Source organism: Geomicrobium sp. JCM 19039 (genome assembly GCF_000698145.1).
Taxonomy (GTDB): Bacteria; Bacillota; Bacilli; order Bacillales; family Marinococcaceae; genus Geomicrobium_A.
Map to the genome: position 1 here is coordinate 57672 of NZ_BAXB01000008.1, position 103447 is coordinate 161118.

Annotated in this window: 112 protein-coding genes, 1 other RNA gene and 12 pseudogenes (1 of these 125 running past the window's edge); 73 read left to right on the plus strand and 52 right to left on the minus strand. The window is 42.7% G+C overall.

Features of this window, described 5'->3' with window-relative positions; genetic code table 11:
- The 12 genes and pseudogenes from JCM19039_RS09715 to JCM19039_RS26480 form a co-directional block, all read left to right on the plus strand.
- Positions 1-347, plus strand: a pseudogene (locus JCM19039_RS09715) (CitMHS family transporter); it begins 1006 nt to the left of the window's first position.
- Between the two features lie 105 nt (positions 348-452).
- Entirely contained in the window at positions 453-1376 is a 924-nt protein-coding gene (locus tag JCM19039_RS09720; protein ID WP_042426553.1) for an AEC family transporter, read from the plus strand.
- A 133-nt stretch (positions 1377-1509) separates the two neighbouring features.
- Positions 1510-2573 (plus strand): annotated as a pseudogene (locus JCM19039_RS25395) (Ldh family oxidoreductase).
- Between the two features lie 16 nt (positions 2574-2589).
- Positions 2590-2814 carry a hypothetical protein gene (locus JCM19039_RS09730; protein WP_042426556.1) on the plus strand — a complete coding sequence of 75 codons (225 nt, stop codon included), beginning with the start codon at positions 2590-2592 and terminating at the stop codon, positions 2812-2814.
- Positions 2801-3394: a sugar phosphate isomerase/epimerase family protein gene (locus JCM19039_RS09735; RefSeq protein WP_042426558.1), complete on the plus strand. Its 594-nt coding sequence runs from the start codon at positions 2801-2803 to the stop codon at positions 3392-3394. Before JCM19039_RS09730 ends, JCM19039_RS09735 begins: the two co-directional genes overlap by 14 nt.
- 23 nt (positions 3395-3417) lie before the next feature.
- The gene (locus tag JCM19039_RS09740; protein WP_052398679.1) at positions 3418-4530 is read left to right on the plus strand and encodes a PrpF domain-containing protein; all 1113 of its coding nucleotides are present in this window, start codon (positions 3418-3420) and stop codon (positions 4528-4530) included.
- A gap of 99 nt (positions 4531-4629) precedes the next feature.
- Positions 4630-5298: an aspartate/glutamate racemase family protein gene (locus JCM19039_RS09745; protein WP_042426560.1), complete on the plus strand. Its 669-nt coding sequence runs from the start codon at positions 4630-4632 to the stop codon at positions 5296-5298.
- Positions 5295-6059 carry an SDR family NAD(P)-dependent oxidoreductase gene (locus tag JCM19039_RS09750; protein WP_042426563.1) on the plus strand — a complete coding sequence of 255 codons (765 nt, stop codon included), beginning with the start codon at positions 5295-5297 and terminating at the stop codon, positions 6057-6059. Before JCM19039_RS09745 ends, JCM19039_RS09750 begins: the two co-directional genes overlap by 4 nt.
- A 15-nt stretch (positions 6060-6074) precedes the next feature.
- Positions 6075-7253 (plus strand): iron-containing alcohol dehydrogenase, encoded by a 1179-nt coding sequence (locus JCM19039_RS09755; RefSeq protein WP_238544993.1) that lies wholly within the window; start codon positions 6075-6077, stop codon positions 7251-7253.
- The gene (locus tag JCM19039_RS09760) at positions 7250-8674 is read left to right on the plus strand and encodes an aldehyde dehydrogenase family protein (RefSeq protein ID WP_042426569.1); all 1425 of its coding nucleotides are present in this window, start codon (positions 7250-7252) and stop codon (positions 8672-8674) included. The genes JCM19039_RS09755 and JCM19039_RS09760 overlap by 4 nt, the downstream gene beginning before the upstream one ends.
- Before the next feature lie 127 nt (positions 8675-8801).
- The gene (locus JCM19039_RS26475; RefSeq protein ID WP_052398680.1) at positions 8802-9341 is read left to right on the plus strand and encodes a LysR family transcriptional regulator; all 540 of its coding nucleotides are present in this window, start codon (positions 8802-8804) and stop codon (positions 9339-9341) included.
- Positions 9338-9670, plus strand: coding sequence for a LysR substrate-binding domain-containing protein (locus JCM19039_RS26480; RefSeq protein ID WP_052398681.1), 333 nt, complete (start codon positions 9338-9340; stop codon positions 9668-9670). Before JCM19039_RS26475 ends, JCM19039_RS26480 begins: the two co-directional genes overlap by 4 nt.
- A 48-nt stretch (positions 9671-9718) precedes the next feature.
- Here JCM19039_RS26480 and JCM19039_RS09770 read toward each other — a convergent pair whose 3' ends face one another.
- Together JCM19039_RS09770 and JCM19039_RS09775 are read right to left on the minus strand one after the other, a co-directional pair.
- Positions 9719-10615 carry a hypothetical protein gene (locus tag JCM19039_RS09770; RefSeq protein ID WP_042426572.1) on the minus strand — a complete coding sequence of 299 codons (897 nt, stop codon included), beginning with the start codon at positions 10613-10615 and terminating at the stop codon, positions 9719-9721.
- 553 nt (positions 10616-11168) lie between these two features.
- Positions 11169-11405 carry a hypothetical protein gene (locus JCM19039_RS09775; RefSeq protein ID WP_042426575.1) on the minus strand — a complete coding sequence of 79 codons (237 nt, stop codon included), beginning with the start codon at positions 11403-11405 and terminating at the stop codon, positions 11169-11171.
- Between the two features lie 267 nt (positions 11406-11672).
- On the opposite strand from JCM19039_RS09775, the gene JCM19039_RS27910 reads away from it, so the two are divergent.
- The 5 genes and pseudogenes from JCM19039_RS27910 to JCM19039_RS09795 all read left to right on the plus strand — a co-directional run bounded on the left by JCM19039_RS27910 (position 11673) and on the right by JCM19039_RS09795 (position 16803).
- Entirely contained in the window at positions 11673-11837 is a 165-nt protein-coding gene (locus tag JCM19039_RS27910) for an FAD-dependent oxidoreductase (protein ID WP_152550163.1), read from the plus strand.
- Between the two features lie 564 nt (positions 11838-12401).
- Positions 12402-14309, plus strand: a complete 1908-nt coding sequence (locus JCM19039_RS09780) for an MMPL family transporter (RefSeq protein WP_042426578.1) — start codon at positions 12402-12404, stop codon at positions 14307-14309.
- Complete coding sequence (locus JCM19039_RS26485; RefSeq protein WP_081834449.1) at positions 14234-14566, plus strand: MMPL family transporter; 333 nt, start codon at positions 14234-14236, stop codon at positions 14564-14566. Before JCM19039_RS09780 ends, JCM19039_RS26485 begins: the two co-directional genes overlap by 76 nt.
- A 93-nt stretch (positions 14567-14659) precedes the next feature.
- Entirely contained in the window at positions 14660-16099 is a 1440-nt protein-coding gene (locus tag JCM19039_RS09790; protein WP_042426584.1) for a HAMP domain-containing sensor histidine kinase, read from the plus strand.
- Between the two features lie 9 nt (positions 16100-16108).
- A pseudogene (locus JCM19039_RS09795) lies at positions 16109-16803 on the plus strand (response regulator transcription factor).
- Between the two features lie 137 nt (positions 16804-16940).
- On the opposite strand, the gene JCM19039_RS09800 reads toward JCM19039_RS09795, so the two are convergent.
- The gene (locus JCM19039_RS09800) at positions 16941-17753 is read right to left on the minus strand and encodes a creatininase family protein (RefSeq protein ID WP_042400448.1); all 813 of its coding nucleotides are present in this window, start codon (positions 17751-17753) and stop codon (positions 16941-16943) included.
- Positions 17740-19122, minus strand: a complete 1383-nt coding sequence (locus JCM19039_RS09805; RefSeq protein WP_042426586.1) for an APC family permease — start codon at positions 19120-19122, stop codon at positions 17740-17742. The genes JCM19039_RS09800 and JCM19039_RS09805 overlap by 14 nt, the downstream gene beginning before the upstream one ends.
- Before the next feature lie 262 nt (positions 19123-19384).
- Between JCM19039_RS09805 and JCM19039_RS09810 the strand changes: the two genes are divergently transcribed.
- Both JCM19039_RS09810 and JCM19039_RS09815 read left to right on the plus strand, forming a co-directional pair.
- Complete coding sequence (locus JCM19039_RS09810; protein WP_042426589.1) at positions 19385-19795, plus strand: hypothetical protein; 411 nt, start codon at positions 19385-19387, stop codon at positions 19793-19795.
- 152 nt (positions 19796-19947) lie between these two features.
- The gene (locus JCM19039_RS09815) at positions 19948-21351 is read left to right on the plus strand and encodes a serine hydrolase (RefSeq protein ID WP_052398682.1); all 1404 of its coding nucleotides are present in this window, start codon (positions 19948-19950) and stop codon (positions 21349-21351) included.
- A 619-nt stretch (positions 21352-21970) separates the two neighbouring features.
- On the opposite strand, the gene JCM19039_RS09820 is transcribed toward JCM19039_RS09815, so the two are convergent.
- From JCM19039_RS09820 to hpaE, 4 genes and pseudogenes are all read right to left on the minus strand, one after another.
- Positions 21971-22432, minus strand: a complete 462-nt coding sequence (locus tag JCM19039_RS09820; RefSeq protein WP_042426592.1) for a flavin reductase family protein — start codon at positions 22430-22432, stop codon at positions 21971-21973.
- A gap of 12 nt (positions 22433-22444) precedes the next feature.
- Entirely contained in the window at positions 22445-23419 is a 975-nt protein-coding gene (hpaD, locus tag JCM19039_RS09825) for a 3,4-dihydroxyphenylacetate 2,3-dioxygenase (RefSeq protein WP_042426594.1), read from the minus strand.
- Positions 23420-23431: 12 nt separating this feature from the next.
- Entirely contained in the window at positions 23432-24901 is a 1470-nt protein-coding gene (gene hpaB, locus JCM19039_RS09830) for a 4-hydroxyphenylacetate 3-monooxygenase, oxygenase component (RefSeq protein WP_042426598.1), read from the minus strand.
- Position 24902: 1 nt separating this feature from the next.
- A pseudogene (gene hpaE, locus JCM19039_RS09835) lies at positions 24903-26416 on the minus strand (5-carboxymethyl-2-hydroxymuconate semialdehyde dehydrogenase).
- Between the two features lie 148 nt (positions 26417-26564).
- Here hpaE and JCM19039_RS09840 point away from each other — a divergent pair.
- From JCM19039_RS09840 to JCM19039_RS25410, 8 genes are all read left to right on the plus strand, one after another.
- Entirely contained in the window at positions 26565-27467 is a 903-nt protein-coding gene (locus tag JCM19039_RS09840; RefSeq protein ID WP_042426600.1) for a LysR family transcriptional regulator, read from the plus strand.
- Positions 27468-27600: 133 nt separating this feature from the next.
- Positions 27601-29028: a sensor histidine kinase gene (locus JCM19039_RS21970; RefSeq protein ID WP_052398683.1), complete on the plus strand. Its 1428-nt coding sequence runs from the start codon at positions 27601-27603 to the stop codon at positions 29026-29028.
- Positions 29022-29261, plus strand: coding sequence for a sensor histidine kinase (locus tag JCM19039_RS21975; RefSeq protein ID WP_373975421.1), 240 nt, complete (start codon positions 29022-29024; stop codon positions 29259-29261). The genes JCM19039_RS21970 and JCM19039_RS21975 overlap by 7 nt, the downstream gene beginning before the upstream one ends.
- A gap of 152 nt (positions 29262-29413) precedes the next feature.
- Positions 29414-30520 (plus strand): response regulator, encoded by a 1107-nt coding sequence (locus tag JCM19039_RS09850; RefSeq protein ID WP_042400417.1) that lies wholly within the window; start codon positions 29414-29416, stop codon positions 30518-30520.
- Between the two features lie 144 nt (positions 30521-30664).
- Positions 30665-31711 carry an ABC transporter substrate-binding protein gene (locus JCM19039_RS09855; RefSeq protein WP_042426603.1) on the plus strand — a complete coding sequence of 349 codons (1047 nt, stop codon included), beginning with the start codon at positions 30665-30667 and terminating at the stop codon, positions 31709-31711.
- Positions 31712-31776: 65 nt separating this feature from the next.
- Positions 31777-32877, plus strand: coding sequence for an ABC transporter ATP-binding protein (locus JCM19039_RS09860; protein ID WP_042400413.1), 1101 nt, complete (start codon positions 31777-31779; stop codon positions 32875-32877).
- Positions 32852-33541: an iron ABC transporter permease gene (locus tag JCM19039_RS25405; RefSeq protein WP_238544994.1), complete on the plus strand. Its 690-nt coding sequence runs from the start codon at positions 32852-32854 to the stop codon at positions 33539-33541. Before JCM19039_RS09860 ends, JCM19039_RS25405 begins: the two co-directional genes overlap by 26 nt.
- 71 nt (positions 33542-33612) lie before the next feature.
- The gene (locus JCM19039_RS25410; RefSeq protein WP_238544995.1) at positions 33613-34314 is read left to right on the plus strand and encodes an iron ABC transporter permease; all 702 of its coding nucleotides are present in this window, start codon (positions 33613-33615) and stop codon (positions 34312-34314) included.
- Here JCM19039_RS25410 and JCM19039_RS25415 read toward each other — a convergent pair.
- Positions 34262-34570, minus strand: coding sequence for a hypothetical protein (locus JCM19039_RS25415; RefSeq protein WP_238544996.1), 309 nt, complete (start codon positions 34568-34570; stop codon positions 34262-34264). The two genes, JCM19039_RS25410 and JCM19039_RS25415, sit on opposite strands and share 53 nt — an antisense overlap.
- Here JCM19039_RS25415 and JCM19039_RS09870 point away from each other — a divergent pair.
- The 3 genes from JCM19039_RS09870 to JCM19039_RS09880 are packed head-to-tail and all read left to right on the plus strand — an operon-like array spanning position 34557 to position 37209.
- The gene (locus tag JCM19039_RS09870) at positions 34557-35723 is read left to right on the plus strand and encodes an ABC transporter substrate-binding protein (RefSeq protein WP_042426606.1); all 1167 of its coding nucleotides are present in this window, start codon (positions 34557-34559) and stop codon (positions 35721-35723) included. The two genes, JCM19039_RS25415 and JCM19039_RS09870, sit on opposite strands and share 14 nt — an antisense overlap.
- Before the next feature lies 1 nt (position 35724).
- A complete protein-coding gene (locus JCM19039_RS09875; protein WP_042426609.1) occupies positions 35725-36351 on the plus strand; it encodes an NUDIX hydrolase in 627 nt (208 codons plus the stop codon).
- Positions 36352-36372: 21 nt separating this feature from the next.
- Complete coding sequence (locus tag JCM19039_RS09880; protein WP_042426611.1) at positions 36373-37209, plus strand: hypothetical protein; 837 nt, start codon at positions 36373-36375, stop codon at positions 37207-37209.
- A 209-nt stretch (positions 37210-37418) separates the two neighbouring features.
- Here JCM19039_RS09880 and JCM19039_RS09885 read toward each other — a convergent pair whose 3' ends face one another.
- From JCM19039_RS09885 to JCM19039_RS09900, 6 genes and pseudogenes are all read right to left on the minus strand, one after another.
- On the minus strand, positions 37419-37808 hold the full coding sequence (locus JCM19039_RS09885; protein ID WP_042426614.1) for a 5-carboxymethyl-2-hydroxymuconate Delta-isomerase: 390 nt from the start codon (positions 37806-37808) through the stop codon (positions 37419-37421).
- Positions 37808-38551 carry a fumarylacetoacetate hydrolase family protein gene (locus tag JCM19039_RS09890; RefSeq protein WP_042426616.1) on the minus strand — a complete coding sequence of 248 codons (744 nt, stop codon included), beginning with the start codon at positions 38549-38551 and terminating at the stop codon, positions 37808-37810. The genes JCM19039_RS09885 and JCM19039_RS09890 overlap by 1 nt, the downstream gene beginning before the upstream one ends.
- Complete coding sequence (locus tag JCM19039_RS27915; RefSeq protein ID WP_373975395.1) at positions 38548-38694, minus strand: fumarylacetoacetate hydrolase family protein; 147 nt, start codon at positions 38692-38694, stop codon at positions 38548-38550. The genes JCM19039_RS09890 and JCM19039_RS27915 overlap by 4 nt, the downstream gene beginning before the upstream one ends.
- A gap of 34 nt (positions 38695-38728) precedes the next feature.
- A pseudogene (locus tag JCM19039_RS09895) lies at positions 38729-39298 on the minus strand (fumarylacetoacetate hydrolase family protein); the annotation flags it as partial.
- Entirely contained in the window at positions 39295-39423 is a 129-nt protein-coding gene (locus JCM19039_RS26490) for a hypothetical protein (protein ID WP_255343651.1), read from the minus strand. The gene JCM19039_RS26490 and the pseudogene JCM19039_RS09895, both read right to left, overlap by 4 nt.
- On the minus strand, positions 39420-39911 hold the full coding sequence (locus tag JCM19039_RS09900) for a GntR family transcriptional regulator (protein WP_238544997.1): 492 nt from the start codon (positions 39909-39911) through the stop codon (positions 39420-39422). Before JCM19039_RS09900 ends, JCM19039_RS26490 begins: the two co-directional genes overlap by 4 nt.
- Positions 39912-40052: 141 nt before the next feature.
- Here JCM19039_RS09900 and hpaI point away from each other — a divergent pair, with 141 nt between their 5' ends.
- The 6 genes and pseudogenes from hpaI to JCM19039_RS23150 all read left to right on the plus strand — a co-directional run.
- Positions 40053-40979 (plus strand): 2,4-dihydroxyhept-2-ene-1,7-dioic acid aldolase, encoded by a 927-nt coding sequence (hpaI, locus tag JCM19039_RS09905; RefSeq protein ID WP_042426618.1) that lies wholly within the window; start codon positions 40053-40055, stop codon positions 40977-40979.
- An 891-nt stretch (positions 40980-41870) separates the two neighbouring features.
- Positions 41871-42008: a hypothetical protein gene (locus tag JCM19039_RS24365; RefSeq protein WP_193744200.1), complete on the plus strand. Its 138-nt coding sequence runs from the start codon at positions 41871-41873 to the stop codon at positions 42006-42008.
- A gap of 236 nt (positions 42009-42244) precedes the next feature.
- Positions 42245-43356: pseudogene (locus JCM19039_RS09910) on the plus strand (dicarboxylate/amino acid:cation symporter).
- A 96-nt stretch (positions 43357-43452) separates the two neighbouring features.
- Positions 43453-44901, plus strand: coding sequence for a deoxyribodipyrimidine photo-lyase (locus JCM19039_RS09915; protein ID WP_042426620.1), 1449 nt, complete (start codon positions 43453-43455; stop codon positions 44899-44901).
- Positions 44902-45063: 162 nt separating this feature from the next.
- The gene (locus tag JCM19039_RS09920) at positions 45064-45267 is read left to right on the plus strand and encodes a hypothetical protein (protein WP_042426622.1); all 204 of its coding nucleotides are present in this window, start codon (positions 45064-45066) and stop codon (positions 45265-45267) included.
- A gap of 11 nt (positions 45268-45278) precedes the next feature.
- Positions 45279-45440, plus strand: a pseudogene (locus tag JCM19039_RS23150) (cytochrome c); the annotation flags it as partial.
- A 48-nt stretch (positions 45441-45488) separates the two neighbouring features.
- Here the strand turns inward: JCM19039_RS23150 and JCM19039_RS09930 are convergent.
- A complete protein-coding gene (locus JCM19039_RS09930; RefSeq protein ID WP_042402671.1) occupies positions 45489-45692 on the minus strand; it encodes a hypothetical protein in 204 nt (67 codons plus the stop codon).
- A gap of 723 nt (positions 45693-46415) precedes the next feature.
- On the opposite strand from JCM19039_RS09930, the gene JCM19039_RS09935 reads away from it, so the two are divergent.
- Complete coding sequence (locus tag JCM19039_RS09935) at positions 46416-48014, plus strand: glutathione ABC transporter substrate-binding protein (protein WP_238544999.1); 1599 nt, start codon at positions 46416-46418, stop codon at positions 48012-48014.
- A 46-nt stretch (positions 48015-48060) separates the two neighbouring features.
- Here the strand turns inward: JCM19039_RS09935 and JCM19039_RS09940 are convergent, their stop codons facing one another.
- Complete coding sequence (locus JCM19039_RS09940; RefSeq protein WP_042426625.1) at positions 48061-48978, minus strand: aldo/keto reductase family oxidoreductase; 918 nt, start codon at positions 48976-48978, stop codon at positions 48061-48063.
- 152 nt (positions 48979-49130) lie between these two features.
- Here JCM19039_RS09940 and JCM19039_RS09945 point away from each other — a divergent pair, with 152 nt between their 5' ends.
- Complete coding sequence (locus JCM19039_RS09945) at positions 49131-49943, plus strand: protein kinase (protein ID WP_042426629.1); 813 nt, start codon at positions 49131-49133, stop codon at positions 49941-49943.
- A gap of 45 nt (positions 49944-49988) precedes the next feature.
- Here JCM19039_RS09945 and JCM19039_RS09950 read toward each other — a convergent pair whose 3' ends face one another.
- Entirely contained in the window at positions 49989-50549 is a 561-nt protein-coding gene (locus tag JCM19039_RS09950) for a hypothetical protein (RefSeq protein WP_042426631.1), read from the minus strand.
- A gap of 324 nt (positions 50550-50873) precedes the next feature.
- Between JCM19039_RS09950 and JCM19039_RS09955 the strand changes: the two are divergent.
- Both JCM19039_RS09955 and JCM19039_RS09960 read left to right on the plus strand, forming a co-directional pair.
- A pseudogene (locus JCM19039_RS09955) lies at positions 50874-51787 on the plus strand (sugar phosphate isomerase/epimerase family protein).
- 1 nt (position 51788) lies between these two features.
- On the plus strand, positions 51789-52811 hold the full coding sequence (locus JCM19039_RS09960) for a Gfo/Idh/MocA family protein (RefSeq protein ID WP_042426633.1): 1023 nt from the start codon (positions 51789-51791) through the stop codon (positions 52809-52811).
- Positions 52812-53426: 615 nt separating this feature from the next.
- Here the strand turns inward: JCM19039_RS09960 and JCM19039_RS09965 are convergent.
- The 3 genes from JCM19039_RS09965 to JCM19039_RS09975 form a co-directional block, all read right to left on the minus strand.
- Positions 53427-55082 carry an alkaline phosphatase gene (locus JCM19039_RS09965; protein ID WP_052398686.1) on the minus strand — a complete coding sequence of 552 codons (1656 nt, stop codon included), beginning with the start codon at positions 55080-55082 and terminating at the stop codon, positions 53427-53429.
- Between the two features lie 103 nt (positions 55083-55185).
- Complete coding sequence (locus tag JCM19039_RS09970; protein ID WP_042402659.1) at positions 55186-55368, minus strand: hypothetical protein; 183 nt, start codon at positions 55366-55368, stop codon at positions 55186-55188.
- Between the two features lie 26 nt (positions 55369-55394).
- A complete protein-coding gene (locus JCM19039_RS09975; RefSeq protein WP_042426634.1) occupies positions 55395-56030 on the minus strand; it encodes a FusB/FusC family EF-G-binding protein in 636 nt (211 codons plus the stop codon).
- 121 nt (positions 56031-56151) lie between these two features.
- Here JCM19039_RS09975 and JCM19039_RS09980 point away from each other — a divergent pair, with 121 nt between their 5' ends.
- Positions 56152-57555: an APC family permease gene (locus JCM19039_RS09980; RefSeq protein WP_042426638.1), complete on the plus strand. Its 1404-nt coding sequence runs from the start codon at positions 56152-56154 to the stop codon at positions 57553-57555.
- A gap of 438 nt (positions 57556-57993) precedes the next feature.
- Positions 57994-58179, plus strand: coding sequence for a hypothetical protein (locus tag JCM19039_RS09985; protein WP_042426640.1), 186 nt, complete (start codon positions 57994-57996; stop codon positions 58177-58179).
- A 440-nt stretch (positions 58180-58619) separates the two neighbouring features.
- Here the strand turns inward: JCM19039_RS09985 and JCM19039_RS24370 are convergent, their stop codons facing one another.
- A complete protein-coding gene (locus JCM19039_RS24370; RefSeq protein ID WP_042426643.1) occupies positions 58620-59204 on the minus strand; it encodes a hypothetical protein in 585 nt (194 codons plus the stop codon).
- 335 nt (positions 59205-59539) lie between these two features.
- On the opposite strand from JCM19039_RS24370, the gene JCM19039_RS09995 reads away from it, so the two are divergent.
- Both JCM19039_RS09995 and JCM19039_RS10000 read left to right on the plus strand, forming a co-directional pair.
- Positions 59540-60451 (plus strand): cation diffusion facilitator family transporter, encoded by a 912-nt coding sequence (locus JCM19039_RS09995; protein ID WP_042426646.1) that lies wholly within the window; start codon positions 59540-59542, stop codon positions 60449-60451.
- 56 nt (positions 60452-60507) lie between these two features.
- Positions 60508-60834 (plus strand): DUF3817 domain-containing protein, encoded by a 327-nt coding sequence (locus JCM19039_RS10000; RefSeq protein WP_042426774.1) that lies wholly within the window; start codon positions 60508-60510, stop codon positions 60832-60834.
- 40 nt (positions 60835-60874) lie between these two features.
- Here the strand turns inward: JCM19039_RS10000 and JCM19039_RS10005 are convergent.
- A pseudogene (locus tag JCM19039_RS10005) lies at positions 60875-62679 on the minus strand (UbiD family decarboxylase).
- 134 nt (positions 62680-62813) lie between these two features.
- On the opposite strand from JCM19039_RS10005, the gene ssrA reads away from it, so the two are divergent.
- The 5 genes and pseudogenes from ssrA (at position 62814) to JCM19039_RS10025 (ending at position 65980) form a co-directional block, all read left to right on the plus strand.
- Positions 62814-63185: a transfer-messenger RNA gene (gene ssrA, locus JCM19039_RS23155) on the plus strand.
- A gap of 1109 nt (positions 63186-64294) precedes the next feature.
- A pseudogene (locus tag JCM19039_RS27920) lies at positions 64295-64753 on the plus strand (hypothetical protein); the annotation flags it as partial.
- Between the two features lie 23 nt (positions 64754-64776).
- Positions 64777-65220, plus strand: coding sequence for a hypothetical protein (locus JCM19039_RS25420; protein WP_081834456.1), 444 nt, complete (start codon positions 64777-64779; stop codon positions 65218-65220).
- 161 nt (positions 65221-65381) lie between these two features.
- Complete coding sequence (locus JCM19039_RS10020) at positions 65382-65651, plus strand: hypothetical protein (protein WP_042426653.1); 270 nt, start codon at positions 65382-65384, stop codon at positions 65649-65651.
- A 119-nt stretch (positions 65652-65770) separates the two neighbouring features.
- Positions 65771-65980 (plus strand): hypothetical protein, encoded by a 210-nt coding sequence (locus JCM19039_RS10025; protein ID WP_042426655.1) that lies wholly within the window; start codon positions 65771-65773, stop codon positions 65978-65980.
- Positions 65981-66767: 787 nt separating this feature from the next.
- Here JCM19039_RS10025 and JCM19039_RS10030 read toward each other — a convergent pair.
- From JCM19039_RS10030 to JCM19039_RS10040, 3 genes are all read right to left on the minus strand, one after another.
- Positions 66768-67139 carry a nuclear transport factor 2 family protein gene (locus tag JCM19039_RS10030; RefSeq protein ID WP_042426656.1) on the minus strand — a complete coding sequence of 124 codons (372 nt, stop codon included), beginning with the start codon at positions 67137-67139 and terminating at the stop codon, positions 66768-66770.
- 527 nt (positions 67140-67666) lie between these two features.
- Positions 67667-68116 carry a GNAT family N-acetyltransferase gene (locus JCM19039_RS10035; protein WP_042426658.1) on the minus strand — a complete coding sequence of 150 codons (450 nt, stop codon included), beginning with the start codon at positions 68114-68116 and terminating at the stop codon, positions 67667-67669.
- Between the two features lie 181 nt (positions 68117-68297).
- A complete protein-coding gene (locus JCM19039_RS10040; protein WP_042426660.1) occupies positions 68298-68981 on the minus strand; it encodes an aspartate/glutamate racemase family protein in 684 nt (227 codons plus the stop codon).
- Positions 68982-69343: 362 nt separating this feature from the next.
- Here JCM19039_RS10040 and JCM19039_RS10045 point away from each other — a divergent pair, with 362 nt between their 5' ends.
- The 4 genes from JCM19039_RS10045 (at position 69344) to JCM19039_RS10055 (ending at position 71892) form a co-directional block, all read left to right on the plus strand.
- Positions 69344-69733, plus strand: a complete 390-nt coding sequence (locus JCM19039_RS10045; protein WP_042426661.1) for a MerR family transcriptional regulator — start codon at positions 69344-69346, stop codon at positions 69731-69733.
- On the plus strand, positions 69730-69903 hold the full coding sequence (locus JCM19039_RS24375; protein WP_193744201.1) for an MFS transporter: 174 nt from the start codon (positions 69730-69732) through the stop codon (positions 69901-69903). Before JCM19039_RS10045 ends, JCM19039_RS24375 begins: the two co-directional genes overlap by 4 nt.
- A gap of 17 nt (positions 69904-69920) precedes the next feature.
- Positions 69921-70883 carry an MFS transporter gene (locus JCM19039_RS10050; protein ID WP_042426664.1) on the plus strand — a complete coding sequence of 321 codons (963 nt, stop codon included), beginning with the start codon at positions 69921-69923 and terminating at the stop codon, positions 70881-70883.
- 493 nt (positions 70884-71376) lie between these two features.
- Complete coding sequence (locus JCM19039_RS10055; protein WP_042426667.1) at positions 71377-71892, plus strand: MepB family protein; 516 nt, start codon at positions 71377-71379, stop codon at positions 71890-71892.
- A gap of 694 nt (positions 71893-72586) precedes the next feature.
- On the opposite strand, the gene JCM19039_RS10060 is transcribed toward JCM19039_RS10055, so the two are convergent.
- Entirely contained in the window at positions 72587-73021 is a 435-nt protein-coding gene (locus JCM19039_RS10060) for a GNAT family N-acetyltransferase (protein WP_042426670.1), read from the minus strand.
- Positions 73022-73607: 586 nt separating this feature from the next.
- Between JCM19039_RS10060 and JCM19039_RS10065 the strand changes: the two genes are divergently transcribed.
- Both JCM19039_RS10065 and JCM19039_RS10070 read left to right on the plus strand, forming a co-directional pair.
- A complete protein-coding gene (locus tag JCM19039_RS10065) occupies positions 73608-73838 on the plus strand; it encodes a helix-turn-helix transcriptional regulator (RefSeq protein ID WP_042426673.1) in 231 nt (76 codons plus the stop codon).
- A complete protein-coding gene (locus JCM19039_RS10070; RefSeq protein ID WP_042426676.1) occupies positions 73835-74122 on the plus strand; it encodes a hypothetical protein in 288 nt (95 codons plus the stop codon). Before JCM19039_RS10065 ends, JCM19039_RS10070 begins: the two co-directional genes overlap by 4 nt.
- 493 nt (positions 74123-74615) lie before the next feature.
- Here JCM19039_RS10070 and JCM19039_RS23775 read toward each other — a convergent pair whose 3' ends face one another.
- On the minus strand, positions 74616-74873 hold the full coding sequence (locus tag JCM19039_RS23775) for a hypothetical protein (protein ID WP_152550166.1): 258 nt from the start codon (positions 74871-74873) through the stop codon (positions 74616-74618).
- A gap of 134 nt (positions 74874-75007) precedes the next feature.
- On the opposite strand from JCM19039_RS23775, the gene JCM19039_RS10075 reads away from it, so the two are divergent.
- Entirely contained in the window at positions 75008-75286 is a 279-nt protein-coding gene (locus tag JCM19039_RS10075) for a hypothetical protein (RefSeq protein ID WP_042426679.1), read from the plus strand.
- A 42-nt stretch (positions 75287-75328) separates the two neighbouring features.
- On the opposite strand, the gene JCM19039_RS10080 is transcribed toward JCM19039_RS10075, so the two are convergent.
- From JCM19039_RS10080 to JCM19039_RS10090, 3 genes are read right to left on the minus strand one after another with little or no spacing between them, the layout of a single operon-like run.
- Positions 75329-75751 carry a hypothetical protein gene (locus JCM19039_RS10080; protein ID WP_042426684.1) on the minus strand — a complete coding sequence of 141 codons (423 nt, stop codon included), beginning with the start codon at positions 75749-75751 and terminating at the stop codon, positions 75329-75331.
- Positions 75744-75953, minus strand: a complete 210-nt coding sequence (locus JCM19039_RS10085; protein ID WP_042402610.1) for a helix-turn-helix transcriptional regulator — start codon at positions 75951-75953, stop codon at positions 75744-75746. Before JCM19039_RS10085 ends, JCM19039_RS10080 begins: the two co-directional genes overlap by 8 nt.
- 10 nt (positions 75954-75963) lie before the next feature.
- Positions 75964-76434, minus strand: a complete 471-nt coding sequence (locus JCM19039_RS10090; RefSeq protein WP_052398687.1) for a DUF2975 domain-containing protein — start codon at positions 76432-76434, stop codon at positions 75964-75966.
- Between the two features lie 338 nt (positions 76435-76772).
- Between JCM19039_RS10090 and JCM19039_RS10095 the strand changes: the two genes are divergently transcribed.
- The 4 genes from JCM19039_RS10095 (at position 76773) to JCM19039_RS10110 (ending at position 80610) form a co-directional block, all read left to right on the plus strand.
- The gene (locus tag JCM19039_RS10095) at positions 76773-78221 is read left to right on the plus strand and encodes a DEAD/DEAH box helicase (RefSeq protein ID WP_042426687.1); all 1449 of its coding nucleotides are present in this window, start codon (positions 76773-76775) and stop codon (positions 78219-78221) included.
- A gap of 97 nt (positions 78222-78318) precedes the next feature.
- Positions 78319-78792, plus strand: coding sequence for a TetR/AcrR family transcriptional regulator (locus tag JCM19039_RS10100; protein ID WP_052398688.1), 474 nt, complete (start codon positions 78319-78321; stop codon positions 78790-78792).
- A gap of 234 nt (positions 78793-79026) precedes the next feature.
- Positions 79027-79788, plus strand: a complete 762-nt coding sequence (locus tag JCM19039_RS10105) for an SDR family oxidoreductase (RefSeq protein ID WP_042426689.1) — start codon at positions 79027-79029, stop codon at positions 79786-79788.
- Positions 79789-80076: 288 nt separating this feature from the next.
- A complete protein-coding gene (locus tag JCM19039_RS10110) occupies positions 80077-80610 on the plus strand; it encodes a GNAT family N-acetyltransferase (protein ID WP_042426692.1) in 534 nt (177 codons plus the stop codon).
- Between the two features lie 171 nt (positions 80611-80781).
- Here the strand turns inward: JCM19039_RS10110 and JCM19039_RS10115 are convergent.
- From JCM19039_RS10115 to JCM19039_RS10145, 7 genes and pseudogenes are all read right to left on the minus strand, one after another.
- Positions 80782-81273: pseudogene (locus JCM19039_RS10115) on the minus strand (GNAT family N-acetyltransferase).
- A 147-nt stretch (positions 81274-81420) separates the two neighbouring features.
- A complete protein-coding gene (locus tag JCM19039_RS10120) occupies positions 81421-82011 on the minus strand; it encodes an SCO family protein (protein WP_042426695.1) in 591 nt (196 codons plus the stop codon).
- 407 nt (positions 82012-82418) lie between these two features.
- Positions 82419-83462: an NAD(P)/FAD-dependent oxidoreductase gene (locus JCM19039_RS10125; RefSeq protein ID WP_042426698.1), complete on the minus strand. Its 1044-nt coding sequence runs from the start codon at positions 83460-83462 to the stop codon at positions 82419-82421.
- Positions 83463-83491: 29 nt separating this feature from the next.
- On the minus strand, positions 83492-85645 hold the full coding sequence (locus JCM19039_RS10130) for a heavy metal translocating P-type ATPase (RefSeq protein WP_304413207.1): 2154 nt from the start codon (positions 85643-85645) through the stop codon (positions 83492-83494).
- Positions 85632-85990 (minus strand): annotated as a pseudogene (locus JCM19039_RS10135) (ArsR/SmtB family transcription factor). The gene JCM19039_RS10130 and the pseudogene JCM19039_RS10135 overlap by 14 nt, the downstream one beginning before the upstream one ends.
- A 635-nt stretch (positions 85991-86625) precedes the next feature.
- A complete protein-coding gene (locus JCM19039_RS10140; protein WP_042426703.1) occupies positions 86626-87069 on the minus strand; it encodes a hypothetical protein in 444 nt (147 codons plus the stop codon).
- Positions 87066-87371, minus strand: a complete 306-nt coding sequence (locus JCM19039_RS10145; protein ID WP_042426706.1) for a PadR family transcriptional regulator — start codon at positions 87369-87371, stop codon at positions 87066-87068. The genes JCM19039_RS10140 and JCM19039_RS10145 overlap by 4 nt, the downstream gene beginning before the upstream one ends.
- Before the next feature lie 196 nt (positions 87372-87567).
- On the opposite strand from JCM19039_RS10145, the gene JCM19039_RS10150 reads away from it, so the two are divergent.
- The 5 genes from JCM19039_RS10150 (at position 87568) to arsC (ending at position 90532) form a co-directional block, all read left to right on the plus strand.
- Positions 87568-87882 (plus strand): metalloregulator ArsR/SmtB family transcription factor, encoded by a 315-nt coding sequence (locus JCM19039_RS10150; protein WP_042426708.1) that lies wholly within the window; start codon positions 87568-87570, stop codon positions 87880-87882.
- Between the two features lie 54 nt (positions 87883-87936).
- Positions 87937-88338 carry an ArsI/CadI family heavy metal resistance metalloenzyme gene (locus tag JCM19039_RS10155; RefSeq protein ID WP_042426711.1) on the plus strand — a complete coding sequence of 134 codons (402 nt, stop codon included), beginning with the start codon at positions 87937-87939 and terminating at the stop codon, positions 88336-88338.
- A 110-nt stretch (positions 88339-88448) separates the two neighbouring features.
- On the plus strand, positions 88449-88790 hold the full coding sequence (locus JCM19039_RS10160) for a helix-turn-helix transcriptional regulator (protein ID WP_042426714.1): 342 nt from the start codon (positions 88449-88451) through the stop codon (positions 88788-88790).
- A gap of 13 nt (positions 88791-88803) precedes the next feature.
- A complete protein-coding gene (locus JCM19039_RS10165) occupies positions 88804-90102 on the plus strand; it encodes an arsenic transporter (protein WP_042426716.1) in 1299 nt (432 codons plus the stop codon).
- A 13-nt stretch (positions 90103-90115) separates the two neighbouring features.
- Positions 90116-90532: an arsenate reductase (thioredoxin) gene (arsC, locus tag JCM19039_RS10170; protein ID WP_042426719.1), complete on the plus strand. Its 417-nt coding sequence runs from the start codon at positions 90116-90118 to the stop codon at positions 90530-90532.
- 590 nt (positions 90533-91122) lie between these two features.
- On the opposite strand, the gene JCM19039_RS10175 is transcribed toward arsC, so the two are convergent.
- The 8 genes from JCM19039_RS10175 to JCM19039_RS10205 all read right to left on the minus strand — a co-directional run bounded on the left by JCM19039_RS10175 (position 91123) and on the right by JCM19039_RS10205 (position 94171).
- Positions 91123-91581, minus strand: a complete 459-nt coding sequence (locus tag JCM19039_RS10175) for a DUF1697 domain-containing protein (protein ID WP_238545000.1) — start codon at positions 91579-91581, stop codon at positions 91123-91125.
- Positions 91582-91667: 86 nt separating this feature from the next.
- The gene (locus tag JCM19039_RS10180) at positions 91668-91952 is read right to left on the minus strand and encodes a hypothetical protein (protein ID WP_042426723.1); all 285 of its coding nucleotides are present in this window, start codon (positions 91950-91952) and stop codon (positions 91668-91670) included.
- Positions 91953-92082: 130 nt separating this feature from the next.
- Positions 92083-92355 carry a hypothetical protein gene (locus JCM19039_RS10185; protein WP_042426727.1) on the minus strand — a complete coding sequence of 91 codons (273 nt, stop codon included), beginning with the start codon at positions 92353-92355 and terminating at the stop codon, positions 92083-92085.
- An 11-nt stretch (positions 92356-92366) separates the two neighbouring features.
- Positions 92367-92741, minus strand: a complete 375-nt coding sequence (locus tag JCM19039_RS10190; RefSeq protein ID WP_042426730.1) for a hypothetical protein — start codon at positions 92739-92741, stop codon at positions 92367-92369.
- 105 nt (positions 92742-92846) lie between these two features.
- Positions 92847-93305 carry a linear amide C-N hydrolase gene (locus tag JCM19039_RS10195; RefSeq protein ID WP_152550167.1) on the minus strand — a complete coding sequence of 153 codons (459 nt, stop codon included), beginning with the start codon at positions 93303-93305 and terminating at the stop codon, positions 92847-92849.
- Positions 93284-93430 (minus strand): linear amide C-N hydrolase, encoded by a 147-nt coding sequence (locus JCM19039_RS27925; RefSeq protein WP_152550168.1) that lies wholly within the window; start codon positions 93428-93430, stop codon positions 93284-93286. The genes JCM19039_RS10195 and JCM19039_RS27925 overlap by 22 nt, the downstream gene beginning before the upstream one ends.
- 85 nt (positions 93431-93515) lie before the next feature.
- The gene (locus JCM19039_RS10200) at positions 93516-93830 is read right to left on the minus strand and encodes a multidrug efflux SMR transporter (RefSeq protein ID WP_052398690.1); all 315 of its coding nucleotides are present in this window, start codon (positions 93828-93830) and stop codon (positions 93516-93518) included.
- Positions 93830-94171: a multidrug efflux SMR transporter gene (locus tag JCM19039_RS10205; RefSeq protein ID WP_052398691.1), complete on the minus strand. Its 342-nt coding sequence runs from the start codon at positions 94169-94171 to the stop codon at positions 93830-93832. The genes JCM19039_RS10200 and JCM19039_RS10205 overlap by 1 nt, the downstream gene beginning before the upstream one ends.
- 60 nt (positions 94172-94231) lie before the next feature.
- Here JCM19039_RS10205 and JCM19039_RS10210 point away from each other — a divergent pair, with 60 nt between their 5' ends.
- From JCM19039_RS10210 to JCM19039_RS25435, 6 genes are all read left to right on the plus strand, one after another.
- Positions 94232-95065: a LysR family transcriptional regulator gene (locus tag JCM19039_RS10210; protein WP_042426734.1), complete on the plus strand. Its 834-nt coding sequence runs from the start codon at positions 94232-94234 to the stop codon at positions 95063-95065.
- A 149-nt stretch (positions 95066-95214) separates the two neighbouring features.
- Positions 95215-95523 (plus strand): hypothetical protein, encoded by a 309-nt coding sequence (locus JCM19039_RS10215; RefSeq protein ID WP_042426736.1) that lies wholly within the window; start codon positions 95215-95217, stop codon positions 95521-95523.
- Between the two features lie 113 nt (positions 95524-95636).
- Positions 95637-95912, plus strand: a complete 276-nt coding sequence (locus JCM19039_RS10220) for a hypothetical protein (protein ID WP_042426739.1) — start codon at positions 95637-95639, stop codon at positions 95910-95912.
- Between the two features lie 723 nt (positions 95913-96635).
- Positions 96636-96896: a hypothetical protein gene (locus JCM19039_RS25425; RefSeq protein ID WP_238544743.1), complete on the plus strand. Its 261-nt coding sequence runs from the start codon at positions 96636-96638 to the stop codon at positions 96894-96896.
- A gap of 11 nt (positions 96897-96907) precedes the next feature.
- Positions 96908-97567: an MFS transporter gene (locus tag JCM19039_RS25430; RefSeq protein ID WP_238545001.1), complete on the plus strand. Its 660-nt coding sequence runs from the start codon at positions 96908-96910 to the stop codon at positions 97565-97567.
- Between the two features lie 2 nt (positions 97568-97569).
- Complete coding sequence (locus tag JCM19039_RS25435) at positions 97570-97842, plus strand: hypothetical protein (RefSeq protein ID WP_238545002.1); 273 nt, start codon at positions 97570-97572, stop codon at positions 97840-97842.
- 50 nt (positions 97843-97892) lie between these two features.
- Here JCM19039_RS25435 and JCM19039_RS10230 read toward each other — a convergent pair whose 3' ends face one another.
- On the minus strand, positions 97893-98627 hold the full coding sequence (locus JCM19039_RS10230; RefSeq protein WP_042426742.1) for an SDR family NAD(P)-dependent oxidoreductase: 735 nt from the start codon (positions 98625-98627) through the stop codon (positions 97893-97895).
- 142 nt (positions 98628-98769) lie between these two features.
- Between JCM19039_RS10230 and JCM19039_RS10235 the strand changes: the two genes are divergently transcribed.
- A complete protein-coding gene (locus tag JCM19039_RS10235) occupies positions 98770-99243 on the plus strand; it encodes an SRPBCC domain-containing protein (protein ID WP_042426744.1) in 474 nt (157 codons plus the stop codon).
- Between the two features lie 65 nt (positions 99244-99308).
- On the opposite strand, the gene JCM19039_RS27930 is transcribed toward JCM19039_RS10235, so the two are convergent.
- Together JCM19039_RS27930 and JCM19039_RS27935 are read right to left on the minus strand one after the other, a co-directional pair.
- A complete protein-coding gene (locus JCM19039_RS27930) occupies positions 99309-99884 on the minus strand; it encodes an MFS transporter (RefSeq protein WP_373975415.1) in 576 nt (191 codons plus the stop codon).
- A gap of 13 nt (positions 99885-99897) precedes the next feature.
- The gene (locus JCM19039_RS27935; protein WP_373975417.1) at positions 99898-100533 is read right to left on the minus strand and encodes an MFS transporter; all 636 of its coding nucleotides are present in this window, start codon (positions 100531-100533) and stop codon (positions 99898-99900) included.
- 130 nt (positions 100534-100663) lie between these two features.
- Between JCM19039_RS27935 and JCM19039_RS10245 the strand changes: the two genes are divergently transcribed.
- The gene (locus JCM19039_RS10245) at positions 100664-101431 is read left to right on the plus strand and encodes a MerR family transcriptional regulator (protein ID WP_042426747.1); all 768 of its coding nucleotides are present in this window, start codon (positions 100664-100666) and stop codon (positions 101429-101431) included.
- Positions 101432-101591: 160 nt separating this feature from the next.
- Here JCM19039_RS10245 and JCM19039_RS10250 read toward each other — a convergent pair whose 3' ends face one another.
- The 3 genes from JCM19039_RS10250 to JCM19039_RS10260 form a co-directional block, all read right to left on the minus strand.
- Positions 101592-102161, minus strand: a complete 570-nt coding sequence (locus tag JCM19039_RS10250) for an SDR family NAD(P)-dependent oxidoreductase (protein WP_238545003.1) — start codon at positions 102159-102161, stop codon at positions 101592-101594.
- Positions 102162-102254: 93 nt separating this feature from the next.
- Complete coding sequence (locus JCM19039_RS10255) at positions 102255-102869, minus strand: hypothetical protein (RefSeq protein WP_042426749.1); 615 nt, start codon at positions 102867-102869, stop codon at positions 102255-102257.
- A gap of 20 nt (positions 102870-102889) precedes the next feature.
- Positions 102890-103087, minus strand: a complete 198-nt coding sequence (locus JCM19039_RS10260; RefSeq protein ID WP_042426752.1) for a hypothetical protein — start codon at positions 103085-103087, stop codon at positions 102890-102892.
- Positions 103088-103447 lie beyond the last annotated feature (360 nt).

A 103447-nucleotide genomic window follows, 5' to 3' on the forward strand; every position in this document is an offset into this window, starting at 1 on the left:
TGTCCATAGTTGGGGTCATGCCAGATGCATTTGGTCCATATCTCCATATTGTCGTCGCGTTTTTCGGTATTCCTTTGGACATTATTATGAGTACGGATGCATATTACTACGGCATCTTCCCAGTCGTTGAAAGTGTAGCTTCAAGCTTTGGCGTTCCATCAGAATCAACCGCGTTTATGATGTTGATTGGAAGCACATTCTCGCAAGGGTTCTTATCTCCTGCCCTTTGGCTAGGTGTTGGTCTGGCCGGTGTACAAATTGGTCAATTCATGAAGTACGCATTCTTCTGGTTCTGGGGTTTCGCCATTGTTGGTTTGATTTTCGGTTTCATTATCGGCGTTTACTAAACCAACCAAGATTTTCTTTATACAATGTAAACCCGGAAACGATCAAACAGTCACTCAGTTAGTGGCTGTTTTTTCTTACTCATCGGGTTGAAATGGAGTTTTGTTATGGATGTTATTCATCTAGTTTTCTTGGATGTTGTGTTGCCGATATTACTATTGATGACGTTAGGAATGTTCCTCCAAAAGAAGTTCGATTTTCATCTACGAACGATTACAAAATTAATTACGTATTGTTTTATGCCTGCGGCAGTCTTCTTAAACATTTCCCAGTCTGCTTTTGACTATCAGTTAATGGGTCAATTGTTTTTGTATTTGCTATTATTCATGTCTAGTCTCATGTTGCTCGGAACGGGTTTGGCGAAACTGTTAAAGCTTGAGACACCGGAGCGGGCCGCATTGAAAAACAGCATTTCACTTATGAATGCAGGGAACTATGGTTTACCGATTAGCCAGCTCATTTTTAGTGCTAACCCTCTAGGTGTTTCGATTCAAATTTTTATTATCGTCATTCAAAATATCCTTACCTATTCGTATGGCTTATACAACTTAATGTCAGCATCAAAATCGATTTTGAATATTTTAAAGGCGCTCGTTCGCTTGCCGATCATACATGCCCTTATTTTAGGTTTAGTCTTCCAAATTTCAGATGTACCTCTTCCAAATTTTGCCCTCATTCCGCTTGAACAGCTGGCTGACGCATTTATGGCTTTGGCGTTATTCTTACTCGGTGCGCAACTCGCCAACATCAAATTGAAGGCGTTCCATCAAGTGATTGTGTGGAGTTTGCTCGGCCGGTTATTCGTGAGTCCAGCCCTCGCTTTGCTCTTCATCTATTTACTCGGCATTGATGGGGTGATGGCGCAATCGTTGTTAATTGCGAGTGCATTGCCGACGTCAAGGAACACGGCAACGCTTGCATTAGAACATCAAGTCGCACCTGAGCTACATGCACAAGTCGTGCTCTATTCGACGCTCGTCAGTAGTATAACGGTAACGGTTGTCATCTACGTATCGATGGTTTTATTTTAATGTTATGCCATTTGAAATATTGATTTCTGATTGCTGTTTTTACTATTTTTACTTATGGCAGAGTGGATGTAATCTAAACATATAACAGTGCATATTAACCAGCTGTACTTGATTGATGTTGGAGGGAAATACAATGAATGAAGAATCGGTCACATACTACTCTGCCGAACAACTGACAAAGGTGAGTCGGTTGTTATTCGAAGCAGAAGGAGTTCCGGAACAAGATGCCTCAACAATTGCTGAAGATCTCGTTGCCGCGAACGTCAGAGGTTTGGATTCACATGGAATTTCGAGGATGCCGATGTATCTCGAAAGAATCCGGAAACAAGTTGTCAATCCAACACCGAACATTCAAGTGGATTCAATTACGTCTGCGGTTTCCAAAGTGGATGCCGATAACGGGATGGGTTTTTTAGCCGGCCATATTGCGATGGCAGAGGCGGTGAAACTTGCCGAAGTTTCAGGTATTGGGTTGGTCGGGGTACAACGAAGTACGCATTACGGAATGGCCGCGATCTACGTGATGGAGGCGATGAAAAAAGGGTACATCTCGATGGCGTACACGAATTCATCACCAGCATTCCGCCTTGGGGTGGAAAAACCGCCTATTTAGGGGCAAGTCCATTCGCTGCTGCGGTTCCTGCTGGAAACGAATCACCATACGTTTTAGATATGGCAATGACCGTTATTGCTCGGGGCAAAATTCGTTTAGCGGCTACAAATGGGGAAGCCATACCGGAAGGGCTAGCACTCGATAACGACGGGGCACCTACGACGGACGCAAAACAAGCATTTGAAGGGGTTTGCTTACCGTTTGGTGGTGCAAAAGGTTCGGCATTTGCGATGTTAATGGAACTATTATCAGGCGTACTCACCGGAGCGAACTACGGCGGGAATGTGAAAAGTTTATATTTCGATCATTCAGAGCCCCAAAATGTCGGACACTTATTTATTGCCATACGCCCAGATCTATTCGTTTCCGATGCCGAGTTTCATCATAGAATGGATGATTTCGTGCAAAAGACGAAATCGTTGCCAAAGGCGAAAGGGTTTGACGACATCTTAATTCCCGGAGAGCCCGAGGAGAAAACGGCGCAAACTCGTCTGAAAACAGGAATTCCACTTAGTGAAAATGTACGAAAAGAACTGCAATTAGAATTGGAGCGCTACGCGTTAGATGTGTCACTACTAAGCTAAAAGGGGGAAGCGTTTTGTGAAGGTCGCTTATCCATATCAGACCGAAGAAACAGCACAGCAATTGCTCAGTGCGAAAGGAAAATCGAAGCACATCATTCCGGCGCTTTCTGCAATCGGCTATGATGGCATTGAACTACTCGTGCGTGAGCCGAACATTGCCGACCTTGATGCAGTGTACAAGATGATGCAGGGGAACGATTTGCAAGTGGCGGCGTTGAGCACAGCCGATGGTTGCGGATGATGAGCTATCATTTACGGCAAGAGATCGCTCGAAACGAGAGGAAGCGATACGTAGAGTGATTGAGTTAATCGTTTGGGCAGAACGATTTAATGCGGTCGTGACCATCGGTAAAGTGCGAGGACAGCTCTTGGAAGACGAATCATATTCATGGGAGTTGATGAGAACGGCTTTTGATCAAGTGCTCATAGAAGCAGACAAAAGAAATGTACAGCTGGTGATCGAACCGCAAAATGAGACGCATATGAACAATTTAAATGGTACGTATGAAACGATCGATTACATCCACACATTTGCTCGTTCTTCTCTAGGAGTCATGTTGGATCTTGTACATGTCGAAGCCGAGCAGACGTGGGGAACGGTCGCTGAATGTTTCCGATTTGCAAATGAACACCTTCGGTTTGTTCACCTTTCAGATTCAAACCGGCTCGTTCCAGGCAAGGGTTCTTTTGATGTGCTGTCTGTTTTGAATACGTTGCAACAGATGGACTATTCCGGTTTTATTAGTCTAGAAATCAAGCAGCAAGGGGACTCTCTCGACACGGCAAAGCGGGCGATCGAATACTTGCGATCCATTCAATAAATCAATGCATTGAGGTGATGATCATGCAAAAGTCAATTCCTTGTTCCGTGTATCGTGGGGGTACGAGCCGCGGGGTGTTTTTTAAGGAAGAAGATTTACCTCGTAATGACGAACAGTGGCAGAATATTTTTTATCAAGCATTGGACACGAAGAACACAAATCAAATTAACGGGCTCGGCAGTGGTACGTCTCACACGAGTAAGGTAATGGTCGTCGGAACGAGTTTACGGGAGAATGCACATATTGAATTTACATTTTATCAAATTGGCATTGGTCAATCTGTAGCTGACTCACTAGGCACGTGCGGGAATTTGATGGCAGCTGTCGGAGCATTTGCCGTTGATGAAAACATGTTGGACATCGACGCTGCGCAAAATGAAGTGATCGTGCGGGCATACAATACGAACACTGATCGTCACGTACACATCACAGTACCGGTCATTGAAGGGAACGCGCAGGTGAGCGGTTCGTATCACATGCCTGGTGTCGTCGGAAAAGGTGCTGAATATCAAGTCAAGTTGATTCGTCCTGGAGGAGGCAAGCTTGGGCAAACGTTGTCTTTAGGCAACATATGCGAAGAAGAGCAGTTTCAAGTGACGCTTTCTGACATTGTAAACCCGTTTGTATTTCTATCTGCTACCGAGTTTGGTTTGCGAGGGAATGAGTGTGTCGCTGAATTAGCGAACAATCATCAGCTTCTACGCACAATCGAGAGAATCCGCCAATTATATTCGGTCAGATCAGGCCTAACAAAAACATTGGAGGAGGCGAAACAGTACCAATCGATTCCGAAGGTTGCACTGCTCGCGCCACCGATGGATTACTCAACCAACAACGGAGAGCGAGTAAGTTCGGATCAAGTTGATGTGACAGCTAGGATGGTATCGATGGGAACGGTTCATAAAACATTTGCTGGGAGCGGGTTGTATAATCTAGCAGGCACAGCGTTGCTAGAAGGAACATTGCCAAATCAAATCATAGGTAGCAAAAAAGGAAATACGTTGCGGATTGGACACCCAGGAGGTGTTATTTCAGTCACTGCCGAAACAGACGGAAAAGAGGTAGAAGCTGTAATGATGAGTCGCACCGCAAGACTGATTATGCGCGGAGAACTCTTTTATACGGATCTTTATTAAGAGTATTAATGGTTAAGTATTATCTTTTTCAATTTTATCTATCGTATTGAAAAACGTACAATATGTGTAGGACTTCTTGCAATGTGGAGGAAATAACAGATGAAGAAACTGAGAATTGGTTTAATTCACGCGACGATGAACTCTGTCTCACCCATTCTTGATGCGTTCTCCTCGTATGGAGAAGACGTTGAGCTCGTAAATTTTATGGATGAGGGTTTGATTTATGCACTAAATGAAACGAACGAAGTGACGACTCGGATGATCATGCGCTTGACGGACTTGGCAGGTAAAGCAGCAGAGAGTGATGTGGATGCGATTTTATTTACCTGTTCTTCGTTTACACCGTATGTTTCTGATATAGCCGACTTAATGCCGGTTCCGGTACTAAGTTCCGATCAGAGTATGTTGGAGCGGGCGGTATCAGAAAGCGACAACATTTATGTAATTGCAACGATTCGCGCTGCTGGTCCGACGACCGAGCGAATCATACAACAGATCGCTAGAGAGCAAGAAAAAGATGTAACGGTTCGGGTTCAAGTCGTGACAGAAGCGTTTGCTGCATTGCAAGCAGGTGATGTAGCTAGCCATGACCAGCACATTCGTGAAGCCATTCAATCCGTTCGTGCTAGCGACACGGTCGTGTTGGCTCAATATTCAATGGCGCGCGCTGTGACCAACGAAACAACCCCTTATCCGAATGTGTTGACCGGGCCTAGCGTTAGCGTAGAAGCCATCATTAACCTCGCAAAAAGGGGGAGGAGCAAATGAATGCAAGTGAATTATTTTCAGTAAAAAATTGTGTCATTGTTTTAACAGGCGCAAGCCAAGGGATCGGGAAAAGCTTAGCGGAGTTGTATGTTACAAATGGCGCCAAAGTAGCGCTCGTCGCGAGAAACCGATCGTCTTTAGAAGCCGTGCAAGAAGAACTAGGGAACGGTGAAAACGTCGCGATTTTTCCATTTGATGTGACCGAGACAGCTCAATTACCGAAGCTAGCGGAAGACGTGTTCGAGCGGTTTGGCGCCATTGATGTATTAGTGAACAATGCAGGAACGAACATCACCAAACCTGCGATTGAGTTTACAGAAGCTGAATGGGACGCTGTATTGGACCTGAACCTAAAAAGCGCATTTTTCTTTAGCCAAGCCGTTTACCCCTATATGAAAAAACAAGGGGGAGGCAAAATCATTCATATGTCGTCACAAATGGCTGAAGTTGGCTATTATAAACGGTCCGCATACAGTTCGAGCAAAGGTGGAGTGAAGCAATTGACGAAAGCTCTTGCGATTGAATGGGCGGGCGACCACATCTTAGTGAATGCTGTCGGTCCAACCTTTATCGAGACACCGCTCACCGCTACGATGATGGAGGATGACGCATTCAAAGCCGATGTGCTAAGTAGAATTCCATTGGGGCGGCTTGCGAAGACAGAAGATCTATTTGGTGCAATGCTTTACTTAAGTTCTGGAGCTTCGAATATGGTAACCGGACAAACGCTTTACGTCGACGGTGGATGGACAAGCTGGTAAAAGGGAGAGATGAACATGAATGGGTATGCAGATTTTCAGTCGCCAAATCGGGTTCGTTTTGGTGTCGATAGTTTCTTAACGTTATCCGAAGAAGTTCAGTCGTTTGATGCCAAACGCGTAGTGATCGTCAGTGACAAAGGGATGGTCGGTACAGGACTTGTGGACCGGACGAGTCGTTTGCTTGTGGACGAAGGCATTCACGTAGACCGTTTCACCGATATTGAAGGAGAACCTTCATTTCAGCTACTCGAATCGGCAGTGACGGAAGTTGAATCGTATCAACCTGACGTCGTCATTGGTCTGGGCGGGGGAAGCGCGATGGACACCGCAAAGACAATCGCGGCGCTGTTAGGTAAGGAAGAAAGATCCTCATACTTATCCGGTGAAGTGACGATCCCAAGTCGTTCGGTGCCGTGTATTCTATTGCCAACTACTGCGGGAACAGGAGCAGAAGTGACGATGAACGCCATTTTTGGTGATACGAAACAAGGGGTCAAGCGGGGGCTCGTAAGCTCGGCGCTTTTACCAGATGTTGCGATCGTTGATCCTGTACTCACACGCTCGTGTCCACCTAGAGTTACCGCGTCTTCTGGGGTAGACGCCTTTACACACGCCATCGAATCGTACGTCGCTGTCAGAGCGACGCCGTTTACAAACATGTACGCAGAAAAAGCAATGGAGCTGTTTCCTCTCCATATTCATCAAGCCGTACACAACGGGTCAAACCTAGAATCTCGAGTAGGGATGAGTATGGTCAGCCACATGGCAGGCATTTCTTTAGCCAATGCCGGTGTCGGTGCCGTTCATGCGCTCGCGTATCCGCTCGGTGGAACGTATCATGTTGAACACGGGGTTGCCAATGCCTTGTTGCTCCCGTTCGTTCTGGAGGTGACGGGCAAGACGTGCACACCGCAAATGGTCTCTGTTGCATCAAAGCTGCAATTAGGAGACTATACCGAGACGCCCGATCTCGCGTTGGACGCCATCGTTTATTATCTACTTCAACTGTTAGAAGACTTAGATTTGCCCTCATCCCTACAAGAGTTAGGTGTTGATGAACCATCTTTACCACAGTTAGCAAAGGAAGCATCAAAAGTGACGAGACTACTATCAAACACCCCGTATACCTTAAATGAAAAGAAAATTCTAGCGATATATGAACGGGCGTACAACGGGAGAGGGTTGCGACGATGAACGAAGGGGAAATGCTCTATATAGACGGAGACTGGGAGGCTGGAGAGCGCTATGAAACGTTATACTCTCCCTACGATCAAGAGGAGCTCGCGCGCATTCCACTCGCCACAAAAGCACAAGTGAAACGGGCCATTGATAGTGCCCACCATGCGACACGTACGATGAAATCTTTGAGCGCGTTTGAACGTGCTGAACTGTTATCAAACGTAGCAGCTGGGTTTGAAAAATACGATGAACAATGTGCACAAATCTTAGTGAAAGAAAACGCAAAGCCAATCAAAGCGGCTCGGGGAGAAATCAAGCGAACGATTGAGACGTATCGCTTTGCTGCAGAAGAGGCAAAGCGGATACATGGAGAAATGGTCCCGCTGGACGCCGCCGAAGGGGGCAAAAGTAGACTCGGATACACAAAGCACGAACCGTTAGGTGTGATTGCCGCTATCACGCCGTTCAATTTTCCTTTTAATCTGACAGCCCACAAATTAGGACCGGCGTTTGCGGCAGGAAATACAGTCGTGTTAAAGCCCGCATCGCAAACCCCTCTTAGTGGCTTAATGACTGCGAGAATCTTTGAGGAAGCTGGGCTACCTAAAGGTGCTTTACAAGTCATCACAGGCAAGGGCAGTGAGTTGGGGGACCTACTCGTTAAGGATGACCGAGTGCGTATGGTGACGTTTACAGGCAGTGTTTCTGTTGGGAAAGCGATTCGAGAAAAAGCAGGTCTTAAAAAAGTTACCTTAGAATTAGGATCAAACTCGGGAGTCATTGTTGACACAGTCGAAGATCTTGATGCTGTTGTAGAACGCTGTGTTGAAGGAGCCTTTACGTATGCAGGACAAGTATGCATCTCTGTTCAGCGTATATTTGTTCAAGATCGTTTGTATCATACGTTTCTGGATCGCCTTGTGGAGAAAACCGAATCGCTTCAAATCGGAGATCCCGCTCACGAAAATACAGACGTATCTGCGCTCATTAGTCCTGGGGAATCCGAACGCTTGCAAGCGTGGGTGAACGAAGCCCATGAACAAGGAGCGACAATTGCATTTGGAGGAAACAAAAGAGGTGCAGTGATTGAGCCTACGATTATTACGAATGCAGATCGTACACTTTCTGTAAATGCAGACGAAGCATTTGGTCCCGTTGTCACCGTGACGCCTTATGAAACCTTTGATCAAGCAATTGCCGGTGTTAACGATTCAGCGTATGGCTTACAAGCGGGGGTGTTCACGACCGAGATTGCAAAAGCGTTTAAGGCCGCCGATGAGTTAGAAGTAGGGGGTGTCATCATCAACGACATTCCAACGTTCCGAGTCGATAACATGCCGTATGGAGGAGTTAAAAACAGTGGCATCGGAAAAGAAGGCGTCAAATACTCCACAGAAGAAATGTCAGAGATAAAGTTCGTCTCTTTTAAACTTTAGCGATGAAACGTGCCCTTGGTCTTTTTTGAGATCAAGGGCTTTTGTGTATAATAGATTTAGTAAAGCCCTCTTGAGGGCTGTGAAGTTCGGAATAGATGAGTGCACATAGATGGGAGGGAGGTTCAGTATGAATTTACGAGATTGGGAGATTATTCATGCGTTGTATGAACGAAAAAATATTACAAGAGCGGCAAGAACACTGTTCATCTCTCAACCAGCTCTTACCGCAAGAGTGAAACAAATTGAAGAATACTTCGGATGTCAAATCATATTAAGAGAACGTAGAGGCATTCAATTCACACCGGAAGGTGAGTATTTGGCTAAGCAGGCGGTTAACGTTCTAAAACAGCAAGAACAAATCCGGTCAGATGTGCTTAGTATGAAGGATAACTTAGGCGGCACACTTAAATTAGGGGCATCCAACTTTTTTTCGAAATACAAGCTACCGAAGATCTTGGGAGATTTCAGAAAAATCTATCCGAACGTTGAATTTCAAGTCTTATCTGGGTGGAGCGAAGACATTTATAGAAAGATGGCGGACCGGGACGTTCATGTAGGCTTTATTCGAGGCGACTACCCATGGCGAGGGAGACGTGACGTACTTTTTGAGGAAACGTTATGCGTCGCATCAACCGAACCCTTTGAATGGATGATCTGCATAAAATGACGCAGATCAATTACAAAACCGATCGTAAACTCATCGCACTCGTTGAAGATTGGTGGAATGAGAACTTCGATTATCCCCCGAATGTTGGCTTGCGCGTTGATCAAGTCGATACGTGCAAAGAAATGATTATTAACGGATTAGGATACGGCATCGTGCCGGACTTGATCGTAGACGACGATCCAAGCATCTACAAAAAAACATTAAAGAACCCAGACGGTGAACCGATCATTCGCAAAACATGGATGTACTATGACCAAGATTCCGTTTCCGTGAACACGATCGGTGCATTCTTACGTTACATCCATAGCATTGATGTGAAACGATTGTAAACCGACCCATGCCTTGTTCGATAAGGGCATGGGTCTACTAATTCTGGTTTAACGCTTTTGATACGTCACCCAGGCCGGCTCGGAAGAAAACGGATAAGCTTCTAACACAGAGGTAAAATAAGGATCCGTCGTATCAACTTCAGCTTCAAGGTAACGAAATCCATGTTTCTTTGCGTATCCGATTTGCTGTTCTGTGAGCAAGAGAACAGATGAAATACCCTCCAACGTTTGACTTCCACGCCATCCGAGTTCGAGCGTCTTGCTTTTTTCTGTTTTGTGGAGCATTGCAAAGGCGAATACCTCATCACCTTGTGTTAATAGGAAACTTCCTTCTAATAACGTATTTGTATTGCAGACGATGTGGTCCCACTTATTTACATCGAAAGTTGCTGGAGGATTGGCTTGGTGTGTTTGTTCGTATGTTGACTGAACGAGCTGCACAACGTTTCGCCTTAATAACTGGTCAGTTGAAATTTGTTTGAAAGTCATGATCTGATCCGTTTGAGTAACAAAATATTGAAAAGACTGTACCTCAAGTGTAGGTTCGTAAGTTTTACGTATCTCTTTAAATCCTACGCTGCGGTGGAAAGACTTAAGATAATCGTTTGCTTCCCAAAACGACGTCTGCAACGGATGTTCAACGGTTGCATAAGATTCCACTCGCTTTAGAAGTTTACCCTCCACATCGTAATGACGAAACCGAGGGTCTATAGCTGTAGAAACATAAGTAGTATGCGGATGGAATGGATTCTTCCAAGCAGTTGTTAAACCAATCCGTTTCTCATCATAAGTGGCGTCGAATGCACACAAGCGATGGCGGCTTTCGAAGCCGCGCAAGAAAAATATCTTCGAAGTGGGGTCATTTTTAAAACATAACGACAAAAAATGTGTGAGGTCTTCCGTTTCAATAAAATCGACAGTGTTGATCGTCAACTGTTTCTTCAATAGATCACCCCTCTCTCTTTTCGTTTTGCTTAGATGATTTTGGTATGTAACTTGTCTTCGTGAGAACATTGCACAATCGTGTATGGATTCCAATATATTGATTATAGTGCATAAAAATGATACGCTGTGTTTAGAATAAGGAATACCCAGTCAGTGCGGATACACTGAACTGGGCATGTGTAGAACATTTTTTCAAGGATGATGTTCACTCGAAGTGAAGTAACCACCCTCTTGGACTCGGAGTGGTTACTTCTTTTTGTTGTTTGCATTAGCATCTTTTGTTAAAAGATACACTAATGTTGCAACACCGAGACAAACCATGATTGCCTCATAAGAAGATATAAATAGTATCACCCCCAACCTGCCAATTGACACGTCATTCGCATGTCACGACTGTTGGTAGGTGAACACCACCCCTGAGTTTTCTGTTCTACTATGGAAAAGTATAACATTATTAATTTGTGTTTTTTGGGAAATCTAAATCCTGTTAACATTATCAATGATACCTCAGAATAATCATACATTAGTCACGTTCATTGATAGACTTGCACGTTTATCCATTTTTCCCTTCCTGTATCGCAGCCTTCAAGGCATACAAATGATTAGAAATTAATATCGTACTCGCAACGAGTGCGCACAAGAGAGCGAGCACAAAGTAAGCAATGGTGTGCGTGCCGTTAATGATGTAATTATACGCATCCCCACCAACATACGCATTCATAGGAACGTCTGATTCGTCAGGACTTACATACACGAAACGCTTATAGATCCCGACAAGAATAAACGCCATTGCCGCAAAATAAAAACCCTTTACCTTCCCATCCCATTCAGGTATTTCTTTTCTTCTTGCGACCCTGGATCCTCTTGTTGTTCAGTATTCACATGTTCTTGCATCCCTGTTTTCTCCTCTTTAGTAACAATGTCGTAAGCATATTATACCATGACTAAAGTTGAGTTTATTAGATATTCAGGAAGAAAGCAGTCGAACAGACACACTCAGATGCTAATGTTGTTGGTGACCCTGCAGATCACGAAAGTAACGAGCTTTCCGCGTTGAGTGTTTCACCTACTACATGGTAGCCTCACACCAAGTGCCATGGCTACCGGCCAGGCAGCAGGAGTTGCGGCATCGATGGCCCTTGAAGAAAATCAATCCCCGAGTGACATATCAATACAGATGCTGCAGGAAAAGCTCAGGGAGGGCGGGGCGGTTATCAATTAATGAGAAGAAAACGGATTGCCCCATCGATCCGTTTTCTTCTTTTTTCGTAGTAACGGTTGATCCCTTTAGTCTATATAAGTTGAACTTTAGTTTTTCCTGATTTGCGCTGTTGGGTTGGAGGGGTAGCGTGAGCTGGGTGCCATTTTGCGCGCAAGTTTGTCTAGTTTTACGATTTTGGCGCTCATTCCGCTAAACATGCGCGCAGTTTGTTCCAACTGGAGCGCAGATTCAATGCCCATAAGCTGTCGGCCCCGGTTCGGCGCGGCTCGCACCGACAGCTTATGGGTACTTCGGGGCGGGGGTGTACACGTGACCTTGTCATCTGTTCCCGAGTTCGCTCATTCTGTTCCCTAGTTTATGTGAATATACCGCTTTTCCTGCGATTTTCCACAATTTGAGAACCGTTCGGTCCCAACTCGAGCACAGGTTCCACTTTACGAAGCTTATCACTGGTTCTTGAAGAAGTTCTTTAGTTCAACTTATCTAATTTAAGAATTAGTTAAGAAATTGTTTAGAGAAATACAATTTTTCATCGCTATCCTTTCATGTAGAGGGGGTACGGCAATGAAGAATCTATTGGAATATGTATCAAACGTTATGATGAAGTGGAATTGGGTGATCATAGGTTTCTGGATCGCTACATTAATTTTCGGAATTTTTTATTCAAGTGAATTGCAAGATCGACTTACGGGTGGTGGGTGGTCCGTGCCAGGATCTGATTCAGAAGAAGCCTATCATTATGTGACCCAATCGTTTGAGACGAGAGATGCATCATCGTTAACGATTTCCATTCACCATGACGATTGGGTGGTAGAAGATGATACGTATCGCCAAGTGTTGGAGCAGACGACTACGGCTTTATTAGAGGAATCGATTGTCGAGCAGGTGTATACTTGGAATCATCTTGAAGAAGGCGTTCGGGAGTCGTTTGTTTCGGAGAATGGTCATACAAGTATCGGTTTTGTAGAGTTAAATATTGACGAAGGTTTTGCTCAAAAGTACGTGCCACATATTCAAGAACGTCTTACTGCAATCATTGATGAAGAAGGATTTGACGTGGCATTAGTTGGTACTCCAGCATTCTGGGGTGAGATGAACGAACTTAGTCAAGAAGGGTTAGAGAATGCACATTTGTATGCATTACCAATCATCTTGATGATCTTAATTGTGGTGTTCCGGTCTGCCGTTTCAGCCATGATACCATTGTTTTTATCTTCGATCTCAATTGTTGGAACGTTAACAGTGCTTACGTTCATATCGTTGAACATGGAGATGTCTGTTTTTGTTCTTGATGCAGCTCTTATGCTAGGTATTGGGGTAGGAATTGATTTTACACTCATCTTTTTGAAGAGATTTCAAGAAGAGCTTGAAACATCAGGGGAAAACCTCCATAAAGCCATTAATCAAACGATGAGAGATTCGGGAAGCTCAATTGTATATTCAGGATTAACAATCATCGGGACAATGGCGGCTTTATTGTTTGTAGAAATTGCGGCAGTCCGGTCCATTGCCATTGGAATTATTGTTGTTGTTACATTGCTTCTTCTCGTTGGATTAACGTTATTACCCGCGTTACTGTCGTTGTTAGGTAAAAGGGTATTTGCCTTAGCTATTTTTCCTTCAAAGCGAACGAAGAGAAAATCATTTTCTATCGTAAGACAAGTAATGAAACGCCCAGCTGTTTATCTCATCTCCGCGACGATTATTTTGCTTGTGCTGTCGATCCCCGCTTTAGATCTTAAAGTGGCGACGCCTGATGCACAGTTACTTCCTGAAGACTCGCATGTTCGAAAAGGGATTGTCAACATAGATCATAGCTTTGGTGAAGGGTACACTTCCCCCATTCATGTCGTTATGGAAGTCCCTAAAGAAACGGTGAGAAGCTCAGAAAACCTGGAATATATTAAACAGACAGAACAGTGGCTGTCGAACGTTGAGCATGTGGAAAGTGTTCAATCCATATTTTCGTTGTTTAGCGTGGATGACAATGAAGTGCTCATTCAGACACTGGAAGAGACATCTGAATTGCTCACATCGGATCAGCAGTTGATGCTGGATCGTTATCTTTCAGCAGATCAAACCGTTGTCGTCTTCGATGTGATATCGAAATATTCAGCTTCTAGTAAAGAAACGAGAGAAATTGTCGATGGTATTCGAGAGGAATTTGTCAGTCAGTCGAGCGAGTGGAATGTATATGTAGGGGGAGAAACGGCAGAGGGCATGGATACTAGTGCATCGCTTAATGATCGTTTAGTTCCGGTTTTGTGCTTAACATTAGCCTTCTTGTTTATTATCCTAACGATAACGTTTCAAAGTCTTGTCATTCCGATCAAGGCCATTGCTATGAATCTGTTATCACTAGGAGCCACCTACGGAATTTTAGTGATGGTTTTTCAATGGGGTTGGGTTCAAATTTGTTCGGAATTGAAGATTTTAGTTATATTCAAAATTTTGTTCCGATCTTATTGTTAGGTTTATTGTTTAGTCTGAGTACTGATTACGAGGTGTTTTTGTTAAGTCGTGTCCAAGAAGCTTACCACTCAGGAAAGTCAAATCGAGACAGTGTTGAGATAGGCATTATGAAATCGGCGCCAATAATAAGTGGCGCAGCCGTAATCATGATTGCTGTCTTTGGATCTTTTGCTTTTGCCGGGGTACTGCCTATGCAACAGCTCGGGTTAGGGATGGCGGTAGCATTCTCATTGATGCAACACTCATTCGATTATTAATCGTTCCAGCGACAATGACTTGGCTAGGCAAATGGAATTGGTGGTTCCCTTTTAAACGACGGTGATTATCTCATTGAGAAGAGGAATAAAACAGTGTCAATTCGAATGAAATTAATACTCTCTTATCTAATCATTACCATTCTGCCGATAATGCTTTTTGTAGGCTTCCTGCATTTGGTCTTTCATATTTTCTTTGACCAGCTGGAAGAAGTAAAATCATTTTACAACTTTAACAATAATGAGGCAGTCGAAGAATTCATTTTTCAAGATATTGTCGTTATTGCTGAAGGATTGCAAGTCATGAAGGAGCTTGATGAACAACAAGTACTTCGTTATATGGATCATGCTCAAGAGCGGCTTGCCCAACGTCAAATGGGAATTTTTATTAAGAGTAATGACGGTTTTCATGCCTCTACGATCATGAATCACGATCTTCAAAGTCATTTGTTGCATGAGCCGTTACAATCAGAGAATCTCTCTAATGGCTACTACGAAGGGGAAGGGCAAGCCTGGGTTTTTCTGGCTTCAGAGGAAGAGCATCTCTCAATTACGTTAGCACTAAACATCACCCCAGTACAAAACTTATTCAAATCGATTTTGCCGACAATTATTATGGGTAGCATTGGATTGTTTCTTCTAATTAGCATTAGCTTGACAATCTTTATGTCACGACACTTTAGCGTACCTTTAAAAACGCTAGCTCATTCTGCAAAGAACATTGAAAGTGGAAATTATAATCACCCTATAACATTACATCGTCAAGATGAAATTGGTCAGCTCGGTACGTCCTTTGAAAAAATGAGACATTCTCTAAAACGATCGATGCATGAGCAAATGAAGTATGAACAAAATCGCAAAGAATTATTAAGCAACCTGTCACACGATTTGAAAACGCCTATAACGTCTATAATGGGTCACGCTCAAGGAATGTTAGACGGCGTCATGGTAACGAAAGATCGGCAAGAAGATTATGCGCGAGTAATCTATAACAAATCTAAACACCTCAATCACCTTATAGATGAGTTGTCTCTCTATTCCCAGCTAGAGTTAGAACAAGTTCCGTTTCAGTTTGAGAAGGTGTATGTGAATCACTACATCCAAGATATTTTTGAAGGCTTTAAGTTGGAGTATGAAGAGATAACATGGACGTTGTTAAATGAATGTTCGCATGGAGATGTGCAGATATGGGCGGATCGCATGCAACTTTTTAGAGTGTTTGAAAACCTCCTGAATAACAGTATAAAATATATGGACAAAACGGATCAGACAATCCACATTCACATTAAGAAAATTGAGAATGAGGTACAGATTGATATTGAAGATAATGGACGGGGGATGACAGAGAACGAAGTATCAAAAGCATTTGATCGGTTGTACCGAGCAGACTCTTCGAGAGATCAGCAGACAGGTGGAAGTGGTATTGGTTTAGCAATTGTTCGGCAAATTGTTAATGCCCATAATGGAAAGATAACCATGAATAGTAGGAAAGGTGAAGGTACTAGAGTGAAGTTTTGCATTCCATCTGTGAAGTGAGGGGAAGCTGTGAAAGAAATACTCGTAATTGAAGATGACAAAAGCATTGCAAATCTTGAGAGAGACTATTTGGAATTTCATCAATACAAAGTAACTGTGGTACATTCAGGCTCTGAAGGTCTCTCGCTTGCTCTTTCAAGTACATTCAACCTAATTATTCTAGATGTAATGCTACCAGATATGGATGGTTTTACCATTTGTGAACGGATACGAGAAACAAAAGATACACCCATTCTCATGGTGACCGCTAAAAAGGAAGATATCGATGTAATTAAAGGACTTGGGCTAGGTGCAGATGATTATCTTCTGAAACCCTTTAACCCCAATCACCTTATTGCACGTGTGAACGCACATATTAACCGCTATGAACGACTGACAAATCATCAAGCTGTTCCGTCAGAAATTTATCAATTCGGACGTTTAGTCGTTAATTGTCAAGCAAGACGTGTGTATGTAGATGACGTTAGTGTTGAGCTGCGAGCCAAAGAATACGCACTTTTATTACTTTTCATGCATCACCCCGGGCAAGTATCTCAAAAGATCATTTGTACGAACGCATATGGGGGTCTGAAGCTTTTGGTGACGTTTCGACAGTAACCGTCCACATTAAGAAGTTAAGAGATAAATTAATGGTAAATGATCAACCTTTCACAAAAATTGAAACCATATGGGGGGTTGGGTATCGGTTTAATAATGATAAATAAAGGCCATTCCCGTCTTCAATTCGTGGATCACTGGGAGGAAGTTGCAATTAACGTAACATCTTCCCTTTTTTAACACAGCTTTATGTAAGTTCTTGATCAAATAAAAAAGCGTGCCATCGTAAGCACGCTTTTTTCACTTATAGAGGCAACTCTCGATTTCGAATCGAGACGTCAACCTCGCCATGACAATAGTCGATGAACTCCGATACGCTTGCAACAAGCCGGTCATGATAGACCTTGCCGTTTTCTTTCGTAGAAACAGTAGGGTCGCCAACGACACCAATCCCTTTCGCCGTTTCCCGGTACGTATGAATGTCACTCGGCACAAACACTTTATCCGTCTCCACGAATGGATCGTGATTCAGGTAACGGTGAGATTGATGAATGTTTTTTGATGCCGCTTCTGGGTCGCACAGCTCAGGATGTAAATAGTACATGTGCGACGTTTCCATTTCAGCAGCATGGCCCACACCGCCTGGCTCCGATTGACGGATTTCTACGGCAATTTCTTTCGCAATATAAAAGGGGTCAATGACTGAAATGTATGCCCCTGTATGATTTCTCACTTTCGTGGCTGCCGTTTTAATCGGTGGTAAATTTGCCTCACGGTGACCGTTAATAATATGGATCCGTTTAAAGCCATGATAGATTAGGCTATTGGCGATATCGGTTAACAGCGCAGTAAGTGTTTCCGGGCGCAGTGTAATCGTTCCCGGAAATGCCATATGATGCGGTGCCCACCCGACCCAGACAGGTGGGGCAATGAGTGTGCCTGTTTTTTCAGCGACACTCTCTGCAACCGCAATTGAAACGTATGAATCAGTGCCCATCGGAAGGTGATGTGCATGTTGCTCCACACTCCCGACAGGAATAATGATGTCTTGTCGCTCCGTTAAATAGTTCTCGACGTCTTTCCATTTTTGATCTTGAAGCCATTTAGATGTGCTCATGTTTTTCTTCCTCCTCGGAATCATGGAATTGCCATCTCTTTTTTGAATACAAGTAGTACCACAATACAATGAGTACAACCCAAGAAATGCCGATTAATAGTGGGATGGTGTCAACATAAAACAAAATGCCGATTGCGCCCACCGTAGCGACAATGGCTAGCACGGGTATGTTCTTAATGTTGAGTGGAAAACGGAATTGTCGCTGGAGCTCGGGCTGTCGAATGCGAACAACGATAACGAGCACGTTAATGAGTGCCATCATGAGCCAATTCGCAAATACCGCCGCACCTACGGCAATCCCAATCGCTGCTGAAAAGCCGAATACACTTAATAGTGTCGTGAGTAACGCAAGAATTCCTGTAAACAAGATCGCGTTTGCCGGAAGTTGCGTTTTTTGATTCACGCGCCCAAAAACTTTTGGCACAGCATTCTCTCTTGCAGCAGCGAACAACATCCGCGAAGAGCCAAGAATACAGCCGATCGTCGATGTGCCGGTAGCCGTTAATGCTGCAATTGTAATGAGAATCGTTCCGCCAATCGGGAGAACATTCTCAATGGCAAACGATAGCGGTGCACTAGACGCTGCTAAATCAGCGGGGTCTGCCACCGCCACCGCTCCGTAGCCGGTAATCGTATAAAGAATTACAACCGTTACTAGCGCTGAGATTTGGGCAAGCGGCAAGTTCCTTCGCGGATTTTTAGCTTCCTCCCCGAGCGTTAACACGGCTTCCACTTGCATCTGGCCAAACGCAATGAGTGCCGCTGCCGCAAAGATACCTGACCAGCCATTCGGCATGAATTCAGGATATGTGAAAGGTCCGAACGGCATATGTGCAATGGCAATAATGGCAATGGCAAACAAGGCAACCACTTGTACGAGTGAGAAAAACGTATTAATCTTCCCCGCCACTTTCATTCCAATTAGAAGCAAAATCGTAATTAGAATGGAAACAATCGGTGCCACGACGATCGGTGATATATTAGGGAAGAGATAAGTAAAATACCCAGCAAAACTTAAGTTAACCGCACCAGCAGCGAAAGCGAAAGATAAAAAGTATAATCCAGCGCACATGAGCGCGGTGAGTTGCGACAAATCCTTAGAAATCGGACGTAATGCATATTTTGCGTACGCATACGAAGCCCCCTCATACGGCCAAATGGAAGCCAACTCCGCATAGCTCATACTCGAAAGAAGCGCAATTCCTCCGGCTACTAGGAACGCGACAAACAGTGCCGGTCCCGCCTCTGCCACTGCCGGACCAATGACTGTGAAGATCCCCCCGCCGATCAGCGCCCCAATCCCGATGCTCCATAAATCCACAAATCCTAAACTGCGTGCTAATTTTGGTTGTGACGCACTTGCAGCCAATAACTCCACCCCACTATTTTTGTTTACTAGTATACTGAATTATCAATCAGTAAAGCAATCGAAAATAGCAAATTTTCATACTTTATGTAGAGTGAATAGTGAGTTAATTGAGATTATACCAGAACATATACGCTGAGTTTTTGCTATTTCATGAAATCACTCTTAAATATATAGAAATACTAAAGGATGATAATCTAGCTCGCAAGCACAAAAACAAACCCCCGCCCATACAATAATTGAATAAAATGAGTGAGGTGGTAATATGTACAATCAACAACGAATCATACCGATTCCATTTCCGCTCCCAGGACTGCCCGGAGGGGGAGGTCCACCAGGTGGAGGATGGCAACCAGGCCCGCCTCCCGGTGGAGGAGGCCCACCAGGAGGATGGCAACCAGGTCCACCACCCGGTGGTGGTGGGCAGCCTCCGAGTGAACCACCGCCTTCTTTTGTTCCCACACAAGCACAAGCCACGCCATTTGCGATTGATTCTGGTGCCATCTCGTTTTGCCAGTTTCGCTTCACCTATTTATGGCTGCGGAACGGTCAAAACTTCTGGTACTATCCAATTTTTATCGGCAGACGGTCGGTTGCTGGGTTCAGATGGACGGGGCGTTCGTGGGTGTTCTTCGGAGTAGATACGAATCAAATCACATCGTTCACGTGTCAATAATTAAGGCTCAAGGTGTAAAAGACCTTGAGCCCATTTTCATAGCTTGGAACAGAACTTTTGCTTCCATAAAAGACGATTAAGTATTATATTATAATCGGTACTGTTCATTAAACAGTACCCATTTGAAATAAACTGAGGGAGTCATTCATGAGATGAAAATACGATATGCATTTTTCGTTATTTTACTTTTTACTTTTATTCAACCTCTAGAGGGCAAGGCATTTAAATTGCAAGATCATCCTGAAGTGATGACTCACTATATGGAGAGGTCAATGGAAGAGTACAAAATTCCCGGCGCTTCTTTGGCCATCATTCAAGACGGGGAGTTCGTTTATCATCATCAATATGGGGAAGGTACTAACGGGGAAGCAATACATGCGGAAACGCCTTTTGTCATCGGTTCACTAAGCAAATCCTTAACTGCATTGGCTGTGATGATGCTAGTGGAAAATGAAGAGATTGATTTGGATGAATCTATTAATACGTACATCCCGACATTTCAGTATGAGACCAAAAGTGGGCAATTAATAAAAGTTAAACATCTTCTGGACCATACCAGTGGTATCTCTTCCTATGATAGTTATACGGTGACCGATCAACAACGGTCTGAACAAGGAGCAATTCGTGAGGCAGTTGTAGATTTAAGCGGCGTAACATTAGACCAAGAACCTGGAGAACACTATGACTATCATTCTGCGAACTATTTGCTCCTTGGTTTCATCATTGAGGAAGTTTCTGGTGAATCATTCTCCGATTTTATGACGCAACATTTATTTCAACCGTTACGGATGGAAAATACTTCAGCTGCTTATGAGTCGGCCGTGGAAGACGGGTACATGCCCGGGTTTCAATCATGGGGAGGTTTCCCCGTAGCAAGCGATGGTTTTTATGATCATGCGGGGGCGCCATATGGATATATCACATCAACTGCAGAAGATTTGGCTTCATTTTTGTACTTTCTTTTAGAAGGCGGCGACCTGCTCACAGATGAAAACCTTCAGCGGATGATAACTCCTCCGGAGGCAGGCAAAACATATCACTTTGGCTGGCACTTCTCTGAACAAGACCAGGTACCATATCATGGCGGTGCTGTGCCGGATTTTAGATCTCAAATGTACTTCGTGCCGGACAAAGGAGATGCAGCTGTGCTTCTTACAAACAAATATCACTCTCTAGAAGACAGTCAAATCACACAGTTCATGGACGGAGTATCGTTAATTATGGAAGGAAACGAGCCGGGAGAAATTGTACCACAAGGCAACCTCCTTTTTTGGAGCATCGTCGGTGGAGTATTGTTATTTGCGGGCATGAGTATCACTCATTTTATTCTAATTAAGAAGAGGTTTGTTGGAAGAAAAACAACGATAATCATTTCTATCATTTGTCTCTTAGTTAGCATAACAAGTATTCCGGTCATCATACAATTCGTCGGTTTGCCATGGAGGACGTTTGCTCTTTTTGCGCCGGATGTAGCTGTGTTTGTCTATGTTCTAATTACGATCTTTGTTCTCCATGCGTTCAAATCGTTGGTGTATTTAAGGAAGCATATCTGTTAGGAAGAGCATTTCGTGGGCATAAAACACATAGAGCTATGGAAAAGCGAAAGTTAGGAAAAATTTATGAAATGAGTGAACTGCATAACTTGAATTGAGTACACCATAAGCGAACATTTAGAACCATTGTGGTTTATTGAGTTACACTACAGGAGGATGTTTGAACTCCAGAGCAAAAGTGCAACATTGGGGGCAAAAGTACACCTACCATGTTTTCTTTATACTGCAGTGGATAAGGACGACATCAGTTTTCCCTGCTCGCTCTATCGTTCGAGGCAGTTTATCTAGGCGCCCACCAGATGTCTCTACTTGATCGGGTATCAAGCGGCATCAAATTGAAAGGCTAGTTACCTCTCGGCACCTTCGGTGCCGAAACGAAACTGAACCGCTCTCGGCATGACTCATGCCGACATGTCGTAGGTACTTGAACTAGGGAAGGGTTAAGAAGAAACGAAGGGAACGTAGTAAATACGATGTATGTGGACGCGGCATTAACACTGTGTGATTTGATAGAAGAGTGCGCGTGTTTGAAAGCGAAGTGCACCCATTCGACATGATAGCGAACAGAATCTACACCCACGTGCACATCCTCAACATTCTCACACCAGCTTAGTAAGCACTCCTATGCTTGAACTGTTCGGTATCCCCCTTCGTAAAAGGCGAGCGGGTTACCATCTTCGATACGCAGGTTCGTGACGTTCCCAATGAACAGCGTGTGGTCGCCTTCAACATAGGTGTTGTGCACGGTACATACTAAGGAGACGAGGCTTTGCTGGATGACGGGTTCGCCTTCAAAGCGATCAAACGTAAATGGCTCCTCTGATGGGATCTGCCTGGCAAAGCGCATGCTCATCTGCTTTTGTTCTTGTCGCAACACGTTGACGGTGAACTTCTGTGACGCTTCAATGATTGGTAGCATTCGGGCCCGCTCGTCAACAGAGATTAGAATGAGTTTAGGGTCGAGCGACACACTCATGAAGGCATTGGCGGTCATGCCGTGGGGCTTGCCGTCTTGCTCGGCGACAATGACGGTGACTCCGGTTGCGAATTTGCTCATGGCCGTTCTGAACAGCTGATCATCCACGGCAATCTCCTCCTAAATGATAAAGGTTGGTTTCTTCTTTTCGAGTTTCGGTTCTCGTGTCGGCACAATGGATGTACCATGAACATCTAAAAAAGATGAGGCTTCTTCGAACCAGCTGTCCGGGGCTTCATGGCCCCAAAATGTGGCTCGTTTCGGGTCGTTCAAGTCCCACCGCACTGGCTTAAAGTCTGGGTCACTCGTTAAATAATCGCCGTTATACAGCTCAATACGATGACCGTCCGGGTCACGCAAATAGAGGAAGAAGGCGTTTGATAACCCGTGTCTGCCAGGCCCTCGTTCGATGTTCGGACCGTAATTCATGGCGGCAAGAACGTCACATGCATCAATGAGGCTCATCGGATCTTTGAGCCAAAAACCGACGTGGTGCAGGCGCGGGCCCGCACTGTTCATAAAGGCGACGTCATGCACACTCGGCTTCCGGTGCAACCAACTTGCCCAAATCTTTTCTTCTTCGGTCGCCGTATATTCTGAGCAACGAAACCCGAGCTGCTCGGTGTAAAACTGATGGGCAGCTTCTACGTCGTCGACCATGCAATTAAAGTGATCAATTCGTTGTACTTTTGCCCCGCGATGGAGCTCGAACCGTTGCAACAACCGCTCAGCTTGGGGCATATCCCGGTAAAACTCAACCGTTAACCCACTCGGATCGGATACACGCAGGCAGCGGCCAATGGCATGCTGCTCGCCATCATCCAACCAGCGAACCGGCAAATTCATCTCTTGGAAAAGCGTTGCAAGCCGTTCCAAATCTTCGTTATGCATTACTTTATAACTGATGGTTTCAACAACCGCTTCAGACGCCTTTTTCAAACAAAGGCTATGGTGATTGTGCTCCTCCAACCCTCGCAAAAACAACTGCTCATCGACGCGTTCTGTGACGACAAATCCCAGTGCTTCATAAAATGCGAGAGATTGATCAAGATCGCTCACATGAAGAACGGCTCGACCGGCGCGAATAATGTCCATACTAGCCCTCCTCTACGATAAGTTCGGCTTCACAGCTGTCGTCTGTTTCAGAAAATCATTCACATACGCTTTGTACGGCTCTTTATCGAAGGCATCAAAATAGCTCATTCCCATCTTCACAGGGTCCCCAAAGAAGTAGTATTCATAGTGCATTTGCCGGCTGCCAAAGGCGCTGAGCGTCATATCCCAAGCTAAACGGAACAGCTGTACCCGCTCGTATCCTTCCAAGTTCTTCGACTGCATCGCCCGGTTCACGATCGGACCGAGGTCACTGTGCTCAAAATCCGCTTCTGTAGGAATACCCATCAGCCCAGAGGCTCCGAGAATCCGCAGAATTTCCACCATGCGCGGGTACACACGAGGGTACCAGTTGCGCGCAGCATTTAACGAATCAAAATCAGGAGTCATCGTTCCCCATCGATCTTTCTTCGCCCCGTGCTCGGCGCGGTACAAGTGGGACTTCATCGACTCCAACGTCAACATCACCTCTGTTCCCTTGTCCTTCACATGTTGGAATCCGTCAATTCCGATCGCATCCATAATTTGCAACACCGTTCCGAGTAAAAATTCAGTTTTGATCACGTTTTTAGCGACCACCTGGTGCGACATGTGGACGACCGCATTCGTATCCCGAAACGTTCGATTGCAAATGGAAGAGTTGCCGCACACAAATACGCGCTCCCACGGGATAAAGACGTTGTCAAAGTGAACGATTGCATCTCCTTCTTCATAGCGGCTGCCGAGGGGGTGATCGTACGTCGATTTGCCATAGTCGAACGACTCGCGCATCACAAAGGAAAGTCCCTCCGTGTTGTTCGGGGTCACAAATGCAAGTGAATACGGGTCATCCTGTTCGCCGGCAGGTTTGACGGTTGAAGGGAACACGAGAATTTCATCAGTCACACCGCCTTGGGTGGCAAGCAGGCGCACACCGTCAACGATAATGCCATCGGACTTCTTTTCGACGAGGTGTAGCGCCATGTTGGCGTCTTTTTGCTCGTGTTGCGCTTTTGCACGGTTCACTTGAGGGTGGATGAGCGTATGCGTTAAGCTCATGTCGCTTTCTCGTGCATATTCATAGTAGTTGCGGGCGTTTTCCGCATACATCGGATCGTCTTCAGCGAACAGGTCATTGGCAACGCCCATTGCCATCACTTCAGCGTTCAAGTAGTCTGGTGAGCGACCCATCATGCCGCCGGATAACTTTGCCCATTCTTGAATCGCTGTTCTGCGCTTGATGATGTCATTCACAGATTCTGGTCGCAGAAAGCTCATACCGACCGGTTTGCCAGACGTCGGGGACGTGTACAGCATTCGATCTGGCTTTTCGTATTGCAAATCATAAAGTTTCGCCATCGAGTTGACGACGTTTTTCGTCGCTCGGTGGCTCGTCGGATCATCGACGCGTTCGCCGTGGATAAATACATTGTTTTTGGCGTTTTTTAACCGTTGTTTATATTGCATCCCTGTTTTTGCGGGCATGTTAGTGCACCTCCCGGTTCGTTTTCCCGAATTGTGGAATTGGATGATCGTTTAATGCGACATGAATAATTTGCACTTCGGTATAAAACTCAAATGCGTAATGCCCGCCTTCACGACCAATGCCGCTTTGCTTCGACCCACCAAACGGGGTGCGAAGGTCGCGTACATTTTGGGCATTCACCCAAAGCATACCCGCGTTTACGGCGGCAGCGACGCGATGGCCCCGTTTCATATCGTTCGTCCACACGTAGCCTGCGAGTCCGTACCGCACGTCATTTGCCCGCTCAATCACGTCAGCTTCATCGGTAAACGTCATCACTGTTAGCACCGGTCCAAAAATCTCTTCTTGGACGGCTCGCATCGTTTGATCGGTATTCAAAAGCAAGGTAGGGGGGATAAAGCAGCCCAAATCGTATTCAGCAGGTACGTTGCCTTGATACACCGTGACCCCGTCTTCTTTCGCTTGATGAATATGGCTTTTCACGTGATCGTAATGGTTACGGTGAATGAGCGGGCCGATTTCCGTCGCTTCATCAAGAGGATCGCCGACACGAATGTTGTCGACCCGCGCTTTTAGACGTTCAATAAATTCTGATGCAATTGACTCATGCACATAAAGGCGCGAGTTTGCTGTACAACGCTCGCCGTTGAACGAGAAGATCCCCACGTGCACGCATCGAGCGCCCGCTCCAAGTCAGCATCATCAAAAATGATGATCGGTGATTTTCCGCCGAGTTCCATGGAAAACTGTTTCATATGTTCGGCGCCATTGCGCTGAATTTCGACACCTGTTTTCGTTTCACCTGTAAAAGAAATGAGCGGTACATCTCGGTGGGCAACGAGTGCGGCACCTGTCACTTCACCGATCCCATGTACAACATTAAAAACACCGTTCGGAAGTCCTGCCTTATCAATGATTTCTGCGAGCCGGTTTGCGGTAAGTGGCGACCATTCCGCCGGCTTTAAGACGACGGTATTCCCGGTGGCAAGTGCCGGTGCAATCTTCCACGTTTCTAACATAAACGGTGCGTTCCACGGTGTAATGAGCCCAGCAACGCCAACCGGCTTGTGGATCGTATAGTTTAAAAATTCATCATCAACATTGTAGACGTCGCCAACGAGCCGTGTTGACACCATTTCTGCATAAAACCGGAAGTTCTGCGCTGCCCGTGCGACCATCTTTTTCGTTTGTTTGAGTGGTAGCCCTGTGTCGAAAGATTCGAGTGGGGCAATCTCATCAATATGTTCATCAATTAAGTCCGCAATGCGGTTCAGAAATTGCAGGCGTTTGCTTAGCTTCATTTGTCCCCACTCACCGTGGAAAGCGGTTTGAGCCGCTTTAACAGCGAGGTTTACATCCTGCTCATTCCCTTGAGCCACATGGTTGATCGTTTCATTCGTATAAGGGTTTGTGTTTACAAACGTGTCTTTACTCGTAGAAGGAGTAAAAGCACCGTTAATGTAATGGTTAACAGATCCAATATTTTGAATAACGTTTCGGCCAGCTTCACTCACATGTTCCAAATCAATACGCACGTTCACCCTCCTCCATAAAAATAGCGGTTGTTTTGAAAGCGCTTTCAATATATCATAGACGATAACATACATAAAATATTGATTTCATAGTCTTTGGATATGAAAAACATATGAAAGGCGTGACCGGGTGGATACGAAGAGGCTTCGGTATTTTAAGACGATTGCTGATGAAGGACAAATTACAAGAGCCGCTCGGAAACTGCAAATGGCTCAACCACCGCTTAGCCAACAGCTGAAATTGCTTGAAGAAGAGTTGAATGTGCAATTGTTCGATCGTGGAAAACGAAGCCTTCAACTGACCGCTGCTGGAGCGGCCCTTTATGAAAAAGCAAAGATTATACTTGGCACGATTGAAGATACGGTGCACGAAATCAAAGCGATGGACTCGGGTGAAATGGGGACGCTATCCATCGGTGTTAACAAATCTTGTTTCTACTATTTGCTCGAACCGATGCGCCACATCCGCGCCAATACGCCAAACGTCAAAATCCAGCTACGTGAAGGGGATACGTATACACTCATGCAAGCAATGGCGGAACGAGATATAGAAGTTGCATTCGTACGCTTTCCGTTGAATATAGAAGACTTCACAGTACAATACGATGCAATCACACTCCCAGCAGAGCGTTATGTGCTCGCGGTGCCTACGACTCATGCGCGGTCCATAGAAGGGGTTGAAGTACAGATGCAACATCTCTCGGGCATCCCTTTATTGTTGCTCCATCGAACGAGCGGGCGAGGGCAATACGAACGGGTCATCGGAGCATTCCACCGCGCTGGCGTTCAACCGAACATCGCTTGTGAATGTCCTGATGCTGCCATGCTCTTATCCCTTGCTTCTGCAGGCATAGGCGCTGCAATTGTACCAGAATCAACGTTACAAGCCTTTCCAACTGAAGGGTTACAGGTGTTCCCGATCGCTAATATGAACGTAAAAGCAGAAGCGGCAATCGTTTGGCAACGGGAGCGGTATTTGAGTGGACCGACGCGGCGGATGCTTGAGCGGATGAGGGGGATCTATGGGGGGTGAAATGGAGATTGCACATTCCGTTGTTTTGAATGATTTAAGTTGAAGATAAAATTTTAAATAACTAGTTTTATAATTATGTTTCATATGGTTAAGTAAGAAGTATAGAAGATAATGCTCTAGTTAGGGGGAGGGTATGTTTCGCTTTTTACTTAATATGAGTTTACAGAATAAACTTCTCATTCTCGTTATTTTAACATCCATTATACCTATCACTCTATTAGCAACATTTACTTATCAGAATTCAATTCAAGTTATGGAGGAGCAATTGAGTAGAGCTGAAGAAGATAAGCTCACTCAAGTAAATAAACAGCTTTCCTTCTTCTTTAGTGATATGGACCAAATGTCGCTCTATCTATACCGGAATGACATGGTTCAACGTGTACTTGCAGAGCCAGAAACGAGATCTCATACAAAAAAATATGAAGATTATCTTGCAGTCAATGACCTTTTTGATACGATGACGTCTTCCATGAATTGGACCTTAAATCTGTACATTATCGGATTAAATGGGGATCGGTATTTTACAGGTGACTATTTGCCTCGTCAGTATGATCAATATATGGAAGGGTGGGGAATCTTTCGAAAAGCGAATGAAGCGGAAGGTCATCTTGTGTGGAATACGCATCAAAGTATTAATCACCCCCAAGGTGATGATATTGCTCTTACAGGAGGACGATTACTTAAAGACATAACTTCTGGAGAAGTACTCGGTTATCTCGTTATTGATGTTATGAATCAAACGATGTTGGACCTTTATGCAGACACGACACATGAAGATGGGCACATGTACCTCTTAGATGGTCAAGATTATATCGTTTCTTCGCAGCCAACTAACAAAGTAAAAGGTGAAAAATTTTCACTCGATTCGTTTAACCACAAGGACATGGAAGGTGGCTTTGTACAGTATGTAACTGAAGAAGAGTCGTATGTTATCGTTCACAATGAAAATGAGAAACATGATTTTTCTTTTGTTAGCATGGTGCCTGATGTTGAAGTACGCAAACTAGCAGATGAGTTCTTAACATTAACCGTTGTTATAGCTGTAGTTGCGTTGATTATCTTCAGCTGGGCTGCATATTTTCTATCAAAAACATTGACTCGTCCGCTTTATGAACTCATGGAGCTTTTAAGACGTTTCGCAAACGGAGATCATACCGTAAGATTTACTAGAAATTACAATGATGATATTGGGAGACTTGGAAATGATTTCAATCAGATGGCTCATAAAGTAAATCATCTTATTAGAGAAGATTATGAAAAGGAGATGCTTTTGAAGGAGTCAGAACTTAAGGCGCTGCAAGCACAGATTAATCCACATTTCTTATATAACACATTGGAGACAGTAAATTGGATGGCTCGTATGAATGGTGTGAAACAAATTAGTGATGTTGTTGTATCTCTAGGAGGGATGATGCGTTACACCATTTCTAGAGGAGATAACCTCGTTCCACTGGAAGATGAGTTAACACAACTTAATCACTATTTAACGATTCAGAAAGTCCGTTATAAAGATAAATTTGAAGTGGAGATTGATGTGGATCAATCAGCTTGGCAGTGCTAGTGCCTACACTTGTTATCCAACCAATTGTTGAAAATGCGATTAGTCACGGGCTAGAAAGAAAGCTCGGTCATGGAAGGCTCCAGCTCCATGTAATGAAAGAGACCAACTCAATTCAAATTGTAATTGCTGACAATGGAGTCGGTATGAATGAGCAGGTTTTAGCGACGTGCTTTCTGGAAAAGAGAGGAAAAAGTATCGAGGAGGAGGAACAGGAATTGGACTTCAGAATGTAAGAAGACGAATTGGGATTTATTATGGTGAGAAAGGAAGCTTTCATATTACTTCTTCTCCATCAATAGGCACTGAGGTAAAAATAACCATACCAATTCACAATCGTATGGATGATGGAAATCATGATCACTCATGAAGGGTTAGGCGGTGAAGTATGATTAAACTGATGATTGTAGACGACGAGGATATGATGAGAATGGGTTTGGCTACGACGATTGATTGGACAGAGATAGGGATTGAAGTTGCTGCGACTGCAGCCCATGGACAAGAAGCGTTGGAGATCATGAAGCGAGTGCCTGTTGATATCCTGCTCACTGACATACGTATGCCCGGCATGGATGGAATCGAGCTAATTAAAGAGGTGAAGGAACGTTATCATGACGTTGAATGTGTGTTGCTTACGGGATTTGGGGAGTTTACTTATGCTCAAAATGCCCTTAAGTTAGGTGCACGGGACCTCTTGTTAAAACCGACAGATCCAACTGAGTTGACTCGTGTCCTTTCAAAAGTGGCAAAACAACGATCCGACCAAAAAAAAGAAAAGTCCCGATATGCTCAATTAGTTCTCTCCCGGTACATCCGGAATCCACAGGAAGTGACTCGTGAAGAATTAACGGCAGTATTTACTTATGAGGCACCCTATGCAATCGCTATTGCAAATAGTCAGGAAGACATTAACAAAGAAGGTGTTAAAGGGTGTATTTGGACAAGTAATCATCAAGCGGTTTTTATTGTTGAAGGATGTAACGAACCGCTTTTTGAAGAACAATGTGAGATGCTCTGGGAGCTATTGAAAAAGGAATCTAAAATCCAAACACTGAGTGTCAGTAAACCGATACATGACGTTCGCGAGCTGCCGACGGCTTACCAACAGGCAAAGATCATTCACGAACAACAACACTTGAATGGCAGGGGCATCTTTTATTTTTCAATGTTCCAGCATGTCGACATGGACCGTATTCTTAATGATATCGACAATCACTATACACATTCGATAACATTAAATGAGCTCGCAGATAAATATGTGTTAAGCAGCAGTTATTTAAGTCGTGTCTTCAAGCAATATACAGGGCGTAACTACGTTGATTACATTACAGAAAAGCGAATGAATAAAGCGACTAAATTGTTAAAGGAAACGACCCTTCGCCCTTCGGAGATTGCCTATCAGAGCGGGTACTCAGACCCTCGATATTTTAGCCAGCTGTTTAAGAAGCAAATGGGAACAACCCCTTCAAATTACAGGATAACTCACCAAAAATAAAACGACCTGAAAGTCAGCAACCATGATCATTTGATCATGGTAATTTTTTTGAAAAAAATCTTACATATGTGAAAATAAACAGCATTGTTTGCGCTTACAACCCAATCTATGATAGGAAGAACAAATGTTATAGGGGGCAGGGTTATGAAAAAGGCGGGACAATTTTTTATGATTGCTAGTTTTTCAGCAATACTTGTAGCGTGTGGTGGGGAAGATTCAAGTGATAGTGAAGAGGGTAACAGTGATGGCGGTGCACAAGAAGAGACAAGTTCGTTAACCGTTTACTCTCCACATCAAACAGAAATTATCAATCCAATTGTTAATGAATTTCAAGATCAAACTGGAATCTCAGTAGATTTAATTACAGCAGGAACGGGTGAATTATTAAACCGTGTTGAAGCAGAGTCAGGTAATCCGTTAGGCGACGTATTCTGGGGAGGCGGAGCTGAATCTCTCGAGGCGTATAGTGAATACTTCACGCCGTATGTAACTAGTGAAGATGAACATATTCCTGAAGAATTTAAAAGCCCAACGGACAGTTGGACAGGTTTTTCAGCACTTCCTATGGTCATTATGTACAACGAAAGCATGGTAGATGAAGCCGATGTCCCAACGAGTTGGGAAGATTTACTCGATCCAAAGTGGGAAGGGCAAATTGCATATGCCGATCCGTCTAGTTCAGGGTCTTCCTACACGCAAGTTGTAACGATGTTGTTTGCTTTTGAGGATGACGGTAACGACGGGTGGAATTATGTTGAGGACTTTATTGAACAGCTTGATGGGAATACACTTTCGGGTTCATCAATGGTTTATCAAGGCGTTTCTGATGGAGAGTTTCCGATTGGAGTAACGCTGGAAGAAGCAGCGTATCGCTATATCGTAGGAGATGCTCCGGTAGGAATTTCTTACCCATCTGAAGGGACGTCTGCTGTTCCAGATGGCATGGCCATCATTGAAGGTGCGAATAATCAAGCAAATGCCGAAGCATTTCTAGATTTTCTAGCAGGTGAAGAAGTGCAGGAAATGGCAACGAGAGAGTTTAACCGCCGAACAGTTCGCGACGATGTTGATCCGCCAGAAGGGTTGGCACCATCAGAAGAGATTCCAATGGTCGATTATGATTTAAGTTGGTCAGCAGAAAATCAAGATGAGATTATGGAGCGTATTAGACGAATCATCATTGAAAGATAAACAAGAGGGTCACGTTTTTTCGTGATCCTCTCCGTACATAGTACGGATATAGAGGAGAGAGTTGAATGAATTCCATTAAAATACAAGGAATTAGTAAGATTTTTGACGATTATCGAGCTGTGAATAATGCAAACATTGACATTAAAGAAGGCGAGTTCTTTACGCTTCTCGGTCCAAGTGGATGTGGGAAAACGACCCTTCTTCGTGTACTTGCAGGTTTTCACCAACACGAAGAAGGACATCTTTATTTTGGGGATCAGCTCATGGATGATGTGCCCGCATATAAACGTAACATCGGCATGGTATTTCAAAATTATGCGATATTTCCACATATGACAGTGTTTGAAAATGTAGCCTACGGGTTAAAAGCACGAAAAATTAAAAAACAGGAGATTCAAAAGCGGGTTACCGACGCACTTGAGATGGTTGAACTAAGCCATCTGAAAGATCGACAACCTTCACAATTAAGTGGGGGGCAACAGCAACGCGTCGCATTGGCTCGAGCGGTAGTGATTCATCCAGGGCTTCTCTTAATGGATGAGCCGTTGTCAAACTTAGATGCCAAACTTAGGCTTAAGATGCGATATGACATTAAAGAGTTACAAAATTCTTTAAACATAACCAATGTGTACGTTACCCATGATCAAGAAGAAGCACTTGCTGTCTCGGATCGTATTGCTGTTTTAAATGCAGGTGAAATTCAACAGATTGGGAAGCCGCATGAAATTTATTTATCACCAGTAAATCGATTCGTAGCAAACTTTATCGGTTCTACGAATTTTTTGGATGGCAAGGTAGGTGATAATGATCGCTTGCTCGTTGCTGGCGTCGATTTGGGGACAGCGAAGCTGACAGAGTCGTATCGAGGTGAAGTGGTGTATTCAGTCCGACCAGAGCAACTTAGCCTCGCAACAGAAAGCACACAAACAAATACTGTTAACGGTAAAATCGTCGGGGCATTGTTTTTGGGGGAGACGGTTGAATATAAGATTCGTTTAGAAAATGACCAAGAAATACAAGTTCATGAACATGCAGTATCTTATCAACAGTTGCGCAGTGTTGATGAAAATGTACGAGTTCATCTTAATCCAGCGGATGCTGTCATCTTTAATGAAAGTGGAGAGGAGGCATTGAATATTTATGGAAACCGCTATGAAACCGCGTAAACGTTTTCGGTTGCGGTTTGACTTTTGGTCGATCGTAACCATTTCAGCGTTTGCGTTCTTCCTTTTATTCCTTGTCTATCCCCTCTTTTCAATATTCATAAATAGTTTTATTGTAGATGGTAGATTGGATTTTTCAAACTATCAGGAATTTTTCTCTTATCGATATTACTACGAAGCGTTGTTGAACAGTTTGCTCGTTGCCTTCTTTGCGACGATATTTGCTTGTTGTTTAGGTATACCTCTTGCTTATATCATGACAAGATATGACTTGCCATTTAAAAATTTAATCAATATATTACTCGTGTTGACATTGATGTCTCCGCCATTCATTGGCGCATACTCTTGGATTCTCATGCTCGGAAATAACGGCTTTATTACAAACATTTTCTCTGACTGGTTCAATATTGATCTACCAACAATTTACGGCCTTGGTGGAATGATTTGGGTGTTTTCTTTACAGCTTTATCCCCACATCTATCTATATGTTTCTGGAGCATTAAAAACGGTGGACCGTTCACTAGAAGAAGCATCTGAAGGTCTAGGTCTCTTTGGCTTAAATCGTATTCGAAAGATTACGTTACCCCTCATTTTTCCGACTGTTTCCATGGGAGCCATGATGGTATTTATGTCGGCATTCGCGACTTTGGTACACCTCGACTACTAGGGCAAAGTGACACGCTCTTACCTGTTCTTGCTTTTGAAATGTTTATAAATGAGCTTGGCTCTAGCCCAGCGATGGCAAGTACAATCAGTATTGTTTTACTTACAATTACGACAAGTATTCTCTTCTTGCAGCGCTACTTAATCGCTAGAAAAACATACACGATGAATAGCATGAACGCGCCAAAACTTGTACGCTTACGGTGGCCATTAAAAACCGCGATGATGATGGGAATTGCTGGTTTATTAACAGTTTCTCTAATTCCACAAGCAACAGTGATTACGACATCATTCAGACAAACAAATGGTCCTGTGTTTACGAGCGGCTTTACGTTAGACAGCTACAGAGAAGTATTCTATCGTGTTCCTAATGCCATTATTAATACGTTTACGTACTCAAGCATTGCAATGGTTTTCATGCTAGTGATGGGATTGCTCGTTTCATATGTCATTGTACGGCGGAGTTCAAAACTGACAGCACTTCTAGATTCGTTGATTATGATTCCATATGTTATGCCGGGTACAGTTTTAGGAATTAGCCTGATCCTTGCATTTAATGAACCACCTATTGAAATTACGGGAACTTGGGTGATTCTTGTTATCGCATATTGTATCCGCAGACTCCCATATACGATGCGGTCAAGTACTGCAGTATTGCATCAAATCGATAAAAGCGTTGAAGAGGCATCCATCAGTTTAGGTGTTTCACCGGTAAAATCATTCTTTAAGACAACAGCAGTTCTAATGGTGCCGGGCGTATTGTCAGGAGCATCTTAAGCTGGGTAACGACAATTAATGAGCTTAGCTCAACAATCGTTTTGTATTCTGCAGCAACGGCGACAATTTCTGTGTCTGTGTATAGTGAAGTATTTACTTCTAACTTAGGCGCTGCCGCAGCGCTGGCATCAATTCTTACATTGAGCACAATTGTATCACTCATTGTCGTCACAATTATTTCTGGTAAGCGTGGCCTTCCTATATAGTTTGAATACCTAGATTTTTGTTCAGGAAGGATCAATATGGCTAAATACATCCTCTTTTATATAAGTGTAAGCATCGTACTATTATTAAGCTTGTATCTGCTTTCATACTCCAACCATGACAATGACCTTGAAGATTCATCAACGACTAATGATGAAACCCTCAAATTGTGGACCGTTGAACCTGCTCTGGTGGAAGCTAGTGAGACTTTTTCAGAGACAAACAATAAAGGGGTGACCATTCAAACACGACTCTTTACGAGCCATGACCAACTATTGGATGAATTATATGGTGCGGTCTCTTTGAATGAAACCCCTGACTTAGCAGAAATTCATGCTCATTATGGAGTGGCAGACTTTGCCGAACAAGGTTTAATTGAGCCAGTTGAAACGTATGTAAATGCAAATAAGATTGACGAAATGTTTAAAGCGTTAAGTGAACGCTTTACGTTTAATGATACGAGATATGCTTTGCCTATCGGATTGGATGTTCCAGTCATCTACTACAATGCCTCTTTGGCAGAACAGTATGGAATGGAGAACTTTAATCGCCTAACGTGGGATTCATTTTGGGAGGATGTTGACCAATTTCATAGCAAAGTGAACAATGATCAACTGTGGCATTTCCACACAGACATGGAAACACCCTGGTATATGGAGGCAATGCATAATGATTTGTCTTTTAGCCCCGAACAATCCGAATTGAATCAGTGGTCTCGACTCGTGAATGAGTTGGGCTATATGCCCAAACTAACGCATCAACTTGCAATCCCACAATTTGTCGATGGTGACGGCCTTTTTCTAATGTCATCACTTAATCAACACCAATTGCTCCGACGGCTCATCGCGGGTTCTTTTGACCTCGGAATGATTTCACTGCCAGAAGTAGGGACCTCTTATCCGGCAGGAGGAGCTGGAATTATTGTGTTTACCAACGCGCCAAAAGAGAAAGTCACATCTTTCTTTCAATATTTAGATGAACCTGAGATGTCAATCAAATTGAGCTTAGATAGCTATTATTTACCTGTTCGTGCTGACCTCTTTACTAATTATCAATTCGAACAGTGGTTGAGAAGAAACGATACGATCAATATTCAAACTGCTATTAATCATCTTGAATATAAAAATGCTCAGCTTGAGGATGAAGAGCGGTGGAACCTCCTACAGTCCTTACAGGAAAGCGTTGAGAGTGAAGGGGTCGATTGAGATGACAACAGAGTCTCCGGTATTAAGGTGGGCTAAACAAATTCAAGCCCTTTCTCAGAGTGGGCTAGCATATTGTAAGGATCCGTATGACCAAGGGCGATATGAAGCTCTGCGAGATTTATCCGTGGAGATGATGAGTGAGCTTAGTGGTGAGGAAGAGTTAAAAATTGTGAAAGAAGCTTTTTCTTTCGAACAAGGGTACGCCACACCTAAGGTTGGTGTGCGCGCTGTCGTCGTAAAAGAGGATCGCTGGTTAATGGTTCAAGAAACCGATGACAAGTGCTGGTGTTTACCTGGGGGCTGGTCTGATGTTGGAGATACGCCAAGATCAACCGTAGAAAAAGAAGTTTTTGAGGAAACTGGATTCAAAATAAACGTAGACCGATTACTTGCTGTATTTGATCGGAAGTGCCATCCACAACCATCTTCTTTATATGATATCTATACGCTGGTGTTTCTGTGCTCAATTGTAAGTGGTGAAGCACAAACGAGTATCGAAACAGACGCTGTGGATTTCTTCAGTCCTGAGCATCTTCCACCGCTTTCCTTGCAACGGATGACTAAAAGCCAAGTGAACATTATCCAAAATCAAATTAAGGATGAGACGTTGCCTCCTTATTTTGACTAATTGAGTGGAGGAAGATAGACATTGAAACTGGTAGAAAAACATCGAGCTGCTAAAACTGGCGATAATACGATGTGTGAAGATCATTATTTTTATAATGAGCACTTTGCAGCTGTCATTGACGGAGCGACGAACGTTTCCGGGGAGATGATAGGTGGACTCACCCCTGGACAACTTTCGGCGTATACAATTCGCGAAACCCTTGCTGAGGTGGATGGACAGGCGGACATCGAAGAAATTATTGAATATATTAATGATCGACTTCAAGATCGCTATAAAGAAGAGGGCATTCAGCAACTCATTCATGATAAGCCGTTTGCCACGCCATCTGCCGTAATGAGCCTGTACAGTCATGCAAGAAAAGTCGTGTGGATGATTGGTGATTGTCAATGCCTCATTGATAACGTTTCATATGCTCATGAGAAACTAATTGATGACATTACTGCAAATGCTAGATCAATGTATTTAGAAGCGGAAATTCAATGTGGAAAGTCAGTAGACATGCTGATGACTGATGACAGCGGATTTGCTGCGATTCGTCCACTTATTCAAATGCAATATCAATTTCAAAACTTGCCGAAGGAACACCCTTACGGTTACGAAGTAATCAATGGATTTACGATGGCCATAGACCGAATCCGCACGGTTCGTGTTCCTGAAAATGCAAATGAACTTGTCCTAGGCTCTGATGGTTATCCGTACTTGAAACCCACACTTTCTGATACGGAAAATGCGTTATTTAATCTATTGGAGGAAGATCCTCTTTGTTTCCGTATTTTCAAGAGCTCCAAAGGGCTGATGCACGGAAATGAATCGTACGATGATCGTACCTATTTAAGAATTCGGTTGAATGAAGAGTAGCCATTGGCTACTCTTTTATAGTCGGTAGGATTTTATCGTAAAAGTGGAAGGTGACTCTACAAGTGTAACTAAAGACGTTGTATACTATCGATCTCTTCGCCAACGGCCCATCGTTTGAGTTGTTGGGGGACAGAGACATAGCGCCATGCAACTCTCCTAAACCCACGACCACAGGGCCACATGTTCAAACACTAACGCCCCTCGTCACTTCACACACGGTTATACCGCTCATGAATGTTGTTTTTCTTATACGTTCCAGAGACTGGGAATTCATACAACTCCAATGACAACGCCAAGTAACGCTCCGAAAAGAGTTCCTTGAAGTGGTCTTCCATCACGTGAAACAGAGCGTCACACACGTCTTTCTTCTCTTCCTCAGAGCGGCCGGCACCGATTCGAATTTGCGTATGAACGAACGCATCATCGACGGTGTCATCGGCAACTACATAATCTGTCAGTGCGATTGCGCGGGAACGAATGCCGCCAACAGGAAACGTCTCTGGGCGGGCGATGAACACGCGATTCATCCGAGCGAGCAGTTTCCGCACATCCGTCTCACCTTGCAAGTTGGCAGTATACTCAACAATAATGTGCGGCATCACGCATCACCTCGAATAAAGTTTCTAAGCCGTCCGACACCTTGCACCTCGGTGACCACCTCGTCTCCAGCGTTCACTCGCTCGAGCCCCTCTGGCGTACCCGTTAAAATTATGTCGTTTGGCTGTAACGTCATGAAGCTACTCAAATATTCCACCAATACAGGAATGGAGAATACCATATCTCGCGTTGAGCCCGTCTGCGTGACTCGCCCATTGACGGTCGTTTGAAGAGTCAGGTTCATTGGGTCATCGATGTGTTCACGTCCGACAAGCCACGGTCCGATTGGTGTGCTATTGTCACGGTTCTTCACACATAAATTGGGGCGGTAATAATTCTCTAAATAGTCGCGAATGGCGTAGTCATTGGCGACCGTATAACCAGCAATATAGTCGTAAGCTTGTTCTCGTTTGACGTGTCGTGCTTGTTTACCAATGACAACTGCAAGCTCGCACTCATAATGCATGTTCGTCACATCATTAGGTCGCACAGTGACCCCGTTATGTCCGACAAGCGTGCCCGGACCCTTTAAGAATACGAGCGGTTCTTTCGGGGCTTCAAATGCCAATTCTTTTGCATGGTCTGCATAGTTAAGCCCTAAAACGAAGATTGTACCAGGTATGACAGGCGGCAACCATTGGACCTGATGTTCTTCAACCGTTCGCCCATCACAGAGTTCGATGCTGCCTTCTTTCTCGAAAGCGGGTTGGATTTTTCCTTCGTAAACGATCCGTGCTTGTTTCATCGGTTCACCTCCGGTTCATCTTGTGCGGTGTTAACGAGCGTTCCGATTCCTTCAATTTCAATGGTGACGGTGTCTCCACGCTGAAATGTTGGGCGGTTCGGTGGGGTGCCGACGAGCAACACGTCTCCAGCAGAAAAGGTCATAAATGCACTCACGTCCGCAATGGAGATGGGGGATGTCTCGAACGAGTGAGCGTGTGGAAGCCGTCTGTTCTATCGTTTGATTAATCGATACGCGCACGGTGAGGTCGTCTGGGTTTGGGACGCTTTCTCGAAGGGTAATCCACGGTCCAATCGGGCAGAAACCGTCTCTTGATTTTTCCTTAATTGCCGGACGGTGTAGGCTTTTATGCGGGATGCTCACATCGTTTGCAATCGTGTATCCAGCTACGTAATCAAGGGCGTTCTCGACAGACACGCGACAGGTTTCGCGGTCAAACACGATACCAAGCGCTGCACCGACTTCCAAATATTCAGTTTTATCTGGGACTGGGATGGGCGATTGGTCGGCGACGAGCGTGTTTTTAGGCTTGATGTACAGGACGGGTGCTTCGGGTGGGCGGTTGTACGGCGCGTTATGTAAATCGTCCCCGAATTGGGTGAGCTCCTCTGTGTAGTTTAGCGCGGCCCCGTATACCGTGCCGCCAGTAGGGATATCGTAGCGCACGGTCGTCTGTTTCTGTGCCGGGTCAATGCGGTGTGTCATATGGTGAGACTGTCCTTGAATCTTAGCAGAAATCGAAATCATTCGGGTTCCTCCTTTGATTGAAAGGCGAGCAGTGTATTTTGTTTATGCTGACGACTGAAGGCTTCAATTTCGGCTTTTGGCGCTCCTTCCTGGAACATGTGAAGCAGTTCGCGGTGTTCTTTCAATGAATTGGGTGCCTCATCGGCAACGTCGTAAACGCTGACGTGCGAACGGTGTCCAACTTCTCCCACGCACTTGTGATGTGAGCAACGAGCAGTTCGTTAGGGCAATGGTCATAAATCGCAAAATGAAATGATTTGTTTAGCTTGCCAAACGTCGTCAGGTCATAGCACTCCAAGGCGGTTTGCATCTTGTCGTTTAACGTATGTAACGTTCTTAGTTCATTTTCGCCTAAATACGTCGACGCTTCAGCGGTTGCAAAGCCTTCTAAAATGGAGAGAAGCTGAAGGGTTTCCTCGTAAACTTCGGCATCAATTCCTGTAACAACAGCCCCAGCATGGGCACGGTATTCAATGTATTGATCGGCCTCAAGTTTGCGAATGGCTTCTCGAACAGGAATATGACTGGAGCCAACTTCTTTTGCAATCTGATCAATAACAAGTCGCTGTCCAGGTAAATAAGTTCCGTCGAGAATGCGTTCTTTTACCAACATGTAGGCGTAACCACTTTTCGTACTCGTATCCGTTTTCATAGCTCAAAGTATAGCGGAATTTATTCACAATCACAATAACTTCCCTTGAAATCATATATGATTGGATATATGATATTGAAAACGCTTACGAAAAGGGGAATGATGATGCAACGATACGATGAAATCAAGCAAAGGTTACGAGGATCTATTGCCCCAGTCATTACGCCGTTCAAAGAGAATCATGACATTGATTTTGATAAACAGTCAGAATTAATTGAATTCCAGATTGAGAATGGGTCACACGGCATCTCGGTTACAGGGACATCCGGTGAACCGAGTTCGCTGTCGCTAGAAGAGAGAGTGCTCGTCATGGAGCAGGCGATGAAAACGATCGATGGTCGTGTTCCGTTTGCTCCGGGTACAGGGTCAACGAACCATAACGAGACGATGTATCTCACAAAAAAAGCGGAAGAAATGGGTGCTGACGCAGCGATGGTCATCGTACCATACTATAACAAACCGAATCAGCAAGCGTTGTATAAACACTTCAAAACCGTTGCCGATGCGGTGAATATTCCGATTATTATTTATAACATTCCAGGCAGGACAGCACAAAACCTTGAAGTGGAAACGATGGCGCAGCTCGTCAAAGACTGCCCGAACATCGTCGGTGCAAAAGAATCCAACAAAGATTTTGAACACGTAAACCGTGTTTTACTGCACTGTGGTCGAGATTTTCTGCTGTTTTCTGGAATTGAATTGCTCTGTTACCCGATGCTTGCGATCGGTGGTTCGGGTTCAATTAGTGCGACCGCCAATGTAGCACCTAAAGCCGTGGCTGATTTGCACAATGCGTGGTTTGATGGCGATATTGACACGGCGAGGCGCCTGCACTTTGAACTGATGCCATTGAACGACGTATTGTTCAAAGACACGAACCCAGCCCCGGTAAAAACAGCACTTGGAATGATGGGCAAGATTCACCCAGCGTTACGCTTGCCGATGGACCTCCCTTCCGAAGCGTTACAAAAAGAGATTCGTGAAACATTAGTAGACTATCAGATTGAGGTTTCTAAGCAACTGTCATAGGGTGGAGGTATATAAGTTGAACTAATGAATTTCTTCAGAGAACCAATGGTAAACCGACTGTTAAAGCCTAAATTTCTACGTCATCGAAGATCTATGTTCATCGTTCACAGCAGTTGTAGCAATGAATGGTTTCTATGAATGTCATTGATATCCAAAGTGTGTAAATATCGTCAGTGTCACAAATAAGGAACTCTAGTTTAACAACGCCGCTTATTCAGTATCGCTGATTGGAACCAAAGGCAGTGACGCCTGCGAAAGAAGGGCCGAGACGAGACCCTGCAGGTCGTAATAAGTTCACTGAAAAATGTATACCAAAGTTTCGCTTGCTATAAATATAAACTCCCACGTAGACCCTGTCTATGATGGGAGTTTCTTCAATAAGGAGCGGTTATTAGCAGAAATCCCCACATAGAAAGGCTATATTCTCACATAGACGGTTCTATGATGGGATAATTTACGATCCCAACGCTCCATATAGTTGAAACCCCCACATGGATCGGACCCGTTAGTTCGCTTTAACGAGTAACGTAGAGAATGAGACGCTATTTTCTCAGTGACTTCGCCATCAGACTACGGAGCTCGGCCGGTCCTCCGCGGTCAAGAAAACACGGTGGGCGTACTTTGGCCACCGATGTTGCCCTTGTGCTCTGGAGTACAAGCATCCGCCTGTAGTGGAAAGCAACGATCAATAGCGCTAATTAGGAAAATGTAAAGTTCAACTTATTTAGATAGTATAAATCATCACCTTCCTCCTTTTTTCAACAAAAAGAACAAAGATTTCAAGACAAGACTAGAGGTTATTTGTACTAGATTTTGCGGAATACATAGAGTAGGAACTTCATACCTTTAAGAAAGTAGACACTAAAGGAGATTATGAAGGTGGTAGAGATGATGAAAGAATTAAAAACAATTGTAGACCAATACTTTGACATTGAAAGTGACGGTGAGGGTCAGAAGTGGTTTTATGGCGTTGCTGTAACTGCGCTCTTCTTTATCCTCTTTACAACCGCACTTCTCATAGCGTTATAATTGTGGGTGGATAGGCCGATCTCCAAGTGAGATTGGCCTATTTTACTAAAAATATAGACAAAAACAAGGGATAGAGTATACATATGAAGAAATGAAGGGTGACATATATAATAGGAGGGGAATATGAAACGAATTTCATTGATGAATCAAATCTTCATCGCTTTCGGTTTGGCTGTTTTGTTCGGTGTAATCTTTGGTCCTAGCATGACGATTGTTGAACGCTAGGTGACTTGTTTTTGCGTCTCATTCAATTTGTTATAGCACCCCTCGTACTTGCTTCATTAATCGTCGGGGTGACAAGCTTGGGGTCTGGAAAACAGATGCTAAGGCTTGGAGGAAAGACGGTCGCATTCTTTTTACTTACTTCATTCGTAGCCGTCGGTATTGGATTGTCGATGGGTTACTTGTATCAACCAGGAACCAATGTTGAAATCGCAGCTCCTACAACAGAAGAGGCCGAAGAAGAAGTCGACGAACTTGATGAAAGCATCGTAGATATTCTCATTAACATAGTGCCCGAAAATCCATTTGCCGGTTTGGCACAAACGGAAATGCTGCAAATCATTTTCTTTGCACTTGCCTCGGTATCGGGATCTTGCTCGTCGGTGAAAAAGCAGAGCCAGTGAAAAAGTTTTTCGATGGGCTGGCTGAAGTGATGTTTAAGGTAACGTCAGGGATTATGATGGTGGCACCACTTGGGGTTTTCGGTATTCTTGCCCCGGTTGTTGGAGAATATGGGCTAGAGATACTCCTTCCGCTCATCATGGTGATTGTTGCAGTTGCTACTGGGTGTTTACTCCACATCATTGTTGTCTATGGTGCCGTTGTAAAATCGCTTGGTAAAATCTCACCGATCAAATTTTTGAAGGGGATGAGCCCGGCATTTCTCTTTGCATTTTCGAGTGCGAGTAGTGCAGCAACACTCCCGTTATCAATGAAAAATGCTCAAGAAAATGTAGGCGTATCAAAAAGTACATCCAGCTTTGTATTACCACTCGGGGCAACGATTAACATGGATGGCACCGCGCTTTACAACGGTGTAGCCGTCGTATTCATCGCCCAGTTTTATAGTGAGTCACTATCAGCTTTGGACATTGTCACTGTGTTGCTCGTTGCAACGCTCGCCGCAATTGGCACCGCCGGGGTACCAGGAGCAGGGTTAATTATGCTAACGATCACATTGGCGGCCATAGGCTTACCACTTGAAGGTATTGCTCTTGTTGCTGCCATTGATCGAATTCTCGACATGATGAGAACAGCGACAAATATTCTTGGAGATAGCGCATGTGCGGTGTACATTGATAGAAGTGAGCACAAAGATAGAGCATTTCAAGATGAAGCAGCTTAATTGGGAATATTCCCCGTGAAATATTTGTCGATTGAAGGGAAAGACAAGGTTTTCAGTTATGGATAATTGGGAAAACGACAACGAGGAGGCGGTAAGATGAGCGTCAATGTTGTCTGGTTTCGAAGAGACCTTCGGTGGAGCGATCATACAGCGCTGGCTCGCGTATTAGATGATACGGAGCCAGCGGATTCAATACTCGCACTGTTTATTATAGACCCGAATATGACGAGTAGCTTCTCGACGCGTCATGATTATTTTTACGAAACATTGCAATCGTTTGTTGAAGCAGGGGATAAGCTAGGGATCAACGTTCATTTTCTTTACGGATCGGTGGATGAAGTATTTCCTCTGCTTGTTGACGATTTTAATGTGCAAGCGGTGTACTTTAATCGAGACGAAAGCGGAGCCGGTCAGGATCGAGACCGTGAAGCAATAAAGGTATTAGAGTCAAAAGGCGTGGAGGTGCACACGTTTATTGATCATCATCTTCACGGGGCGTTAGAAGTAACCAAAAAAGACGGGGAACGCTATCAAGTGTTCACCCCTTATTATAAGGCGTGGAGAAGGCTCACGAAACCGGCCCTAAATACGATTAATGTAGACGAATTAAAGAAAAAGTCTGTTAATTACCGAACATCCTTTGAGCGCGGGAAAGAAGCATACGGAAAACTGATGCAACAAAAGACCGGACGCTTTTCTGATCATGTCGGGGAACAGGCAGCCCGAGAACGACTTGTTGCTTTTTTGAATGATGGGCTGGTCAGTTATGATGAAGACCGAGATCGACCAGGGATTGATGGAACGAGTCAACTCTCCAAATATTTGCGAACCGGAGTGATATCACCAAGAATGGTATTTGAAGCGGTGCAAACAGCTGCCGAGAAAAAGGGTACGGATCAAGGAGCAGAAACGTTCATTCAAGAACTGGCGTGGCGTGATTTTTATAACATGGTCTCTTATGACCATCCAAATGGGAAAGATGAGGAATGGAAAGAACAATTCCGTGGAATGGAGTGGTCGTATGACGAAGACGAGTGGGAGCGATGGAAAGAAGGGAACACTGGTTTTCCGATTGTTGACGCCGCGATGCGTCAATTAAATCAAGAAGGATGGATGCACAATCGTTTACGTATGGTGACAGCATCTTTTCTTACGAAAGATCTTCTCCAAGATTGGCGACAAGGAGAGAGGTATTTTCAAGATCAGCTTATCGATTATGATCCAGCATCAAATATCGGAGGTTGGCAATGGGCAGCCTCAACAGGAACAGATGCTGTCCCTTATTTTCGCGTGTTCAATCCAACACGCCAATCGGAGCGATTTGATCCTGATGGAACCTATATTAAGACGTATGTTCCAGAACTTCAGAATGTACCGGTTGACTATATTCATGAGCCCGGTCGCATGCCAGAACATGTGCAGGAGAAGGCGAAGTGTGTGATTGGCTCTGATTACCCCGAACCGATCATCGACCATAAGGCACGTCGAAAAGCGGCAATTCAAATGTATGAAGAGAAAAAAGACGAATCTCGCTTCAAAAAGTGACAATTTTGTTACGGAACATCAACACTTACACTGGAGTCCTACAGTTTCACTTTTCTTTTCTTTAAAACTATTGGTTTAACGTGATAAAATAAAGTTACAGAAGTGTGCACATACATACCTTGGTGTCGTATGCGCAAATGTAAGGGTAAAGGAGGGTACACCATGAAGAAACTACTTATCACAATGGGCGCACTTGCGTTTATTCTCGGTGGTTGTAACGAGGGTGCGGGTGATGTGCAAGAGCCAGTTGGAGATACGTTTGAAGATAGTGGCGGAAGCAGCGCTAGCATGATAGCGGGGATTCTGGCGACGGCGAATCTGTTGACCTTGAACAAGGAGCTTCTGTTTACGAAGCGAGTTGTTTAAGCTGTCACGGAGATGACATGCAAGGAATGAACTCAACACCTGGTATCGAGGGTGTTGCGGCTGATGATGTCCTAGCAGCAATTGATGAAGGTCCAGGCTCAATGCCTCCAGGCCTTGTATCAGGAGAAGATGCAGAAGCTGTTGCAGCTTATGTTGAAAACGGCGGAGAATAATTTATTCTTTAAAGACTCTGTGCAAACTACTTTGCACAGAGTCTTTTTTTAGATTTCATTAATGTAGAAAAACGAAACATGGTGCACATTAAGAGACGTATCATCATCAAGAGCAATAAATGGGCGATTTTCTGCAACAGCAGCGTTCATCAATTGTTGGTAATGATCTCGAACTTCTTCCTCATCATCAAATCGACTTTCTTCATGCTCAAGCTCTGCTTTATCCAACATCACAAACGTAATTTCAAACATAGCGTCCTCCTTATGTGAATGTTTACTCGCTACTTCGCCAGCTCGTAGTGTTCTTCCTGCTTGATGGTAGCTTTTATCTAGGGCGAATATCAAATGGGGAGTACGATCGGTGTTCGCATGTTGCTACCGATAGGAATATAATGGAATTGAAAAATCTTCTCTAGATAAACAATTGCTTAAGGAGGTCATCATTATCGATAATAAAGAAACGCCAGAACCGTTATGGCGAAAAGTGATTAGACGTATCCATCTATGCGTATCGATTGTTTTATTCATCCTATATATTGTGCAAATCACACGTGAATTTGGAGAAAGTCATAGTATTAGTTCATTTTATCCTGCGTTAATTATCGGTAGTCTCTGTACTTTTCTCATAATAATAACGATTGCAGATTATATGACGAAATACGATTGTTCAAAGAGAGAACTATCAATGAGGATATGTGGTGTTGCGGTCATCATTTTGATAGCCGTTATTGTGTTGTGAGCTTGAGTGAGTGATTAAGCTAGCGATATGCTGAAATATGAGAGTCCTAAATAGTAAATTTTCACTTTTAAAAATATGTTCACATAGATACATGTATAGTATTTTCCTAGATCCATAGTCTCTACCCGTCTTGCAACTGCAGTGACTCCTATTTGGTTAAAACAATAAAGTTGACAATTCCTATCGAGTTTGTACATAATAAAATCGGTTAAGAGATTCGGAAGGGTGAATGAAAGATGATGAAAAATTGGAAAATATACATGTACTTACCGATGCTGGCTGTTTTGATGGTCGGATGCGCAGGTGATGACGGTGAGCAAGATGAAGAGCCAGAAGACTCAACAAGCGAAAACGGGGTGGAAGAGGTAGAAGGTGGAGACGCTGTGATGGCAATTTCCAGCGATCCGGTTGATTTGGATCCACACGGCTCCAATGACGGGCCATCGACGATTGTCCGCAGCAATATTTATGAGAATCTTGTTGAGCAAACATCAGATCTTGAAATTGAACCTCACCTCGCACAGAGTTATGAACAGATAGATGATGTGACGTGGGAATTTATTTTAAGAGAAGATGTGACGTTTCATGATGGAGAACCGTTTAATGCGGAAGCTGTCAAAGCCAACATTGAACGAGCGATCAATCCTGATGTATCCAATCGCCTATTTTTGTTAGATATGATCGATCGAGTTGAAGTGATGGATGAATATACGGTACACATTATCACGGAGTATCCATTTGGGGCGCTTCCTGCAAATCTCGCGCATGATACAGGTGGCATGATTAGCCCAGCCGCGATTGAAGATGAGGACAATGGGGATACGAACATTGCGACGAACCCTGTTGGGACTGGGGCGTTTACATTTGATAGCTGGGATCAAGGGTATGAAGTCGTTCTAACGAAAAATGAAGATTACTGGGGTGAAGATGCACACCTAGACAGCGTTGCAATCCGAACGGTTCCGGAGCAAGGCACACGTGTCGGAATGCTATCCACAGGTGAGGCCCAAGTATCTCAAAGTTTAGAAGCGGCAAACGCCAATCAAGTGGAAGAGATGGAAGAGGCAGAGCTGGCTGTATATCCGAGTCTAGCAATGGATTATGTAGGTTTCAACACGCAAGTTGAGCCGTTTGACGATGTGCGAGTGCGCCAAGCGATTGCTCTCGCGATTGATCATGAAGCAATTGTAGAAGGATTGTTTGAAGGATATGGTTCAGTAGCAGACAGCCCGATTAATGATAGGGTGTTTGGTTATCACGAAGACTTGGACGCTCCAGAATATGACCCTGAACGTGCCGCAGAGTTGTTAGCAGAAGCAGGATACGAAGATGGCTTTGAAACGAGCATTTGGACGAGTGATATCAATTCTAATTATGTGTTTATCGCCGAAATTGTTCAAGATCAGCTCACAGACATTGGGATCAATGCCGATGTACAAATTATGGAGTGGGCAACATTCCTTGAAACGACAGGGAACGGGGATCATGAAATGCAAGTGGCTGGTTGGACGACGGTAACGGCTGATGCAGATTACGGCCTTTATCCACTTTTCCATACCGATTATCAAGGTGCGGAAGGGAACCGTTCATTCTATTCTAATGATGAATTGGATGCGATGCTAGAATCGGCTCGCCAAGAAATCGACGAAGACGAGCGAATTGCACAATACCGTGAGATTCAAGAGTTTCTCCGAGAAGAGTTACCGATGGTAAGCATTGCTTTTCAAGATAACCTCTTCGGTGTTAGCTCCAATTTCGAAGGATATGATCGCCGTTCTAACGGGAAATTTCTTTTCAAAGACGCATACTTTACGGATGAAGAAGCTGGTTATTAACGGTGAGCACCCAATAGTAAACCGACCTCAAATGAGGTCGGTTTTTTCACGGAACAATATTGCCCGCCGCACGATAGCATTCAAACCACTCTGAGCGAGTGAGATGAATGTTTGTGGCGTTAACCGCTTCTTGAAGGCGGTCGATTTGACGAGTCCCGGTTACGACTTGAATGTTGGCGGGATGGCGAACGATCCAAGCGTACGCAATCGTTGAAGGGGAGGTACTATATTTCTCCGCAAGGCGGTCGAGCACTTTATTAAGTTCTGGGAATCGCTTATCTCCGACAAACACGCCATCAAAGAAGCCAGTTTGTAGTGGGGACCAAGCTTGCACCGTAATGTCATGAAGTCGGCAGTAATCCAGGATTGAACTGTCGCGGTTAACTGCCTGGTCATTGTGCATATTGAGTGTTATGCCTGCGTCAATCATCGGAGTGTGTGTGATGCTTAATTGCAACTGGTTAATGACAAGCTTTTGAGAAAGATGTTTTTGCAGCAGCTCGATTTGCATAGGAGTATGGTTGGATACACCGAAATAGCGAACCTTCCCACTTTGTTCCAGCGTATCAAATGCTGCGCCCACTTGCTCAGGCTCCACGAGGGGGTCAGGGCGGTGTAACAATAAGATATCCAAATAGTCTGTGTTTAACCTTGATAAAATGCCGTCAACCGCGCTTACAATATGTTCTTTAGAGAAATCAAAAAAACCACCGTTATCTTTTCGGATGCCACACTTGCTCTGGAGAATGATTTCGTCGCGTTGCATCGTAGTCGCTTGAGAAAAAAGTCGTTCACATTCCCCATCTCCATAAATATCGGCGTGATCAAAAACATTAATGCCCATCTCGAAGGCAGCCGAAGTAAGTCTTTCGACTTCTGCAGTGGATAACGTATTTATTCTCATGTTGCCCATAATGATGGAAGATGCTCGTAAGTCAGTGCCAGAAAGCTCAAAGTACTTCATCGTTTTCCCTCCTCTATGACTTCAGTATGTACGGCTTGTCTAGCTTTGACAAGCTCCCTGATGAAGTCACAACGAAGGAAGCATGAAGGAATGAGAGGTGTGTGATACATTCAAGAAAGAAAAGTGAACACGGATGATAAGGAGAGATGTTCATGATCCAGCAAAGTGTTGATGGTGTAAGTTTTGCACTGAAAGAAGAACACAATTTTCGATGGTTAAAAAAACATGGCCGAGTGTTTAAGGTATGGGATGAGCAGGATTCTGGGAATCTCTGTTTTGGGGTTGAACGAAACGGAGTGAGGCGATTTATAAAATATGCAGGGGCAAAGCCTTTGAAATTCATCGGAAATCCTGAAGATGCCGTTGCAAGGTTGGAAAAGGCAAAGCTTCGTTATGAATTTATGAAACATGCGAATCTTGTTCGACTCGTTCATCATGAAAAAGTCGGAGACGGATATATGTTGGAATTTGATTGGATTGAAGGCGTTAGCCTACGCAAATATTCTTTCGAAACGCTGCCTCTTCATGAACGCTTACACATGCTAACCAATATTTTCACCTTTCATGAACATGTGGAAAAGAAGCAATTTGTCGCTGTTGATTTTTATGATGCAAGTATGATTTATGATGAATCGAGCCAGACACTAAAGGTATGCGATATCGATTTATATGAAAAGATCCCTTACACAAATGAAATGGATCGGCTGTGGGGTTCATCGCGATTTATGGCGCCGGAAGAATTCCAAATCGGTGAAGAGCTGGATGCAAGAACGAACGTGTATCGCATGGGAGCCACCGCTTTTGTTTTACTCGGAAAAGATCAGAGTTTAGCAGAGAGTCCAATTCATAAAGTGGCCAAAAGAGCGATGAGTAAACGGAAGGAAGATCGTTTTCAAACAGTAAAAGCGTTTCATGATATTTGGAAACAAGCCGTCGACGTAAGTATGGAAGTACGTGGCTATTAGGGGTGAGGACCGCACGGGTTATCAACGTGCGGTCCATTGCGTTATTCATCGAGTCATCCGACCGTTGAGTAAAAGTTGCTCTGGTTCACCAGTCGTGGCGTTAAGCGCAAATGTTTTCGTAAGTCCTCGATATTTGACTTCATATTCCCATAACGGCATATAGCTTAAAAATGAGTCTTCAATTAAATAATCAGGCTTTTTGTTCATATATTTTTTATTCACATGTGTTTTTACATTCGCAATGTAAGGCTCAATTTGTTTCGCTGACGATAATTTGGGAGGAATTTTCACACCGATGGCGCCAATATATTCAAATGACGGGGCGACAGTATGAAGCTGATGATGTCCGGAAATGGCATCAATGAAAGCCGTAATCACTGTTATTTTTGGTGAAAAAGGCTTTCGTTCAGCGATAACTTGTAATTTCACGACCCATATTGGATAGAACACTTTCTGTTTTCTTTTCATGAATTGTTCCAGTTCATCGGTTGCCATTTTTACTTTAAAAGACTTGCGCACTTGTTTACGTAGAGTGTGCAACCGATCGGGTCCTTTTTGTTCCGTCCCATCACCAATGACGAGCAGCTCATAACGAGTGGGGATCATAACGTGTCTCCTTCCTAGTTATGAAAAGCAAACATGGCCTCTTATTGCTCGGCATTGCGTGTGAAGACGAGCTACCATGAAGCATTTCATCTTATGTACTAAATGTATATGTGCAATTGACGTCTTTAGAATTTAATGAGGAAATGCAGTGTTGAACGATAGGTGATGAGATTGGCATGTTGTTTAAGGGCGTTCAGTTGACGAGACAACTTGAGAAAGTTACGATAATTTCTGTATGAATATTCAGAAACAGAAAAGGTTTTCCCGTTGTTTTTCATAATATATAGCACAATATATTGAAATGAACTAAAGGAGAGATGATGAATGAAGGTTGGTTTGAGTTCTTACAGTGTACTAGAAGCGTTGAATGATGGAAGGTTAACGATTGTAGAAGCCATTTCGTGGGTCAAGGAGAATGGTGGATCGCACTTAGAGCTTGTCCCGTATGGCTATTCGGTTGTGGATAACTATGCACTTGCTGATGAGATTAAAGAGCGGGCACAAGCCGAGGAGATTGAATTGTCTGGTTATTGTATGCCTGCGAACTTTATCCAGCCGACAAGAGAGGCGTTTGAAGAAGAAGTAGAACGAATTAAAAAGCATGTAGACGTGGCGCACTATATGGCATTACTCTCCTTCGTCATGACGTTACAGCTTTTCGTTTGGAATCAGAGCAGATGACCATTCACTACTTTGATGACCATTTTGATGAGATGGTGGAAGGTAGCCAAGCGATTGCTGATTATGCAAAGGGATTGGGGATGACAACAACCATTGAAAATCATGGGTTTAATGTGCAATCGAGTGACCGTGTTCAACGGATTTTGCGTGCTGTGGACCGTGACAATTTCAAAACGACACTCGATATCGGTAATTTCCTATGCGCAGATGAAGACCCACTCGTCGGTATTCGCAAAAATCTAAATCAAGCAGCAACAGTCCATTTCAAAGACTTTTATGTACGTCCTTACTATGAGAATCCAGGAAGCGGAAAGTGGTTCCGTACGTCCAATGACAATTATTTGCGAGGCGCGATTGTTGGACACGGAGAACTTCCAATTCGTGAGGTGATCCGACTTTTAAAAGCGGATGGGTTTGATGGAAATATCGTCGTTGAATTTGAAGGGATGGAAGATTGTCTAATCGGTTCGAAGATCGGAATGGAGAATACGCGTCGCCTATGGGAAGAAGTCAAGGCGGACAGTTGGAAAGTAGGATTGGAAGAGGTGAAAAACTAAAATGTTAAATGTTGTTGTGATTGGGTTAGGTACGATTTCGGAGATGCACGTAAGCGCTTATGAGCAAAATCCGAACGTTCATCTGTACGGTGTGTGTGATGTGAATGAGGAGCGGGCAGAGCGGGTAGCTGATGAATATTCAGTGAAGCACGTATTCACTGATGCAGGCGATGTGTTTAATGATGCGAACGTGCAGGCAGTAAGTATTTGCACGTGGAACAAAACACATGCACAACTTGCGATTCAAGCGTTAGAAGCTGGGTTAAATGTACTCGTCGAAAAACCACTCGCAATGAGCGTGGAGGAGGCCGAGCAAATTCAAGAAGCTGAGCGCACATCAAAAGCGATGCTTCAAGTCGGTTACGTACGGCGCTTCAGCTCCAATGCACAAGTGCTCAAGCAATTTATAGATCGTGGGGATTTAGGAGAGGTGTATTACGCAAAAGCATCGTACATTCGTAGAGTTGGAAATCCTGGAGGCTGGTTTGCCGATCGTGAGCTGTCAGGTGGTGGCCCACTCATTGATCTCGGTGTACATCTCATTGACCTTTGTTGGTATATGATGGACCGGCCGGCAGTGCAATCAGTCGCAGGTCATAGTTATCACCGTTTAGGAAATCGAAGCAACATTAAGAACCTATCTTTCTATAAAGCAGCCGACTACGAAAGTGCGAAGAATAGTGTAGAAGATTTAGCAAATGGGTTGGTCACGTTTAAGAACGGGGCTTCAATGCAGTTTGATGTTTCCTATTCTTTGCATGCAAAAGAAGACGAAGTGCATATAAAGCTGTATGGGACGAAAGGTGGGGCAGAGTTGGAACCTGAACTCATCATTGTGACTGAAAGTGAAAATACGATCTTGAATATCCAGCCACAAATGGACCATCCGAACTTTCATTTCCAAAGCGCATTTCAAAATCAAATTGATGGTTTTGTATCAGCGGTACTCAATGAGGAAGTGTCCCCTGCACCTGTAGAGGATGGTATTGAATTGCTAAAAATTATCGAAAAGATTTATGAATAAGCTGTCTATATAGAATGAACTTAACATTTTCCTGATTGCACAGTTTGTTGTTGCTTTCCACTGCAGGCGGTTGCTTACACTCCAGAGCACAAGGGCGACATCGGTTCACGTTTATGCCTCCTGGCTACGGTCGGTGTGTGGAAAGAAGTCCAAATGCCCCATATATCCATATTTGTGACATTCGAGAAAGAAAAATCATGATTTTACACGTGAATGCGCACATAAACGGTGTCAACTGTCACAAATATTGCAATTTGTGACAGTTGCGTGCCGAAAGTGCCCGGTTTGAGGCTGGATTGTCACATACGTGACCGGCCATCACATGCTTGTGCCAGGTGGTGAGCCTCGGTCACGACTTTTTGCCCTTCGGCAAACGTTTTTTCGTGTTGCCCGCAACCCTTATAGTGACGAACAACGACCGGCAACGAGATGAATTTCAACAGACAATATGCAAACACTCTCCCGCAAAGACCCATCTTGGTCATCCGATTCAATGAATTTCTTTAGTTCAACTTATATAGGAGAGAAACTTTCTTTCCCTCCAACAACAAGTGGTTCAGCAATAAAGAGGCTCTTACTAGGCGATGAATCGCCTAGTAAGAGCCTTTTAGTTCATCAAGGGTTAATGTTTAGTTTGCCATCGGCAATTTCACTATGAGTGTTGCCTTCACTGTCGATTACCGTTACCTCAATTTCAGCTTCACTCGCTTGAAGGTTCGAGGTTGCGGTCCAATAAGCTGTGTACACGCCCGGTTCAGTTTCAGTAACTGGAAGTTCTGTCGGAGCATTGGGAACGTTTACGAGAGGCGCGCGAATAGAGAACGATGCATCTAATCCTGACTCGCTTTCAAATTGTATGCGGACGGATTCACCACTTTGTAAGGTCACATCTTCTGTCGGCTCAAGGTTGTGAATTGAGATGTCGCCATCTTCTTTATCAGCGTGAAGGGCATCAATCATCATTTTAGGTATCTCGGTATTGTCCAATGTAGCACGGTATTGCTCCTCGGTAGGGCCGTACGCATATACAGGAACGTCTACAGCGGTATGACCGGTTGTTGTCCAGCCTACTAATGCACGGTCGCTAATGACACGGGCAATCCCTTCTTCTACAGTTTCAGCATCTTCGAGAATGCAATCGGCTTCTTCGTCAGTAAGGTCATCAATACCTGCATAAGCCTGAAGCACATCCTCTAAGTTCTCGTTGTCATCGCCGAGTTGTTCGGCCATGTAATCAATTGAGCGGGTGACGTTTTTAAGCACGTCACGCTCAAAGCCATATTCTCCGTCCAACCCTAAAGACAGGCCTCCTGTGCCGTGATCAGCTGTAATGACAACGAGGGTATTTGGTTCGGATTTTGCATAGTCTAAAGCAACCTCAATCGCTTCATCGAAAGCAATCGTATCGGTCATCATTTCTGCAGGGAAATTATCATGACCCGCATGGTCAATTCTTCCACCTTCAACCATTAAAAAGAAACCGTCATCGTCTTTGCTCAATTGTTCAATGGCTGTATTTGTCATTTCTGCGAGCGAAGGTTGGTTTGTCGTTTCTCGGTCTAGTTCATACGCCATATGAGAGGAGCTGAATAACCCTAATAGCTTGTCACCTTCTGTTTGCAGTAGTTCATCACGATCGTAAAGTAGCTCGTATCCTGCATCCTCAGCTTCTTCGATTAAGTCCCGTCCATCATCTCGTTCTTCAGCATCAAAGTGTTCAATTCCGCCACCAAGTAACACGTCAACGTCATAATCTAGCATTTGCGTGGCAATCTCATCTTCCATGCCTCGATCTTCGACGTGAGACGCGAATGACGCAGGTGTTGCATGAGTAATGCGTGTTGTGGATACGAGACCAGTACTCATCCCAAGATCTTGAGCAAAGCTTGTTATTGGTTTGACAGGTTCATAGACGCCTTCTTCATTCGGTACCATCCCAACCACGTCATTGTCGGTTTTGTGACCACTGGAAAGAGCGGTTCCTGCAGCTGCTGAATCAGTGACGATGTTGTCCAAGGAATGTGTACGTGCATAACCGATGGAGGAAAACGTATCCATCGTGAGCGTTCCATAGTCATAGCCTTCTCCTAAGAAGTACGCAGCGGATGACACTTGCTGAGGTCCCATCCCATCACCAATTAAATAGATGATGTTTTCAACATTCGGGCCGTTTGCTTCTTCATTCGATGGGTTTACAGACGCAACGGTTGTTCCAACTGCTAGTGGAACGATCGTACCGATACTGATGATGGTTTTTAACGATGATCTCAATGTAAACACCTCTTTTTGTCAGTATGATTCCTAACGTATCATTTAAGAAGTGTTAAATTAACGAAAATTAAGAAAAATAATTCTAAAATCCGCAAAAATAGCCTTAATCCCTACGTTTGAAACGAGATCCAACATACCCGACGATGAGCAGTAGGATAGAAGTCCACGCATAATCGCGGAGAAACTGAGACCCTGGAAATTCTAGAAATGTTGAAACGAACCGTCCGAAAAGGGCAAGCAGTCCAACAAGTAGCATCACATCAAATAATATTCGGACGGTCTTCATGAAATCTTCTCCCTCAAGTCGTTGATTTAAGTCAGTCGATGGAAAAATTCGTGCAAGCGATCTAAAGATGTCATGCGTTCGTTGCACTCGACGGTGTCGACGCAAATGTAATTGCCTTTTTTCGTGTACATATCACGGTTTCCTTGATGGTTTTTGCGCGATGTAAACAGTCGCTGAGGTCCGTGATGATTACAAAGAGCGCAAACTCCATGGACTGTGCGCGGGAGGAATGTCCCTTCGATACCGATGTGTTTCTGGTCAGGGTATGCGACAATGTAGCGTTTCTGGATGCCTGGGTCTTCCCAGCTGAAGTGAGAAATACGTGTGAGTTCGGTTTGTTGAACTGGGGCGTTCTTCACTTTAGCTTTAGGAAATAATGTGTGAAGAATCTGTTCAGTGACGCGCGGAAAAGGAATTAAATACTTATGTAAAGATGACAGGTAAATGGCTGCGGTTTCTTCATCAATTACATTGTTAATCAAAGACAAATGAGAGATTTGCTCATCACTAAGGTGTATAAATGTGTCTTGAATCTTATCAATCGCAAGTGATTGGACGGCATGTTTGACGTCCGTATCCAGAACCGTTTTGTGTGTATGCACAACGGTCCGCGCTTGTTCTCGTATATAGTTATATTGGTCATTGCGAATGAATGGGATCATCGTGTGGCTCCTTCCGAACGAGCAGAAAACTGTACCCTTGAGTATATAGGAAGGAAGATTTCATGTACAAGCATATAAATTTTCATATTATTATGTATAATGCAGGAAAGGAGGCGAGCGAATGTCTGAAAAGAGGCAACTGAAAAAAGTATTGAACCGCACGGACGCTCTCGTTCTATCATTAGGAGCCATGATCGGTTGGGGATGGGTCGTTCTTTCTGGAGGTTGGGTGACAGATGCCGGTGTTGTAGGTGCAGGTCTAGCGTTCCTTGTCGGTGGCGCCCTAGTGTTAGTTGTTGGTCTGACGTATTCAGAACTTGCATCTGCGATGCCAAAGGTCGGAGGCGAACATTCATACGCCCTTCGTGGCATCGGACCCCGAGGGTCGTTTATCGCTTCTTGGGCGATAGCGCTTGGGTATGTGAGTGTCGTGGCTTTTGAAGCGGTTGCTCTTCCGAACGTCGTAGAATACATTTTCCCGAATTATAAAGTAGGTTATATGTATACGATCACAGGCTATGATGTGTATGCGACTTGGGTGCTCGTCGGAATTGCCGGGTCTGTATTTATCGCTTGGATTAATTATGTCGGGATCAAATTCGCTTCGTTTGTACAAATGGTTCTGACGTTAATGATTATTCTCGTCGGTTTAATGCTCATTTTTGGAAGTGCAGCCAATGGCAGTATCGCCAATGCCGATCCGCTATGGGTGACAAGCACCGCGGGCCTTCTCACGGTTATGATTGCGACCCCCTTTCTGTTCGTCGGGTTTGATGTCATACCCCAAGCAGCTGAAGAAATGAACATTAAGCCGCGTTCCATCGGTAAGCTTCTTATTATTTCTGTATTTTGTGCGATCCTTTTTTACTTAGCAGTAATCTTTGCGGTCGGTTTTGGACTTGGGCCCGAAGACCGGGAATTGTCGATACTGCCGACAGCAGATGCAATGGCAAATGTGTTTGGTGCCGACGTGTTCGGTCACATCCTTGTTCTTGGGGGAATTGCCGGAATCTTAACGAGTTGGAATGCGTTTATAATTGGAGGAAGTCGCGTCATTTTTGCGATGGCGGATACGAAGATGCTGCCCGCTTGGTTTGGCAAAGTTCATCCGAAACACGGGACACCGTCCAATGCAATTATTTTTATCGGTGGGTTGTCCGTTGTGAGTCCGTTTTTTGGTGATCCGATGCTCGGTTGGCTCGTTGATGCGGGTGGACTGACGATTGTCGTTGCTTACTTAATGGTTGCCGTTTCATTTATTATGCTACGTCGCCGTTTACCGGAAATGGATCGACCATTTCGGGCAGGAAGAAGCGTGTGGATTGGCTGGCTTGCGCTTTTGATGAGTGTGTTCTTCTTCGTGCAATATATGCCAGGAATGCCTGCTGGGCTTGGAATTCAAGAGTGGATGATCCTCGGTGGGTGGTGGATCATTGGCGCATACTTTGCCATCACACGATACGAAACGTACAAAACCGTTACGTATGAAAAAGATGTCGATATTGATGAAAAAAGCGCAGTGTAACGCACGATTTTGCGGGAGAGGGGGTGTGCTCTGGAAATAAAATTTATTCAAACCGTCACGCTCACTTCCGCAATGAGCTGAGTGAGTTATACTAGCGGGAACTCACGATGCTAAAAGTATATGAAGAAATTTGTATTTGCTCACCTAAACGTCTAGTCGGATAACATTTGGATATTTTTAGGAGATCGGCGATCTGGATCACCCCCGAAACGATCTATATAAGTTGAACGAAAGAATTTCTTCAAGAACTAGGAGTAAGTCTGGTAAAGTTGAAACTGTGCTCGAGTTGGGACCGAACGGTTCTCAAGCTGGAGAAAGTCGCTGGAAAAGCGGTATGTTCTTATAAACTCGGGAACAGATTACCTGGTCACCTATACAATCCCAGCCCCGAAGTGCCCACTCGGTTCGGCCCCGGCGGGGCCGACAGGGGGCTCGCTTATGAGCATTGAATCTGCGCGCAAGTTGGAACAAACTGCGCAGGAGTTTGGTGAAATCGGCGCTGAAATCAGTGAAAAGCGCAAACTTGCGCGCAGAACGGTCGTTCGTCTTGCCCGCAAGTGCCGCCATCCCCTGCGGCAACGGGCTCAGAGAACCATCCTTTGCATTTCCAAGCCAAAAACCTAGCAAGACGTCGGCTCGAGTCGCGCCGAAGCGAAACTGAACCGTCGTCGGCATGACTTATGCCTACAGCTCATTCTTTAATCCAACAAGTATAGACCACTAAATCGGCGTATGTCCTATGTCTGTGCAGGCGAAAAACCTTGACGCTTTGCAAGGAAGCGTCAAGCTTTTTTAAAGATGCCTGGTTGTTTGGCGAAAACGTTCACACATTCCCCGAGCTGCGTCGTCAAGTAGCTGGCCGCAACGGATGTGGATAAATGCCCAGCTTTTCTTTTCGGGGAGATGACTTTTGCCCACATATCCACACACAATAGAGTGAACGGAGCTGATGAATGAGCGCATGCAATGATTTACCCACATATCCTCATGTTTTTGTGCGTAATCCAGTCCTGACTGAGGGTGCCTGTACACAAGTCCCTCCACCTACGACCTATAGCCGCTATCTATTCCAGACTTAATACGTCACCGTCGGTCGTCTCAATAATGAACCCTTTATCTCGTAGCACCTCTTGGTCAACGCGCAAGAATTGGCGAGGCATATTCAAGTCTGACTCTTCAGCATCTTCATCGGGCTCATCATTGTGCTCGACTTCAATGCGAACGGTGTCTTCATCCTCGATAATAATATGTTGTGCACGGAATGAATGTCCGAGGTATTCCTCATCACCAATCTGATACACGAGCACATCTTCTTCGTCAAAATCGAACGTATTTTCATAATCATCCGGGTAATCATCTTCAGTGTAAAGCCAGACGCCAGCTTCAGCGTAATAATCTGGAGAGCCGAGTATCCAATTCACATGTTGAAACTCAATCGTATCGTCATGGTCTGTTGGGGAGACTGCGGTAGGCTCCGTAGCGGAGTCATCATCGTCTTCCTCCTCCTCAACAGGCTCTTCCTCTTCTTCTTCTTCTTCGACTTCTTCCACTGTTTCTTGTTCCTCTTCTTCGGTCACTTCTTCTGAATTCCCACAAGCTGCAACTGCGACGAAGCAACTAGCGAACCCAATCATGCGAAGCTTCTTCATATCGTGTCCTCCTACAATTGTCATCTTCGTTAAAATGTACCAAAAATAAAAACAAGAAAGTGACATATTACTGAATTTATCAAAAATAAGCAGGAGGACATGAGTATATATTCATACAATGGCGGACTTTTAAAAGGTGAGAAAGATAAAAACTTGTGTTTGTCATGAATCCATATGCCTACAAAATAAATTCGGACAAAATTAGACAACCGTGTGAGCGTATGTTACAATGATTGATATTCAGTCACTTCGAGCGCTGTATCGCTCGGGGTGGCTCTAATTAAAATCATGTAATGACTGACAGTCAGTCATTAAAACAGAAGAGGTTGAGAAAAATGGGCAAAACGATTACGTCAAAGTTGTTGTTTTTGTCAGTATTTACCGCATTTATATTTGCAATTGTAGGGATCATTTGGGGACTGTTGAGTTCTTCACAAATGATCTTATTTGATGGCGTGTACTCCGTGATTAGTCTCATCATGTCACTCATCGCCTTGCTTGGGTCCATGTATGTTGATAAAGAAGACAGTGGGCGTTTTCCGTTCGGGAAGGCGACGATTGAACCGGCGATCGTCATTGTACAAGGTGTTGTTATTAGCATTCTTTGTGTGGCTGCCATTTCCTCGTCGATCACATCCATGATGAGCAGAGGTCGTGAAGTAGCACTCGGAAGTGCATTAGGCTATGGAATCTTTTCTTTAGTCATCTGTTTTGCGATTCAATATGTGATGAAAAAGAATCGTCATCACTCAGAGTTCATTAAAGCTGAAGCGGCGCAGTGGCTTATGGATACGTTACTAAGCGTAGCGGTTGTCGTTGGATTCATTGGTGCGTTGCTATTACAAAGTACGTCCATTGCGTGGATTATCCCGTATATTGATCCGTTCATGGTACTGCTTGCCGGACTGTACTTCCTCTCTGTCCCGATTACGCTCATTAAGCGCAACGGGCGAGAGCTGTTGCGAATGACGCCTGACAGCGAAACACAGAAACGGCTAGAAACACACGTACAGAAGCTAAAAAAGAATTATCATATCGAAGGTGCGTCTGTAAGAAGTTCTAAAGTCGGGCGAACGATGTATATTGATATTGACTTCTTGTTGGACCGTGCGTCCACCGTTCGAACCGTGGAAGATATGGACCGGGTGCGCGAAGAACTCGACGAGTCGTTCCGTGACATGTCGCAAAAGCGATGGGTGAACGTCTCATTTACTAGAAAAAGAAAATGGGCACGGGAATGTTCATAAATTTGTCGAACGATCCCCCTCACTCATCTTGTACAGTAGAGAGAGGGTAGGTGCTCTTGAAAAATTTTCAACTACGTTGGTTTCGTAGAGTCGGTCTCATTGAAGGCTTGTCTCTCATTACATTATTATTTATTGCAATGCCGCTAAAATATATGGCAGGGATGGATCAAGTCGTTTCTGTTGTTGGCATGGCTCATGGCGTTCTTTATCTGCTGTATATGGCGTTTGTCTTTCTTGTCACACTCACTGTTCGGTGGTCATGGAAGTGGTTTATCGGGGCGAGTGCCGTTGCATTCATCCCATTCGGCAACTTTGTACTTGATGCCCGATTGAAAACAGCAGACTTTGCACGTGAAGAAGTAGATGTCGCTGCGGTAAAATAAAAAAGGGTACGTATGGGCGCAAACCCATCCGTACTCTTTTTTAATTCATCGGAAAAAATCGTTCTATACGTTTTTCAACGTCCTCATCTTCAATGAGCGGTGGGGCGTGGTGTGGTTTCAGCCGTGCATCAATGATCATCGCATCACATCCCCAATGTTTGTGGAGCGTGAAACTGTTCACACCGTGCATATCGTGTGAAGGGTTGCTTCGTGTGAAGGTTGTCCACAGAAAGTTGTCCAGTGACCGACTCGCAAATGAACTATCGTCGGTAAGGACGAGCAGCGGGTAATGATTCACATCGTTGTTGGCTGCAATTTTTGCTGAGAGGGCGTCGATTTCCTTTGCTGTCGTCTTTTCATCCACATAATCCCCAATCTCCATGGTGATAACCCCTGGCATGACCAGGTTTGGATTGTGGATATCCTTCGTGTTCTTCAACGTATCCGGTACGTCTGTGCATAACTCCCGCTTCTTATCCCCAATTGCAGCGATGACGACTTTACTTCCACTGTTCAACCCTGTTCCAGAATAGTCGAGTGTATCGATTGTCGTGTTCGTCTGGAAGTGAAGATCTCGGTGTAAGTCAATGCGTTCGAGTACATATTGTAGAAAAGCGGCTTCATCATGTGTGCTCACATCGTCGTCATCAGACGTAATGAACAAATATTTGGCAAGACTTAATTGCCCGAAGCCGAGAATCCGGTTCGCGGTCGTCAGCAATTCCATCGGCCGTTTCACATCTTCAAATGGTGTGTACCGCTCACTACCGATCGCAAACAGAAGCGGATGAACACCAGCTGCATCAATGGCGTGCACTTCTTTTACGCCGGGCAACTCTTGTGTGACGCTTCGCCAGTTAATTCATGAATGACCGCTCCAAATGTCGTATCTTCCTGCGGCGGGCGACCGACGACCGTAAATGGATAAATCGCATCTGGCCGTGCGTACACTTTGTTAACATGCATGACGGGGAACTCATGAGTCAAACTGTAATAACCGAGGTGATCTCCAAACGGGCCTTCAGGTTTTGTATCATCAGGATAGATGTCACCGGTTATGACAAAATCAGCGTCATGGCTTATGCAATAGCCATCTTCATAACTATGACGGAATCGTCTTCCTGACAGCAGCCCAGCAAATAGCATTTCACTAAGCCCTTCAGGAAGCGGCATGACCGCACTTAATGTATGAGCTGGGGGACCACCAATAAAGATGCTTACCTTCAACGGCTCGCCCTTTTTGACAGCTTTCGATTGATGCACACCAATCCCACGGTGAATTTGGTAGTGCAAACCGATTTCTTTTCCTTCTTCATAGTCGTTTCCATCCAGCTGTACACGGTACATCCCAAGATTGGCATTCATAATGCCCGGCTTGTCCGGATCTTCACTATACACTTGTGGTAACGTAATAAATGCACCACCATCATCCGGCCAAGATTTGATCATCGGCAAGTCTGTAAGAGGAATCTCTTCCAGCTTAGAATGCTTCACACCTGGCAGCCGCATCGGCAACGCCTTAACTGCTGAGAAGCCAGTCGTTGCATTCTTTAATGGATTCTTTAATGCTTTCATCGGATCATCGCGCATGGAAATCACATCGTTGACTCCGTCCCACGTCTTGCGGAACATGTATTTCGTTCGTTTAGACGTACCATATAGGTTGGCGACGGCTCGATACTTCGACCCTTTTACATTCTCAAAAAGAATCGCCGGTCCTTGCTCCTTGTATGCACGACGTTGAATCGCCGCCATTTCCAAGTTCGGATCAACTTCTTCTTTAATGCGGATGAGTTCGCCTGCTTTTTCCAAATCATTGATGCAATCTTCAAGGGTTTGATACATGCGATTCAGCCTTTCATAACGTGATATGTCTATCATATCACGACAACTGTAGGAACCGTGAAGGGCTTTACACGGATGAAAGAACGTGGTATTATAATATGTCCAGAGGGAAACCTCTGCCTCATACACCATATGGGGACGATACGGATTCGACAGGAATAGGTCGAGCTTAGACTGCGAGTCGAGCTGGGTACTCGTAAAAATGCCCACGCCTATAATTGGCAAAGCTAAAGAAACTTTCACAACACCAGCTCTAGCAGCTGCGTAAATCGTTGTGGATCCTTCCTTTCATCGCCCATGTGGAAGATTTGAAGGGTCTCACTTATTAGTGGGCTACGCTGTCTGACCCCCGTCTGAGGTCAGCAGAAGAGACTAAACAGACTAGCGTTCATCTAAGCCTGTTGCTAGGCCGAAATGATCGCGAAATGATAATATAGCAACTACACTCGTAGACGTTTAAGTGTCGTTATTTCTGGACGCGGGTTCAACTCCCGCCGTCTCCACCATACATAGTGATGGTGGTTTTTTTGTGTGAATATACTTACGACCTCTTGTGTCTACGCCCTAAAACTCTTTCGTGAGTTATACACAAAGAGTTAGCCACTTTTAACGGTGGACTATTAAAAATCGCCGTTAGCTAGAGCAGCTCTAACAATTAATTTAGCTTCTCTTTCCTTTATTTCATATTTTTTAATGGTTATGAGACTTGTGTTTATCACTAGCTAATAATAAAGAGATCTTGCATTATTCTTCTTTTCTTTAAATTCACTTTGGGGATTTGAATTAATGAACCCTTCCCGGGATTTTTCGACACCACCCAAAGGATCGGCTCACTTTTGATCGCCGAAAATCCCTCATCGAATCGATGGGAGGTTCTAAATCATATAAATCTTGCAGGTCAAACAGGCTCGCTTGTCGTATAATGGCCATAAGGAAGTCTTCCTCCAGTCTTTAGAGTTTGGTCGGCACTTAACTCATTCGACTGTTTGGGGAGGTACTCCTTTTTTCGTGGCGTGAAAACCTCGGGAGACGAAGGCTGGTAGTTATGAAATTCGTTCATATGCATAGATTTATTTATCATTTCTGTGAACTTTCGTAATTTTATGCTTTTATGTGTTAAAGTATTGTTAGCATATCCAACATGGAGGGTTTACGATTGGAGCATATAACAATACAAGAGATCAACAAAGTAGACAAAGATAACGGAGATGTCCGTTTAATTCTAGCGGAAAACGACATGCGAAAGGTAGTTGAAGTCAGTATATCTGAGGGTGTTTTTGTTTTCTCACGATATGATTTGGCTTACGCGAAGCGAGTTAAAGTCATTGAGCATATACACGGTATTTGGGATTCTGTTAGATAAAGAATATATTAACCCTCTCTTTTATGGGAAGGGATTACACCTGGAAAGGTGTATTTTTTATGCGCTAAATTTGGTCGAACACCACATATTGATTAATCCGATCCCTTCAAATCTATCATGCAAGAACAAATGATAGAGGAGGCGATCTTGTGGTTATAGAATTATTTGGTGCAGTTTTAATTATATTGATTGTGATTAATTTTAAAAAGTAATTCCCAATAAAACTAGGGTTTAGGGGGAAGGAGGTGGTACATGCAATCCAAAAACTACCCATTACGCATATTTAGACCCGGCGTGGAGTTGTTAAACGAGATCGATCAATACGAGTCCATGATCCACACTCGTCGCTGGTCCGGTGTTGGGGATTTTCAGCTTGTGATAAACCAAAACTCGGTCGATATATCCCAGTTGGAAATAAACAACCTGATTATGATTGGCAACGATGTAAACCGTGTGGGGCGCATCCTACACCGAGAGGCGGCGGTTAATCAAGCGGGCGCAGAGTCAGAGTTGTGGACCATACAAGGCGTGACGTTAGAGGGTATTGCTAAAGACTCGCTTACACTTGCCCCAGCTGATCGAGACTACGAGCAACGCAAGTGGGTGATGGATGTATCTGAAGGTCGAGACCTTACACAAGGGCAGTCAGACAATCCCCCGGTCATCTTTAGCCCTGAGATTGACTCAGTCGCCGAGCAACAGTTTTTACACAGTATTGTGGATTATGTTCCTCGGTGGTCTATGTGGCTGGACAGGGTGATGGCGCAGAGCGTCGTATCGTTGTTGTTGGTGATGGCTTGGATCGGCGTGAGTCATTTGTCGATGCGAGGGATGTCGAGGAAGAAATTGAGGACGAGGAAACGGGAGAAATGGTCTCGCGTCCGGTTAAAGACATTGACGAAGAGCTTAGGCAACGGGGGGAGGAAGCGCTGGCAGAAAAGGCACGCAAGCAGTCGTTTACATGCCAAATTATTGATGGCTCTCCATTTAAGTATGAGGTTGACTATGATTTAGGCGACATTGTTACCATGCAAAACCGCAAGTGGGGCGTTACGTTAGATGCCCGTCTCGAGGAGATCGAGCGTGATAAGAGTCGCTTGCTATCTGTAACGTTTGGGCATGATTTGCCGAGCTTTATCAAAGTGATTAAAAGAGAGATGCGACAAAGCGCCCGGTGAGGTGCTGTTTTTTATGTTTAAAAACAGAGGGTGAGAGGTTGACGCAGAGCGATTACTCAAAGAAAATACTAGAGATGATGGCTGATGTGTGTGAGAACGTAGCCAAAATCAGTGCAGCACAAGAGCATTAATCTGAGAGCTTAAAGCGCAATGAGGTCTTCATGCTTGATGCCATACGCAAATCAGAGGAGGCAAAACGCAACGCTGAGAGCGCTCTATATATTGCTCAGCAGACTAAAACGGAGTGGGTCGAAAAACAGGAGGAAGAAAGGAAAGCAAAGCAGCAAAAAGAGATTGAGGAAGCGAAGGAAAAGAAAAATGAAGAAAAGCTTCGCAGGAGCCGACATCGTTTTTTGGTAACGACAATCTGCACAGTAATCGGATTATTAATCACCTTATTCACTGGGGTTATTGCCTTAATAATTTTGTAACATGCTCTTTAACTTGATTTTTTACATACATGTATTAACGTTTTAAAGCTTCATATCGTTGAAATATTATGAATACTGATGTACTGTTATATCAATCCGTTGTCGAAGGAGGTGGAATTTTGTCGGATGATAGGCTCGATCTACTCTTACGTTTAATGGCTGAGTTGACCATGTATAGTGCAACTACAGGCGCAGACACGGAAGAAGAGTTCCAAGAAGCATCGTTGTTGTTTTTTGGTGAGATTTATAAAAAAACAAACGGATTAAACCAAGTTCCAACACATTTGCTAGAGATTGAGCTACAGAGAAGGAAAGAATTAATAAATTAAGTTTTATTTTTCCCGCCTTAAGCGGGCTTTTTAATGATATTATTATAGAATTTATAAATATTACATACTTAAATAATGAGTTTAAAAAGAGCCCGCGATATGCGGCTCACTACTACATAGGGGAGTCATGGTCTAGATTTGTAATATCGCCAAACTGTACCTCGCCACTTATTTGACCACCAAATGCGCCGCCGTCAATAATTAAACGTAACGGAGTGTCATCTGAGAAAGCGTTTGTAGGCATAGTGGCAATACGATCATCATTTAAAAACAAATTCTGCCATTCTCCGGAAAAATTATTGCGATACTGAGCAATAACTCTACCTTCGTCTTTAGGTTCAATAAATCTAAACTCAATTCTAACGAATGGCTCACTTATTCTTTTGCCATAACTCTCATTGAAATCATGTGTTTCTGGTTCGCTATTCTCGTCTTATACCTTACGGCTTTATAACGAGCCTTCACCACGCAGGCGACTTTCATCGCACGCGGCGATCCGTCAAAAACATTGCACTACAGGCCCCCACCTGTATAGAAGAATCTTAATATAAAGTTAGCCTTAGAAATACTAACTAAAGTTAGGTTTTCTGATGGGAGAGGCACTGTCGGTAAACGCATCGCTAGAAGGGAGGAGGGTAAGGTCATGGGCCGAGGCTTGAGACGGATCTTTAAATGAGCGGATTGGCAAAAGGTGAAATAAACAGTAAATTTAAAGCGAGAGAGTCGAGAACAGTCGTTTTCGATAAATGTTCCGTTCTTATCTTATAGAGCGGGGCTTTTTTTAAAATTAGTCTAGTTTGTTAGTTATACAATACGAATTTATTATTTGTAGTTCGTTGTCATCGTTAAATTCATATACATCACAAGCTGATATATTGGAAAGCCTTTCATCATTTCGAGTGAAGACTGCGTTTCCGTTAATAGCGATTCGATTGCTATCGACAAGAACATTAAATGTAGTGAATTCCGTCGTGACAGATTTGAAGTAAGCAGAAGTTTGCTCGCAATTTTCAATCACAGACTTTTTACCGATAAAGCTGTTTTCGCCTATTATATGCCATTCAATCTTTTCTGCAAAAAAAGGATAAGCAAGTTTAAAATTCCCATTTGAGAAAGCTTCTGCAATTTGTTGATTAGAGGGTTTATCATTTGTGATCATCCTATCTGCTCCTTTCATTTTTGGGAACGATTCTTCAATTATACACTTCTAACTCATTTCAAATCTATCAATTCCTATGCGATAAAAGAAGACAAGGACAATCGCCAGCATCTATATCACCTTTATATCTGTCACCACATCAAATTTTAAGTACTGAGCAAACTCATCCCACTGTTGCTCGTCGATATCGTTTAACGGTGGACTATTAAAAATCGCCGTTAGCTAGAGCAGCTCTAACAATTAATTTAGCTTCTCTTTCCATTATTTCATATTTTTTAATGGTTATGAGACTTGTGTTTATCACTAGCTAATAATAAAGAGATCTTGCATTATTCTTCTTTTCTTTAAATTCACTTTGGGGGATTTGAATTAATGAAGGTATGCCAGAGTCCAACGATAACAAAGTAGATTATAACGCGAATACCGACTGTAAAACGAAGTAATCTATAAGAATGTTCTCTTTCATACATTACGTCGCTCTTTTAGGTAATGACTTTAAAGGGCTTATGAACATTCATTTCCTTTTATTATAAAGATTTTACCATTTTGACGATTTCTGTTTGATACCCTAAGTTTTCATAAAATTTGACAGCCTTTTTGTTAGCTATAAACACATCTAATATTAATTCACCTAAACTTCGTGTGTTTGACCAATCTTCAGCGTGTTTCATTAGCGCTTTACCAATACCTTTTCCTTCACCATTTTTTGAGACGGCGATTGCCGAAATGTATCCTTGTTCCCTTTTCGTAAAATAATCTATATGGATACATAACTCAATATACCCTAGAATACTGCGATCATCCTCTGCAACATATATATTATGACTATTGTGATTAACTGCTTGTAAAACAAGTTCCAATTGCTTTTCAAGCATTAATCTATCATCTCTGAATTCCATATAATCAATAGTATTGAATCTTTTAGCTAATTCAATGACATCTTTGCGGTCTTCTTCTTTATACTTTCTAATATGCATGGTTATTGTCCTTTCCTTGTTCCTATTAGTAAATATACCTTATCTGAATAAATTTATTCACACTAATTCATACACTCACATGCCTTGCTAGCACTAAAACAAAAAACTTATCATCTAAAACCATGAAAACAAACCTTTTACTTTATTTATAGAAAAGTCTAAAACGCCATTCTCTACTCGTTCAACTATGTGTAGATAAATTTAGATAGCGTTTTATAAGAGGTTTCGCTAGGCAAACTGAAGAATCAACTATATAAAGGCTCTCCTGCTTTTCCAGAACAACATTCAAATCTGTACAAGCTATGATTACTGTATCGATTTCCCCGGTTAAATCAGAAAGGAGATCATTCCAATAGCATTTAGCACGATCAATTTCTCCATTTTTAATATGAATGATCGTATTAATAACTTTTTCCTGCCACTCGTCTTTGTGTATGTAATTAAATCCTGAGTTTCGTAGATGTTCTTGGTAAAGTCCTGACTTAACGGTAGGTCCAGTAGCAAGCAGAGCGACAGATTTAGCAGTCGCAAGTATTTCCTTTACCGTTTCTGATACCATATCCAATATAGGAATAGCTAATGATTTTCTTAGGCTATTTATATAAAGATGTGCGGTGTTACAAGGCATTGCAATGACCTGTACACCTGTACTTTCTAATTTCTTAGCACCATCTACTATTGACACTTCTAGTTCATTGTGGTCAATATCTCGATCAAGATAAAACGGGGTTGGACAAGAGTATATCAACATATGTGGATAATCAATATCATATTTTGCTCCAAAGATTTTCTGACATTGGTTTACTACTGTATCAACAAATGGACCCGTAGATTTAGGCCCCATGCCAGCTAAGATACCTAGCATGCAATTACCTCCAAAAATCTTTATTTAGGAAATCATACCATAATGTGCATTTCATTTTATTCATAGCCTGATTGTACTGTGTTATGGCATGTTCTTGCTCTGTTAGTTCAATAGAAACAGAGCGTTCTTAATTAATATTCCCCAAATAATTGGAGGATGTATACGATAATTTATGGATTTACTCCCATTCAATTAGGGATTAACCCCCAACCCGAAAAAATTCACTACACCAAAAAACATGAATTTATTTGATGTATAGTCGCACTCGGTGCATAGACCTTGTCTAAAAACGTAGGTACAACATTCCCTCTTTACATTCACATCGTGTCATACTTTATATTGTTGGAAAGGAGGGGACGATAATGAAGATCAGTGAACTTTCGAATCGAACAGGTGTTAGCACTCGTTCGATTCGTTATTACGAGAAAAAAAGGTTAATCCAACCTTTTCGTGAAGAAAATGGTTATCGGGTTTATGATGAGCAAGATATTGAACGTGTAAAAGCGATTCAATTATTTCTAGATATCGGGCTGAAAACGGATGAAATACAGCCTGTTATCGCTTGTGGTTCCATTGAACCTACGGACGGTGATTGGAATTGTGCAGATTCAGCAATCACTCTATACGAAGAGAAATTACTAAAAACAAGGCAACAAATTGAGCAATTAGAAAATTCCCAAAAGCATTTAAAAGAGTTAATTGACTTCTGGCATCTCGTTAAACAACGCCAGAGCGGGATTAAGGAACAATGAATTATCGGCTCTTACTATTAGTGTTAGGAACGTTTATTATTGGTACAGATGATTTTGTTATTGCTGGCTTACTACCGAACATTGCGAACGATATGGGAGTCACGATTACAGCGGCCGGACAATTAGTGACAGCCTTTGCCATTACCTATGCAATTGGGGCCCTGTTTTAGGTACATTGATGTCTAATATGCCTGTTAAGAAGCTTTTAGTAATATCGATGGTTGTGTTCACCATTGCAAATGGGCTTTCTGCAGTTGTCACTTCATTTGAATTACTGTTCGTAACAAGAATAATGGCTGCATTAGCCGCAGCTGTTTTCACTCCCTTGGCTATGGCTGCATCAACAAGTTTGGTTACGGATACAATGCGTGGAAAAGCTTTGTCATTTGTAATCGCTGGTATAACTATTGGGTTAATTTTAGGTGCTCCTATTGGTACATGGATTGGTAATGCCATGACCTGGCGTTATTCTTTTCTTTTCGTAGCAGTGGTAGCTTTCGTAACTGCACTTGGTGTTTTACTATTCTTACCGAAAATTGAGCGAGAAGTTTCTGTGAGCATAAAAGAAAGACTCAAAAGTTTTAACAAGATTATCGTATTAACATTGAGTGTTAGCATTATCGGAACAACAGGCGGGTTTATGACGTATACGTATATCGCGCCAATTATTACAGGGATTACAACTATCGAAAATATAAGCTTTTTCCTGCTAATACTTGGTGTTGGGGCTTTATTAGGCAATCTAGCTGGCGGGTATTTAACAGACCGTATCGGTGCTGCAACAACACTTAAATTATCACTTTTTGGTTTCGCTATTTTATTAGCAGCTTTCTCTTTGCTTACCTTATTAAATCCATCTCCATTGTCCGTTGTTCTAGTAGGTTTGGTTTGCCTATTATGGGGTATCCCTGGTTTCGGAATGAATCCAGCACTGAATGCATACCTGATTTCGTTAAATCCTAAACAGGCATCAATGATCCTATCTTTCAGTGCATCTTCTTTATATATGGGAATCGGTTTAGGCGCAATTCTAGGAGGTGGAGTCATAAACTTGAGCTCAATAAACTATGTCGGAATTAGCAGCGGAGTATTCGTATTGGTTGCTTTAATGATCTTCATCTCAGTGAATAAGACTGCAAAAAATCATTAAAAACAATTAATTTTTCGCCTTTTACATGTAACGGCTTCGATAATGATTGAGCTGGCTAAAATAACAAATAGGTTTTTGGAGAGCAGAACGTTCTAGAGATCCTTCTTTATAGATGACAGTCCCTTAATGAATCATCTTAGATGATATTACTATATTTAAAAATCATGCATCACATGAAGTTGCCCATAAACTTGACAAAGAACAGTGGTATCATTGATCTTCACTATGTTGATGTCAAATTGAACGAAATCATCTATTCAAACAATAAAATACGATGTGACAGAACTTATTATCATTTATTGTAGACAACTAAGTTAATTTGGTTTTTTGTATAAGTGTTCCTGTCTATTGATGTAAACGGTCCCATTCAATAGAAAGAGGCTGCAGCGATTTAAGAATATGGAATTCTCGTAATATTGATGTGTTATATAATAATGTAAGAATCATTTGTGAAATAGAAAACGCTCGATTTGAGAATGGAATGAGGTGTAATATGAAAGGTTTTTATGAAACACTCTCTTATATTAATAGGACTGTATATTCACCTATTGGATTAAACATCAAAAACGTACATGAAGAAAAACAAAATGCGAAATATGGCGCTGGATCATTTGAAACACCTTTCAAAACTGTTCGATTTAGAGTTGCGAGTAAAACACCAAAAAAGGTGGGGCAGTTTGTTGTAATCTGGAGAAAGGATGAAAATAATAAAAATAGATCCTATACGTATGATGAGGCACACGATTTACTAGTTGTCACCGTTTTTAATGAGAGCTCTGAATTTGGACAATTTATATTTCCAAAAGAAATTCTTGTAAAACAAAATATCGTATCTACAAATGTTAGGGAAGGGAAGATGGGTTTTCGGGTTTATCCTGAATGGGATAAGCCTACTAGTAGACAAGGCATTAAAACCCAGGAATGGCAATTGCCTTATTTTGTTTATATGAATGTATCAAATCAACATGATATTTTAAGGTTATTTTCTTATGAATTCTCAGGAAAATAAATGTCTTAACTACTGTATAGTGCAAAATAAAAGTAACGAACCTTGCAATACATAGTTGAGAATTCTGGAACACAATAAAAGATTGTCAGCCCGCTCAAGACCTGTACCGTTAGTTTTGGACAATCATCAACGAGTGAAGGTATTTTTAACGTACACACACTTTTTTAAAAATCGGGGGAACGATCTGTCCTGGCCTTTTATTTAGGACTCCCCCAATATTTATCACGTCTAAGGTGTTCAGCATCAGACCATTCTTCCATCAAATTACGTGTATACCTTATCGTTTCATCAATATGTTCCCTCGTAACATCGGAATTATTGACGACATAAGCATCAAAATACTGTAAAATTTAAAATATGCTTTATTCTTCCTGTCAAGATAGCTTGTAACATCTAATTCAACCTTACGCATTTCATTTTTTATAGCTTCCAATAACGTATTCGCCATACCCAACACCTCGCTTCAGAAGTTACACCCTTTTATTTTACCATTTCACCAATTCCGTATTGAATTTTTTCACGACGAAATTTTACAACTCAGGGATCGATTATTTCAAAGCAGTATTTTGACTCTTTAAACAGCGACTTCTTTGTTATGTGGATGTAAAACAGAAGGAAAGCGTTCAATTTTATCAAGCAAAAAATGTCTACTCTAATTTAGCAGTTACACCGTACCCTTTCTAAGGTGAATTGGTTAGTCGTGTCTTTCATTCCACTCAAAAAGACACTCTTGCTCATTTGTGTTTTCATCTAGTAACGTCCCAACTTTTATAAAGCCGTTTCTTTCATAAAAGTGAACAGCTTTTGTATTCTTTTTGTACACCTTTACTTTCATGTGCTCACTTTGCTTTTTTCCACATTCCAATAACTCTTTGCCGATCCCGCTATTTCGATAACTTTGATCCACAAACAGAGCGGCTAAATAATTATCAACCATTGAAATGAAACCAACAATCTTCATGTTCTCAACTTTAACGTGTGTAACAGACATTGGAATATATGTTGTTTTCATTTCGTCTATTTGAGAATTCCAATAGTCGGGACGAATGAAACTGTGCGCGAGGATCGAGCCTTCATGCCAAATGTTAATGATCGCATCTATATCTTGATGACTTGCTCTTCGAATCAATTCAATTCCACCTTATCTGTTTGAAAAAGTCTCATATTTGCTAATAACGTTGAGGGCGTTTTACGGCGCTAATTAGCCATTTTAACACAAGAATTGAAAAGTCTTTCGGTATAAGTACAAAAAAGCATTTCTCCAGTATCTGGTTGGCCTTGAAATTTTGAGTGACTAGTATCTAGAAATAAATTAGCACTATTCGCAATCCCCTACCCCTGATCTTAAGAATGACTTCTAACGTTAACAACTTCATATAATTTTTGTTAATTCGAACATTCGCAGATCCAAACGACACTTTCTTTGGAAAACGACCCATAATCGAATTCGCGAAACGAATCCGTTAATGAAAGGGTAATAAGAGCCCTGTAAACACTATTATGAAAAGGCTAATCATTACCAAAGGAAACCTTCAAAAGTTGTACAATTGATACTAAAAGGTATTTGCTTATGTACGTAATATTTTTGGTCAATCGGTCTCACTGCATTGCTAACTAGGGAGACCCGTATTCTAACATCACCTTGACAAAACTCCGTGTATAAATTACATTACTTATGTAATATATTTTTTACATCCATGAACAGAGGTGAGTACATGAAGAAAAAAAATGAGTTCAGTTTAACAAGCGATCTTTACCTTTTAAGAGCTGAAAAAAGATGGACTCAAAAATATGTAGCCGATCAATTAGGTGTTACAAGACAAACCGTCCACTCACTCGAAGCAAATAAGTATAACCCATCTTTAGCATTAGCATTCGAAATTGCATTTTTATTTGATAAGCGTATTGATGAAATATTTACTTATAAAAAAGGAGGAATTGAATGATGTATATGATGTATATTATTTCTATCATCATTGCTGCATATGGAATGGGTGTGTACATTAGTTTTTCTGTAGCTGAGGGAAAAGATGAACGTGGGAGGGCAATACTTGCTAAAGCAGGTCAGCATGCTTTTTCATTAATATACCTTGGTTTTGCATTATTTTTACTCTACTTTGAATTTATGAGTCCTAGTGCTGAAGAGATAAGAATAACCGCTCTAATCTGGTTCAGCGTGGTATTCATTGTTAAAGGTATAAGCATTCAAATTTACCAGAAGAAAATGTGATGCCCTGTTATTCTAATTCCGTATCAATGCAACAATTATATTCAACCTTCAACGAATCTTTCTCGATAGTTAAATGAAAAACACCTTCTCTTATTAAGAAACTTATCAATCAAATTCATCAAAAAGTAGCCATTGCGTAGCGCAAAAGAATTCTTATCCTCGAAAAAACTCTAATTAATTCAGTCAATGGTATAGCTCTAAGAGATGAATAGTCATTGTTGTTTGGGTTCTAAGAGATACAATTAGAGTATGCTAAAAATATTGGTTTCCCTCTCGGAACATTTTTTCTAGTGTGTGCAGGTATATAGGATCTAAGTTGCTATAAAAGCATGCAAACAAACGAAACTCGTATGTCTGTTTGCATGCTTTTAGAACGTCGATCATACATTTAAGGTAAAACAGAACTCAGGTTTCCACTACTAAAACCGAGGATATTCGGGAACAATCGACAGACCCAACGCATACTTCAGCGCTTCTAAAGCAATCCAATACACTAATTTGCCGGACTACATGGGCATATTAATGAGTCAACAAATCCCATTTCTCTAAATGCCTTCTTCAAGTTCATAACTGTTGCTTTTTCTGTACTAATGCGATGTTGGTTTGTGAATGGAGATGTGTATGTAGCTATCTTGCAGTTTTTTACAACTTCTACTGAAAAGAATCCGGTCAAAATCTTTTGGGCGAGTGAAATGACCGGTACTCTCAATCGTACCGCTTCGATTAAAAACACAGCTTGTAAGTTGTTCATGAAAAAACACAACTCTTTTAAAATTGTTCATAGTAGGGGTTGCGAGGCCATACCCGAAAATTATTCGCTGACTTATTAGTCTAGGTGCCAATATCAAATTTGCTGTGATATGATGTGCACATGGAGGTGAGAAGATGGACGAGCAAAAAATCCTTGACGCTCTTATACAATTGAAAACAGACATGGATAAAAGGTTCGACATGGTTGATTCGCAATTCGGGGAAGTGTTAACCCGCCTTGATCGTATTGAACAATCTCAACAAGATGAAATTGTAGCTTTGCTAAAAGATGTAAATAAGAAAATCAACAGTCAAATTGATTTATACACGGAACTCAAAATTGATACTGAGCTATATTTTAGCAAAGTGAATGATTTTGAGCGCCGCTTACACCGATTGGAAAAGAAAGCGTAAGGTCCTTTTTCGTGAATTCCCCACACCTTTTCGCCACACTCGTTAATTTATCAAATCGATGATTGTTTCTGTGCTCTCTTCTGGCAAGATGAAATGTTCGTTTTCATAACCGGCATACATCACATGACTCGTTTCGCCGCGTTCCCCTACGATCAAGTGAAGAATTGTATCTCCCTTTTCGTGATGAAGGATCATATCATATTCAGGTGTTGTTTCTCTTGGATTCACCCTAACCCCGTCGGATGCTTTATCCAATGAGCTTTTTAAAGATTGTAATTCATCATGTTCAGTTAAAATAGCCACTTCAGAATTTGCCCCGCTGCCTCCGTATTTTTCAAAATGATAGATTTCTGCTTTCGATATACCTTCAAATGTATGGAACTCTGTGCCACCCATTCCTAGTAAACTGCATGCTGATAACAACGATAATGGGATGAAAAACAGTATTTTCTTTATCCTATTCATCTGCTTTGTACTCCAATATGTCGGCTGGCTGACAGTCTAGCGCTTTACAAATGGCATCTAACGTCGAGAAGCGGATGGCTTTTGCTTTACCGTTTTTAAGGATTGATAAATTGGCCATCGTAATGCCTACTCGATCGGTTAACTCCGTTACACTCATTTTCCTTTTTGCTAACATCACATCTAGATTTACGATAATGGTCATTGGCCCACCCTCATACAGTCAGTTCGTTTTCTTCTTTTATTTCTACAGCACTAGTTAATAAAGCTTGTAATAGACCGGAAAACACAGAAATCACGAAACATACGAATATAATGGCAACGCTAATGAGTAGCAAGCTAGGGTGAAGGGCATTTTGAGTGAAGAAAAAGATACACCCGACAATATAGAACCCTGCAATCACGAAAGCACAACTTCGAATGGATTTTAACGCTTTCGCCGAGTGTAGACTAAAAACGTTGCGCTGCTCTATATACCTTAAAAGTAAGAACGATTGATAAAGAGCATAACAAAATGGAATCAAGGTTAAGTAAATTCCTATTAAACCGGGTAATTGTAGATATGCATACGAGGGGTCAATCTCAACGAACACGTTCGTTAAGTAGGGCAAATATAAAAAGGCAACCATAAAAATACTCAAGCCGATAAACAAGATGGATATCATTAAAAACCGTGTACTCACCATCCGAATCATTCCTTCACGTTTTAAACGTATCTTACCATATATTTATCGTTTATCAATATAATTATGTTAAAAATCAATAAATATAGTGTCGGTTATCGTATATTTCACTCCAACGGACATAGATAAAGAATTGCGCACGAGTATAGTTTGCTAATTCGCAACAGCTGTTTTCCCGGTGCATATAGGGCTTGCCTAAAAGTCAACGTTATTTTTATGTTATAGTTATATGGAATAATTACATGACCGTTTATTGCCATCTCCACAATAGCTAGTGACGATGGCTTTTTGTGTAGTGAAAAACGGCGCGACAAATATAATGATTAAAATGAGGCATACACATGACACAACATCGCTTTACAGCGTACGGATTAAGTGACGAATTGAATCAAGCGTTAGCGAACTTGCGCTATGATTCGCCGACCCCAGTACAAAGGCAGGTGATCCCGCTCGTTCTTGAGAAAAGAGACGTGATTGTCTCGTCGCACACGGGAAGTGGGAAAACGGCTGCGTACGGCATTCCAATTTGCGAGCAGGTAGATTGGCAAGAGAATAAGCCGCAAGCGCTCGTGCTTACACCGACACGGGAGTTGGCGTTTCAAGTGAAAGAGGACATCTTAAATTTAGGCCGTTATAAACGAATTAAAGCTTCGGCGGTCGTTGGGAAACAACCGTTTTATAAACAAAAAGATGAACTAAAGCAAAAAACGCACGTCGTCGTTGGCACGCCTGGACGGATGCTCGACCATATTGAAAAAGGCACGCTGCCGCTCGAACATGTGAAGTACTTGGTTATTGATGAAGCGGATGAAATGCTAAACATGGGGTTTATTGAGCAAGTTGAGGCGATTATTGCTGAAGTCCCCGAGCAAAGGGTGACGATGTTATTCTCAGCAACGATACCGGAGCGAGTGAAGGAACTCTCAAGCCACTATATGAACGCACCGGTTGATGTTGACATTGAAGAAGATGGCACAACAGTGGAAAAGATTGACCATACGCTTTATCGTGTAGAAGAAGAGAACAAATTCGCATTGTTGGAAGATATTACGGTTGTGGAAAACCCAGATAGTGCCATCGTATTTTGTAGTACGCAAGAACGCGTCGACACCGTTTCTGAGCAACTCGTTGATCGAGGGTATGACGGTGATAAGCTTCACGGCGGTATGGAACAGTATGATCGACTTGACGTGATGGAGGAGTTTAGAAGAGGGGAGTTTCGCTACCTCATTGCCACTGACGTCGCAGCGAGAGGCATCGATGTTGAGCGGATCAGCCATGTGATCAACTATGATCTTCCAACGGACAAAGAACGGTATGTCCACCGTACAGGTAGAACCGGTCGTGCTGGGCATATTGGCAAGGCCTTCACGTTTGTCACCTCAGCTGAAGACGAGTCGCTCGAAGCAATTGAAAACTATATCGGGTTTCAAATCCCTGAGGCCACATCGCCATCACGAGAACAAGTACGACGGGCTAAACCCAATTTCCTAAAGAAGGTCAACAGCCAACCGGTCCGAAAAAAAGCCAAAAATGAGCAGCTGAACGAAAACATCATGAAGCTATATTTCAATGGGGGAAAGCGAAAGAAATTGCGCGCGGTTGATTTCGTCGGAACGATCGCCAAAATTGATGGAGTGACCGCCGAAGACATTGGGATTATTACGATTGAAGAGACGCAAACGTATGTGGAAATCTTAAACGGCAAAGGGCAAGTGGTGCTTGATACGATGAGACATACGACAGTGAAAGGCAAACAGCTAAAAGTCCATATCGCAAGAAAACGTTAAGTGGAGAGCCCGGAGAGGTTCTTCACTTCTTTTATAAAAGTTACATAAAGGCGACGATCTTCAGCTATAATGGAGGTCAAATGGAGGTGGACCATCGATGCATGATTCCTATCCAGATTTACGGGTTAAGCGAACACGCCGCGCCATTAAACGCGCTTTTACAGAACTGCTTCACGAGATGCCATTAGAGAAAATCACTGTTCATACGTTGGCGAAGCGAGCGGAGATTAACCGGGTCACGTTTTATGATCATTATCACGATATATATGACCTAGCCGATCATTACATTTCCGATAAACTCTACGACATACGTACAGCTTTAACCCTTGAGAACACGGACATTGACGTAGACCAGCGTGCAGAACAAGCACTCTCTCGTTTGTTAGAACATATTGCTGTTAATGAACAAGTGTACCGAATGCTGCTCGTCGACCAGCAACTGCCTGCCTTTACAAAAAAGCTTACAAATTTGCTTCATTCGCTCATTTTAAAGCCTGATCCAGCAAATACATTTTACTCGATTCAGACGCCCGAAGAAGTTGCTCGCTGGTATGCTTCCTCGGCCTTTTAGGGACGATCTCGATGTGGTTGGAACATGGTATGCCACACACACCAAAGATGCTCGCCGAGCAACTAATCAAATTGAATCCATTCCGCAACGATAATTCATGAGAAACGTTCCTTTACACTTTTTGGACATCTGTCGTTTTTCTTACACACTTGAGGGAATTGTCAATTGTTCCCTGGATGGATTGGAGATAACATGGAAGGTGAGATGAACAACATTTGAAAAGGATGTGTAACGATGAAACTTGATCAAAAGGTAGCGGTGGTTACTGGAGCCGCCTCTGGTATGGGTGAAGCCATTGCAAAGCTTTACGCGCAGGAAGGCGCGAGTGTTGTTGTTGCAGACTTAAACGAGGAGGGTGCCAATGCTGTTACCGCATCGATTAAAGAGCAAGGTGGACAAGCCGTTGCCGTTAAAGTGAACGTCGCTGAACAAGACGATGTGAACACGATGATCGCAACCGCTGTAGATACATTCGGTTCCATCGATATTCTTGTGAATAATGCTGGGATTATGGACGGATTTGAACCTGCTGGAGAAATTACGGATGAGAAATGGGATTTACTATTTGAGGTGAATACGAAAAGCGTTATGCGCGCAACGCGAAAAGCCCTTCCTTACTTCCTTGAAAAAGAAGCAGGGGTGATTGTGAATATCGCTTCTTCAGGAGGCTTAAATGGTGCGCATGCGGGGGTTTCCTATACAGCCTCAAAACATGCAGTGGTTGGGATCACGAAGAATACCGGCTATATGTATGCGGATAAAGGGATTCGCTGTAACGCCATTGCGCCAGGCGGCGTGCAAACGAATATCGCTTCTTCCTTAAACAACGTAAGTGAGTTCGGCAGTGGTCGCTTGCAAGCGGCTCGTTCTGTAATGCCGCGCGTTGGACAAGCAGACGAAATTGCAAAAGTAGCTCTGTTCTTAGCTTCCGATGATGCTAGCTTTGTCAACGGTACGGTCGTCACCGCAGACGCTGGCTGGACGTCAGCGTTTTAAAGGTTGTCATTTTCTATCCCACTAAAAACAGTTCCTAAAGAGGTTTAGGAACTGTTTTTTTCGATTAATGGCTTACTAACGCTGCCTTTATAAGCAAACGTAGAAGTAATAGAATTGACCATAATGACATATCACTATAAACTACAACTATATCATTTTGGAGGTTTTTGTTTGTCAAATTTATGTTTAGAGCTGGTCGTGTAACCACTTTCTGAATGACTACGTTCATATGGAAAGTGCCATTTTTAGCACCACAACAGAAGATATAAAATGAATAGGAGACTATACATGGACATTAAAATTCGACCAGAATTGAATACAGAATATAGAGCAACAGAAGAAACGATTCAAACCGCTTTTTTGCATGAAGAATATAGCGACAAAAGTGAGCATCTATTAGTGAATAAGATTAGAAAATCAGATGCATTCATACCCGAACTCTCACTAGTTGCGTTGAATCAAAATGAAGATGTGATAGGCCATATTCTTCTATCAAAAATTAAAATTGTAGACGGTGCGAATGAAGTAGATTCTTTAGCCCTTGCTCCAGTATCTGTGATTCCTAAACACCAGAAAAAAGGGATTGGAAGCCAGTTGATTCGTGCTGCGATAAGCAAAGCAAATGATCTTGGTAATCGTTCGGTCATCGTGCTAGGTCATAAAGATTACTATCCGAAATTTGGTTTTAAACAAGCCCGCTTGTGGAACATAAAAGCTCCATTTGACGTGCCTGACGAACAATTTATGGCATTAGAGATTACAGATCATGCCCTTGACAATGTTTCGGGTGTTGTACAGTATTCAGAAGCCTTCTTAGATTAAGTGGCTTCATGAAAACAGGAGTCGTGAATAAGAGGCAGTCCGGGATGTATGAAATTCTGGACGCCTTTTTTAATTTCTGGCAAAAACTCCTCAGCATGATGGTAACTGCCATCATCTTGGCAATTAGGTCTTCGCATTGTAAGAACTGACAAAGAAATCACATAATGCCATTTATTTGCTCATTTTGTTAAACGTTTGAATCAGGCACTGTTCAGCATCAATGATAACTAGCTGTTCGTTATATTGAAATTGTAATTAACTTTACAGCGACTTCCAAAAAGAAACCACAGGTGCATTGTTCAAGAGTCTGATGACAAAATACGTTCCTTGCTAATCCTCAAATCGTTTGTCGACTCGTTTCCCTATGCGCGTGCCGATATATTTGCTTAGTATAAAAATGTCATTAATACCAAAGTCATTTTCCTCCGTTAAAGAAGGACGTTCAAGTAACAAGATAAAGTCGATAATATCTCCATCAAATTTTGTGAAATAAAGAGGGCATCCCTTTACTGACCAGAACTCATCTAAGCTCTCATATTCAAAAACTTCTTTTCCAATCGTTATTTTGGAAGTAAATGCCGAAAGATCACGTAAATACAAAGAATAAAGGTTTCTCAAAGTAACTTTTTTAGACGTTTGAACTTGTTTTATCGTGACAGACAATTACATTTCTCTTGTCGGAACTAGTTGTTATTTCGTCTTAGCAGGAAAGACCTGAGTAAGACTAGATGGCATATCGAAACATCCATAAACTGTAGGTTTTGCACTCCTAGTAGCCTGAAGGGGTTGTATCATACATGTAACGCTTGTCTATAGCCCTATTTGTTGTAAATCCGTTATCACTTCATTAATAGGTGTATTCATCCCATCATAAAAACGAATAATTTCTTGTTCGTCTGTGATCAAGAAGAAGTTCACCCCATGAATAATATCATTTCCTTCAGGATCGTCACGCAATTCTTGACGAAAACTACCTTCTGAAAGTTCTTGAATTGTTTCATCACTATAGCCCGTTAGAAATGTCCAATTGTCTATATCCACTCCGTAGTTCGTTGCATATTCAGTTAAAACTTCTGGACTGTCGTTGTCTGGATCAACAGTAAATGACACAAACTCCACATCCAATCCTTGTGATTGGACAGCTTCTTGTAAATCAACCATATTTGGCGTCATCGTATTACAAACGGTCGGGCATGATGTGAAGATAAAGTTTGCAATCCAATATTCGTCTTCAAGATCTGATAAACCGAAGTCTTCAGCATTCTGATCAATAAAGTCAAATGATTCAACTTCCCATCCAGCTTCACTAATGTCAGTGATTCCTTGTACATCGTCTATGGTTTGATTCTGACACCCAGCGAACAATAAGCTTGCAGCGATAACTCCTAAAAAGCGTTTCATCATCAAATCTCCTAATCTGTCTTAATTTCAAGTGCCTCACTAGGCTAGACATGCATTCTATACGCAGTTACGTAGGATTGGATTTCGTAAATACCTTCCTCAATAAACGTATGTTCTATAATATAGACACCGTCTTCCGTCGATGTTGCAAGGATTAATACCCCAACGCTTTGGCCCTCGACACGGATTTCAACCTTAAATTCATTGGCATCTTCCACAGGTTCGCTATCTTAAAATACGGTAGTGTTAACAACAACCTCTTCACCGATTTCTGCAACATTTGGCACGTCAATTACGATCTCGACAGGTTACATGGATAAAGTTAATGGATTTTCTTCCACGGATGATTGACACCCGACTAAGATGAATAAGAAAGTTACTCCAAAAATAGCTTTTCTCATTTTGTTTCATTTCCCTTCAAGCTCTTGCTTAATGATATTCGCCAAACTTGTTGCATCAAAGCTAACACCTTTTAACAGAGCCGAACCCCTATGTGTTTGCCAACTTAAACCAATAAAATAGATTCCCTTTTCTGGAGTTACCCCTTTTTCATGAATAGCATGGCCTTCTTGATCGAGTACTCCCTCTACGTTTAGCCATGAGTAATCATTTCGATAACCGGTTGCCCATATCACTACGTCCACCTCATCGACTTCACCTGATTGATAATAGGCTTTTCCATTTCTAAATTCGGTTAAGCGACCCTTTATGGTTACTGTCTCTTTTACAGTCTTGTAATCATCACCGATGAGAGGCTCATTTCTCATAAGTAATTTCCCAAGGCTGGATTTTGGAGATACGTTATTAATCTTCAAAACATCCATCCACCAAAACAAACTTTTCCCTGATATTCTTTGAGGTAGGCGTTTAATTGGTTTGCTGGCAGATAAAATAACTTGATGCGTTTTCGAAAGTTCTGAAGCAATTTGTACACCCGAATTACCTGCCCCCACAATGAGCACTTTATTTCCTTGAATTTGCTTAGGGTTCTTATAAGTTGAGGCATGTAACATCTGTTCTACTGAATGGTCATGGATCTCAGGTGTGAAGGGTCGTTGGAAAGCACCTGTTGCAACAACAAGGTGAGTAGCTTTATACGAACTAGTCAGCGTATGAACACTGTACAAGCCATCTTTTTCTTTATTTACGTGAATCACTTTTTGTTGGAGTAGAACAGGCAATTCGTAATTTCGTTGAAAATCGTTCAAATAGTCCACGATTTCATCTTTCGATGGATAGGCATTCGGATTTCCCTTTAGAGGGAAGTCAAACAACTGACTATACTTTTTAGGAGTAAATAACGTTAAGGATTCGTATCGCATTTTCCAAGCTGCTCCTATGGCATCGTTCTCGTCTATAATTAATATAGATACTCCCTGATCCTTAAGCGCATAACCCATGGCGAGGCCGGCTTGACCGCCTCCAATAATGATTGTCTGGAACGTGTCCATGCGTACTTCTCCTTCTGAAGCGCTCTTAATTACCGCTTTAACGATTTATTTTTTCGTAGTAAACGTAAACTATTAAGGGTGACTAACAGTGTAGCCCCCATATCAGAAAGGATTGCAATCCATAACGTTAGCCAACCTGGAATAACGAGTAAGAGTGCTATGGCTTTTAAACCTAATGATAAAGCAATATTTTGCTTTATAATCGTCAACGCTCGTCGACTTAGTGACACGGTATAAGGTAATTTCTCTAAATCATCACCCATAAGAGCGACATCTGAGGTCTCTAATGCTGTGTCAGTCCCAGCTCCACCCATCGCAATTCCCACACTTGATGCAGCTAAAGCAGGTGCATCATTAACTCCATCTCCAACCATCGCAACATTACCGTACGTTTCTCGGAGTTCTTTAATCGAAGTGAGTTTGTCATCTGGCATGAGCTCTGCGTGAACATTTGTAACACCGAGCTTCATAGCAATGGCTTGTGCAGTTTTTTTATCATCACCAGTGAGCATTACTGTATGTTTAATGCCTATGGAATGTAATGTATTTATAACCGATTTGCTTTGATCTCTCGCTTCATCTGACACACCGATAACAGCAAGAATCTTGTCGGTGTCACTCATTACCATGACGGTTTTACCGTTTGTTTGTAACTCGTTGACAATTGTATTGACCTCTTCTGATAGATTGATGTTTGCCTGATGATCAAACAATTGCCGGTTCCCGATCCAGATAGAACGACCGTTCACGTTTGCACGAACACCTTTACCCGTAACGGATGAGAAGTTATCGACAATTACGTTGTGGTAATCAATTTGTTCTTGTTGAGCATGTCTAATAATGGCACCAGCTAATGGATGTTGTGAATACGATTCGATAGCCGTTACCCATTGCAAGATTGTGTAATCCATCTCCGTAGATAAATTATAGTAATCTGTTAAACTAGGTTCGCCTTTCGTTAATGTCCCTGTCTTATCAAAGGCAATCGCTTTAATTTGTCCGAGTTCTTCTAAGTACGCTCCGCCTTTAATGAGCACACCTTGTTTCGCTGCATTACCAATTGCAGTCACAATCGCAACTGGCGTTGAAATGACTAAGGCGCATGGACAACCAACAACGAGCACGGCTAAACCTTGATACACCCATGCTTCCCAGCTGCCACCCATAACGAGTGGCGGGAATACTGCTACAAGACCAGCAACGACCATAATTGCAGGTGTATAATATTTGGCAAACCGGTCAATAAACGATTGAGTCGGCGCGCGTTCTGCTTGTGCTTCTTCAACGAGGTGAATAATCTTTGCAAGAGTTGTATCTTTCACGCGTTTGGTTACTTTGACTTCCAGATAGCCTTCTGTATTAAGTGTTCCGGCAAATACCGTGTCTCCTGTGGTTTTCTCTACAGGAATTGACTCTCCTGTAATCGCACTCTGGTTAATAGATGAATGGCCACGTAAAACCTCACCGTCCATCGCAAGCTTTTCTCCCGGTTTTACGACGAGGATATCTCCAATCTCAATATCTTTAACGGACAACATCATTTCTTTCCCTTGACACAAAATCGTTGCTTTCTTTGGAGCGATTGACATTAGCGAACGAATGCTTTGTCTCGCTTTATCCATAGAGAAGCGTTCTAGTTGCTCACTAATAGCAAAAAGTAGAACGACAATTGCTCCTTCTGTCCACTCTCCAATAATGATTGCTCCGATAACCGCTACAGTCATTAAAGTTTTCATATCAAACTGTAGGCGGGTCAGGTTTTGTAATCCTGTTTTGAACAATGAATATCCACCAACAGCCATCGATAACAGAAAGAATGAATATGATAAAGCATGTTCTTCACCGAAGGAGGTTTGATTAATCAGACCGATAAAAAACAGAACAGAGGCTAGTAGTACATTCCAATATTTCATTACGAATAATTTCTTCGGGCGTTCTACTGTTTCTTCGTCATCTTCTGAACGTACGTGTAAATTCTCAAATGCTCCAGCTTTTTCAAGTTGGTCAATAGATGCAGAGCCGTATACTGTTATTTTCGACGCTGCAAAGTTCACTTCAGCATCAGAGACCGTATCAATTCGTTTTACATTTTTTTCAAACGTACCCGCACACCCGGCACAAGAAAACCCATTCACACGGTACACCTGTTTGTTCGTTAAGTTAGCCATCTTACTCCTCCGCATGAGTCATGGCAAGTGTAATTAAAGCCGTCACATGAGGGTCATCAAGAGAATAAAACACAAGTTTTCCTTCTTTACGGCTCTTTGCTAACCTCATATTTCGTAAATGGCGCAAATGATGAGATGCGGTTGCATTCGTTGTTCCAATGATATTTGCTACATCACATACGCATAGCTCATTTTCTTGTGTCAACGTAAAAGCCACTTTTAACCGTGTCTGATCAGCCAAAGCTTTGAATAGATCTGCTGCATTACTAAAGCGATGTTTCCCGACACTCCTGAGATCCGGGTAACTTTTTCTTCGTCGTAACAAAAAACATCACACGTATCTTTTTTAGTTTCCTCCATCATCTCACCTCGATATTCAAATACTCATTTGATTATTAGTTTATTCATATGTCATACAACTGTCAACAAACACTTATCTAATTACAAAAATTAGATCAACTCGCTATGTATACAATCATGTGAGTATTAGTTTGTTTTAAGGAAGCAATTCATTGCAACGAACGGCATAGGTATGAACAGCGTGATGGTGAGGGACATGGGGATTTAATGAAGAAGTAAAAGGCTCATGTAGTCTTTTATAATAAGCATTTCACATTCTTATAATAGATTTGACCGTATTAGCCCATAGAGCGCTCTAGTTAAGGACAGGGGGTATGTACAAGGTTCAAAATAAGTTAATGAAGGAAAGGTGATTAGGCTGAATATAGGCAGGGGATAAAGTGGAACAGATGTGGAGGAGAAGTTTTACTAAAGACGGGTGAAGAAACTGTCATTTGAGGTAAAAATGAGTACATGAAATCTTTGAACACGGAGCTATATCTCATTTAACGTTAACCAAGTTGATGGAGTTTAAGGAAATAGAATTATTAACATCGATATAAAAATAAACGTTAAAAAGAATAAGGAATTATAAATGAATTTGAACGACAAGTACAAAAAAGCTCCCCTCCCTTAATGAAGGGAAGCTTCCATCGTTAATTTGCGAGCACTAGAAACGAAACAAAAAATAGAGCATAAGAGCCCATAAACGCCATTGAAAGTTTTCCTAACTTAGTATTTAACGACAGACCTTTTGTGATGCCAAGCTTGAAAACATTAACGAGTAATACACAAACCGCCAATAAGAATGACAACATTGCAATAATTAAAGCAATTTGTTCCAACAGAATAACCTCCCGTAATGATAGTAATTGTAATAGTACGAACACGTTGAACATGCTCATGAGTACGAATAGCCGATCCAGCCGTATGCCACAGATCGTTCTTTCACTTAGTTCTACATGCCAAGCATCAAAAATGCCTAGCAATAAATCAATAATGATCTTGCTGGAGAGTCCCGTGTGCTCTACAACTTGCTCTAACTCCTCACCGTACCTTTCTCTCCACGGTTTAGGATATAGATAAATGAGCCGTTTCATAGTAAGCCTAGCCTTTTCGAACCGAGCGTCGTTATTTTTTGGAGTTCCTCAATTTGTTGCGTCAAGTGCTCGCTACCTGCTTTTGTCAACGTGTAAGGCTTTTTACGCTCTTCCGATTCAATTACACGGATATATCCAGCTTTCTCTAAACGAGAAATCGCTCCATATAAAGTTCCTGGGCCTAATTGAATAGCATACGTCTGTTGAATGTCTTCCATAATTGCATAACCATGACGGTTTGTTTCTGCAAGGCTAATTAATATTAATAACGACGGTTCTGAGAACTTCCCTTTTTTGACCATCTGTTCACTCCTCACGCTATTACGTTTCGCGATATATCGTGTAACGTAATGATAAACGATGTGAAAACAAAAGTCAAAATGCTCTCAAGTTATTTTTAGAGAGGTCAATAATACATCAAAAAAAGTTGATTTATTAATCACTGCCTGTTATTCTTATATTAATCAAAAAATATTGATGAAAAGGTGAAATTCTCAAATGGAGGAAATGTATACAAAGTTAGCCAATGATCAATTGGCCACCTATGAAAAACAGTTTAAAGCATTAGCAGATACTAAAAGACTACAATTATTAAATTTATTAAGTGTACAAGGTGAAATGTGTGTTTGTGATTTACAAGAAGAATTAGAAATGCCACAATCGAAACTTTCCTATCACCTCAAAATTATGACGGATGCGAACTTTCTACATAAAGAAACGAGAGGAACGTGGAGCTATTACCGCATTAATAGCGACCATGTAGATTCGCTTCTTTCCGAACAGTTATGTTGTATTTTAAAGCCGTCTAAATAACGGTTTTAATTTATCTATAATTAATCAAAAAAAATTGATGAAGGAGCATGTGTAATGATGAATGTTCATATCGGTTTAAATGTACAAAACGTAGAGGAAAGTAAGGATTTTTACCAAAAGCTATTTAGTGTTCCTCCAGTAAAAGAAAAAGATGGCTATGTAAAGTTTTTGACGACAGAGCCAAATCTTAACTTAACGCTCACAAAAGCAGAAGAAGTGCAAGGAAATCAAATCAATCATTTGGGGGTTCAAGTGAACGCTAAAGAAGAAGTGTTGAAACATAAAGAACGGCTTGAAAAGGAAGGTTTCTTTGCAAGAGAAGAAATGGATACAACGTGTTGCTATGCTGTCCAAGATAAGTTTTGGGTAACCGACCCAGATGGTATTGAGTGGGAATATTTCTATACGAAGCAAGATGTTGAGACAAAAGATGATTCTTCGTGTTGTGAAAGCTAAGTTGTAAATTGAGATAATGAATTGTAATCGGAATATAAGTCAATCTTTATATAAAGATTGACTTTATATTGTTTTTTGATTATATAATGTTTCCAAGAGGTGAATTGTTTATGAGTCATAACAAATTAACCATGACTGAACTTACGTCTTGCTTAAAGATTATTGGTGATCCGACCCGCTTTTTAATTCTTAAACTCTTGGAAAAGAAAACGTATTGTGTATGTGAGTTTGTAGAGATGCTCAGGATTAGTCAACCTGCGGTAAGTCAGCATTTACGTAAATTAAAAGATTTAGACATAATAACAGAAGAACGACGAGAGCAGTGGCGATATTACTCACTAAATCCAACTTCTCCTTATTTCCCTGTAATAACTGATCTTCTTCAGTATAGTGACGATCAAGATGAACGCTATCTTAAAGTGATAGAAAGAGAAGGGCTTGCGCGTTGTTAAAGGAGATCGGGCAATGGTAGATGTAATAGTAGCTTCATTTATTTTTGTCGTAACGTTAGTGCTGGTTATATGGCAACCGAAAAACTTAAATATTGGATGGTCGGCGATTGGCGGAGCGGTGCTTGCCCTTTTGCTCGGCGTTGTTAGCTTTACGGATGTGATTGATGTTACAGGGATTGTGTGGAATGCAACGCTTACGTTTATTGCGGTCATTCTTATCTCACTCATATTAGATGAGATTGGTTTCTTCGAATGGTCCGCCCTACATATGGCGAGAGTTGCTAAAGGAAATGCCGTACTCATGTTCGTTTATGTCTGCTTACTGGGTTCGATTGTTGCCGCTTTTTTTGCCAACGATGGGGCTGCGTTAATTTTGACACCGATTGTTTTAGCGATGGTGCGCTCGTTAAATTTCAATGAAACAATGGTCTTCCCGTTTATTATTGCGAGTGGGTTTATTGCGGATACGACGTCTCTTCCCCTTGTTGTGAGTAACTTAGTGAATATTGTGTCGGCGGATTTCTTTGGCATTGGTTTTATAGAATATGCGACGCGAATGATTGTACCGAATTTCTTTGCTTTAATCGCAAGTATTGTCGTGTTGCTTTTATACTTTAGAAAGAGCATTCCTAAGCGTTACGACTACTCACAATTAAAAGAACCTGCCTTGGCAATAAAAGACCCGAAGATGTTTAAGTTATCTTGCGTTGTGTTAGGGTTACTACTCGTTGGCTATATCGTCAGTGAGTTCGTTCACGTCCCGGTATCGTTCGTTGCTGGAGGAATTGCACTTGTATTCTTGTTCATATCTAGAGCGAGCGCTGTCGTCAATACAACAACGGTTCTCAGAGGGGCGCCGTGGAACATTGTGTTTTTTTCCATTGGGATGTATGTCGTCGTATACGGTCTTCGAAATGTCGGGTTAACAGATGTATTAGCCGATGTGATCTTTATCGTAGCCGATCAAGGTCTGTTTGCTGCCACAATGGGAATGGGTTTTATCGCAGCGATCTTATCGTCAATAATGAATAACATGCCAACAGTGTTAATTAATGCGATTGCGATCTCAGAATCAGGAACGACAGGATTAACGAAAGAAGCATTAATCTATGCCAACGTGATTGGAGCGGACTTAGGTCCAAAAATCACCCCGATTGGGTCACTAGCAACATTGCTATGGTTACATGTGTTAACGAATAAAGGTGTAAAAATCTCTTGGGGAACGTATTTCAAAACAGGAATTGTCATTACACTTCCCGTCTTATTTATCACCTTATTTGGGTTATATCTATGGTTACTAGTCGTTTATTAATGGAGAGATTCTAATGAAAAAGACAATCTATTTTTTATGTACAGGAAACTCGTGCCGTTCACAAATGGCCGAAGGTTTTGCAAAACAGTACTTGCAAGAGGGCTGGAATGTGTATAGTGCGGGCATTGAAGCACATGGATTAAATCCGAATGCGGTGAAAGCGATGAAGGAAGTGGGCATTGATATTTCCGGTCAAACGTCGGATATCATTGATGCTAAATTACTCAATAAAGCCGATCTCGTCGTTACGCTATGTGGTGATGCGGCTGACCGATGTCCTGTAACTCCACCTCATGTGAAGCGTGAGCATTGGGGATTCGACGATCCTGCCAAAGCAGAAGGTACGAAAGAAGAACAATGGGCAGTTTTTAAGCGCGTCAGAGATGAGATTCGTGGGAGTATAGAGCATTTTTCGGAGACAGGGAAGTAAGGAGAAAGCACTTCATTTTGAATGCCTTTTAAATGAAGTGCTACTGAACAGCGACCGCATGCTTTTGTTTAGAATTCGTTTTGCTCGTTGTAAAGGTGAGTATAGAACTCAAGAGTAATAATAGAGCACAGAGAATGGCCCAAATGGGTAACATAATCCCATCAGAAGCAAAGAACATTGCAAGAATAACGAAAAGGAAGACGATGAAAGCGAATAATTGATAAATACATGATACAACGCGATATATGTGACCGCTGAGGGGCAAAAAATGCCCGGCTTGAGGGCTGAATTATCACATAAAAGAGTGAGAGATCGAAACATTCCTTGCGCCAAGTGATGGCCATCGGTCACGTTTTTACCCTTCGGCAAAAGCTTTTCGCTTTACCCGTACCCCTTACAGTGAAGAACAACGATTGGCAAAGAGCGCTGTCGATCATATCAGTGAAATTCTTTTAAAACGAATGATGAACTGACCGTTAAAGTCAACTGGTTAAAGCTAGCTACTCCCGCGTAGCCAGCTTCAGTAATTTGTTTACTGTATTCGCGGTTCGAATCGTAACATGAGGATTCACTGAGGAGCTTGCAATCTTTTACCAAGCTGTTTTTGAATAAGTAGAAAAGGGGCCTGACCAGAAAATGACGCCATCACGATGTGTCACCTTTTCATATTCAGGTTTTGCTTCACCGACAGCTTGAAATACCTCGTCTACACGAGTCGGAGGAAGTAAAAAAATGGCATGGTGAACCATACTTTTATCCTTATCTCCCCACCAATCTGGCGCATGCTCTAACGTTTCTATTAACTCTTTTACTAATACAACAGTAATGGGAACCTCTAGTTGAAACCTCTCTGTGATCATTTCTTCACTTCTAGTAATAAGTTGATCTTTGTCTAGACTATTGCTAGAAAAAATGACGTTCCCACTATTCATATAGGTCAACACATCGGTAAAACCAATCTCTTCAAAGGCACTTTTAAGAGAAGGCATGTCTATTTTATTTTTCCCACCAACGTTAATCCCACGTAGAAAAGCTATGTACGTTTCCATTCGTTATCCCTCACTTTTGTTTCATTCTACATGATACCTGTTCAGGATAAAAAATGATCGGTCAGTTACGAGAGCTTGTAAAAGGGTCATTTCCGACGTCTCCGATCTAAGAAGACCGGTGTGATATTTACTCCTATGGATACGAGGGTGACCGCCCATAAAACCGGTTCCATGCTAGGTACAACATCTAGTAAAGCCGCCCAATCTTCTGAGTGTACCCACTCGGATACGAGGCTGTATTCAGCACACAAGGTTAAAGCTGTAAATGATATTGCTAGCGCCATTGCAAGTGTGTAGTCCTTACCTGATTTGTACATAAACAGGTTGATTAAGGTTGCGATGATTGCAATGAAACCTAATAGTATCCACATAAATTTATCTCCATATCTAATTTTTGGACATTCGGCATTCTCACAAGACTTATCGATGTAATTTCAATGACTACTGTTTTCTGCGATGTTCTTCACCAGAAACTATGCCACGCTTGGCGTCACGTTCACTCTAAGTATTTCCAAAAACTGGATAGAGGAAGAAGATCATGAACATGAGCATCACAGCAATCAAAGATAAACAACCAAACCCGTGTATGGTGACGAGCGTATATTTTAAAGGTTGATAACCGTTAATTTGTAAACTGATGATCATGCCAGCACTTATAAATAGAACGGCGAAAAATAATGGAAGAGCGTGAAAGGCTTGGTTGTCCACAAACGTGTAAAAGATATACACCCATAAAGGAATGAGGATGATAGAAAGAAATGTCCACTTGAACATAATTGACCTCCTTACATTATCGCTTTGGCTTTATTCATTCTGCGGATACCGATAATGCCAGTAATGATAAACAGTGTGGCTTGTAAAATTGCTACACCGAGTGTTAGCACGATCATGGCTGCACCTAAGCGAATGAAGAGCACGCCAGCTTTATGTAAATCAACATCCAACTTTTGAATGAGCGCAAACGCCAACGTCGTGCTCACCACATGTACAAATAGGATCCCCCAGGCAATTGTAGGTGAAACACTTTGCAACACGCCCATTCCATCAAAAAATGTAAGATAGAATGTGGCCATTGTGACGCCGATCATGAGCAGTATGTGTATGATTAGCTTGATATCGCCAGCTTTCGTTCCATTTCTTTTTCGTTCATCGCTCCACATCTCCTTTGACTCTCCTTTAAGTGTACAGAATATTCCGGTGCATTCAAGAATAAGGCACACATCCGTATATAGGAAATGTGTGCCGTTCGCATTTATTTATAAATGTTAGTTTTGATAACGAACACTTTGCTCGTGCGGGACATGATAACTAATGGGCGCAGATCCATCCAGATTTTCACGGTAGAGGTTCACTGCATTAATTTGATTGTTCGTATATGAATGGTAATAGTAATTACCGGTTTGGCTGCACATCGCACTTGTGTATAAAGTGTATGAAGGTCTTCCATCTTCAATATCGGCACCTTTTGCGACGGAGCAATAGTCAAGAATGCGAATGGCATTTCTCAACCCATCCATTTCTGTCTCTGCTTGCTCAATATGATTTCTAAGAAAGGCGGCTCGGACATAGCGGGAAGGGGATGTATAGTCACCGGGGATACCGAAGTTGCCAGCAAGTAATTCAGGTGATTTTACAAGCTGATAATTTCCCCAAACGACATCTTCACTAGGCTGGATAGATGAAAGAGAGGCATTTTGACTTGTTATGCGGCGATTTTCTTGCATTTTTTCCACGAATAATTTCTAGGCAGAATGTACACTTGATAGTCAGTCGGAAGGTCATAAAAATCAAAGTTCCGCGCCAAAAAATGATTCCTATCTTTCATATTCACCGTCGCTGCTGTACACATTTTGCATATCACCGTCCTTTGTATGTGAGGCTAACTCACACATTTTATGATCGCCGTCGCCTTGTTATGATACTCGGTTCAATTTCTAGGACGCTTGCAATACACTGACCCCTACGGCAATCAATGCAAGTGCGGAAATTTTTTGTAGATCCTGTTTTTCTTGTAGAAAAAGAATTCCGATTACAGCAACAAGAAGGATCACACTGCCTGCCCATATGGCATAAGCAATGCCCACTTCCATATACTGAACCGCAAGGATTAGTTGGACAGGCACGATCGCATACAAGATGAGCGCAGCGATTGTTGCTGGGGTATTTCTGAACCCATTCGACAACTTCATGTAGACGTTTCCTGCGACGGATAAAAGGATAGCAAAACTTAAAAAAACATAACCAATCATTAGAACACCACCTGTTTTTCTCGACGGAAGTTCAGCATAAGAATACCCGCAATAATGAAGATCACGCCGACGAGCTTTAACGTGTTTATCGATTCCTCAAAGAATAGAATTCCTGACAAGACGACGAGTGTTGTTGATAGTCCTGACCAAACCGCATTATAAAATCCGACTTCCATCTCGGTGAGAACGACCATGCTAATGAGGACGGCGAGTACATAGCAAATGAACACGAGCATGGATGGTAGAATCCGGCTAAAGCCTTCAGACACGCCCATAAGCAAGGTGCCAATCACTTCAATAACGATGCCAACGAACAACAAAACAATCATTTTCTTCTGCACAGCGCATTCCTACTTTGGTTATAATAGAGTTACGTTCAATAGATTCTAGGAGGTTTCTTTTTGAATCTACAAAAATTAGAGTACTTTCGTATGGTTGCCCGGGAAAAGAGTATTACTGGGGCGGCAACTAAGTTGTTTATTTCACAACCAGCGTTGACGAAACAAATAAAAAGTTTAGAAGCTGAATTAGGGTTTCCGCTACTCATTCGCTTTTCTTATGGAATTGAGCTAACGGAAAAAGGGCAGCAGTTTTTAAAAGACATTGAGCCCGGGCTTAATGAACTGCGCTTTGTGATGAATAAATACCGATCAGATCGGATCATTAATATGGGAAGTGACCCGTTTTTGACGACGTATTATTTCCCTGACTATGTGGACCGGTTTGCCCGTCTGCATATTCACATGAAACACATCGAAGAAGATACGTTGGATTTATTGCCACTGATTAAGAAGGGTGAGATTGATGCAGCGATCGTTCAAGACCACGCCAATGAAGAAGGACTTTCATCGGCATGGTTGTTTGCTGAGGACTTTTATGTTGCATTCCCAACGAAGTACAAACCGGCCAAAGGTGCACCCATTAACATGAAAGATTGCTTCGCTCACACCCAGCTCTTATCTGCTGCGGTTAGCCCTCTGTATAAAAAGATTCGTCAACTGATGAATGTTTACGAACAGTCGCCTGAAATTATAGAAATGCCATACCACTCCTTAATGGGATTAGTCTCAAAAGGGTATGGTGTCTCGTATTTGCCAGCCATGGTTGTGAACAAAATTGAATACAAAGGCGTCACTTTTTTACCGATTAAAGATACGCCGATACGAAGAGACATGTACCTTTATGCAAACAATGTTGAGACCTTGCAATCCCTCAAAAAACTGTTTGTAGACTAGTTTAGAGCAGGTCAACGTCGGTGAGAAATACATATTTGACTTTAGGTCATAACGTAAAGTTATGGTAGTGATATATAATTTTGAAAATTTCATCTGCGGTGTTATAATAGGAATAAAGTCTTTTTAGTTAGCGGAGGGAATGAAAACGAATGGACCGAATAAAGCCGATCATTGGATCGCTTTTCTTCAAGATTCCTTTCTTGCTCATCACGTTCGTGTTTACCGTGCCCTTGTTTATGTTTGCAGGGTCGGGAATCATTGCTGAGGATTACGACAATACGTTTGAGTGGCGCGTGCGAGCGGAACTTGTTCCCTTTATCGTCATCTGGTTTGTCGGTGCGACGCTCATGCTATTTCGAGACGTGAAAGTGAGCGGAACAGGAACATTGTTTGTGTTATTTACACTTCTCTACAGTGTGTTCACGTTCGGTGGCATGTTGCTTGGATACTCGGAGTAGAAAAATGTGGGATTTGTTTCGGCTGAGGCATACTTGGGGGAACCCAGGATCTTGTTTCGGCAAGATAGTAGAGCGTAATCTCTTTGGTTCGTATACTGACATGGAGTGGTGCGTTGACCCAAAGGGAAGGGACGTATGTTGAAACACTCCCGGATGACGCTGGCAGTATAGAAGAAATTAACACAACCAATAACTGGGGAAATTCACTATATGAGTTGAACGAAAGAAATGCACTGAATCCGATGACCGAGATCAGTCTTTACGGGCAAACGCCTACCGATCGTCTGTTACAGTTCATCTCACGTCGACAACTTCGTTATGACCGTCGTTCGTCACTGCAAGGGTTGCGGGTAACACGGAAAACGTTTGCCGAAGGTAAAAAGACGTGATTGCAGGTCATCACCTGGCACCAGCATGTGATGACCTGTTACTTATGTGACAATTCAACCCTTTAACCGGGCACTTTCGGCCTCAACGGTCACATATATCGGGGTTTGTGACTGTTGACTCCGTTTATGTGCGCATTCACGTTTAAAATGATGATTTTTCTTTCTCAAGTGTCACATAAATGAATATATGGGGCATTTGGACTTCTTTCCACACACTGAAGCGGCGAGGGAATGTCGCCCTTCTTTTCTGGAGTGTCAAGAAAACACGGTGAACGATTTTTAGCCACCGATGTTGCCCTTGTAATTTGCATGCAACCATCCACCAGCAGTGGAAAGCAATAACTAATTGTGCTTATAAGGAAAAGGTTTAGTTCATTTCATCTAGCATTATTAGCCCATGTTCTACGGTAGCCTAGCTGTATTGCATATGATAGAGTGTATGTTATCACTGAAGTGAGGTGTATGCATGTTACTGGATGTTCAAAACTAATAAAGCGAATTGCATAGGGACAGATCGGAAATTGCTCCATAGACTTGGAGTTTAGTTTCGTATGCGCAATTATACGTCCCAACATTTATTAGTAGAGAACATCAGACCACATCGCCTTACTGTTCAAAAACGAACGTTAAGACCATGCTGAGTTCAGCGTGGTCTTTTTTTATGAAACGACTGAGATGTTGTACATGTTCTCTAAGTTACGTTCACTTAGAGGAGAATTGAAAATGGAAAACACAAACCCTTTATTACGCAACCGAACTTTTGTTTTGTTGTTATTTGCAGGATTTTTGACGATTGCTAGTTACAGCATGTTTATTACGACAACGACGTGGTATGTCGTGACCGATCTTGGGTCTGTTAGTCAGCTCGGGATCATCTTGATTGCGGCAACTGTTCCTCGATTGATCATGATGGTATTTGGCGGGGTGCTGGCCGATACGTTTAAGAAAACGACAATTATGTTTAGCGCCAACGTAGCCAAGTGATCATTCTAGCTGTGATCTCATATGTTGTGGCACTAGATGGTATGACCTTTCTGTTATTGCTCGTATTGACGCTATTTTTCGGTACGATTGACGCGTTTTTTGGACCTGTAAAAACGTCAATGATTCCAAAAATCGTGACGAAAGAACAGACGCAACGGGCAAACTCACTATTCCAAGGAACGGATCAAGTCGCTTTTATATTGGGTCCGCTCCTTGCCGGTGTTTCTATGGAGTTTGGAAATGTATCAACGAGCTACTCGGTTGCAACTGGATTGGTATTGCTGTCGACCGTGCTTGTTTTCCCACCGTTTATTAAAGAAGCTCCTGCTGAAAAACGAGTACAGCAGACGCCACTTCTTGATTTGAAAGAAGGGTTTCACTATGTGGTTCGATCGAACTTTTTATTAATCGGAATTGGCGTCTTAATTTCATACAATTTCTTTGTGATGGGCGCAATCATTGTAGCGATGCCTCTTGTCGTTGATTACTACGGTGGAACGCCGATAAACTTAAGCTATTTAGAAGTTAGTTTAGGCATTGGCATGGTGATCGCTCGGCCATCGCCGGGTTCGTCAAAATTAAAAACCGCGGAAAGCTCTCGATATATGGATTACTCGGAGCGGCTCTCGTCCTCCTCATTTTCAGCCAGTTTACCGACTTATTCTGGTTAACGATGATTGTCTTTTTCATTGGATTAGCGATGCCGATAGTGACCATTCCGTTTTTCACGAGTGTCCAAGAATCAACAGACCCAAAGTTAATCGGGCGTGTAATGAGCCTCGTCTATTTAGCGATGAATGGATTTGATCCGATTGCTTACGGTGTCATTCCATGGCTCATCGAAGGTGGATTATCGATTCAACATGTATTGCTCGCCTTTGCTGTTATTGCCATGCTCATGGGTGTAGTGGTCTTATTAAAAGGAAAGAGTTATCAGCGTGTATAAAAGCGAAGAGCTTCGCTTAGATGAGGGAAGCTCTTTTTATGGACAAGTGTTTAATGTAGGGTCATGCCCCCATCAACGATTAGCTCTGATCCTGTGCAATATGAACTCTCATCCGATGCTAAAAAGGCAACGGCTTTAGCAATTTCGGTAGGTGTCCCCATTCTCCCGAGGGGAACGTCTTCGTATGAATCAGATGTGGACGTCGTCACTTTTGCCATGTCCGTGTCAATCGCTCCTGGATGAATCATGTTGACACGTATTCCTAAAGGCCCTAGTTCAGTCGCAGCTGCTTTTGACATCGCAACAACCGCAGCTTTTGTTGAGGCATATGCAGAAGAGTGTGGAATTGGGGCAAAGGAAGAAACAGAAACATTGTTAATAATCGAGCCTTTTTGCTGCTGTTTCATATGTGGAATTACCGCTTGCATCCCATGAAACACACCCATGAAATTCACCTTCATCATTTCATTGACGTGAGCGGTTGTCGTATCCATAAATGTCTCTCTTTTAAGTAAACCAGCGTTGTTCACGAGTGCATCAATGCGTCCGTAAGCGGCGATGACCTTTTCAGTAGCCGCTAACCAACTTTCTTCACTTGTAACGTCCAACTGTACAGCGAAAGTATTTCTATTCCCTAATTCACTTGTTACCTTTTCTGCGTCATGTAAATTCCGAGCAGAGACGGCAACGATTGCCCCATTCTCATGAAGATATTGTACAATGGCTCGGCCTTGGCCACGGTTCGCGCCAGTAACAAAGATTACGTGATTGGTTAGGTTAGGCATCATCTATTCCTCCGAAGTTTGTATGTCATTGCTATAATGGGTATAACAATGATCGCTTATACGTTAATCGATCCGAGTGTATTCATCCAGACCTCGTCATACTTTAGCATGAATGACAGTGAATATTAAGGAGGATATGATAATGGTAGATGGGAACGGAGAAAAACGAATCGATACAGCATCGAAGATCATCATGGCAGATGCAGAAACGATTTATCGAGCATTTTTAGATCCAGCATTATTCGCTTCATGGCTTCCACCTGAAGGGATGTCTGGTCAGGTCGACACCTTTGACGCTCAAGTAGGTGGGACGTACCGAATGATCCTCACCTACGATCAAGCATCGTTCACTGGGAAGACGTCTGAAAATACAGATGTCTATCAAGGGAAATTTGTAGAATTGGTCCCGAATGAGCGTATCGTACAAATCGTCATGTTTGAATCAACTGACCCAGCGTACAGTGGGGAGATGACACAGAAATGGCTCATTCAATCTCTCTCAGAAGGCACAAAGGTCACCGTCGTGTGCGAAGATGTTCCAAATGGAATCCGTAAAGAAGATCATCAAGTCGGGTTAACCTCAACATTAGAAAATTTAGCGAAGTTTGTTACGTGACCTTCTTGTAGCGAGTTAAAGAAAAAAAAGACGACAGGTCACATACACCTGTCGTCTTTTTGAAATTAGTATTCTGACGTGTAATTTCTGAATGTCTTGCCGCGCCAGAAGGTGATGATGGCAATGAACAAACCAATGAGTGAAAACGTTAAGATGACGAGTTGAATATCAATGCCTCGAGCGACGAGAAGTGTCACACCGGCATAAGCAAGCGGGTCAAATCCATTCATCGCTAAGAAGACAATGCTCATCACCCGTCCCATGATGCGAGGATCGGTGTCTTCTTGTGCGGATGTAAAGAACGGAATGGCGACAAACGTCATTGAAAACCCTAACATAAACGCCAATCCTGTTAAGATGAATAAACTTGGAATCTGACTAAAGGCAAAGGCCACGAGTAACGTCGCAATTAATCCGAGCATCGATGTCAACCCCCGCCTGCGGATCTTCACTGTCCCGATAATAGCGGTACTCACGAGCATACCGATGGCGAGCGCGGATTCGATGTAACTCAAGTTGATCGGAGAACCGCCGTACGTTTCAACTAAAATAGGAATAGCGATCGAGATTGAACCGAAAGCAAAGAAATTCAGTGTGATTAGAATAAGAATTCCGGTGACGAGAAACCGGCTGGCTCGCACGTAGTTGAACCCTTCAATTAAATCTTTGAGTGGGGTTTGTTTTACTGTATTTTCGACTGGGCCTTCTTTTAAAGAACGGTGGGAACATGAAAAAGGCAGAACCTAACACGATGAGTGCTGTGACGGAATACCCTGTCGTAACGCCGCCAAACTCCATGACGCTTCCAGCGATAATCGGGCCGATGACGAAGCCGATTTGTCCTAACCCTTGGATGATCGCATTCGCTTGTTTGATCTGACTTTTGTCCACCAATTTAGGGATTAATGACGATCCTGCCGGTCCAGAAAATGCATCTAACGTTCCGAAAATAAACCCAATAATGAGAAGATACGTGAACGTGAGTTGATCGGCGTTGCTGAGAAGAAAGACGGCAACGATCAGAACGCCTTGAATGGAGCTCGTGCTAAACATAATCGTCGTTTTTTTGAATTTGTCAGCAATCACACCACCAAAAGCCATCATGAGAATGCGGGGGACAGTAATGGCAATTAAGATGATGCCTAATGAGCCTGCCGAACCTAAATCGGATATAACAAACCACGTGGTCGTCATAAAGAACATACTAAAACCAACGATGGCTAAAAGACTAGCGAAGAATAAGAAAACAAAAGCGCGATTTTTAAACAAAGTAGGTTTGGATTGATCCATGAGTTTTCTTCCTTTCCTGTGGGAATACATTTATCGTATTCTGTGACGTAACGTCGTACGCAAGTATGAAATTTTTTATTGATTGTGACGTTACGTAACAGGATACAATAAGAGGAAAGGAGTTGTGCAGATGGAAGTGACAATCGGTCAGTTTGCGAAGTTAATGGATACAACGGTTCGAACGTTACGTTACTACGATAAAATGGAACTGCTAAGTCCGAAGAAGGTTAATGATTATGGACAGAAAGTATATACACGAGTCGAGTGGGAGCGTTATCAACAAATTACGATCTATAAACACCTCGGATTATCATTAAAAGAAATGAAGGAACAAATGACAAACGGGGATGTCACGAATCGAGAATTGTTGCTCGTACAAAAAGCGTTCATGGAAAAGAAACAAGAAGAAATTAGCGAAACGCTAGATGTGATTGCTCGTATGGAACGGCTTTACAAAATCGAAGGGCAATCTGAAGAAGTATTGGATGAGTTTGCGTTCATTATGATGGATTTATTTAGACGAGAAAAACGGCAAGTGAAAGTTTTGGAAGAACACTTCCAATCTGAGCAGCTGTTAACAGAACAACTTAGAATCATGAAAGATCCAGAGCTTCAAGCCAAGATGGACCGTGAAGTGTGGCGTTTACTACAAGCCATTCGTAAAGCTGTACGTCACCCGGACGATGTGCATCAAGAGAACGTCCAAGATATTTTAACAGATATGCACCGTCTGTTTCCGAGCAACAAACAGTTTTTTTCGATTGTAGAAAACGAAGATTTCCTTGCCAATTATAATCGTGACTTTAATAGTTATTTTCCCGAGGATCTTGCTGACTATATGTATAAAGAAATGAAGGCGTATTATGAGGCAGTGAATAATTCATGCCCTCATAAATAGATCATTGAGCCCCGAGCCTCCATCGACGACAAATTCGGAACCTGTGGAGTAGAAGAGTCGTCACTCGCTAAGAAAACGACAAGGCCGCTCACTTCTTCTAATTTGCCTGCGCGTTTTAATGGGAAGCTACTTTCTAAATCGTCATTAATTAAATGTTCGGTCATGTCGGTGGCGATAAAGCTGGGTGTACGGAATTTACGCGAATATTAAACGCACCTAGCTCGAGTGCTGCGGCTTTTGTCATTCCTCGACTAGCAAACTTCGATGCAGTGTACGCAAGTTTTTTGTTGGCACCGATGATTCCCGCTAGAGAAGAGATATTAATAATAGATCCACCAGTCTGTTTCATGCTTTCGGTGACTGCTTGCATACCATAAAACACCGAATGTTGGTTCACGCTAATCACTTTCAAGTATTGCTCTTCAGAAACGTCTAAAAGGTCCTGTTCAGGTACATCGATACCGGCATTGTTCACGAGAATGTCTACGTTTCCGAACGTTGCCACCGTCTCCTTCACAACTTCTTTCCAATCACTCGTGCTCGTCACATCATGCTTCATAAAGAGACTCTTTTCGCCTAGTTCTTGTTGTAGCTGTTTCCCCTCATCAACCAAAATATCTGTAAAGACGACCGACGCTCCTTCACTAATAAAGCGCTTCGTGTGAGCTGCACCCATGCCGCGTGCAGCACCCGTAATAATCGCTACTTTACCTTCTAACCTTCCCATCATGATCTTTCCTCCTTCTGTTTCTATGATTTCACTTCTTTATATACCATAGATTTGAAAATTCTAAACAATTAAAAGGTCGAGGGGGAGAGACAATCACTCCTTCAACGTATAAAACGAGTGAATGGCGACGAGCGATGCAAACGCGAGCAATCGGCGATTGGAGTCTAGCCCTTCAGTAATGTCAATGATGTGTCCCCCGTTAGGGAATAAGGCCAATGATTCTTGGGGTACCCCGCCGACTCTAATTCTCATCCATTCCTCTCCTTCAACGCTCTGCAAACTAATCACATCCCCGTAAAATCCTCCGTTCAACAGCGCAACGTATGTACCGTCTGGACTTTTTAGATGAATCTTCAAAAAGAGAAGTTCGTACCACCGGTATGTAAACTTCGCTAACACATTTCCGCGGTCATCTTTTAAATAGAAAGGAGCGAGTCCGAACTTCTTTTCAATTGTGTACTGTTCGGTTTCAGATAGATGAAAGGAAAAGGTCATCCGCATCCAAATTCGTAAATTGACGATGCGTAATAAAGCAATGAAAATCATATTCTTTGGATTCACTTCTTCGGCATAAGCCATCCGTTTGCCTTTAACGGTAAAGAAATGGATGCCGTATCGCCAATGGGTTTCGCGCATCGCCATCACCCTCGAGCTCTCGAGTAACGGCTTTGACGAACGTTCCAAATCCTCTTCGGAAATGGAAGCCATCCCTTGTTTCGTTAAGTGCTTTAGCCAAAGTGCCCTGCATAAGACGCAATTACTCCCGAAATTGCAGAAGTAAATCCAGTCATCATCATGGTTTCAAGAAAGGGTGAACCAGAAAACAAATAGAGGAGCCACCCAGTCAAAAGGGACAATGCCACCATCACATGACCGATAATCAATGCACGACGAACCCGCCTTTTTTGTAAATCTTCGAAATTCATATCGAGCCTCCTGCAGCCATTCTATATAAGTTGAACGAAAGAAATGCACTGAACCCTATGACTGAGAACGGTCTTTACGGGCAAACGTCTACCTATTGTTTGTTGAAGTGCATCTCGTTCCACTTAGAAAACTTCGTTGCCGGTCGTTGTTCGTCACTGCAAGGGTTGCGGTCAACACAGGAAACGTTTGCCGAAGGGTAAAAAGACGTGACCATTGGTCACCACCTGGCACCAGCATGTGATGACCTCTTACTTATGTGACAATCCAGCCCTCAAAATAGGCACTTTCGGTTCTCAACGGTCACAAATATCGCGATTTGTGACCGTTGACTGCGTTTATGTGCGAATCCACGTTTAAAA

Bases quoted from the DNA above. Each gene is read 5' to 3' on its own strand.
- JCM19039_RS26475 (WP_052398680.1), top strand. From the start codon at position 8,802: ATGAATTTACGAGATTGGGAGATTATTCATGCGTTGTATGAACGAAAA.
- JCM19039_RS09810 (WP_042426589.1), top strand. From the start codon at position 19,385: ATGTACAATCAACAACGAATCATACCGATTCCATTTCCGCTCCCAGGA.
- hpaD (WP_042426594.1), bottom strand. From the start codon at position 23,419: ATGGACATTATTCGCGCCGGTCGAGCCGTTCTTCATGTGAGCGATCTT.
- JCM19039_RS09800 (WP_042400448.1), bottom strand. From the start codon at position 17,753: ATGAGCACATCTAAATGGCTTCAAGATCAAAAATGGAAAGACGTCGAG.
- JCM19039_RS10155 (WP_042426711.1), top strand. From the start codon at position 87,937: ATGATGAATGTTCATATCGGTTTAAATGTACAAAACGTAGAGGAAAGT.
- JCM19039_RS10250 (WP_238545003.1), bottom strand. From the start codon at position 102,161: ATGATGGGAAGGTTAGAAGGTAAAGTAGCGATTATTACGGGTGCTGCA.
- JCM19039_RS09890 (WP_042426616.1), bottom strand. From the start codon at position 38,551: ATGAAACAAGCACGGATCGTTTACGAAGGAAAAATCCAACCCGCTTTC.
- JCM19039_RS09930 (WP_042402671.1), bottom strand. From the start codon at position 45,692: ATGTTTGAAATTACGTTTGTGATGTTGGATAAAGCAGAGCTTGAGCAT.
- JCM19039_RS10080 (WP_042426684.1), bottom strand. From the start codon at position 75,751: ATGAATAGGATAAAGAAAATACTGTTTTTCATCCCATTATCGTTGTTA.
- JCM19039_RS09885 (WP_042426614.1), bottom strand. From the start codon at position 37,808: ATGCCGCACATTATTGTTGAGTATACTGCCAACTTGCAAGGTGAGACG.
- JCM19039_RS24365 (WP_193744200.1), top strand. From the start codon at position 41,871: ATGAAAGAATTAAAAACAATTGTAGACCAATACTTTGACATTGAAAGT.
- JCM19039_RS09985 (WP_042426640.1), top strand. From the start codon at position 57,994: ATGAGCATTGAATCTGCGCGCAAGTTGGAACAAACTGCGCAGGAGTTT.
- JCM19039_RS10050 (WP_042426664.1), top strand. From the start codon at position 69,921: ATGCCTGTTAAGAAGCTTTTAGTAATATCGATGGTTGTGTTCACCATT.
- JCM19039_RS10105 (WP_042426689.1), top strand. From the start codon at position 79,027: ATGAAACTTGATCAAAAGGTAGCGGTGGTTACTGGAGCCGCCTCTGGT.
- arsC (WP_042426719.1), top strand. From the start codon at position 90,116: ATGAAAAAGACAATCTATTTTTTATGTACAGGAAACTCGTGCCGTTCA.
- JCM19039_RS10075 (WP_042426679.1), top strand. From the start codon at position 75,008: ATGGACGAGCAAAAAATCCTTGACGCTCTTATACAATTGAAAACAGAC.
- JCM19039_RS10040 (WP_042426660.1), bottom strand. From the start codon at position 68,981: ATGCTAGGTATCTTAGCTGGCATGGGGCCTAAATCTACGGGTCCATTT.
- JCM19039_RS10125 (WP_042426698.1), bottom strand. From the start codon at position 83,462: ATGGACACGTTCCAGACAATCATTATTGGAGGCGGTCAAGCCGGCCTC.
- JCM19039_RS25415 (WP_238544996.1), bottom strand. From the start codon at position 34,570: ATGTATTTAGCCATATTGATCCTTCCTGAACAAAAATCTAGGTATTCA.
- JCM19039_RS09960 (WP_042426633.1), top strand. From the start codon at position 51,789: ATGTTAAATGTTGTTGTGATTGGGTTAGGTACGATTTCGGAGATGCAC.
- JCM19039_RS09855 (WP_042426603.1), top strand. From the start codon at position 30,665: ATGAAAAAGGCGGGACAATTTTTTATGATTGCTAGTTTTTCAGCAATA.
- JCM19039_RS09900 (WP_238544997.1), bottom strand. From the start codon at position 39,911: ATGTTGGTAAAAGAACGCATTCTCGACGGAACTTATTTACCTGGACAG.
- JCM19039_RS26485 (WP_081834449.1), top strand. From the start codon at position 14,234: ATGGGGTTGGGTTCAAATTTGTTCGGAATTGAAGATTTTAGTTATATT.
- JCM19039_RS10145 (WP_042426706.1), bottom strand. From the start codon at position 87,371: ATGGTCAAAAAAGGGAAGTTCTCAGAACCGTCGTTATTAATATTAATT.
- JCM19039_RS09745 (WP_042426560.1), top strand. From the start codon at position 4,630: ATGAAGAAACTGAGAATTGGTTTAATTCACGCGACGATGAACTCTGTC.
- hpaB (WP_042426598.1), bottom strand. From the start codon at position 24,901: ATGCCCGCAAAAACAGGGATGCAATATAAACAACGGTTAAAAAACGCC.
- JCM19039_RS09755 (WP_238544993.1), top strand. From the start codon at position 6,075: ATGAATGGGTATGCAGATTTTCAGTCGCCAAATCGGGTTCGTTTTGGT.
- JCM19039_RS10230 (WP_042426742.1), bottom strand. From the start codon at position 98,627: ATGCCTAACCTAACCAATCACGTAATCTTTGTTACTGGCGCGAACCGT.
- JCM19039_RS21970 (WP_052398683.1), top strand. From the start codon at position 27,601: ATGTTTCGCTTTTTACTTAATATGAGTTTACAGAATAAACTTCTCATT.
- JCM19039_RS10190 (WP_042426730.1), bottom strand. From the start codon at position 92,741: ATGTGGAGCGATGAACGAAAAAGAAATGGAACGAAAGCTGGCGATATC.
- JCM19039_RS10035 (WP_042426658.1), bottom strand. From the start codon at position 68,116: ATGCATATTAGAAAGTATAAAGAAGAAGACCGCAAAGATGTCATTGAA.
- JCM19039_RS10095 (WP_042426687.1), top strand. From the start codon at position 76,773: ATGACACAACATCGCTTTACAGCGTACGGATTAAGTGACGAATTGAAT.
- JCM19039_RS09915 (WP_042426620.1), top strand. From the start codon at position 43,453: ATGAGCGTCAATGTTGTCTGGTTTCGAAGAGACCTTCGGTGGAGCGAT.
- JCM19039_RS10130 (WP_304413207.1), bottom strand. From the start codon at position 85,645: ATGCGGAGGAGTAAGATGGCTAACTTAACGAACAAACAGGTGTACCGT.
- JCM19039_RS10260 (WP_042426752.1), bottom strand. From the start codon at position 103,087: ATGAATTTCGAAGATTTACAAAAAAGGCGGGTTCGTCGTGCATTGATT.
- JCM19039_RS10110 (WP_042426692.1), top strand. From the start codon at position 80,077: ATGGACATTAAAATTCGACCAGAATTGAATACAGAATATAGAGCAACA.
- JCM19039_RS10150 (WP_042426708.1), top strand. From the start codon at position 87,568: ATGGAGGAAATGTATACAAAGTTAGCCAATGATCAATTGGCCACCTAT.
- JCM19039_RS10065 (WP_042426673.1), top strand. From the start codon at position 73,608: ATGAAGAAAAAAAATGAGTTCAGTTTAACAAGCGATCTTTACCTTTTA.
- JCM19039_RS27935 (WP_373975417.1), bottom strand. From the start codon at position 100,533: ATGGATCAATCCAAACCTACTTTGTTTAAAAATCGCGCTTTTGTTTTC.
- JCM19039_RS24375 (WP_193744201.1), top strand. From the start codon at position 69,730: ATGAATTATCGGCTCTTACTATTAGTGTTAGGAACGTTTATTATTGGT.
- JCM19039_RS10235 (WP_042426744.1), top strand. From the start codon at position 98,770: ATGGTAGATGGGAACGGAGAAAAACGAATCGATACAGCATCGAAGATC.
- JCM19039_RS10185 (WP_042426727.1), bottom strand. From the start codon at position 92,355: ATGTTCAAGTGGACATTTCTTTCTATCATCCTCATTCCTTTATGGGTG.
- JCM19039_RS09735 (WP_042426558.1), top strand. From the start codon at position 2,801: ATGGTTGCGGATGATGAGCTATCATTTACGGCAAGAGATCGCTCGAAA.
- JCM19039_RS09975 (WP_042426634.1), bottom strand. From the start codon at position 56,030: ATGATCCCATTCATTCGCAATGACCAATATAACTATATACGAGAACAA.
- JCM19039_RS09920 (WP_042426622.1), top strand. From the start codon at position 45,064: ATGAAGAAACTACTTATCACAATGGGCGCACTTGCGTTTATTCTCGGT.
- JCM19039_RS10175 (WP_238545000.1), bottom strand. From the start codon at position 91,581: ATGGAAACGTACATAGCTTTTCTACGTGGGATTAACGTTGGTGGGAAA.
- JCM19039_RS10090 (WP_052398687.1), bottom strand. From the start codon at position 76,434: ATGGTGAGTACACGGTTTTTAATGATATCCATCTTGTTTATCGGCTTG.
- JCM19039_RS09935 (WP_238544999.1), top strand. From the start codon at position 46,416: ATGATGAAAAATTGGAAAATATACATGTACTTACCGATGCTGGCTGTT.
- JCM19039_RS10055 (WP_042426667.1), top strand. From the start codon at position 71,377: ATGAAAGGTTTTTATGAAACACTCTCTTATATTAATAGGACTGTATAT.
- JCM19039_RS09740 (WP_052398679.1), top strand. From the start codon at position 3,418: ATGCAAAAGTCAATTCCTTGTTCCGTGTATCGTGGGGGTACGAGCCGC.
- JCM19039_RS09945 (WP_042426629.1), top strand. From the start codon at position 49,131: ATGATCCAGCAAAGTGTTGATGGTGTAAGTTTTGCACTGAAAGAAGAA.
- JCM19039_RS10160 (WP_042426714.1), top strand. From the start codon at position 88,449: ATGAGTCATAACAAATTAACCATGACTGAACTTACGTCTTGCTTAAAG.
- JCM19039_RS09870 (WP_042426606.1), top strand. From the start codon at position 34,557: ATGGCTAAATACATCCTCTTTTATATAAGTGTAAGCATCGTACTATTA.
- JCM19039_RS27915 (WP_373975395.1), bottom strand. From the start codon at position 38,694: ATGACCTTTTCTGCTGGAGACGTGTTGCTCGTCGGCACCCCACCGAAC.
- JCM19039_RS10215 (WP_042426736.1), top strand. From the start codon at position 95,215: ATGGACCGAATAAAGCCGATCATTGGATCGCTTTTCTTCAAGATTCCT.
- JCM19039_RS09780 (WP_042426578.1), top strand. From the start codon at position 12,402: ATGAAGAATCTATTGGAATATGTATCAAACGTTATGATGAAGTGGAAT.
- JCM19039_RS10195 (WP_152550167.1), bottom strand. From the start codon at position 93,305: ATGCAAGAAAATCGCCGCATAACAAGTCAAAATGCCTCTCTTTCATCT.
- JCM19039_RS09775 (WP_042426575.1), bottom strand. From the start codon at position 11,405: ATGGCGTTTATTCTTGTCGGGATCTATAAGCGTTTCGTGTATGTAAGT.
- JCM19039_RS10165 (WP_042426716.1), top strand. From the start codon at position 88,804: ATGGTAGATGTAATAGTAGCTTCATTTATTTTTGTCGTAACGTTAGTG.
- JCM19039_RS10245 (WP_042426747.1), top strand. From the start codon at position 100,664: ATGGAAGTGACAATCGGTCAGTTTGCGAAGTTAATGGATACAACGGTT.
- JCM19039_RS10030 (WP_042426656.1), bottom strand. From the start codon at position 67,139: ATGATCACAAATGATAAACCCTCTAATCAACAAATTGCAGAAGCTTTC.
- JCM19039_RS09875 (WP_042426609.1), top strand. From the start codon at position 35,725: ATGACAACAGAGTCTCCGGTATTAAGGTGGGCTAAACAAATTCAAGCC.
- JCM19039_RS25405 (WP_238544994.1), top strand. From the start codon at position 32,852: ATGGAAACCGCTATGAAACCGCGTAAACGTTTTCGGTTGCGGTTTGAC.
- JCM19039_RS10100 (WP_052398688.1), top strand. From the start codon at position 78,319: ATGCATGATTCCTATCCAGATTTACGGGTTAAGCGAACACGCCGCGCC.
- JCM19039_RS10070 (WP_042426676.1), top strand. From the start codon at position 73,835: ATGATGTATATGATGTATATTATTTCTATCATCATTGCTGCATATGGA.
- JCM19039_RS09760 (WP_042426569.1), top strand. From the start codon at position 7,250: ATGAACGAAGGGGAAATGCTCTATATAGACGGAGACTGGGAGGCTGGA.
- JCM19039_RS10045 (WP_042426661.1), top strand. From the start codon at position 69,344: ATGAAGATCAGTGAACTTTCGAATCGAACAGGTGTTAGCACTCGTTCG.
- JCM19039_RS26480 (WP_052398681.1), top strand. From the start codon at position 9,338: ATGACGCAGATCAATTACAAAACCGATCGTAAACTCATCGCACTCGTT.
- JCM19039_RS25425 (WP_238544743.1), top strand. From the start codon at position 96,636: ATGGAAAACACAAACCCTTTATTACGCAACCGAACTTTTGTTTTGTTG.
- JCM19039_RS09995 (WP_042426646.1), top strand. From the start codon at position 59,540: ATGGGCAAAACGATTACGTCAAAGTTGTTGTTTTTGTCAGTATTTACC.
- JCM19039_RS10180 (WP_042426723.1), bottom strand. From the start codon at position 91,952: ATGTGGATACTATTAGGTTTCATTGCAATCATCGCAACCTTAATCAAC.
- JCM19039_RS24370 (WP_042426643.1), bottom strand. From the start codon at position 59,204: ATGAAGAAGCTTCGCATGATTGGGTTCGCTAGTTGCTTCGTCGCAGTT.
- JCM19039_RS25410 (WP_238544995.1), top strand. From the start codon at position 33,613: ATGGCAAGTACAATCAGTATTGTTTTACTTACAATTACGACAAGTATT.
- JCM19039_RS09720 (WP_042426553.1), top strand. From the start codon at position 453: ATGGATGTTATTCATCTAGTTTTCTTGGATGTTGTGTTGCCGATATTA.
- JCM19039_RS10120 (WP_042426695.1), bottom strand. From the start codon at position 82,011: ATGAAACGCTTTTTAGGAGTTATCGCTGCAAGCTTATTGTTCGCTGGG.
- JCM19039_RS09980 (WP_042426638.1), top strand. From the start codon at position 56,152: ATGTCTGAAAAGAGGCAACTGAAAAAAGTATTGAACCGCACGGACGCT.
- JCM19039_RS10255 (WP_042426749.1), bottom strand. From the start codon at position 102,869: ATGGCTTCCATTTCCGAAGAGGATTTGGAACGTTCGTCAAAGCCGTTA.
- JCM19039_RS25435 (WP_238545002.1), top strand. From the start codon at position 97,570: ATGATTGTCTTTTTCATTGGATTAGCGATGCCGATAGTGACCATTCCG.
- JCM19039_RS09815 (WP_052398682.1), top strand. From the start codon at position 19,948: ATGAAAATACGATATGCATTTTTCGTTATTTTACTTTTTACTTTTATT.
- JCM19039_RS10140 (WP_042426703.1), bottom strand. From the start codon at position 87,069: ATGAAACGGCTCATTTATCTATATCCTAAACCGTGGAGAGAAAGGTAC.
- JCM19039_RS10085 (WP_042402610.1), bottom strand. From the start codon at position 75,953: ATGACCATTATCGTAAATCTAGATGTGATGTTAGCAAAAAGGAAAATG.
- JCM19039_RS09970 (WP_042402659.1), bottom strand. From the start codon at position 55,368: ATGAAGACCGTCCGAATATTATTTGATGTGATGCTACTTGTTGGACTG.
- hpaI (WP_042426618.1), top strand. From the start codon at position 40,053: ATGATGCAACGATACGATGAAATCAAGCAAAGGTTACGAGGATCTATT.
- JCM19039_RS27925 (WP_152550168.1), bottom strand. From the start codon at position 93,430: ATGTGTACAGCAGCGACGGTGAATATGAAAGATAGGAATCATTTTTTG.
- JCM19039_RS23775 (WP_152550166.1), bottom strand. From the start codon at position 74,873: ATGAACAACTTACAAGCTGTGTTTTTAATCGAAGCGGTACGATTGAGA.
- JCM19039_RS09860 (WP_042400413.1), top strand. From the start codon at position 31,777: ATGAATTCCATTAAAATACAAGGAATTAGTAAGATTTTTGACGATTAT.
- JCM19039_RS10200 (WP_052398690.1), bottom strand. From the start codon at position 93,830: ATGATTGGTTATGTTTTTTTAAGTTTTGCTATCCTTTTATCCGTCGCA.
- JCM19039_RS09950 (WP_042426631.1), bottom strand. From the start codon at position 50,549: ATGATCCCCACTCGTTATGAGCTGCTCGTCATTGGTGATGGGACGGAA.
- JCM19039_RS09850 (WP_042400417.1), top strand. From the start codon at position 29,414: ATGATTAAACTGATGATTGTAGACGACGAGGATATGATGAGAATGGGT.
- JCM19039_RS09940 (WP_042426625.1), bottom strand. From the start codon at position 48,978: ATGAAGTACTTTGAGCTTTCTGGCACTGACTTACGAGCATCTTCCATC.
- JCM19039_RS10020 (WP_042426653.1), top strand. From the start codon at position 65,382: ATGCTTGATGCCATACGCAAATCAGAGGAGGCAAAACGCAACGCTGAG.
- JCM19039_RS09750 (WP_042426563.1), top strand. From the start codon at position 5,295: ATGAATGCAAGTGAATTATTTTCAGTAAAAAATTGTGTCATTGTTTTA.